Source organism: Brachybacterium sp. JB7 (assembly GCF_003335205.1).
GTDB lineage: Bacteria > Actinomycetota > Actinomycetes > Actinomycetales > Dermabacteraceae > Brachybacterium > Brachybacterium alimentarium.
The window spans coordinates 55,459-168,170 of the sequence record NZ_QPGN01000002.1; the positions used below are offsets into that span (position 1 = coordinate 55,459).

Genomic DNA, 112,712 nt, shown 5'->3' on the forward strand with positions numbered 1-112,712 from the left:
CGCCCGCGCAGAAGCCGTCGGGCGCCTCCGCGCTCAACAAGGGCGCCAAGAAGAAGCGCAAGAAGTGACCTCGCATCCCGGGAGCATCGAAGCTCCCGGGATGCACCTGACTCTCATCCCGAGCTTGTCCCCGGAGGATCCACATGAACGACACCACGTCCGACGTCCCCACGTCCGAGGAGACCGCTGCCCCGCCGCACGAGGCGCGCGCCGACGCAGCGGCAGCGACGACCGAGGCAGCGGACGCCGCCGGCACGACCGGCACCGCGGGGAGCGCCGACACGGCTGAGGCAGCTGACGCGACTGACGGACCTGACGCGGCTGACACTGCGGAGACGCCGGAGACCGACGAGGAGCGCATGCGTCGTCTCGAGGAGGAGGGCGACATCGCCGCGGACTACCTCGAGGAGCTGCTGGACATCACGGACATGGACGGCGACATCGACATCGATGTCGACGGTGACCGGGCTTCCGTGGAGATCGCCGGAGCGGACCGGCTCGCGACGCTGAACCGCCCCAAGGGCGAGCTGCTGGACGCTCTGCAGGAGCTCACCCGGCTCGCGGTGCAGACCCGTACCGGCGCCCGCTCCCGACTGATGCTGGACATCGGCGGGTTCCGTGCCGAGCACAAGGGCAGCCTCGAGGAGCTGGCCGAACAGGCTGTCGCACAGGCCCGAGAGGGCGGCGAGGCCGTGCCGCTGCGGCCGATGAACCCCTTCGAGCGCAAGGTCGTCCACGACGTCGCCAAGCGCGAGGGCCTGCGCTCCGAGTCCGACGGCGACGGCAAGAACCGTCACGTCGTCATCTACCCGGAAGCCTGAGGCGCATCGTGCTCCCCCTCCCCGAATCCCTGCGGCCGTCGGCCGAGCGTCTGTTCACGGACCGTCTCGAGCTGGCGCACCGTTTCGCGAGCATGCTCGCGGAGCAGGGCCCCGAGCGCGGCCTCATCGGTCCGCGCGAGGTCGAGCGGCTGTGGGAGCGGCACATCCTCAACTGCGCGCTGATGACCGACGCGATCGGTCCCGACGTGAAGACACTGGCGGACGTCGGCTCCGGTGCCGGGCTGCCGGGCGTGGTGATCGCGATCGCCCGCCCGGACCTCGATGTCACCCTGATCGAGACCATGCAGCGCCGTGCGATCTGGCTCGAGGAGGTCGATGCCGAGCTCGGTCTCGGCCTCGAGGTGGTGCGCTCGCGGGCCGAGGACCTGCACGGCGTGCGATCCTTCGACGTGGTGACGGCACGGGCCGTGGCCGCGCTCGACAAGCTCGCCCGGTGGACGCTCCCGCTGGTCGCCGATGACGGTGCGCTGCTGGCGATGAAGGGCGGCTCTGCCGCCGAGGAGGTCGCCAAGGCGGACAAGGTGCTGCGCAAGCTGGGCGGGGTCGATCCGCGCATCGCGCAGTACGGGGCAGGCGAGGTCGAGGTTCCCACTACAGTGGTCCAAGTGCGTCGCCGAGCCCAGGCGACCAGGAAGGGAGAGGTACGTGGCTGATCTGCACGAGGGTTCCTCCCCGGGGCACGGTGCGATGGAGGACACTCCGCTGATGCGAGAGCTCGCCAGGGACCATGCCCGACGCAAGCAGCTCGACGGCGTCGAGTTCGCTGCGCCCGAGACCACGAGGGTGATCACGATCGCCAACCAGAAGGGCGGGGTGGGCAAGACCTCCACCACCGTCAACGTCGCGGCCGCTCTCGCGCTGGGTGGTCTGAACGTGCTGGTGATCGACGCGGATCCGCAGGGCAACACGTCCACCGCGCTGAACATCGAGCACCATGCCGAGGTGGCGAGCATGTACGAGGTGCTCGTCGAGTCCGCACCCTTGCAGGACGTGGTCCAGGATGTCCCTGACATGGACGGCCTGCTGTGCGCGCCCGCCACCATCAACCTCTCCGGGGCGGAGATCGAGCTGGTCTCGCTCGTCGCCCGCGAGAACCGGCTGCGCAACGCGATCCGCGACTATCTCGAGCACCGCGATGACGAAGGGCTTCCGAGCCTGGACTACGTGCTGATCGATTGCCCGCCGTCGCTGGGCCTGCTGACCGTCAACGCTCTGGTCGCGGCCCGCGAGGTGCTCATCCCGATCCAGGCGGAGTACTACGCTCTCGAGGGTCTGAGCCTGCTGCTGAACAACATCGAGCTGATCCGCCAGCATCTGAACCCGGATCTGGTGGTCTCCTCGATCATGCTGACCATGTACGACGCCCGAACCCGGCTCGCCGCACAGGTCGCCCAGGATGTCCGTGAGCATTTCCCCGAGCAGACTCTGGAGACCACGATCCCGCGTTCGGTGAGGATCTCGGAGGCCCCCAGCTACGGGCAGACGGTGCTCACGTACGACCCGGGATCCAGCGGTGCGCTCGCGTATCGCGCGGCAGCCCACGAACTCACTATTCGCCCAGCCCCTTGATTGTGACCTCGGGACACCACCACGATGATGCGGTGCGTGTCCCGGCATCTCTCCCCTGGTGGACATTCATTCCGGAAGGACAACGGCCATGACGCAGAAGCGAGGACTCGGTCGAGGACTCGGCGCCCTGATCCCGGGCGCGGGGACCAGCCCCGCTCCCGAGCAGGAGCTGCGCACTCGTGTGCGCCCGGCGTCGCAGGACGGTGAGCGCACCGCCCGAGATCGTCCGGTCGACATGTTCTTCTCCGGTGATCGGGTCTCCGAGGCCGAGGAGCGCGAGGAGCGCGCCCGCAGCGGACGCCACGACATCGCCGACGACATGGCCCGCGCCGCCGCCACCCGTCGGGGCCGCGGCTCCACCTCGCGCACCACGACGACCCGCGGCACCGCGGCGACCAAGGCTGCTGCCGCCGCCACGGCGACGGTCGACGAGGCGCCTGCGGAGGTCGCAGAGGCTCCGGCCAAGAAGACCCCGGCGAAGAAGCCCGCAGCGGCGAAGAAGACTGCCACGGCGAAGAAGACCACGCCTGCGAGGAAGGCTCCTGCGAAGGCGTCCACCAAGGCATCCCCGGCGCAGCCCTCCACCGCGAAGACCCCTGCGAAGAAGACGGCCGCCACGGAGCCCGCCGCGCCGGCGAAGGCCGATGCGGTGGAGGTCCCCGATACGTCGACGACGAGCCCCGCTCCGACGCCGACTCCGACGACGGAGACTGCGGCCCCGGCCCCTGGCTCGGACCCGACCCCCAAGGCCGCGGAGACCGCTCCGGCCGCCGAGGACACCCCGGTCGTAGACGTCGAGCCCGCAGAGCCCGCTCCCGCTCAGCCGGTCGAGGACGTCGAGGCTGCGGCTCCGACCGCGTCCCCGGGAACAGCCACCCAGCCAGAGGCCGCGAGTGAGTCCGCGCCGGAGGCCGAGCCTGCGCCCGAGCCCGAGCCCGAGCCCGAGGCCCAGACCGCCCCCGAGAGCGAGCCCAAGGCTGAGACCGCGACGGAGCCCGATGCCGCGCCGGAGGAGGAGGTCGACGCGACGGTCGAGTCGGGCAGTGCCGATGATCGTTCGCGCCGGGGTCTGGTCAGCGTGCCCGGCGCGGAGTTCGCGGAGATCCCGATCCATGAGATCCGGGAGAACCCGCGCAACCCGCGCACGATGTTCGATGACGACGAACTCGACGAGCTGGCGTTCTCGCTGCGTGAGGTCGGTGTTCTGCAGCCGGTCGTGGTTCGCCCGATCCCCGTCACCGATGAGGGCGAGTCCTTCGAGCTCGTCATGGGTGAGCGTCGTTGGCGTGCCGCCCGACGGGCAGAGCTCACCTCGATTCCCGCGATCATCCGTGAAACCAGCGATGACGATCTCCTGCGCGATGCTCTTCTCGAGAACCTCCACCGGGCACAGCTGAACCCGCTCGAGGAGGCCAATGCCTACCAGCAGCTGCTGGAGGACTTCGGGTGCACGCAGGACGAGCTCGGCGACCGCATCGGTCGTTCTCGTCCCCAGATCACCAACACGCTGCGCCTGTTGCGTCTGCCGGCGCTTGTGCAGCGTCGACTTGCCAGCGGTGCCCTGAGCGCCGGGCACGCTCGCGCCCTGCTCGCACTGGACGATCAGACCTTGATGGAGGAGCTCGCCCAGCGCATCGTGTCGGAGGGGCTTTCCGTGCGCGCTGTGGAGCGCCTGGTGTCCCGTGGTGGTCAACAGGAGACGGGAACGCGTGTTGCGCGCCGTACCAGCTACGACCCGCACGTCGTGGACGTGACGAGCCGCCTGTCCAACCGCCTGGAGACGCCCGTGAAGATCGACGTGGGCAAGCGCAAGGGCAAGATCACGATGGAATTCAGCAATCTCGAGGACCTCGATCGACTGCTCGAGTCCATGGGCCTGGATGTGGCGAAGTCCGAGGGCGACCAGCGCACCACCTGATGTATGACGACAACAGGGCCGGCCAGAGTGCCGGCCCTTTTGTCGTGCCGCACGACCGTGAAACCCGCGGACACGAACTCCCGAATAGCCGGCAGTATCGACTCTGTCGACATGCGACCAATATATGAGATAGATCACTGCTGTCGACGCTACGGGCCTCGGCTCGGAGTGGGTGGCGACGAGGACGGCTCGGGCTCCCCGCCCCGGGGCCGGTGAATGCTGGGCCCGGGACTATCCACAATGACACCACATTGTGTGTATGCAGGTCAGCGGTGACTTCTCTCTGTTATCCACCGATGTGCACGAGTATGTGGACAGAGCTGCAGCACGGCCGATCTCGCGGGTTAAGTGGCGCCACCGGCCTGTCTCAGATCCTGGGTTTCCCGTGAAACGGGGCCGTGACAGCGGCAGGCTCGGGGTCAGGCGCCATGCGACCCGCATCCGCACCCGCCCCCGCAGCCGCACCCGAGACCGCAGCCGCATCCGCATCTCAGCCGGAAGCGCAGGTCGGCAACTTTGCTGTTTCCCGTGGAACCTCACGCTCGGCCCTTTCGTCTACTGCGCAAGCGCACCGTCGCGCAAGGCGAGCCGGCACTATCTCCCTTCCGGTCTTGTCGGGGGTGGAAGCTGCTGTCCGCTTGCGTGCGGAGCCGCGTGACCAGTTGGGCGTGCCGGCTCTCCTGACAGACGCAGGTTTTCGCAGGTTCCACGTGGAACGCGGACGGTAGATCTCCGTTGTGGGTCACATAGTGCGCTGGAGTCACATCGGGGGTCACTTTGGGGTCGGTTTCCCGTGAAACTGTCACTTCCTGGCGGGCTGGCGGGCTGGCGGGCTGGCGGGCTGGCGGGCTGGCAGGCGGTTGGCTCGAGGCGTCTATTGGTACCTCACCCCCCAGGTTTGATGATCGGCTGCCGCCGCAGTGCTCAAAATTCAAGTTTCCCGTGAAACCTGGTTCTGCGAAGGGTTGGGAGACCAACGATCCGCGACGCCCGTCGACACCACCATGTCGCGTGTCGAGTTTCCATGCACTTTGCATCGGGCCGTAGACGTTTGAGAAATCCTGCAGTTTCCCGTGAAACTGTGTCCTCAAGCGATCAGTCCTACCGCGACGAACTCCGGCGTACGGATGGCTCGCACGACCCGCGCATGGCAGGCCTGTGCGTTTGGACCTACTCCGCTAGGCTTCACGGGAAACACGAATGCTTGTCCCGGCAACACCGCGCCTATTGACTGTGTATTGCGAAGAGCGAGACCGACGAGGACGCTTCACGTGAAACGGCCGCAGGCGTGGTGCATACGCTCCTTGTGCACTTTTGAGACGTGGAGATCGCATAGTGACCGGTAAGCTCGATTCCAAGTGTGGCGACCGGAGGGGTCTGCCCGATTGTGCGTTCCCAGAATTGGGCACCGCTTCAGATCTTGGGATATGAGGTGCGCGTCAGTCCTGATCGCACCGACGGTGAGGTGGCGCAATGACTAGCGCCGCAGGTTTCACGTGCAACGCCAAGTATGGGATGAGTTGAGAGACCTGTGCGTCCGACGCTCCCACTCGCCCGTCCCGTCTTCCGGCACAAGCTAAGGGTGCCGCGGAGGTTTCACGGGGAACGTGGGACCTGACGCTCAGCCGGGTATGTGCCCCGGGCCTACCGCACGCCTATTTTGTGCAGCAGCAGAGCCACCCGTTGGCACCGCCCGCCTTGCGCATACGGCTTTGCGGCTTTCCTTCCAGCAGCGACGGGGTGCTCAGGTGTTCACGGCTGGAGCCGGAAGGCATCGTCACCGGGTACAAGGGCCGGCCTCCTACTGCGACGTTTCACGTGAAGCAGTGGCGGCGGCACATCCGAGTGCGTAATGCGGGCGATGCAGCTGCGCTCGCGATCCACTCGACGCGCTCTGCTGCGTGGCTCCCGAAGCAGGCCCCCTGACTCACCCCGCCCCGATTCCAACGAGTAGTCAATCACGTTTCACGGGAAACGCGCAGTGCGCCGCGCAATGTGGGCCCACATGTTGTTCCCGGCGTTACTGCGCTCGAGACCTCAGAGCGACGACCAGTTCTGGTCGCGTTCGACCCGTGCTCGTCGGCGCATCCCTTGCCCGGGTTTCACGGGAAACTGCGTGCCCAGCCGACACCGATGTCTGCCTCGAGCCCGTGCTCGCCGATGGAGCAAGCACTGCGCTGCCCCGGCCTCTCATGAACGCTCGGCGACGTGCAGCTGAACTGATGGCTCCGTCTCCGCATGATTCACGTGGAACGTCGGTGACCATCCGGTCACTGGAATTCGGAAGTGCCGGCGTGGTCGGCCTCCAAAAGAAGACCCGGACATCGCCGGGGGTTCGAGGCCAGCGCATGGTCGATGACGGCACACTACTTCGACCCATCCACGTGACACTGCTGCGGATCGCTTGTTGTGGACGAAGGGCGACGCTCACTCGAGATATGCACAGTGTGCGTAACGTTGTGGACAACCGGCACGAGCGCCGTGACTGCAGTCACACTTCATCTCTTTGTGACCGAAAGCCGGCGATCGGGAGTCCACTGGCTCAACTCTGCGTCGCTGCAGGTCAACGGCACATTGTGGGCTCACGTGCGGATCGGCGCGACAGCGAGTTATCCACAATCGCTTGTGGACAAGGCTGTGGACAGACGCGCTCCCGACTGTGGACATCGATGTGGACAACGTTGTGGAAGAAGCCAACAGTGCACGTCAGCCGCGCCCATTGCGGCGGACTTGACGTGCGGCGGCAGGCGTGTGCTGATCTCGGCTCGAGCCATACCCACACCGGGGCTCCGGGCCTGGGTGCGGGCCCGCTCGGTGCCATCCGTGCCCCATGGCCGCCAACCCGCTCCCTGTTCCCTGCGCCGCCGCAGAGACGCAGACGAGCCGTCAGCTGCTGGTCGGGGCGGCCTGACCGTCGCTGCCGCTTCGTGAAACCTCGCCCGGCCCGAATTCCTCGGCGATCACATGCTTCGGGAGGGCGCCAGTGCGGCGGTGGTTCACGGCCCAGCGGCCTGACAGGACGATGTCGTCCCCCGTCGGCGTCTTCCCCGCAAGGTCCTCCACGACACCCATGAGCGCGTCGTCGGCGGTGGCGTCCACGGACTCCACCGGGTGCAGACGGAGCCACGTAGGCACCACCTCGACCTCGAGGAGGTCCAGTACGTCGTCCTGCGCGGAGTCCACGAGGACGGCACGCACTGCGCTTCCCCAGCGTCGGCTGAGCTCACGCAGCAGCGTGGGGGCAGGACGCGACGGCCCGGCCCAGTCGGCCGTCACGAGGACGATCGCAACTGGGCCGGGCCGCGTGGAGCTGTTCTCGACAGCGGCACCGGACATGCGCGAGATGAGGGGGTGGGCCGGCGATCAGCTCACGGCCGGGGCGGCTGCCTCCGCCGCCTGCTCGGCCTTCGCCTGCTCGTCGGCCAGAGCTGCCTGATCGGTGAGCCAGCGCTCGGCGTCCAGAGCAGCCTGGCAGCCGGTGCCGGCGGCCGTGATCGCCTGGCGGTAGGTGTGGTCCACGACGTCCCCGGCGGCGAAGACGCCGGGAACCGAGGTGTAGGTCGAGCGGCCCTGGCACACGATGTAGCCCTCGTCGTCGAGCTCGAGCTTGCCTCGCACCAGATCGGTGCGGGGCAGGTGCCCGATCGCCTCGAACACGGCCGTGGTGGGAAGGATCCGCTGCTCGCCGGTGATCGTGTCGCGCAGCGTCACGGACTCGACCTTGTCGGTGCCGTTGATGCTGAGCACCTCGCTGTTCCAGGCGAAGGACAGCTTGGGATCGGCCTCGGCGCGGCGGGCCATGATCTTGGAGGCGCGCAGCTCGTCACGACGGTGCACGAGCGTCACCGACTTGCCGAAGCGGGTCAGGAAGGTGGCCTCCTCGACGGCGCTGTCGCCGCCGCCCACCACGACGATGTCCTGGTCCTTGAAGAAGAAGCCGTCGCAGGTCGCGCACCAGCTGACGCCCTTGCCCGAGAGCTCCTTCTCCCCGTCGATACCGAGCTCGCGGTAGGCGGAGCCGGTCGAGAGGATGAGGGTCTTGGCGCGGTAGACGGTGCCGTCGTCGAGCGTGACCGTCTTGACCTCGCCCTCGAGCTGGATGTCCACGGCGTCGTCGTAGATGATCTCGGCACCGAAGCGCTCCGCCTGCTCCTGCAGCTGCGTCATCAGCTCAGGGCCCTGGACGCCCTGGGGGAATCCCGGGAAGTTCTCCACGTCGGTGGTGGTCATCAGGGCCCCGCCGGCGTCGAGCGCTCCTGCGATGACCACGGGGTTCATCTCCGCCCGGGCGGTGTAGATCGCTGCGGTGTATCCGGCCGGCCCGGAGCCGACGATGACGACCTCGTGGACCGTGCCGTCGTCGGTGTTCTCCGCAGCGACGGCCGGGGAGGTCTGGGCGGCCGTGGGCGCGCCGAGGATGTTGAGAGCCTGGATGGGCTGCGACATGTCTGTGATGTCCTTCCGTGGAGATCGAGGAGAGTGTGGGGGTCAGCGGGAGGACCGCGACCAAGTATGGAGCACGGGGGTCGTGGTGGCCGGCTGAAGGTGACCGATCAGAGCGATCCGATCATCACTTCGCCGGACCACAGGCGCATCTGGTCCGGATCGGCGGCGTCGGAGTCCGGAGAGCCGCATTCGGGCGTGACCACCAGCGCCGAGACGGTCCCGCCGTTGGCGCGCAACGTCTCGCGGTCCATCGGGCCGTACACGAGCAGCCAGCCGGGCGTCTCGTCCGCGTTCCATGCCACCTCCTCCATGATGAGGATCGATTCCGGGATCCCCTGCGACCGCAGGCACGTCGTGGCGTCGAACGTCGTCGGCGGAACGATCATCCCGGCGTCGACGAGACGCTGCACCTCGGTGCCGAGGGCGGTCTCATTGACAACGGGCAGACCCGACGAATTCTTCCCGGCGCCCGTTCCCGTGTCGACCGAGGAGGAGACAGCGCGAGAGCGGCTGGCGGTGGACTGCTCGAGCGCGACGGTCAGCTGCACCCCCAGGAGCGCCGCCAGGATGAAGGCCACGAGCACTAGCGGCACGGGCACGCCGAGCATCGAGGCGACGTGCGACCGCTTCCCCCGAGCGCGACGCGTCGCCGAGCTGCGCGACCTCCTGGACGTCATTCGACGGTGATCTCCGCGATCCGGGCGCGGTAGCGATCGGACTCCTTGCTGTCCGGCGGCAGCTCAGGAATGTAGAGAGCGACCTTCTCCGCATCGACGGGCTCGTCGGGCTCGAGGCGCACCTCGCCGTCCCCGGCGAACTTGCCGGAGGCGAGCACGTCGCCGGGCGAGCCGTCGTCGTTCACGGCGCGCAGCTCGAGGGTGCCGCCGGTGTTGCGCGCGGTGGTCACGGTGACGACGGAGAGCTGGGACTCCTCGGCGAAGGACAGCCGCATCCCCACGCCCTCCTTGATGCCGCCGAAGTCCGGGCTGCCGTAGTGCTGGGTGGACCAGAACGTCTCGGTGTCGCCGTCGGTGAGGCGGTCCTGCTGGTCCGTGTGGTCCGGCTCGGCCCCGCCCTCGGCGAACAGCTCCACACCGCTGATCTCGGGCGCGGGCAGCTCCGGTTCCTCGGTGTTCTCGGCAGTGGGTTCGACGGGCGCTTCGCCGGTATCGGTCTCGGTGGGCGTGGTGGGGGCCGCCGCCGTCTCCAGCGGGTCCGTGATCCGGTCGCGCAGACCGGAGGTCGCCGTGGTCACCGCGAAGACCGCCGCGATGATCGTGAACAGCACGGCACCGGCGATGATCCACTGCGACTGCCGCGAGCGCTCCTCCGGCTGTCGCGGTCCCAGCGCGTAGGTGTCGGGGTCGTCGGAGTCCACTGCCACGCTCACCACGTCGCGCAGCAGCGAGCTGCGCGCGTACTGGGAGGTGGGCTCGGCCGGAGGTTCGTCAGGGGCGGAGCTGTCGCGACCTCGGACCACGATGGGGCCGGTGGCCGCCGCCATCGACTCGGTGCGGCCGACGACCGGCACCGGACCGTCCTCGGGAGCCTGTGCGGGCGTCGCGGCGACCGGTGCGAGCGCCGGATCGGTGGAGTCCTGCGCAGGCTGCTGGGCGGCGGAGGCCGCTGCGGCCGGGGCCAGAGACGCCGCGGCTGCGGGGGCCGACGATTCCGCGGGGTCCGGTGACTGCGGGGAGACAGGGGCGGGCGGGGCGGCCGACGGTGCGTTCGGCTCCGGGGTGACGGGCGGCTGGATGTCGAGATGCCCCGGGAAGGGGCTGGTCGAGCGCTTCTCGGCGAGGTGGAGTTCCTGCACGATCTGCTTCGCCTCGGCCGACGCTGCCGACGCTGCGGCAGCGTCCGCGGCAGCCTGCTCATCCTGCTGAGCCTGGTCGCCCTGATGATCGCTGGTGGCAGCGGCAGCGGCGGCGTCGTGAGCGTCGGAGTCGGTGCGAGCGCCGGTCCGGGAGGTCCCGGGGCTCTCGGTGCCGCCGCCGGTCCCGGAGTCGTTCGAGGCTCCGGCAGCGCCTGCCGCCGCGGCCAGGCCGGCGACACCGGCCGTCGCCGCAGCCCCCGTGGCTCCGGGCGTCGGGGAGGGCGTCTCGGTCGAGACCGTCGGCGCGATGTCGGCAGCATCCTCGGGCTCGGAGCGCCGGCGTGCGCCTCGGCGGCGGGCTCGGGGCGGGCTCGCGGCTGGATGCCGACGTGCGCGGGCCAGACGTGCGTGCGGTGGCGTCGCGCACCAGCTGTCGCACCAGCACCAGCACCAGCAGCGACGCGCGCGCTGCGCTGGCGGCACCGGCAGCACGCGGCGCCTCCGGTCGCCGCGGACGGGCCGGCGCCCTCGTGCGGATACGCCTCGAGCGTGACCGGGATCGACTGCCACGGCTCCAGAGCGGCGATCAGCTCGCGCGTGGTCTCGGGGACATCGTCGGCCGATTCGTTGAGCACCAGATCGCACAGCAGATCCAGATCCGCCGGGATGGGGGTGTCCACGAGGGTCGAGGGGCGGGGCACGAGGCCCGCGGAGTCGTGCTGCGGGCTCCTCCCGCTCAGCGTGCGGTACAGGAGCGTGACCAGGGCGGCCGTGTCCTGGAAGGAAGCGTTCTCGCGGGACCGGTCCAGGCCCACGTGCGCGGCGGCCTCGACGCCCACGCCCAGCACCGTGACCTCCCCGGAGCGGAGGTTCACGAAGAGGCGGTTGGAATCGATGAACTGGTGGCGGACGCCTCGTCGTCGGGCGGCCTCGAGACCGGTGGCGGCCTCACCGATGATCGAACGGGCCGTCTCGGGATGCAGCTGCGACGAGCCGAGCAGGGCCGCGAGCGGCGGTGCGGGAGGCATCGGGTACTCGACCACGGTGATCGGCCCGACGGCGGGTGCGTCGGAGCTGCTCGTGTCCTGCTCCTCGCGGGGGTCGTCGAGCACGACGATCTCGCGGACGGGCAGCAGCCGGGCATCCTCCACCAGGTAGGCGCGGCGCACCGCATCAGCGGCCTCGAGGGCCGCCTCGCCCTGCACGATGAAGAGGGTGACGTTCTCACCGGTGTCGACCGTGCGGGCACGGTGCCACACCGCGCCCTCGGCGACGCCTGCCAGAGGGATCTTGCCCTCCAGGGTCCACCGGGAACGCAGTGCGTCCTGTAGCGGGTTCGTGTTCACGGACCGTCCTTAACCTCGTCCTGCGGGAATGCGCCGTCACGAGCGAGCTCCATGCTACGAGGTCACCGGCTTCCCGCGGCGCGTCAGCCGGTTCACGACACGTCCGGAGTAGCCGAGCAGCTGGCGGACCTCGCTGATCTTGAGCAGCCAGCCGGCGCCGGCGAACACCGCCGTCATGATCGCGCCGACGACGGCGCCCAGCAGCACCGCGGTGAGTCGGTGGGACCAGAACAGGTCGTCGAGCAGGGCCACCAGCCCTGCGCCCGCGGCCCACGCGATGAGGCCCGCGACCAGCAGCTTCCCGAGCACGAGCCCTTCACGGGCGAGGCTCGGCGGAGTGGTGCCGAGGCGGCGGGCGTGACGACGGAGCTGCCAGGTGCCCATCAGCCAGGAGACCAGGTTGCCGAAGCTCGATGCGCCGGCGGCGGAGGCCGTGGCCCACAGCGGATCGACGGTCAGCAGGATCACCGGAATCGCCGCGAGGCTGATCACGGTGACCGGGATCTGGGTCAGGAACGGGGTGCGGGCGTCCTCGTAGGCGTAGAACACACGCTTGATCAGGTACAGCGACGCGAAGGGCACCAGGCCCAGCATGTAGGCGACCAGCACGGTGCCATTGGCGCGTGCGCCGATCTCGCCGGTGCCGCCGCCGATCACCCACATGATCGGTCCGGCCAGCGCGATGAACAGCACGGCGCACAGCATCATCGGCACGGCCAGCATGCGGCTGGTCTCTGCGTAGCGGGCCATGGCCCCGGCGTGGTCGTCGTCCACCGCGCGCCGGGAGATCGCCGGGAAGACGGCGGTGACCACGGCGACGCCGATGATCCCCTGCGGGATCATGAAGGCCATGTAGGCCCAATCCAGGGTGAGCAGGTTCGGGTAGCGGGCGGCGCGCTCGGGATCGTCGCGCAGCTGCTCGGTCATCCAGCCGGCACGGCCGGTCGACCAGCGGGTGGCCCAGATGCCGAGCTGGCCCAGGGCCAGCATCCCGAGGGTCCACAGCCCGATCTTGGAGAGCTTGCCGAGCCCCAGGCCGCGGAATCCCCAGCGGGGGCGCAGGCGCAGATCGAGCTTCTTGACGTACCAGAACAGGAACACGACCTGCGCGGCCGAGCCGCCCACATTGATCGCGGCCATGGCGATGATCATCGGCAGCGTCCAGGTCGCCGGCGAGCCGACCGCTCCCCACATCGCGAAGAACATGCCGGCCCCGATGATGCCCACGAGGTTGTTGAGCACCGGGGCCCACTGGTAGGGCCCGAACGAGTCGTGCGCGTTCAGCAGCTGCCCGCACATCACGTACAGAGCGGAGAAGAAGACCTGGGGCATCATCCAATAGCCCAGCTGCACCGCGAGGGCGTGCGTCTCCGGGGGCAGCACACCGCTGGTGAGGGGCAGCAGCAGGGGCACGCCGACCATGCACACGACGGTGATGCCGAGGGAGACCGCCGCGACCAGGGTCATCAGGCGGGAGATGTAGTCGCCGCCGCGGTCCGGGCGCTTCACGGCCCGCACGATCGCCGGCACCAGGATCGCGTTCAGGGTGCCGCCGCCCACCAGCAGCCACACCGTGTTGGGCAGGGTGTTGGCCGCGCTGAACGCGCTGGCGGCCGAGGACATGGAGCCGGCGAGGATCATGCCGAACATGTAGTTGCGCACGAAGCCGAGCAGACGCGAGATGGTCGAGCCGGCGGCCATGAGCACGCTGGCCTGCATGAGGGTCGAGCGGCTGGAGGCGACGCCCTGGCGGCGGTGGCGCGGGACGTGCTGGGCACGGAGGGCGGAGCTCACGGGGCCTGCTCCTCTCTGTCGTCTGTGTCGGGTGGGTCGTCTGCGGGGCGGTCGTCGTCGGGGTCCGGATCCGGAGCGGGGGTTCCGCTGCCGGTCCCTGCCCGGGCCGACCACGCCTTCGCCGCCGTGCTCGTGTCGACCGTGGAGATGCCGCTGCGGGAGAGCTCCTCGGGATCCTCGGGACCGTGCACGGCCGGCGCCCGGGTGGAGGCTCCCGTGCGTCGGGCCCGGGCCACTCCGACCACCACCAGCAGGCCCATCGCGATGACGATCACCAGCGTGGTCCAGTTCTCCCAGGCGGGGTTCACCGTCAGGGGCACGTCGACCGGCTCGGTCAGCTGCTGACCGTCCTGCGTGGTCAGCACGGTGGTGAGGGTGACGGTGCCGTTGGCGACCGCCTCGACGGGGACGGCCGCATCGACCTGGCTATGGGCCGGGACGGTCACGTCCTCGACCTCCCCGATCTGCACCAGCGGGCGGTCCGACGTGACCTCCGGGCGCACCGTGATCGGGGAGTCGAGATCGTTGGAGATGGTCACCGGCACGCCGACCGAGTCCGAGATGAGGTTGTATCCCGAGGCCGGGATCACCTCGATCCGGTCCTCGAGGCCCTGGGCCGTGTCGCGGGAGTCGTCGGCGAGGGCGGAGAGTCCCTCGGGGTCGCCGCTCCACCGCAGCGAGGTGCCCGAGAGGACCTGCAGCCGGGTGGCGTCGAGGGAGGCGTCGTCCTCCATCGCCGTGGCGAGGACGCCGAGCTGCTGCCACGTGGAGTCCAGGGAACGCAGGGAGACGGGATCCAGCGCGTCCCGCTCGGTCACCGTGGAGCGGTGCTCCCAGAGTCCGTCGCTGCTGGGACCCGAGGGCAGCACCTCGCCGGGGCCGACGGTCCCCAGCGCGTAGGGCGCCCCGGAGTCGTCCTGCGCATCCGTGGTCCAGGACCGCTCCGGGACGGAGTCCAGCAGCGCGCTGGTGCTGCCCTGCTCGATCCAGGGCGCCTCGTCGAGGGCGTCGAGGGCGGCTCCGGCCGCGACCGGGTCGAGCTCGACGGTGGAGCTCGGGGAGATCAGCAGATGGCGCGGCGCGGTCGTGTACTCCGAGGCGATGGTCGCGGTCTCGGCGAGCAGACGCTGCTGGGTCTGCTCGGTGTCGGAGTCGGCGGTGAGGTGCGCGAACTCGTCGGACAGCACCGGGTCCGGGGCCAGCAGCGGCAGCTCGGAGCCGTCGTCGGACTCGTAGACCCCCACCGAGCTCGGCGTGACGGCCGCGTCGAGGTCCGGCCGCAGGGAGCTCGAGGGCACGACGGCGGCATCCGCGCCGGCGTCGAGGAGGGCCTGCAGGGAATCGCCGTCGGCCATCGTGCCCTCGATCCCCATCGCTGAGGCCTCCGGAGCGATCCCGGTTTCCTCCCAGACGGCCGCGCCGCGGGCGTCCACGGCGCGATGCAGCGCCTGGGCGTCCGCCTGCTCGACGCTCACCAGGTCGCTCTGTGCGTAGGGCATCGCGAGCACGGTGCGGTCCCCGACACCGTCACGCAGGGAGGCGGCGAGATCGGCGGAGGCGGCGTCCACCTCGAAGGTCCGGGCGACGGGCGAGTCGGAGTCCGGGTCCCCGGTCTGCTCGGGGTCCGTCGCGTCCTCCGCGCCGTCGCCCTCCGCGCCGTCGTCGTTCGTGTCGTCGCCCGTGTCGTCGGACGGATCCGGATCGACGGGCAGCTGGGGCGGGTCCAGCAGCGCGGGGTCCAGCCACCAGTCCACGTCGTCGCGCTGAGCGAGCTCTCGGGTGCCGGCGAGCCGGCCGGACTCGAGGGACTGCTGATGGGCCTCGGGATCGGTGACCGAGGCGAAGGCGTCCTCCTCCGCCACCGGCAGCAGCACCGACTGCGTGATGGTCGTCTCGGCGCCCGCGGGGCGCCACACCATGAAGGAGCGGATCGAGGCGAGGGGGTCCTCGTCGGCGACCGCGGTCAGGGAGATGCGCCGGGTGCCCCAGTAATAGGGGGCGTCGGAGTAGCCGAGCTCGTCGGCGGCGAGCGTCACCGTGAGGGTCGTGGACTCCCCGGGGGCGAGCTCGTCGACCTCGGGCGACGTCGCCAGGGAGGGGGTGGAGGTGTCGGCGGTGGTGTCGGCCTGCCAGCTGGCGAGGGCCGAGCGATCGGTGACCCGCGAGGTCAGGGTGCGCAGCTCGAGGGAGAGCGCCGGCAGCGGCTCCGAGGAGGTGTTCGTCACCTCGACCCGGGCCGTCAGCGTGCTCCCCTCCTCCAGCGAGGTGGGAGTGAGGGAGACAAGATCCATGCTCACAGCGGCGTCCGTGGCCGGCTTCGGCGGCAGCGCGGGGGCGTCGACGGCGTGCGGGGCACCTGTGGCCTGCGCGGCGGGCAGTGTCGGCAACCCCGCTCCGACCAGCACCGATGCAGTCATGAGCAGTGCCGTCAGGAGTGCGCCGAGCACAGGGTGCACGGAGGGACGGGACGACGGCATGGGGACACTGTAAGCGGCCGCTACCGTAGAGGGGCTGTGGGTGCACGACACCCTCACATCGCGTGGCCCGCTCTCCGATACCCACGACAGGACCCACCGTGAACGACTCCGTCGACGAGACCGCCGAGCGGCTCGACATCGCTCGTACCCGTGCCGCCTCCATGTTCACGGCGCTGCCCGAGGAGATCCACGATCTGGGCAGGCGCTTCGAGGCCGCCGGTCTCGAGCTGGCCCTCGTGGGCGGTCCGGTGCGGGACGCCGTGCTGGGGCGCTCGAGCTCCGACCTCGATTTCACCACCTCGGCCCTCCCGGAGCAGACCGAGGCGATCCTGCGCGAGTGGACGCACGACGGCGCCATCTGGGACATGGGCCGCGACTTCGGCACCCTCGGCGGGATCCGCGACGGCGTGAAGGTCGAGATCACCACCTATCGCACGGAGTCCTACGACCCCACCAGCCGCAAGCCGCAGGTCGCCTACGGGGACACGCTCGAGGGGGACCTCTCCCGCCGTGATTTCACGGTCAACGCGATGGCGGTGCGGCTGCCGTCGCTGGAGCTGGTGGATCCCTTCGACGGGCTCGCGGACCTCTCCCGGACCCTGCTGCGCACCCCCGTCGGCCCCGAGCAGTCCTTCACCGACGATCCGCTGCGCATGATGCGCGCGGTGCGCTTCGTCTCTCAGCTGGGGTTCCGCATCGAGGACAGCACGGCCGACGCGATCGAGGCCCTCGCCGAGCGGATCGCCATCGTCTCCGCCGAGCGGGTGCGCGAGGAGCTCGTCAAGCTCGTGCTCGGCGCCCACCCCCGCGGCGGTCTCGAACTGCTGGTGGAGCTGGGCCTGGCCGCGCACGTGCTGCCCGAGCTGCCGGCCCTGAGCCTCGAGATCGACGAGCACCACCATCACAAGGACGTCTACGAGCACACCCTCACGGTGCTGGACCAGGCGATCGACCTGGAGAGCCCCGCCGGCTCGGGCGGTCCCTGCGAGGCTCCTGACCTGGTGCTGCGCCTGGCCGCCCTGTTCCACGACATCGGCAAGCCCGCCACCCGCCGCTTCGAGAAGGGCGGGGTGGTGACCTTCCGCTTCCACGAGACCGTGGGCGCGAAGATGACCGCGAAGCGGATGAAGGCGATGACCTTCGACAAGGACACCACCAAGAAGGTGGCCCGCCTGGTGGAGCTGCACCTGCGCTTCCACGGCTATGCGGAGGCGCCGTGGACGGATTCGGCCGTGCGCCGCTATGTCACCGATGCCGGCGACCTCCTGCAGCACCTGCACCGGCTCACCCGCGCCGACGTCACGACCCGCAACCGCCGCAAGGCGCGGACGCTGGCCCGTGCCTACGACGAGCTCGAGGCGCGCATCGACCACCTCGCCGAGCAGGAGGAGATCGGTCGGATCCGCCCCGATCTCGACGGCAACCGGATCATGGAGGTCCTCCGGATCGGTCCGGGCCGCGACGTGGGAGAGGCCTACAAGCACCTGCTCGAGCTGCGCATGGAGCACGGGCCTCTCGGCGAGGAGCGCGCGATCGCCGAGCTGCATTCCTGGTGGGAATCCCGCAGCGAGAAGTGAGCGTGTGAGCGGGACCGCACCACTCGTGCACAACCTGTGTTGTTCGACGCCGGGTCGTTCCGTCCGACGGATGTGCGTGCTCATACTGGGAGGCCGTGCACCCTCGGTGCCCGCGGCACCGTACGACACCTCGTAGGACCAGGAGCAGACATGAGCGATTCCCGACGCGACGGCGCACGCCGTGCTGCCGGAGTGCGGCGCACGTCCTCCGCGAAGTCCGCAGGCAGGTCGTCCAGGACTCCCGCGCCCAAGAGCGCGAGCCGCACGCCGAAGAAGTCCGGTGCCGCGACCGCAGGGGCGTCGGCCTCGGCGTCGAAGGGCGCGAGCCGCACATCGGTGAACTCCCGTCACGCGGGGTCCACGGGGAAGCGCGGGGGTGCCCAGAAGGTCGCGGCGACGAATTTCCTGAACTATCCGCGCGCCGGGAGGAAGAACCCCTGGCGCTGGATCCCCTCGCTGCGGATGATCGTCGGCGCCATGGCGCTCATGGTCCTCGCCGGCCTCGGCTTCGCCGTCTGGCTCTACAACGACACCGCGGTGCCCGAGCCGTCGGACTTCGCTCTCGCGCAGACCAGCCGCGTCTACTACGCCGACGGCGAGACGGAGATGGGCACGTTCAGCGAGATCAACCGCACCGAGCTCGAGTCCGACGAGATCCCCCAGAACGTCAAGGACGCGGTCGTCGCGAGCGAGGACTCGACATTCTACGAGAACCGCGGCGTCTCCCCGCGCGGCATCGTCCGTGCCCTGGTGAACAACCTCCAGGGCGGGGCCCGTCAGGGCGGCTCCACGATCACCATGCAGTACGTGGAGCGGTACTACACCGGCACCGAGACCTCCTATGTGGGCAAGGCCAAGGAAGCGATCATGGCCCTGAAGATCGATCAGGAGCTGGAGAAGGACGAGATCCTCTCCCGTTACCTGAACACGATCTACTTCGGTCGCGGTGCCTACGGCGTGCAGGAGGCTTCGCAGGCCTACTTCGGCAAGGACGCCGCGGACATGAACGACGCCGAGGCGGCGCTGCTGGTCGCGGTGATCCCCGGGCCTTCCTCCTACGATCCCGCCAACAACGAGGAGAAGGCCGTCGAGCTGTGGGGCCGCGTGATCTCGCGGGAGGTCAACGTGGGCGAGATGTCCCCGGAGGACGCCGACGCGCTCGAGTTCCCGGAGACCATCGAGCCCAAGAGCGAGAACTCGCTGGGCGGCACCAAGGGCTACCTGCTGGACCAGGTGCGCAACGAGCTCGTCGACGAGGGCTTCACCGAGGACGAGATCAACACCGGCGGCTTCACGATCGTCTCGACGATCGACACCGGGATCCAGGACAACACCATCGAGGCGATCAAGAACCTGCCCGAGGACCGTCCGGAGAACAACCACGTCGGCACCGTCACGATCGATCCCTCCTCGGGGGCGATCCGCGCCCTGTACGGCGGCGAGGACTTCGTGGCCCAGCCCCGCAACGACGCCACCCAGTCGCGCATGCAGGCCGGCTCGATCTTCAAGACCTTCACGCTGATCGCGGCGCTCGAGGACGGCTATCCGCTGGACTCCTACTGGGACGGCAACTCGCCCAAGTCGTTCCCGGGGTGGACGGTCAACAACTTCAACAACACCGACTACGGGCGGGTCTCGCTGCGCAAGGCGACCGAGAGCTCGATCAACACGGCCTACTCGGAGCTGAACCTGGAGATCGGTCCGGAGCGCACGCGGGACACCGCGGTCACCCTGGGCCTGCCGGAGAAGACGCCGGGACTCTCGGCCGACGCCTCCAACGTGCTCGGCTCCGCGTCCCCCACGGTCGCCGAGATGGGCGAGGTCTACGCGACCATCGCCGCCGACGGCGTGCACCGCGACTCCTTCATCGTGGAGTCGGTGACCCGGCCGGACGGCTCCTCGCGCTACGAGCACAAGAGCGAGGAGAAGCAGGCGATGGACAAGAACGTCGCCATCAACGCGACCGTCGCGCTGCAGGGGCCGCCGACGACGGGCTCCGCCCGTTCGCTGCAGAACGCCATGGGCGGCCGCCCGGTGGCCGGGAAGACCGGCACCTCGGAGAAGTTCCGCTCGGCCTGGTTCGTGGGCTTCACGCCGCAGCTGGTGACCGCGGTGGGGATGTTCCAGCCCTCCGAGGACGGCACCACTGAGGAGTCCCTGACCCCCTTCGGCGGCGTCACCAGCATGACCGGCGGCAGCTACCCGACCACGATCTGGGGCGACATCATGTCGAAATCGCTCGAGGGTCAGGAGATGCTCCAGTTCCCCGGTGAGGTCCCGCTGGACAACGAGACCCGCGAGCGCAGCGCTCCCAGCCCGGAGCCCCCGGCCCCGAAGACCACGCAGGCCCCTGCCCCGGAGGAGCCCAGCGAGGAGCCCTCCGAGGAGGAGACCACGGAAGAGGAAGAGCCTTCGGAGGAGCCGTCGGAGGAGGAGACCACCGAGGAGGAGGAGCCCTCCGAGGAGGAGACCACCACCGAGGAGGAGGAGCCCTCGGACGAGCCCACGGAAGAGAAGACTTCCGATAAGCCCACTACGGACGGCGGCGAGGACAGCACCGAGGGTAGTGACGGCGAGAGCAGCGGTGACGGCGCTGACGATGGCGGCGATGACAACACCGACGACAGCGGTGACGACGGTGGCAACACCGGTGACGAGGACGGCGACAACGAAGCCCTTGCCCCGAATAACCGGGCCGCGCCCGGCCGCGAGGACGACGCCTGAGCCCTGAGCAGTCGGGCCCGATCCGCTCTCAGGGCGCTCGCCGTGGCGGATGGCCGTCTCGCCCGCGGGTGACGACGGTGCCGTCGGGCGACCGCTCGGTCCATCCGAAGCGTCTGCCGCTGCCTGATCGTCCCGCTCCCTAGAGTGGGCAGCGGGCCCGCCCCCGGCCCATCCGACGATGGATGGAGAGCAGCTGCCATGACCTCACTCTGGCTCGACGCCCATGACCCCTCGCGCATCCCGGTCTCCGACCTGCCGGTGGGCGTCTCGTACGACGTGGCCGTCGCCGGCGGCGGTCTCACCGGCCTCGCCACGGCGGTGGCCGTGGCCCGCTCCGGGAAGCGCGTGATCCTCCTGGAGGCGCGCAGCGTGGGCGCGGTCGCCACCGGGAACACCACCGCGAAGCTGACCGTGCTCCAGGGGACGCGGCTGTCCACGATCCGTCGGCGGCATTCGCTCGAGGTCGCCGGGGCATATCTCGCCGCGAACCGCGACGCCCAGGACTGGGTGCTCGAGCTGTGCGCACGGCACGCGGTCCCGGTCCAGCGCCGGGCCGCCTACAGCTACGCCACCACGGCCCCCGGTGCCCAGAGCCTGCGCAGCGAACTGGAGACGGCGCGTGCGCTCGGCCTCGATGCGCGCTGGGAGGACACGACGGAGCTGCCGTTCCCGATCACGGGTGCGGTGGCGCTCGAGGGCCAGGCCCAGTTCGATCCGATGGAGGTGCTCGGCGCGCTCGCCGCGGAACTGCACAGCCTGGGCGGGATCATCGTCGAGGGCGCTCGTCTCACGGGCGCGAACCGTCGTGGCCCGCTGACGCTGACCACCACCGTTGGTGAGGTGCGTACTGATCGTCTCGTCCTCGCCACCGGCAGTCCGGTCCTGGATCGCGGTGGGCAGCCGCTGAGAATGGTGCCGCACCGCTCGTACGCGCTCGCCTACCGGGTGCCGGCGGCGGGCTGGGTGCCCCGCGGCATGCACGTCTCGGTCGACGGCCCCGTCCGCAGTCTCCGCTCGGCCCCGCAGGGTGACGAGGAGCTGCTGCTGGTGGGCGGCAACGACCACGTCACCGGGCGCACCGAGTCGCCGCGCGCGCAGCTCGCGGACCTGCACGACTGGGCGCTCGAGCTCGCACCAGGAGCTGAGCGCACCCACTCCTGGGCGGCCCAGGACTACGAGCCCGCCGGCGAGCTCCCCCTGATCGGAGCGCTTCCGGGCAGTGAGGGGACGATCCTCGCCGCCACCGGCTATGCCAAGTGGGGGATGACGAACGCCGTCGTCGCCGCACTGGCGATCGCCGGATCGCTCGACGATCGCGCCCCCGGATGGTTCGCGACCCTGCATGCTGCGAGCGGGGGCCTCGGGTCCCTCGCCCAGGAGGCGACGATGGGCGCGCAGGTGGGAAAGGAGCTCCTGAAGGGCTGGACGGGCGCGGAGCTGCATGCGCTGCCCGAGCAGGCACCGCCGGAGGGGCAGGGCGTCGTCGGCCGGGCGCAGGGCAGGCCGGTGGCCGTGTCCACCGTGGAGGGACGCACCTGCGCCGTCTCGGGAGTCTGCCCGCATCTGGGAGGTGTGCTGCGCTGGAACGATGCGGAGCGGTCCTGGGACTGCCCGCTGCACGGATCGCGCTTCGCGCCGGACGGCACGCTCCTCGAGGGCCCCGCGGTGACGGGGCTCGGTCCCGTTCAGCCCTGAGCGTCGCGGGAGGGGCGGCGCAGGCTCTCCCTGCTGCCATGGGTGAGCTGGCGCAGGTCGGTGGAGTCGTCGAAGCTCGCACCGAGCCCGCCGGCGACCACGCCGAGGGCGGCGCTCAGCCAGGCGATGTCGACATAACGGGCGAAGGTGGCCGGCTCGCCGAGGACCCCGCTCATGAAGTCCGGGTCGATCACCACCAGGCTCCCCCGAGGATCAGCACCACGAGAGCGATGTAGAGGGAGAGCACGCAGAGGAAGAGCGTGAGCACGGTGGAGAGGTTGTAGTACAGCAGGACGGTCGTCGCATCGTCCCGCATCGGGCGCTCCCACAACCGGTTCCCCACGATCAGCCACAGCACCATCGAGGTCATCGCCAGCAGCCCGATCAGGAGCAGCCGTGGCGTCGAGAGCGCGGCGGACATCTGCCAGATGGAGTTGTAGAAGATGCCGAAGGCTCCGGTGGCCGACGCCGCAGCCAGGGCGCTGGACAGCTTCGGGGCGGCGCGCCACGGAGCATTGGTGGAGACCATCCCGAGGACCGTGCGGATCGACCCGATCACGGCGCTGGAGCGGAGATGCGCACCGTGACGGTCGGACGTCCCGCTCCACCGGCTCCAGCGCAGGGAGTAGCGGGCCCGGTCCTGCTCGGTCAGCGCATCCCCCCGCTGCATCACGCACGCCATGAAGACGGTCACCAGGCGCTCGCGCCCGGAGAGCACCCCGATGGTGGGCAGGGAGAGCGTGGCCACCTCCCGGTCCGGCAGCAGCTCCGCGATCAGCGCCCGCTTGTCGGCACGGCGCGGCATCTCGGTGAGCAGCAGCGTCATGTCCACATGCTCGTAGTCGCCTCGCACGGCGTCCACGGGGGCCAGCGCGAGGGTGTTGGAGTCGCTGATGCCGAGGAACTGGGTGCGCACATGGACCGTGGCGGCGCCGAAGACGGCGGCCAGCTCCTCCTCGAAGCGGCCCTGGGCCGCCCGGGCGCGATCGACGCACTGACCAGGATCGGCCAGCACGAGCACGGTGAATCCGACGTCCTGCGGGGGTCGCTCGTCCATCGTCGCTCCTGGATCAGGGGGTGCGGGACGCCGTCAGCGTAGAGCGGCGAGCACGGCACGTCACCCGGACGGACCGGTCGGTACCCACGGGTCCCTGGAGGTCAGCGCCCGGCGGCTTCCCGGCCGACGAGGACGGGCCTACGGTGAGGTGAGTCACGGACGATCCACCCGACCTCCTTCAGGAGTGAGCACGCCATGGTCCCCACGAAGAAGACCCCCACCCCGGCACCCGGCAGGCCGAGCAGTCGGCCGCCCTCGCTCGAGGAGCCCACCGAGCCGAGGGGACCGCTGCCGCCGAAGCCCGATCAGGAGGCCGCCCAGCCCCGCACCCCCACGGGAGCCGAGCCGAGCCCGGAACGCAGGACCACCGCCCAGCAGGGCGAGTTCCTGACCACGTCCCAGGGCGCGCGGCTGCGGGACACGGACCACTCGCTGAAGGCGGGCCGACGCGGCCCCGTGCTCCTGCAGGACCATCATCTGCGCGAGAAGATCACGCACTTCGACCACGAGCGGATCCCGGAGCGCGTGGTCCACGCCCGCGGCGCGGCGGCGCATGGCGTGTTCGAGGGCTACGGCACGGCGGAGTCCGTCTGCCGCGCGGGCTTCCTCGCGAAGGGGAAGCGCACCGAGGTCTTCACGCGCTTCTCGACGGTCGTCGGCTCCCGCGGCTCGATGGACACCGCCCGCGACACCCGCGGCTTCGCGACCAAGTTCTACACCGACGAGGGCACCTTCGACCTGGTCGCGAACAACATCCCGGTGTTCTTCATCCAGGACGGCATCAAGTTCCCCGACGTGGTGCATGCGGCGAAGCCCCACCCGGATCGCGAGATCCCCCAGGCCCAGAGCGCCCATGACACCTTCTGGGACTTCGTCTCCCTGCACACTGAGGCGCAGCATCACACCCTGTGGTTCATGGGCGACCGCGGCATCCCGCGCTCCTTCCGGATGATGGAGGGATTCGGGATCCACACCTTCCGGCTCTCCAACGCCGAGGGGGAGAACTCGCTGGTGAAGTTCCATTGGAAGCCGACGCTCGGCGTGCATTCGCTGACCTGGGAGGAAGCCCAGCTCCTGGGCGGCGCCGACCCCGACTTCCATCGACGAGACCTCTCCGACGCGATCGAGGCCGGTGCGCATCCCAGCTGGGAGCTGGGCATCCAGGTGTTCCCGGACAACGAGGAGCAGAGCTTCGAGGGGATCGATCTGCTGGATCCCACCAAGTTCGTGCCCGAGGAGCTCGCCCCGGTGCAGCCCATCGGGCGGCTCACCCTGAACCGCAACCCCAGCAACTACTTCGCCGAGACCGAGCAGGTCGCCTTCAACCCCGGCCATCTCGTGCCCGGCATCGACGTCACGGACGACCCGCTGCTGCAGGTGCGGCTGTTCTCCTACGTGGACACCCAGCTGACTCGGCTGGGCGGGCCGAACTTCGCTCAGCTGCCGATCAATCGGGCCCACGCCCCGGTCAACGACATGCTGCGGGACGGCTACGGGCAGCAGGCCGACCCTGCGGGCGTGGCCCCCTACCGCCCGAACTCGCTGGACGGCGGCTGCCCGTTCCTGGCGGGCGAGAGGGACGGCGCGTTCGAGGATCTGCCCGTGCGGGTGCCGGAGGGCGTGAAGGAGCGGGAACTCTCCGCGACGTTCGAGGACCACTTCAGCCAGGCGCGTCTGTTCTGGCGCAGCATGACCCTCGTGGAGAAGGACCACATCGTCGACGCCTACTCCTTCGAGCTGGGCAAGTGCTACGAGAACACCATCCGTGAGCGGCAGCTGCAGTGCCTGGCGAACATCGACGAGGAGCTGTGCACGCGGGTCGCCGCCGCGCTCGGGATGCCCGCCCCGGGACCGACGGTCCCGGCGGACGACGGGTCCGACGGCGGGGTGGCCACCAGCGCGCCGCTCTCGCAGCTGCGCGGCAGCTGGCCCACCGACGGTCGGATGATCGGCATCGTCGTGGACCCGGAGGGAGATAACTCCGGGCTGCTCGACCTGCACGAGGCCGTGGTCGCGGCCTCCATGACCCCCGTCGTGATCGCGCCGCGCGGCGGCGAGGTGGCGGGCGTGCCCGTGGGCCGCACCTTCGGGACCGCCGCCTCGGTGGAGTTCGACGCCCTGCTGCTGGCGGGCACTCCGCTGACGGCGCCGGATTCACGGCCCTCGGTCGATCCGAAGGCCGGAGCTCCCGGCTCCGGGGACGTCGAACCGCGGGTGGGGAAGCTGATCGACGAATGCTGGCGCCATGCCAAGGCGATCGGCGCCTGGGGCGAGGGCCGCGCGGCGCTGGAGGCGCGCACCGCTCCCGGCGGCGCCGGAATCGTGGTCGGCGAGGACGGGCAGACGGTCCTCGGCGAGATCCAGTCCCTGCTGGAGAGCCACCGCGTCTGGGAGCGGTTCCCGGCCGGAACCTGACGCTCTCGGGTCCTCAGGCCCTGCCCGCCGCCCGTCGGCGCCATCCCGCGATGACCGCCAGCAGCGCGCCGACGGCGAGGATCGGCAGGCCCAGGCGCCACACCGTGCCCTCGACCTGCGTCATCAGCAGGAGGCACGAGGCCAGTCCGCCGATCGGCAGCACCGTCGGCACGCGGAAGTGCCGCTGCTCGACCTCGTCCCGTCGGAGCACCAGCACTGCGGCGTTCACCGCCAGGAACACCACCAGGAGCAGCAGCACCATGGTGCTGGCCAGCACGTCGATCGTGCCGGTGAGGGCGAGCAGGAACGACAGCGCCGCCGTGACGAGGATCGCGACCCACGGCGTGCGACGTCGCGGCAGGATCCGGGTGAGCACCTGCGGCAGCAGTCCGTCCTGCGCCATCCCGTAGGCGAGGCGGGAGGACATGATCCCGGTCAGCAGGGCGCCGTTGGAGACCGCGACCAGGGCGATCACGCTGAACACGACGGGCGGGACCAGCCCGGCGGCGGAGACGACCTGCAGCAGCGGCGCGGAGGATTCGGCGAGCTCCGCTGTGGGGACGACAGCAGCGGCCGCGGCGCCCACGAGTGCGTACACGACCCCGGCCACCAGCAGGGCCCCGAACAGCGCCCGCGGATAGGAGCGCGAGGGATCCTTCGTCTCCTCGGCGATGTTCACGCTGGTCTCGAAGCCGACGTAGGAGTAGAAGGCGAGGATGCTGCCGGCGAGCACGGCGGCCACGGGCCCGTTCTCGGGCGTGCCGAGCTCGGTGAGCCGGCTGAGGTCGCCGTCCCCGCGGCCCACGACGATCGCCCCGAGCACGATCACCAGCAGCAGACCGCCCACCTCGATCAGGGTCGCGACCCGGTTCGCCCCGAGCGATTCGGAGATCCCGCGGGCGTTGAGCAGGGCGAGCAGCGCGACGAACACGAGGACCACCAGGATCGTGGGCAGGGAGATGAACTCGGCGAGGTAGTCACCGGCGAACCCCAGGGAGAGCGCCCCCACCGAGACGATGCCGGCGGCCAGCATGCAGAAGCCCACCAGGAACCCGACCACGGGACCGAAGGCACGGGTCGCGTAGTGGGAGGAGCCGCCGGCCTTGGGGTACTTCGTGGCCAGCTCGGCGTAGGAGCCGGCGGTCAGCAGTGCCATCAGCAGCGCCACGAGCAGGGGCACCCAGACGGCGCCGCCGGCCAGCGCGGCGACCTCCCCGGCCAGCACGTAGACGCCCGCTCCGAGCACGTCACCGAGGATGAACAGGAACAATGCCGTGGTGGTGACGGTGCGGCGCAGTGTTGCCGTGCCGGCCGAGGAGCTGTCGGAGCTGTCGGTGCTGGTCATGGCGCTCACCATAGAGTTCCCGCCCGCGCGCTGCCGGACCGATCGGTTGCCCTCGCGGCAGGATCGCGCCGACGGACGAGCGCTGTTATCCGGATCACCGTCGGCCCGTGGGGCCTCCCGCGAGTGAATTACGTGAGGTTAGTCTTCCCTAAGTCGACCCGCCTTTCGCCAGGAGAGCCATGCCCGTCACCGCCCGCTTCACCCGCCGCGCCTGGATCACCGGGGCCCTCGCCGCGCCGCTCGCGCTCGCCGCCTGCAGCGGTGGGGCCGACGGCGCCGGATCGTCCGCCTCCGACGGGGAGGGCACCGGGGACTTCACCCCGGTCACCATCGAGCATGCCCTGGGCACCGCCGAGATCACCGAGAAGCCGCAGCGCATCGTGACCCTCGGCCAGGGCTCCGCGGAGACCGCGATCGCGCTCGGCATCATCCCCGTCGGCGTCGAGGAGTACCCGTGGGGCGCCGACGACAGCGGGTACCTGCCCTGGATCCACGAGGCCGTCACCGAGGCCGGCGGCGAACTGCCCGAGCAGTTCACGGGCGCCACCGAGCTCGATGTCGAAGCGGTCCTCGCGCTCGAGCCCGACGTGATCCTCGCGCCGTGGTCCGGCGTGACCCAGGAGCAGTTCGACATCCTCACCGACATCGCCCCCACCGTCGCCTACGCCGAGCAGCCCTGGGTCATCACCTGGGAGGAGCAGATCACCACGATCGGCAAGGCGCTCGGAGAGGACGACGCCGCGAAGGGCCTGATCGACGAGATCCACGAGACGTTCGAGAAGTCCGCGCAGCCCGGCTACGCGGACCACACCTTCTCCTTCGTCTACAACTCCGGGCCCGGCACCCTGGGCGTCTTCTACCAGGACGAGCAGCGCGTCGCGATGGTGCGCGCCCTCGGGCTCACCGTCGACCCCGTGAACCAGGAGCTCGGCGAATGGGACGTGCCCGGCACCGACTCGGCGATGATCGGCCTGGAGAACGCCGACAAGCTCTCCGACTCCGACCTCATCTTCACCTTCTACTCCGACGAGAAGAACCGCGAGGAGACCGAGGCGCAGGACCTGTACGCCGCGATCCCCGCCGTCGAGCACGGCGCGATCGTCGCGCCGACGGACCAGTCATTCGTCACCGGCTCCTCGATCATCAACCCGCTGACCGTGCCGTGGGCGCTCGAGCGCTACATCCCGATGATCGACGACGCGATCACGAAGGTCCCCGCCAGCTGAGATGAGGCGCCTCCCACCCTGGGCCGCCCTGGTCATCGTCTCGGCGGTCCTCCTCCTGGCCTGCCTCGCGAGCATCGCGCTGGGCAGTCGGGAGATCGACCTCGCCGGGCTGTGGCAGGTGGTGCGCGGCCGCGAGGACGAGCACCTGCGCCAGGTCATCGCCGCCCGCGAGGCCCGCACGGCGCTCGGCGCGGTCGTCGGCGCGGCGCTGGCCGCCTCGGGCATGCTCATCCAGGGCGTCACCCGCAACCCGCTCGGCGAGCCCGGACTGCTGGGCGTCACCTCGGGGGCCTCGGCCGCCGTCGTCACCGCGACCGCCTTCCTCGGCTTCTCCGGCGGCGCGGCCACGGTCTGGGTCGCCCTGCCCGGTGCTCTGCTCGCCGTGCTCGTCGTCTATCTGCTGGGCCGCCCCGCGGGGTCGCACTCGGTGGTGCCGCTGATCCTCGCCGGCGCGGTGATCTCGGCCGTGCTCTACGCCTACATCCAGGCCATGATCCTCACCCGTCCCGACGTGTTCGACTCCTTCCGCCACTGGGTGGTGGGCTCGCTCGCCGGTGCCTCCTACGCCACCCTCGGCGCGGTCGCTCCGGCGCTCGTGCTGGGCGTCGTGCTCGCGGCCGTCGTGGCGCCGGGTCTGAACACCCTGGCCCTCGGGGACGACGTCGCCACCGCGCTGGGCACCCCCGTCGCGCTGCTGCGGGCCACGACGATCCTCGCCGCGACCCTGCTCGCCGCCGGGGCGACGGCCGCCGTCGGCCCTCTGGCCTTCGTGGGCCTCGCCGTCCCCCACCTGGTGCGCGCCCTGGTGGGCGGCGATCATCGCTGGCAGCTGCCGATCGCCCTCGTGCTGGGGGCCGCGCTGCTGCTGGGGTCCGACGTGCTGGCCCGCGTGATCGCCCGCCCGCAGGAGCTCATGGTCGGGGTGATCACCGCGTTCATCGGCGCCCCGTTCCTGCTGTGGGCCGTGCGCCGCGGGAAGGTCACCGCATGAGCGCCCGCTCCCTGACCCTCGGCGCCCTGCTGCTGGCAGCGATCATCGCCGGCAGCCTCGCCACCCTCGCCTGGGGCGAGCTCGGCGTGGGCGTGCCGGACCTGCTCGCGGCCGCCCGCGGTGAGGCCAGCACCACGGCGACCTTCGTGCTCGAGCGGCTGCGCGGGCCCCGCCTGCTGGTGGGCATCGGGGCCGGCCTCGCCTTCGGCCTGGCCGGAGCGCTGTTCCAGACGGTCACCCGCAACCCGCTGGGCAGCCCGGACGTGATCGGCCTCGGCGCGGGCGCGGGGGCCGGGGTGGCGCTCGCGACCCTGCTCCTTCCCGGGCTCGTCCCCGCCCCGGTCGGCGCGATGGTCGGTGCGGGCGTAGCGATCGGCCTCGTGCACCTGTCCACCGGGCTCGGCTTCGCCTCCCCGGCGCGGGTGATCATCACCGGGATCGGGGTCGCGGCGATGGCCACCGCGGTCACCCAGTACGTGGTCGCCGTGGCGCTGCGCGATTCCTCGACCCAGCTCGCCGGCTACCTGGTGGGCACGCTGAACTCCCGCAGCCTGGGCCAGGCCGCCGTGATCGGCGGCTGCCTGCTGGTGCTCGCCCCCGCCGTCGCGCTGCTCTCCCCCGACCTGCGCATGATGGACCTCGGCGACCAGCTCGCCGAGGCCCTGGGGGGCAGCGCGATCCGCACCCGCACCTGGGCGATCGTGCTGTCGGTGCTGCTGGCCGCCGCCGGCGTGGCCGTGGCCGGCCCGATCGCCTTCGTGGCGCTCTCCGCCCCGCACATCGCCCGCCGGATGGTCGGCGCCCCCGGCCCCCATCTGGTGCTGTCGGCCCTGGTCGGAGCGCTGATCATGGTCCTCGCCGATTTTGCCGTGCAGCACGTCGGCCCGCTCGAGAACCTTCCCGTCGGCGTCATCACCGCCGCCTTCGGCGGCGTCTACCTGGGATACCTGCTCGTCACCGCATGGAAGAAGGCCGACGCGTGAACACCTCCTCCCGCACCACCTCGTCGCTGCGCCTGGCCGACGCGACCGTCGCCTACGGCCAGCGCCCGGTGCTCGACGGATTCGACTTCACCGTGCCGAGCGGGCGGTTCACCGCCGTCGTCGGCCCCAACGGCTGCGGCAAGTCGACGATGCTGAAGTCCCTCGCCCGCACCCTGCGGCCCCGCGCCGGCGCGGCCCTGCTCGACGACAAACCGCTGGGCCGGTGGCGCTCCCGCGCCGTCGCGCAGCGCATCGCCCTGCTCCCGCAGGACCCCGTCGTGCCGGAGGGGATCACCGTGAAGGGGCTCGTGGCCCGCGGCCGCCACCCCTACCACTCGCCCTGGCGGCAGTGGCTCCCGGGTGACGACGAAGCGGTCTCGAAGGCCCTGTCGGCCACCGGCGTCGCGGATCTCGCCGAGCAGGGCGTCGAGGGGCTCTCGGGCGGCCAGCGCCAGCGGGTGTGGATCGCGATGATCCTCGCCCAGGACACGGAGTACGTGCTGCTGGACGAGCCCACGTCGTTCCTCGACGTGGGCCACCAGGTCGACGTGCTGCACCTGTGCCAGGACATGCGCGCGCAGGGGCGCACCGTCCTCGCCGTGCTGCACGACCTCAACCAGGCCGCGCGCTATGCGGACCAGCTGGTCGTGATGGACGGCGGACGGGTCGTCGCCGCCGGTCAACCGGCCGACGTGCTCACCGAGGAGCTGGTCGCGGAGGTGTTCGGCCTGGCCGCCGAGATCGCCGCGGACCCGCAGAGCGGCACGCCGATGGTGGTGCCCGTGCATCGTCGATGACACCATCGGAGCCATGCGATGCGAACAGTGCGGTGGCAAGATCCGAGGCAGGACCTACACGTCGGTGACCGGGCGCAAGCTGTGCCAGCGCTGCGGGACCCGCTTGCAGGGCCGCACCGCGGGCGCGGTCAACGGCAGCGGCATCTCGGGCCGCCGCGCGACCTCCGGCTGGTACGCCCGCGTCAGGAAGGCGATGGGGAAGCGCTGAACACCCGGCCCCACCACTCCAGCACGGCCTCGAAGCGCTCCGTGCGATGGCGGGGCCGCCCCGAGCGCGTCAGCTCATGGTCCTCGCCGGGGAAGAGCAACATCTCGGCCTCGACCCCGGCGCGTCGCAGCGCCGTGTAGTACCGCGTCCCCTGTTCGAGCGGGCAGCGGTGGTCCTCCTCGGCGTGGATCACCAGCGTGGGCGTGCACACCTGCGCCGCGACCTCGAAGGCGCTCCGGCGGGCGATGTCCTCGGCGGAGGCGCCGATGTACTCGTCCCCGAAGTAGCTGCCGATGTCGCTGGTGCCCTGGAAGCTCAGCGGATCCAGGAACCCGCGCTCCACGATCGCCCCGCGGAAGCGGTGGTCGTGCGCGATGAGCCATGCGGTGAGGTACCCGCCGTAGGAGCCGCCCATGATGCCCAGGCGCTCCGGATCCAGTCGTGGATCGGCCGCCAGGGCGCCCTCGAGCAGATCGATCACGTCGTCCGCGTCGACCGTGCCGAAGCCGCGGCGCACCGCCCGGCCGTGCGCCCTGCCGTATCCGGCCGAGCCGCGCGGGTTGCCGTGGACCACCGCGTATCCCGCCTCGACCAGCACCTGCACCTCGTCGAACACGCCCACGCCGTAGGCGGCATGGGGGCCGCCGTGGATCATCAGGAGCGTCGGGAAGGGGCCCACGCCCTCCGGCGCGGCGACCCAGCCGTGCACGGGATATCCGGACCGTCCCGTGAGCTCCAGCTCCTGCGGCGCCACGATCCCCGCCGCGCGCAGCTCCTCGCCCGTCTCCACCAGCACCGCCGTCCCGCCCTCCGGGCCGACGAGGAGCAGGGTCCCCGGCGACTCCGGCGTGGTGACGCTCGCGAGCACGCGACCGCCCGCCGCGCCGGCCGATTGCACCTCGACGTCCCCGCCGAGCACGACGGTCGCCCCGCCGTCCCGGTCGATCCGCAGCAGGTGCACCCGGCCCCGGCGCGGCGCCGTGACCAGCAGCTCGTCGCCGTCGGCCACGAGCGGAGCGGTGATCTCGAGGGACTCCGGGTCCGTCAGCCGGCGCGGCCCGTCCGCCTCCAGCAGCCACACGGCGATGTCGGGCGCGACGGCGTCCCGACCCCCGACCGGCTGCGAGGCGAGCAGCGCCGCCGTACCGTCCTCGAGCACGGCGACGTCGTGCACGCGCAGACCGTCCTCGCGGTGCAGCAGCACCGTCTCCGTCGTGCCGTCCAGCGGGACCGAGATCAGCTCCGTGCGCAGGTCACGGCGGTCCCGCTCATAGGCCTCGCGCACGACGAGCACGGACCGGCCGTCGGCCGGCACCGCGAGCGAGGAGTGCTCGGCGGGAGCGGCGGTGAGCCGTGCGGCCTGCGCGGGAGCCGACGGGATCGGGGCGAGCTCGCCGCCGGGATGGGGGGCCGCGGGATAGATCGGCTCCGTCCCGGGGGAGACGGCGTCGACCACGAACACCTGGGCGGGGCGGTCCGGCGCGTGGCCCAGGCCGTTGGCGTGCCAGCGCACGCCCGTGATCCGACGCGGCGACTCGGCCTCGGGGCCGAGCCCCTCGACGGTCCCGTAGCGACCGGGCTCCGGGTCGCGCGCGGTGAGCACCAGGCGTGCGGCGTCGGGCGTCCAGGCGAAGCCGGTCACGCCGAGCGGCAGATCGGTGAGCCGCATCGGCTCCCCGCCGCGGGCGTCGAGCAGGTGGAGCTGGCGGCGGCCCTCGTCGTCGGCGCGCAGGAAGGCGATCGTGGCGCCGTCCGGGGAGAGCACCGGGGCGGTGTCATGCAGCCCGCGGGTCAGCAGACGGGGCGCGGGGTCGCCCTCGAGCTCGATCCGCCACAGCTGCCCCACCTCCCGGTTCGCGCGCAGATCGGGCCGGGAGGCGGCGTGGACGGCGAAGGAGCCGTCGGGCGCGAGGGACGGGCGGGAGAGGGAGATCAGGTGGTCGATGTCGTGGGGCTGCACCCCTCGAACCTAGCGCGCACGGGGCCGCGGCTGTGATGCCTCGCGCACGTCGGGATCCTCTCTGGCCCTCGCAGGTCGCGCCGGGTAGTCTTGGCCGGTCCGTGACGTGCATCGCCGATGCCCGGAGCGGGCGGCATGAGCCCTCCTGCCACGGAGAGACCGTGGCCGTAGAGACCACAGGAGGTGGGTACCAGAACATGCGCAAGTACGAAATGGTCGTGATCCTCGACCCGTCCGTCGATGAGCGGACCATCACCACAACTTTCGAGAAGCTCGTCCAGGTCATCCCGGCCGAGGGCGGCACAATCGACAACGTCGACATCTGGGGCAAGCGGAAGTTCGCCTACGAGATCGACAAGAAGACCGAGGGCATCTACATCGTCCTCAACTTCACCGCGAAGGCCTCGACCTCCCAGGAGCTGGACCGTCAGCTCGGGCTCAACGAGTCCGTCATGCGTACGAAGGTCATGCGTCTCGACGCCAAGTGAGCTGCGCTCACTGATCCCCGCACCACACCTACCCCAATCGGAGCAGAGGAGCACCCATGGCGAATGACACCGTCATCACGGTGGTCGGCAACCTGACCGCGGATCCCGAGCTGCGCTTCACGCAGTCCGGCATCGCGGTCGCGTCGTTCACCATCGCGTCCACCCCCCGCACCTTCGACCGTCAGTCGAACGAGTGGAAGGACGGCGAGGCTCTGTTCCTGCGCTGCTCCATCTGGCGCGACGCCGCGGAGAACGTGGCCGAGTCGCTGGAGAAGGGATCCCGCGTCGTGGCGCAGGGTCGCCTCAAGCAGCGCTCCTTCACCGACCGTGAGGGCAACAACCGCACGAGCATCGAGCTGGACGTCGACGAGATCGGTCCGTCCCTCCGCTACGCCACCGCGAAGGCCAACAAGGTCCAGCGCGGAGGCGGCGGTGGCGGCCGCGGCGGCTTCGGCGGCGGTGCTCCGCAGGGCGGTGCCCCCCAGGGCGGCTTCGGCGGCCAGGGTGGTCAGGGTGGCTACAACAATGCGCCGCAGGGCGCTCCCAGCGCCGACCCGTGGGCCGGCGGCGGGAACCAGGGCGGATACGACGACCCGCCCTTCTGATCCACTGAAATCCTCCATCCCGGGTGCATGCCCGGGCTCCCCTCAGAAAGAAGGAGCACCACGATGGCCAAGCCTGTTCTTCGCAAGCCGAAGAAGAAGCAGAACCCGCTGAAGACCGCCGGTCTCGAGACCGTCGACTACAAGGACGCCGCGCTGCTGCGCAAGTTCGTGTCCGATCGCGGCAAGATCCGTGCACGTCGGGTCACCGGCGTCACCGTCCAGGAGCAGCGCAAGATCGCGAAGGCCGTGAAGAACGCCCGCGAGATCGCCCTCCTGCCGTACTCGACCTCCGGTCGCTGAGCGAGGAAGGGAATCACATGACCACCAAGCTCATCCTCACCAACGAGGTCTCCGGCCTCGGCGCGGCCGGCGACGTCGTCGACGTCAAGGACGGCTACGCCCGCAACTTCCTCATGCCCCGCGGTCTCGCGACCCCGTGGACCAAGGGCGGACAGCGTCAGCTCGACCAGATCCGCTCGGCCCGCGGCAAGCGCGCGATCGCCAGCGTCGAAGACGCCCAGTCCCTGAAGGCGACCCTCGAGTCGAAGCCCGTCGTCATCGCGGAGCGCGCCGGCCAGACCGGTCGCCTCTTCGGTGCGGTCTCCCCCAAGGAGATCGCCGTCGGCGTCAAGGACGCCTTCGACAAGGACATCGACCGTCGCACCGTCGAGTTCCCCACGCCCATCAAGGCGCTGGGCGAGCACAAGGCGACCGTGCGTCTGCACGACGAGATCTTCGCGAACCTCGTCGTCCAGGTCGTCGCCGCCAAGGGCGCCGTCAAGGCCTGACCGACGCACCTCGTCCGACGCCCCTGCACCGATCCGTCGGTGCAGGGGCGTCGTCGTCCCCCGGTCAGCGGGTAGATTCCTCGTATGTTCGGACGCGCAGCACAGCAGCAGAAGCAGATCGACCACCTCCAGGCGCAGGTGCGCGGGCTCGAGGCCCTCGTGGGCGAGCTCGCCGGCCGCGCCGGCGTGGGAGAGGCGGAGCTCCGGCAGCTGCGCGACCGGTCCGGACGCCAGATCCCCGCGGAGTGCCGTCGGCTGGTCGACGAGGGGAGGACCATCGAGGCGATCAAGGTGTACCGCGAGCACACCGGCGCCGGGCTCAAGGACGCCAAGGACGCGATCGACCGATACCGGGAGCGCGAGGGCTGAGAACTCCCGTCAGGGCACCGCTCCGGGCTACCCTCGTGCGGTGACCACTCCTTCCCCTGACTCCGCCCCCGCCGTCGAGCGCGGGATCGACGGGCACCTGGCCCGTTCCCTCGGCCACGGGCAGATGGCGATGATCGCCATGGGCTCGGCACTCGGGACCGGCCTGTTCCTCGGTTCCGGCGAGGCGATCGGATATGCCGGCCCGGCCGCGATCGTCTCCTTCGCGATCGGCTCGCTGATCGCCGCGACCATCGCCCTGTCGATGGGCGAGATGGCCTCCCGTCATCCCGTGCGCGGCGGGTTCGGCACCCTTGCCGCCCGGTACCTCTCGCCCTACTGGGGCTTCCTCACGCGCTGGCTGTACTGGATCGTCACCGTCGCCGTGACCGGCACCGAGCTGGTCGCCTGCGCGACCTATCTGGCCTACTGGTTCCCCGCCGTGCCGGTGTGGGCCGGCATCCTGGCGTTCGCCGCGATCATCGTCGGGATCAACCTCGCGAGCGTGGGCTCCTTCGGCGTCATCGAGTTCGCCCTGTCCTCGATCAAGGTGATCGCCGTGCTGGTGTTCATCCTGATCGGCGCGTTCCTGGTGTTCTTCGGCCTCCCCGAGCAGAGCGCACCGGGACTGTCGCTGCTCACCTCCGAGGGCGGGTTCCTGCCGATGGGCTGGTCCTCGGTGTGGATCGCGCTGTCGGTGGTCATGTTCTCCTTCGGCGGCATCGAGCTGCTGTCGATCACGGCCGCGGAGGCGAAGGACCCGGCACTCTCGATCCGCACCGCCGCCCGCACCACGATCGTGCGCCTGGCGTTCTTCTACGTGCTCAGCATCGGCATCGTCCTGGCGCTGGTGCCGTGGCGGGAGGCGTCGTCCACCGGCGAGGACGTGGCGACCTCGCCCTTCGTCATGGTGTTCGACCGCATCGGCATCCCCGGGGCCGCCTCGGTGACCAACCTGATCGTGCTGATCGCGGCGCTGTCGGCCGCCAACGCGAATCTCTATGCGGGCAGCCGGATCCTGCATTCCCTCGCCTCCGATCGGCTCGCCCCGCGCCTTGCGGCACGCACCTCCCGCCGGGGCGTCCCGGTGGTGGGCATCGCGGCGAGCACGGTGGGCATCGTCGGCGCGGCGGTGCTCGCCTTCAGCGGCGTGGGCGGGGTGTTCGGGTACATGATGAGCCTCGTGGTGTTCGCGGTGATCACCGTGTGGATGCTGATCCTGATCAGCTACATCGCCTTCCGTCGTGCCGGGGTACAGGGCGCGACCTTCCGCATGCCCGGCGGGATCGTCTCCGCGGGCGTCGGCGTCGTGGGCCTGCTCGCCGTGTTCGCCACGGTCTTCGTGCGCGAGAGCATGCAGATCGCGGCGATGGTGGGCATCCCCGCGGTGCTGGTGGCCACGATCCTGTACTTCACCGTGGCCCGACGGCGGATCGATCACTCCGACATCGACGCGGCCTTCGACGAGGCCGAGAGCATGCGCTGACACGTCCGAACGTGTCCTTCGTTACTGTGCGGCCCGTCGGCTTCCGGGCCGAGGTTCTCCGGGGGTAACCTAGGGGAACCTTCGGCCTCGACGCCTTGAGACTCGGTGCCGGAGATACGCGCAAGTGGCGGAATTGGTAGACGCGCACGGTTCAGGTCCGTGTGCCGGAGACGGCGTGGGGGTTCAAGTCCCCCCTTGCGCACCGCAGGGATTCCCCGGTTCACTCAGGTGGACCGGGGTTTTTCGTGCCCGGAGCCGGACCGCCCGACCGGTCCAGGAAGAAGGAGCTGCCATGCCCGCACGACGCCACGGCCTCCGCCGCGCCGAGAAGGCGCGTCGGCGGCAGGGAGAAGCCGACGCAGCGATGCGCGGCGCCGACGCCGCCCCGATGACGCGCTACGTCTCCGGCGGGGTGCCCGCGATGCCGCCGGAGGGTGACTCGATGGCCGACGCCCTGGCCTTCTCGCAGGCCGCCCCGGACCGCATGGTGATGTTCTTCTATCCGGAGCCGAGCCGTGAGGACGTGCTCGAGCTCGAGGAGGCCTGGGAGCTGCACCCGGTCCTGGTCGAGGATCTGCTCAACGCCCACCAGCGCCCCAAGCTCGAGCGTTATGGGGACGTGCTGTTCCTGGTGGTCCGCTCCGCGCGCTATCTCGACGCGGTCGAGGAGGTCGAGTTCGCGGAGTTCCACCTGCTCGTGCGCCCCGGCGCGGTGGCGCTGCTGTGCCAGGACGGCCGGTGGCTCGACGGCACCGACAAGCCGCTCCTGGACGATGACCACCCGCTCACCGCGACGCGGCGCGAGCGCGCCCTGCTGGGCGACCTCGAGCTGCTCGCTCTTGGCCCGGAGGCGGTCCTCTACCGGGTGCTCGACACCATCGTGGACGGCTACGGCCCGGTGCTGCGCGGGCTCACGCTCGACAAGGAGCAGATCGAGCGGCAGGTCTTCAGCGGGGATGCCGCCGTGGCCGAGCGGATCTACCGCCTGAGTCAGGAGGTCATCGACATGCAGCAGGTCGTCACCTCGCTGACCGACGTGATCGATGGGCTGCAGGAGGGGTTCGGGAAGTACGAGATCCCCGAGGAGCTGCAGGCCTACCTCGACGATGTCTCCGACCATCTGACCCGCGCCGCCTCGAAGGCCCGCGATCTGCGTGACGCCCTCTCCCAGATCCTGAACGTCAATGCGACGCTCGTCGCCCAGAGGCAGAACGAGGACATGAAGAAGATCTCCGGCTGGGCGGCGATCCTCTTCGCCCCCACGCTGGTCGGCGCGATCTACGGCATGAATTTCGACGACATGCCGGAGCTCCACTGGGCGCTGGGGTATCCGATGGCGATCGGCATGATGGTCGCAGTGGCCGTGCTGCTGTTCATCGTCTTCAAGCGCAGCAAGTGGATGTGAGCGCCGCGCAGGTCCGGGCGCGACCGGGCATGATGGGCTCATGAACACCGACGACCAGGCCACCGATCTCACCCTCACCGGCCACGGGGGCGCCCTCGTCGGCCGGGCCTGGACCATCGCCGAGCCGCGCTGGGTCGCGGTGCTCTCGCACGGGTACGGCGAGCACGTCGGGCGGTACGAGTGGGTCGCCGGCCGCCTGAACGAGGCCGGTGCAGCCGTCTACGCGGCTGACCACATGGGCCATGGCCGCAGCGACGGTCAGAGGGTGCTGATCAGCGACTTCGAACCGGTCGTGGAGGATCTCGACCTCGTGGTCCAGCATGCCATCGCGCAGCATCCGGGCCTGCCGGTCGTGCTGATCGGCCACTCCATGGGCGGCATGATCGCCGCTCGGTACACCCAGCTGCACGCCGATCGGCTGGCGGCGACGGTGCTCACCGGGCCCGTGCTCGGCTCCTGGATCACCGTGGACAGCCTGCTCGAGCTCGACGAGATCCCGGCGACCCCGATCGACCCCGGCACGCTCTCCCGCGACCCGGCCGTCGGCGCCGCCTATGCCGAGGACCCGCTGGTGTGGCACGGAGCGTTCCTCCGGCCCACCCTGGAGGGCCTGCAGCAGGCCATGCGCACGATCACCGCCGCCGGGAGCGTCGGCGAGCACCCGCTGCTGTACCTGCACGGGGAGGACGACCGCCTGGTCCCGCTCCCCGCCAGCTGGGAGGGCCTGCACGAGCTGCGCGGGCCGCGCACCTTCATGAAGACCTATCCCGATGCGCAGCACGAGATCCTGAACGAGACCAACCGCGACGAGGTCCTCGCCGATGTGATCGGCTTCGTGGACGGTGTGCTGAGCCTCCCCGCCGACTGACCCTCAGGCGGTCGCGGTGCGGCGCAGGCGGACGTTCACGAACTCGCCCATGCCCCACCGGCCGAGCTCACGGCCGTATCCGGAGCGCTTCACCCCGCCGAACGGCAGGCCCGCCTTCGTGGTGCCGTGCTCGTTGATGTAAGCCATCCCGACGTCCAGACGGTCGGCGACCTCCTGGGCGTGCTCGAGATCCCGGCCCCACACGGACCCGCTGAGGCCGAAGGGCACGTCGTTGGCGAGCTCCACCGCCTCGTCGACCGTGCCCGCAGCGTGGATCACCGCGACCGGGCCGAAGATCTCCTCGGCGTAGGCGTCCATGTCGGGGGTGACGCCGGTCAGCACCGCAGGGCTCATGAAGGCGCCCTCGCGATCCAGCGCCGCGCCCCCGGTGTGCAGGGTGGCTCCCTGCTCGACGGCGCGCTCGACCTGCTCGACGACGCCGTCCCGGGCACCGATCGAGGACAGCGGGCCGACGTCGACCTGCTCGTCGAGCGGGTCGCCGACGGTTGCGGCCTCGAAGATCTCGACGACGGTGCTCACGAACTCGTCCAGCCGATCCGACGGGACGATCATCCGCTTCGGCGAGTTGCATGCCTGCCCGGCGTTCGAGAGCCGCGCTGTCGCGACGGTGCGCGCGACCTGCTCGAGCTCCGCGTCCTCGAGGACGATCAGCGGGTCCGAGCCGCCGAGCTCGAGGACCGACTTCTTCAGGTGCTTCGCGGCGTTCTCCGCCACTGCGGCGCCGGCCTTCTCGCTGCCGGTGAGTGAGACGCCCCGCACCCGGGGGTCGGCGATCATGTCGGCGAGCTGGTCGTGCGAGACGAAGACGTTGAGGTAGGCGCCGTCGGGCACTCCCGCCTCATGCAGGATCGCGGCCATCATCTCGGAGGAGGCGGCGCAGATCCCCGCATGCTTGAGGACGATCGTGTTGCCCGCCATCAGGTTGGGGGCGACGAATCGGGCCACCTGGTAGTACGGGTAGTTCCAGGGCATCACGCCGACGAGGGGGCCGATCGGCTCGGTCTGCACGAGGGACTCCTGGGCGCCCTGAGGATCCAGCTGCTCGGGCGCGAGCAGCTCGGGGCCGTGCGTGGCGTACCAGCGGTAGATGGAGCCGGCCAGCGCGACCTCTCCGATCGACTGCTGCAGCGGCTTGCCCATCTCCGTCGCGATCAGCTCGGCGAGCTCCCTGCTCCGGGCGTCGTAGGCGTCGGCGACCCGCTCCAGCGCGGCTGCCCGCTCCTGCGCAGGGGTGGCGCGCCAGGAGGAGAAGGCGGCGTGCGAGCTGCTGAGAACGTTCTCGATGCCGGCGTCGTCCAGAGTGCCGAATTCCTTGTCGGTCCGTCCCGTGGTCGGGTTGGTCGTCGTGTATCCAGCCATCTCCTCACCGTTGCCGGTGAGCTCGACTCTGTAAAGGGGAGGGGGCGATATCAGGGGTCCGAGCGACCGCACGGTCCGCAGTCGTTGCCCGGTGGCGCCGGCGGGTGCTAGGCAGAGGGCATGCGTGCCATCGGAGTGACCCAGTACGGAGGCCCTGAGGCGTTGCACGAGATCGACGTCCCCGCCGAGGAGCTCGGCGCCGGGAGCGTGCGGATCCGCGTGAACGCCGCCGCGGTGAGTCCCACGGACACGGCCGTGCGCAGCGGGGCCCGCTCGGAGTCCGACCGCGCCGAGGATCCCGGCGACGTCCCCGGTATGGACATCGCCGGTGTCGTCGCGGAGATCGGTCTGCAGAGCGAGGCCGGGCTCGCCGTCGGCGATCGCGTGGTGGGGATCGTCGTGCCCGCCGGTGCGCACGGCGCCTATCGGGACGAGATCGTGCTGCCGCTGAGGTCAGTGGTGCGCGCCCCGGCGGGCGCCTCGGACGCGGAGGCCGCGACGCTGCCGATGAATGCCCTCACCGCTCGCCGCGCGCTGGACCTGCTCGCCCTGGAGCCCGGGCGCACGCTCGCCGTCACGGGCGCGGCCGGCACCCTCGGCGGATACCTGATCCAGCTGGCGAAGGCCGACGGCCTCAGGGTGATCGCCGACGCGGCGGAGCAGGACGAGCAGCTGGTCCGCACCCTCGGAGCCGACGAGGTGGTGCGCCGCGGCGCCGACGTCGCGGACCGCATCCGCGATCTCGTCCCGGACGGCGCCGACGGCCTCGCCGATGCCTCCGTCCAGTCCGCGCAGGTCCTCCCTGCCGTCAAGGACGGCGGTGCGGTCGCCACGTTCCGCGGCTACCAGGGCGAGGGAGCCCGCGGCGTGAGGGTCCACCCGGTGAGGGTGCGCGACGTCGCGCAGGAGCGCGAGATGCTCGACGAGCTCCGCGACCTCGCCGCGCAGGGCGTGCTCACCCTGCGCGTGGCCGACGTGCTTCCTGCGGCGCAGGCCGCGGAGGCGCACCGCCGGCTCGAGGCCGGAGGCGTGCGAGGGCGACTCGTCCTCGACCTCAGATGAACTCGAGCGGATCGAAGTCGTCGATGTCGATGATCCGCACGCGCGGCAGCCGGCTGGTGAACGCGGCGACGTCGTACTCGAGGTCGTGGAACTCGATGCCCGGGATGTCCTGCAGGTCCGCGGCCATGAACTCGCGGAAGCCCACCAGGGCGGTGCGCCGATCCGGCGTCGAGGCCAGATCCTCCATCTGCGGGACGAAGTCCTTGTCGTGGCTGACCAGCATGACGTCCGCCGGGCGCGACTGCAGCGCCTCCGCGGTGCGCTGGATCGCGATGTCCACGACCTTGCCCTCGCCACGCAGCGGCACGGTCTTGTAGCCCAGCGCGATGAGCGCCTGCACGAAGCCCGAGGGCAGGCTGTCGCCGACCGCGAGGAAGAACAGGCCCTTCACGGGCTGAGCCCACGAGTCCTCCGCGTGGTGGAGCAGCTTGTTCCAACGGGGGCGCTCCTCGGGCTGAGGGCGTCGGCCGAGGACCGAGATGCCGAGCGTGGCGTCGATGTTCTCGCCGTCCACCAGGAGGTACGTGGTGCGTTCTGTCATGGTTCGACCTTACGCGCTCACGAGTCCGCTCACCGACCCCCCGCGCGGGGGTGACGCGGGAGAGGGGGCGGGTGCGGCTCATGCACGGACTCTGTGCGGATTCTTCGCGGATTCTTCGCGGAATTTTCGGAATGATGGCGGTGGGTGGCGAGGAATGTGGGCAACGCTTCCTCCACAATGGCAGTTCATCCACATGGCGAAGAGAAGTATTGACTTCTTGCGAAATACGGGATTCATGGCGGGTGTCGGCGTGGCACCGGAGTGTTCTGCGGGAGGCGCGTCGCATCACGGGCGGCACGGGCGATAGGGATCGCGAGTCGCCGTGCGACGGAGCCGCGTGACTGCCCGGCCCCGGGCAGAAGTGCTCCACCTGCTGGTAGGCGTGCTGGCACCTGTTCTGTGATGTGTGCTGCTGTGTGCCGCAGCCGTTCGCGCGGCAGGCATCGTCGCGCTTCCTCGTCGGCCTGCCCCTCACGCCACCTTTCCTCCACAGAGGGTGGTTATCCACAATCTGCGAAGAATCCCGTCAGGCGCTTTCGTCGGCCAGTGAAGTGTTCTAGAATTGAGGGAGTCAGGGGCGGCAGGGGTGCCGGCATGGGGATGGTGAGGAGGGGTCATGGGGGACGAACTGGAATCCGATATTCCTGTATGGCCCGTGCGCGCCCGGCACGAGCTCACCGAGCAGCGGATCGTCGAGGCCGCCGAGGTCGGGGGCGACGTCGACCAGGCGACCCGCGTGCGCGGTATCCATAGGACGATGCGCGAGCGCACGATGCTCTACGCCGCGCAGATGCGGCTGCTCACCGAGTTCTTCACCCGCGATCCCGAGGTGGAGGGGTGCCTCGACGTCGCGGACGTCTCCGCCATGAAGGTCGCCATCGGCCTGCGGAGCTCCACCCATCGCGCCGAGGCCCTGATCCGCGACGCGCACCGCAGTGTCGAGCTGATGCCGCGGACGTTCGAGGCTCTCGCCCGGGGCGATCTGCCCGAGGACTTCCACCAGTACCTGCTGCGCCGCGTGCGCCGCCTGGAGGACGACCAGGTGCGCGACGTCGACGCCCACGTGGCGGTCTGGGAGCTCGCATCGATCTCGAGGAGCCAGTTCGAGCGGCACGTGCGGTTGATCGTGGCCCTGGTCAGCGCCGGGACCATCACGTCGCCGCGCGAGCCGGAGCGGGATGTGCGCCTGGAGCACGCCGATCCGGCCAGCGGCACGGCGACCCTGTCCGTGAGCGGGCCGATCCCGGAGATCACGGCCCTGATGCATCGCCTCGACATGAGCGCCCGCGACGTGCAGAGAGCCCAGCGGCACGCCCTCGAGAGCGGCGAAGAGGGGCCGCTGCCCTTCGACATCGACGAGAACCTCCGTGAGCGGGGCAGCGCGCTCTCGCTGGCCACCCTGCGCTATGCGATCCTCACGCGGTCGATGCTCGACATCGACCCCGTGCAGGAGACGGCCACCCTGCACAAGATCCTGGTGACCGTGCCGGCGATGACGCTGATGGGCCGCGAGAACGCGCCCGGCCTGCTCAACGGGACCACGCCGATCAGTGCTGATCAGGCTCGGGCCCTCGCCGCCGGTCAGAACACCTGGTACCGGATCCTCACCGACCCGATCACCGGCGCGTACCTCCCGGTCACCGCGGAGACCTATCAGCCCACCGCCCAGATGCGGCTCCAGCTCCGGCTGCGCCATCCGGTCTGCGCCGCGCCGGGCTGCACGCGCCCCACGGTGCTCGCCGCCGAGGATGATCACCTCATCGAATACGACCACGAGGATCCCGGCAGCGGCGGCCCCACCAGCCTGTGGAACCTCCATCGCCTGTGCTGGCTGCACCACAAGCAGAAGACCGCCGGGCAGACGGACCCGACACGAGACGTCGAGGACACCTCGTGCCGGGAGCCCGTCGAGACCACGTGGACCATCGACGGCGACGTCGCGACCCGTACTCGTGCGGACCACGACCTGCTCACCCCGATCATCGCGAAGACGCTCGCCGCTACGTGGCAATCCCACGAGCGACTGCACGAAGAGGCGGTCCACCTCCGCGAGGAGGAGCAGGCCACGCCGCCGGCCGACCGCGTCGCCCAGGAGCGGCGGAGCATCGTGCGCCGCTTCTTCCTGCCGCCCCGCACGGATCCTCCACCGAAGCGCTCGGAGACCTGGGACGAACCGCCGCCCTTCTGACCGCTCTGCTCAGAGCGCCTCGACCTTCCCGGTGACCCCGTGCGGATCGATGACGTACTTCTTGGCGACCCCGGCGTCGAACGCCTCGTAGCCCTTCGGGGCGTCATCCAGGGAGATGGCGGTGGCGTTCACGGCATCGGCGATCTGCACCGTGTCGTGCAGGATCGCCTCCATGAGCCGGCGGTGGTAGCTCATCACCGGGCACTGGCCGGTGGTGAACGACAGCGCCTTCGCCCAGCCCAGTCCGAGTCGCAGCGACAGCGAGCCCTCCTGGGCCGCCTCGTCCACGCCGCCCGGGTCACCCGTGACGTACAGGCCGGGGATGCCGAGCGCACCGCCGGCACGGGTGACGTCCATGAGGGTGTTCAGCACCGTCGCGGGAGCCTCCTGTGCGTCCTTGCCGTGGCCGCGGGCCTCGAAGCCGACCGCGTCGACCCCGGCGTCGACCTCCTCGCGGCCCAGGATCCTCGCGATGCCCTCACGGGCGTCCTCCTGGGACACGTCGATGGTCTCGCAGCCGAAGGAGGCCGCGTTGGCCAGGCGCTCCGCGTTCATGTCCGCCATGATCACCACCGAGGCGCCCAGCAGCTGAGCGCCGACGGCGGCCGCGGTGCCGACGGGGCCGGCGCCGGCGATGTACACCGACGAGCCCGGACCCACGCCGGCGGTGACGGCCCCGTGGAAACCGGTGGGGAAGATGTCCGAGAGCATGGTCAGGTCGAGGATCTTCTCCATCGCCTGGTCCTTGTCGGGGAACTTCAGCAGGTTCCAGTCGGCGTAGGGGACCAGCACGTATTCGGCCTGGCCGCCCACCCAGCCGCCCATGTCCACATACCCATAGGCGCTGCCGGGGCGGTCCGGGTTCACGTTCAGGCAGATCTCGGTACGGCGGTTCTTGCACATCTCGCAGCGTCCGCAGGAGATGTTGAAGGGCACAGAGACCAGGTCGCCCTTCCGGATAAACTCGACGCCCGGGCCGGTCTCGATCACCTCGCCGGTGATCTCGTGGCCGAGCACCAGCCCTTCCGGTGCGGTGGTGCGGCCGCGCACCATGTGCTGGTCGGAGCCGCAGATGTTCGTGGTGACGACCTTGAGGATCGCGGCATGGGGGAGCTTCCGGCCGACGTTGTCCGGATTCACCCCCGGCCCGTCCTTCAGCTCATAGGTGGGGTAGTCGATGTCGACGACCTCGACGGTGCCGGGTCCCTGATAGGCGATGGCGCGATTGCTGGTCATAGGAAAGGCCTCCTTGCCGTGCCGGGGCGGCCCCGGGAGCGTCGTTGCTCCGATGGGGGACCGCGTCCGACCAGGCTAGGTGGTGCAGGTCACGAAGTCGACCGGTGACAGAGCACCGACGGCCCCGCCGATCCGACGGCTCAGGACATCGTGACCTCGCGGCCCGTCCGCGCGGACTCGTAGATGCCCTCGAGGATCCGCACGATCTCGACGCCGTGCCAGGCCGGCGCGACCGATTCGGCGCGGCCGAGGCCCGCGTCCACGAAGTTCTGGATCTCGTTGGCGAAGCCGGGGCCGAACTCGAACGTGCGCGAGGCGATCTGCGGCTCGATGTTCACCACGGAATCGTGCATCTCGGTGGCGATGTGCAGGGCCGGCTCGAGCTCCGCGCCGCCCTTCTCGCCGTAGACGGACACGTCGATGGAGTCCTGCGTGGCGTGCAGCGAGTACGAGCAGTCCAGCAGCAGCGAGGCACCGTTCTCGAAGCGGATCACGGCATTGGCGAGGTCCTCGACGGTGTTCTTGGTGGGGTCGTAGTCCGCCACCGTGTAGCGCGGCATCGTCGTGACGTTCGCGCGGTTGCCCAGCCGGTCGTAGGTGTTGCCGCTGACCGAGACCACCTTCGGGCTGCCCATCAGGTACCAGCACAGGTCCAGCACGTGGATGCCGATGTCCAGCAGCGGGCCGCCGCCGGCGATCTCCTTGTCCGCGAACCAGCCGCCGGGGTTGCCGACCCGTCGGATGCAGCTGGCCTTGGCGTAGTAGATCTCGCCCAGCTCGTCCGCATCGATGAAGGACTTCAGCACCTGGCAGTTCGCGGAGTGACGGCGCACGAAGCCCACCTGGACCACTCGATCGGAGGCCTCGACGGTCCGCTGGATCTCCTCGGCCTCCTCGAGCGTGCGCGCGATGGGCTTCTCCACCAGCACGTGCTTGCCGGCCTCGATCGCGGCGATCGCCCAGGTGGCGTGGGAGTTGTTCCAGGTGCAGATCGAGACGCCGTCGATCTCGGGGTCGGCCAGCAGCTCCTGCGGGTCCGCGTACGCGCGGTGCGCGCCGTACTTCTCGGCCACGGACTGCGCACGTTCGAGGTTGATGTCGGCGACGGCGATCAGCTCGACGTCGGGATTCTCCGAGTACGCGGTGAGGTGGGACTGGGCGATGCTGCCGGCGCCGATGACGCCGACTCGGAACTTCGACATGGGGGTGATTCCTTCTGCGGGGTGCGGGTGGTGGTCAGGCGGTCTCGAGCAGTCGGCGGGCGTTGGCCAGGCCGCGCTCGCAGCCCAGCAGGCAGTCCTCCCAGCCCTCGAACTCGATGGAGGCGAACCCGGTGTAGCCGGAGGCCCTGATGGCGCGGGCGACCGCCGGGAGGTCGATGTCACCGTTGCCGACGACCGCACCGCGCAGGTGCTTGCCGCCGCGGCTGCGGAACCAGCCCTCGCCGGGATCGGCGTCGGCCGGACGGATGTAGAAGTCCTTGAAGTGCACGACCATCGCGTACGGCAGGTTCTGTTCGACGGACACCTCGGGCGCCTCGTCGACGCAGACGAAGTTGCCGACATCGAGCGTGGTGCGGAAGTTCGGCTCGTCCACGGCGTGGATGATCCGGCGCACGCGGTCCGCCGCCTGCACGAAGAAGCCATGGTTCTCGAGGCTCGTGGTGACGCCCTTGGTCGCGGCGTACTGCGCGATCTCCTTGCTGGCCGCGACGATCGAGGGGAGCGCCGCCTCGAACTGCGGGGTGTCGTCCCCGTCGACGCCGGCGTGGGCCACCACGTCGTGGCGCATCTGGCGGATCCCGAGGGACTCGGCGAGATCCACGTACTCCTTCACGCGGCTGATCCGGGTGGCGAGCTCGCGGGGGTCGTCGGTCAGGAAGTCCGCGCCGATCGCGAGTGTGGAGAGCGTGACCCCCGCGCGCTCGGCCGTCTCGCGGATCTGCTCCACATAGGCGGGATCGGAGGCGATGGTGGGGATCGGGCTGTCGGCGGCGTCGCTGAGCACGGCGAGCTCGAGGTGCTCGCCCTCGCTCGCAGCGACCCACTCGATCACCTCCGGAAGGGTCATCTCGCCGGTGGAGAGCTTGGAATGGAAGCTGTAGGAGCTGAAGCCGAGGCTGATGCCGGTGGTCATGATGCTGTCCTTCGGGTGGGGGTGCGGAGGAGGGCGGGCCAGGGTGCGGGCACTCCGATGACGCCCGTGATGCGGGCCGAGCCGTGCTCGAAGGCGCGGCCCAGTGTCCCGATGAGGGAGCCGTCCGCGGTGAGGCGGGCGGGCACGACGTCGGGCTGATCGGGGGACATGAGCAGGTGGTGCAGGCTGCGCCGCAGCGGGTCCAGGAAGGTCTCGCCGGCGCGCGAGAGTCCGCCGCCGACGACGACCAGCTCGGGATCGAGCGTGAGCAGCACGGTCGCCAGGCGCGGGGCGATCTCCGCGCAGAAGGCGTCGATCTCCTGGCATGCCGCGCTGTCCCCGGCGGCGGCGCGCTCGAGCAGCGGGAAGGCCTCGTCGCCCGTGGACCAGGTCAGACGCCCACGTTCGGACGAGCTGGTCCAGCGCATGCCGCGCTGGCTGCCGAGCTCCCCGGCGAGGCGATGGCTGCCCTGCAGGATGCGTCCGTCCAGGATCAGGGCCAGGGAGATGCGGTGGCCGATCTGCACGTAGGCGATGGACTCCGCGGGCGGGCCGAGATGGCGCTCCGCGAGGGCGGCGAGCTTGATGTCGTTCTCGACCACGACCTCGGCGCCCAGCCGTTGCGCGAGCTCCGCGGCGAGATCACGGCCGACGAGATCCGGGAGGGCGAGGCTCTGGGCGATGCGTCCGTCGGCCGCGAGGATGCCGGGCACGGCGAGGCCGAGGCATTGCGGAGCATGACCGGTGCCGCGAACGGCCTCTTCGGCGGCGGCGAGATGGTCTCCCGTCTCCGCCGGCACGGTCGTGCGGGCGAGGACCGTGCCGACCGCGTCGCTGACCAGGCAGGTGACCGAGCGCTCGCCGAGATCCACGGCGGCGACGGTCGCGCTCGACGGATCCAGGGCGAAGCGGCGGGCGGGGCGGCCGGGCCGGCCCCCGCGGTCGACGGCGGGGGAGGCCAGGAGGAGGGCGCCGGAGTCGGCGAGGTCCTGCAGGACGCTGTCCACGGTGGGGCGGGAGAGGCCGGTGCGCGCCGCGAGCTCGGCGACGCTCACCGGGCCGGACGCCTCGCGCAAGGACAGCACGCAGTCGCGGGCGTTGCCCTGACGCACTGCGGCGCCCGCGGCGCTCTCGGCCGTGCTCATGGAGCTCCCTCGCCCTCAATTGTTTCGCAACCCGGTTTCACAATACGGGGTCCTATCGTCGACCCCCTCGGGTCCGCTGTCAAGGCGCGGAGGTAGCGTGGGGGCATGGAACCTCCGGTGCTGGCCCAGACGTATGCCGCGGCGCTCCCGGAGCTCTCCGTCCCGTGGCCCGCCGACGCTCCGCCCGACCCCGAGCTGGTGTGGCTGAACGAGGAGCTGGCGCGCGAGCTCGGCTACGACCCCGAGCTGCTGCGCAGCCCCGAAGGCATCGCGCTGCTCACCGGGCAGGGTGTCGAGACCACCGCGCAGGCCTATGCGGGCCACCAGTTCGGTCAGCCCAATCCCCAGCTCGGCGACGGCCGTGCCGTGCTGCTCGGGGACCTCGTCGACACCCTTGGCCGACGCCGCGACCTGCACCTCAAGGGCTCCGGGCCGACGCCCTTCGCACGCAGCGGGGACGGCCGGGCACCGCTGGGACCGATGCTGCGCGAGGCCGTCGTCGGCGAATTCCTCCATGCCGCCGGCGTGCCGACCACGCGCGCGCTGGCCGTGCTGAGCACCGGGGAGCGGATCGCCCCGCGGCAGGGCGTCACCCCCGAGCCGGGCGCGGTCCTGGTGCGAGTGGCCGCGAGCCACCTGCGGGTCGGCACCTTCGAGTACGCCGCCTGGAACCTGGGGCCCGACGCGGTGCGCGGGCTCGTCGACCATGCCATCGAGCGCCACCACCCTGAGGCCACGTCGCCTCTCGAGCTGCTCGAGGCGGTGATGAACGCCCAGGCCGAGCTGCTCGCGCAGTGGATGCTGCTGGGGTTCGTGCACGGCGTGATGAACACCGACAACATGACGATCTCGGGCGAGGGCATCGACTACGGCCCCTGCGCCTTCCTCGACGTGCATCGGCGCGGCGCCGTGTTCAGCTCGATCGACCGGGGCGGTCGCTACGCCTACGGCAGCCAGCCCGGCATCGGCCTGTGGAACCTCTCGCGCTTCGCGGAGACCCTGCTCCCGGTGCTCGATGAGGAGGACCCGAACGTCGCCGTCGAGCAGGCCACCGCCGTGCTCGAGGGATATGTGACGCGGTACCGCGAGGCGTTCGGCCGGGGCCTCGCCGTGAAACTGGGCCTCCCGGCGCCGGCGGGGGACGAGCTGGGCGATGAGCTGTTCGCGCTGCTCGAGGAGCAGCAGGTCGACCACACGCGGTTCTTCCGTGCCCTGGCCGACGGCGAGGCGGCGGCGCTCTTCGCCGACCCGGCGCCGTTCACGGCCTGGCACGAGCGGCTGCGGGGCAGCGGAGGGGGCGATATCGCGCCCGACGCCAACCCCGTGGTGATCCCGCGCAACGTCCACCTCGACTCCGCGCTGCGCGCCGCGCACCTGGGCGACCTGGAGCCGGTGCTGGCGCTGCTGGAGGCCGTGAGCAGCCCGTTCGAGCACCCTGCGGAGCATGCGCACCTGGAGGGCCCGGGCGAGGGCGGCGAGGACTTCCTGACCTTCTGCGGGACGTGAGCAGGGTGCCCTGACCAGGGATTCTGGACGCATGGAGTGACATGGGTCATGCTCGGTGCCGGGCCGGCTACCGACCGGTCTGCTATCCCTTCCCCTCGGATAACGGAGGTTCCCGTGGACTCACTCTCGAACTTCGACTGGGCGGGGCTGGGGCTCAAGGTCCTGGCCGCCGTCGTCATCCTCGTCGTCACCGCGATCCTGGCGATGCTCGTCAAGAAGGGCGTCGCGAGCCTGACCCGTCGAGTGCCCGCCCTGCAGCGTCCCGGCGTGGACGGAGACGGCCTCGGCGGCTCGATCGGCACCATCGCCTCGATGATCATCTGGCTGCTGGGCCTGATCATGATCCTCGGGGTCTTCCAGCTCTCCGGGGTCCTCACCCCGGTCGTCACGATGCTCGAGCAGGCGCTCGGCTTCCTCCCGAACATCGTCGGCGCCCTGTTCGTCTTCATCATCGGCCTGACGATCGCGAAGATCGTGCGCGCCCTGATCACCACGGCCCTGAACACGGTGGACTTCGGCAAGCTGCTGGGCACCGCCCAGTCCGGCTTCGAGAAGGCCACCGGCGGCGTCACCTCCTCCGGTCAGCCCGCGACCGCCGCGGCCGGTGACGCTCCGGCCCAGGCCCCGGCTCGCCCGGCCTCGAAGGTGCCCGAGATCCTCGGCTCGGTCGTGTTCGCGCTGATCATGATCGTGGTGTCGATCGCGGCGCTGCAGATCCTCGGCATCGCCTCGATCTCCGACCCCGCCTCCTCGATGCTCACCGCGGTGTTCACCGCGATCCCGAACATCGTCGCCGCCGTGGTGCTGGTGGGCATCGGCGTGCTCATCGCCCGCTTCGTCTCCGGACTGTTCCGCCCGATCCTCGAGAGCTCCGGCATCGACGGATGGCTCATCAAGCAGGACATCCTCCCGCACGGCTCCACCGCCACCCCGACCGTGCTGCGCATCGTGGAGATCGCCGTGGTGCTGTTCTTCGCGGTGATGGGTGCCCAGGTGCTGGGCTTCCCGCAGATCACCGCGTTCCTCTCGGAGATCCTCGCCCTCGGCGGCAGCGTGCTGTTCGGCGGCGCGATCATCGCGGCCGGCTTCTTCATCGCGATGATCGTGGGCAAGATCCTCTCGGGCACCGTCTCCACGGTGGTGCGCTGGGCGATCATCATCCTGTTCACCGCGATGGGCCTGCAGTCCATGGGCGTGGCCGACTCCATCATCGAGATGGCCTTCGGCGCGCTCGTGATCGGCGGTGCCGCCGCAGCGGTGCTCGCCTTCGGCCTCGGCGGCCGCGACGCCGCCGCGCGCCAGCTCGAGAAGCTCGAGAGGAAGGCGCCTGCGGCCGACGCGCCCAGCACCGAGGCCTGATCCCCTCCCTCACCCCACGCGCCCCCGCCCGCTCACCGATCGGTCGGGGGCGCGACCGTGCGCGGTGCTACGGTCGCAGTCCCCGCGAGACGGAAGGAGACGCTCATGACCAGCTCTCTCGAAGGCCGTACGATCCTCCTGCTGAGCAGCAACTTCGGCACGGAGCGCGATGAGATCCGACGCCCGATCGACGCACTGCGCGAGGCAGGCGCCACGGTCACCGTCGCCGCCACGGAGGGCGGCACCGTGCGCACGCTCGTGGTCGACCATGACCCCGGCCCCGAGGTCCCCGTCGACACCACGTACGACGCCGTGCAGGCCGGCGACTACGACGCCGTGGTGCTGCCCGGCGGCACCCTGAATGCCGACGCGCTGCGCACCGACGCCACCGTCCTGTCCCTCGTGCGCGACATCGCCGGGGCCGGGAAGCCCGTCGCGGCGATCTGCCACGCGCCGTGGATCCTGCTCGAGGCGGGCCTCGTGGACGGTCGGGACCTCACGTCGGTGCCGACGATCCGCACCGACATGGTCAACGGCGGCGGCAGGTGGACCGACCAGGAGGTGGTGCGCGACGACAGCCACGGGCACCTGCTCATCACCTCCCGCACGCCCGACGACCTCGACGCCTTCAACGCGGCGATCATCGACGCGCTGAGCTGAGCGCCTCCAGGATCCTCTCGTCCACCGCCCGTCGGGCGCGCAGATGGGCGCCCGTGTCGTAGGAGAACGACGAGTAGGTCAGGGTCCCGCCCTCGTCGATCAGTGCCTTGGCGCTCGGTCGGTCGGTGAGTTCGGCGAGCAGGGTCAGGGCGCGGTGGTCGGCCATGGCCTGAGCGAACACCCGGTGCCGGATCGACAGCCAGGGCGTGCCGTCCGGCCCGGGATAGACCGCGAAGGCGTCGCCGCCGAAGAACGGGCCGCCCGCGCAGGTGTCCGTGAACGGGTCGACCGGGGCGAGGGAGAACTGGGTCCACCAGAAGTTGTAGCCCCAGTGCAGGAATCCTGGCGCGTCGAACGCGAACAGCTGCCGGCCGAGCACCCGGTTGCGCACCGACGGCAGGGCGATGAAGCGGTTGGCGACGTCGCGGTTCTGGGATACGCAGTAGTACACCCAGGGCGTCCGTCCGGCCTCGAGGAAGGGGCCGACGTGGTCGGTGGCGACGATCGGGGTCGCGACCACGCCCTGCTCGGCGTAGGTGAAGGAGCTCAGGGCGTCCACCACGTGGGCGCCCTCGAGCAGGTCCGAGACCTGGGCCTTCGCCGCCGTGTACGCCTCGAGGTGCTCCTGGCTCGGCTCGTCGCTGACGTGCCACAGCACGTCCCCGTCCCAGGCCGCGTCCAGATGGGAGCGCAGTGCCGGGATCAGCGCCTCGAGCAGTCGGCGGTAGTCCGGTGAGGTGGCCTCGACGTGCCAGCCGAAGCGGTCCTCGAGCCCGTCGGCCGTGCGCACCTGGATCGCCGGGGTGGAGCGTGCGCCCCACTGGGTGAACAGGTGGGCGATCTCGATGCCGGTGAAGCCGAGCCGTCGGCAGATCTCGAGCCAGCGGTCCAGCCGGGAGAAGTCGAAGCGGTGCTCGCCGCCGGTGTCCTCGATGCCCACGAGCTGGACGACGGGCCGGGTGTGGCCTTCGGCGGTGTCCAGCGGGGGCGTCCACGTCGGGGTGAGCACCGAGTTCACGTCCATCTCGCGCGCGGAGGCGAGGAAGGTCTCGATGAGCTCCCAGTGGCGCTCCGAGAACACCTCGACGCCGTAGTAGGTCGAGAGGCTGTCCGCGTGGAACCAGTGGGTGTTGGTGACCGACAGCGGCGGCAGGCGGTGAGGGTGGATCTGCAGGTGCGCGGTGTGCTCGGCGAGGAGGTGCTCGCCGTCCGGGCTGCGGAGCGTGATCGTCAGCTCGTGCTCGCCTGCGTCGGTCTCCGACTCGGCGACGACATCAATCCAGAGTGCTTCCCACCGGCCGGGCGTCAGCTGCACAGTGTCCCCGGTGAGCGGTTCGAGCAGGTCGGGATAGTCGCCCGGTTCGGTGACCAGGTAGTGCTCGTCGGGCTCCTCGGGCGCGGGCGTGGAGACCGGCACGCGGCGCACCGCACTCAGCTGCACCAGCCCGGCGGCAGAGCCGCTCAGCTGCACGTCCACCGTGGAGCCGTCGGCCTCGTCGAGGAGCAGCGCGACCTGCACGGACAGCATCTCGCCGAGGAACCCCGAGGCGTGGGCACCCCCGATCAGATCGGCAGGGCGCGGGGCGGCGTCCCCGAGCACCTTCTCCAGGGAATCGGTCAGGACGGACTGCACGGGGGCTCCTCGGGGACGACGTCGATGTCGAGGGCCATCCTGGCACGGGGGATCGCTCAGCCGGGATCCGCCTGCGGGGGAGTGTCGGACACCCATTCGAGCAGGTCGCCCGGCTGGCAATCGAGCACCTCGCACATCGCCTCGAGCGTGCTGAGCCGCACGGCCTTCGCCCGTCCGTTCTTCAGCACGGCGACATTGGCCGGGGAGATCCCCACTCGCTGGGCGAAGTCGCCGACGGACATCTTCCGCCGGGCCAGCTCGACATCGATGCGCACCACGATCGCCATCAGATCACCGCCTCCATCTCGAGCCGCAGCGTCGTCGCCTGCACCAGCAGCGAGCGCATCACGCCCATCAGTAGGGCCATGCAGATACCCCCGACGGTCCCCGCCAGCAGCATCAGCGAGAACAGTGGCGGGCCGCTCACGGTGAAGGACTCGTAGAACAGGGTGACCAGGCAGATCACGCTCGCCACCAGGAAGGCGGCGATGATCGCGTCGACCCAGCGCAGGGCACGAGGGGTGAACACCTCATCGCGTCGGGTGAAGCCCAGTAGCCGCAGCGTGGAGAAGATGCCCACCTCGACGCAGGCCAGGCCGGTCATCGACAGAACCAGCATCGGCCATCGCAGTGAGGCCACGTCCGGCTCGGCCTCGGCCAATGCCCCTGACAGCCAGGGGAGGATGCCGAGCTGCAGCGCAGCGACGAGCACCAGGGCGATGGCGAGCAGGACGCGGAGAGCGTGGATGGCAAAACGGTTCGGCATATATCGAGTCTCGCCGTTGATCTATCGAATGTCAATCGATCGATGACGATGCTTCGGTGCCTGCTTCGCGCCGCGAATAATCCGTTGCTCTCCTCGGAGCGGAGTCCTACGGTGGTCGGACACTGGAAGGGAGGTGATCCGAGAAGTGATTTCTTATCGGACAAGTGAGGTGGCTCGCCGCTGAGGCGTCCCGACGGACCCGCAGCGAATCCCACCGAGCTGCCGGGACCCGCAGGTGGTCGGACATCGTCCAGCCGGCCAGCGCAGATGCGCAGCCTGCGGGTCCTCTCATACCCGCTGGTTAGCCTGCTGGCATGACGAACCCCTCCCAGTACGCACCGGTCGAGCTGATCGCCGAGGACATCGACGAGGGCGCGGTGGTGCGCTCCGGACCGGCCGACGGCAGGCCCGTCGTGCTCCTGCTGCACGGCCTGGGCAGCCACGAGGGCGACCTCGCCGGCCTCGTCCCGTTCCTGCCCAGCGACTTCGCCTACGTCTCCCTGCGCGGGATCTATCGGTACGTGCAGGGCTATGCCTGGTTCGAGATGCCGATGGACCCCGAGCGCCCCGAGGCGCTGCAGGCCTCCGCCGCAGCGGTCGAGCGGTGGATCGCGGTGCAGCGGGCCCACGGGACCTCCGTCGTCGGCGCCATCGGCTTCTCCCAGGGCGGAGCGCTCGCGATGCAGCTGCTGCGCCGCGACGCGGACGCGCTGGACTGGATCGTGCAGCTGTCCGGTTTCCCCTTCCCCGCGCCGATGCCGGGGGATGCCGCGCTCGCCGAGAGGCGCCCGCCGGCCCTGTGGGGCCATGGAGGGATGGATCCGCTGGTCGATCCCGAGCGGGAGGAAGCGGTGCGCGAGTTCATGAGCGCCCACACCCGGCTCGAGGAGGAGCGCAGGCCGCACCTGGGGCACGCGGTGGACGAGATCGAGCTGCGCGCCGTCGCCGCCTTCCTGGAGCGCGGATTGTGAACAGCTGTCGCGAGAATCGGCCCGTCTGCTTAGGATGGCGTGCACCAGATCACGCCCGGTGAGGACCCATCTCGCCGCCGTACCAGGGGACGCCCATGCTCAACACCGCCCGCCCGATCGTGCTCCGGACCTCGTGGGGGATGTCGCGACTGCGGCTGATGCTGCTGATGCTCGCCGGGGCCGCGGCGATGCTCCTGCTGGCCGCGTGCGGGGAGGTCGACGACGTCACCGAGATCTCGGAGGACGGCTCCGGCGTGCAGACCCTCGCCGTGACGATCTCCGAGAGCGACATGGAGGACATCGACGGCGGTGCGAAGGCGGTCGAGTCCGTGATCGAGGCGAAGAATCCGGGGCTGTCCTACGAGGGGATGACGAAGGACGGCACGGACACGGTCTTCACCCTCACCCTCGAGTTCGCCGACGCGAAGGACTACGCGAAGAAGGCCCAGCCGGTCCTGGCCGCCGGAGACCTCTCGAAGACCGCCGAGGTGACGTTCACCCCGCCGAGCCCGCCCTTCAGCTCCGGCTACACGCTCACGCGCAACTTCACGGCCAAGGAGCTCACCCGCTGGGCCGTGAAGGCGCTGTTCGACGACGGCAAGCTCGGCTCCGACAGCGAGAGCGACATCGACCAGGCGCTGGACGCGGGCGACGTCACCGTCGAGGTCGAGGGGACGTCCCTGGAGCGCACGAGCACCTTCGGCGACGACTCCGCCCCGGAGTGGACCAGTGCGCAGTCCGTCGGGTTCGACAGCGTGAACGTGGTGACCACCGGGGCGGAGGACCCGAGCGCGGACTCCTACACCCGCACTCTCACCTATGAGCTGAAGCGCGAGACCTATCTCGACGCCAAGGACGAGTTCGACGCCTTCTTCAGCGAGGCGACCCCGGAGGGCGGCGACCTCACTCCCGCCGAGGAGACCGGCACGACCTGGGTGCTCGCCTTCCCGGCGGGCACCGCGGAGCAGGTCGGCACCTGGACGGATGCCGCTCTGGCCACGTCCGAGAGCACGTTCTCGGTCGAGACCTCGCCGAACTCCGAGGATCCCTTCGCGATCGACACCCGGGTCGTCGACTCGATCGAGTGCGCGGTGGCCTGCGGGGAGTCGGGCACGCTGAGCCAGGCGCTGCAGGTGCCCGCCGGGTTCACCGGGGGCGAGGTCGAGGACCCGGAGGGCACGGAGGAGATCGCGCTCGACGGCGGCCCCGAGCCCCAGGTGATCACCAAGAACATCACCTTCAGCGAGGCCTCGTACGCCGTCACCGTCAACCGCGACGGAGGCGGCAGCGCGACCATGAAGCTCTCGCTGCCCGCGGCCGACGACGAGGTGGTCACCGCCGACAACGTCACCGACTTCCTGGGCGAGGGCACCGAGCGCTCCGAATCCGGTGACCTCGTCACGTACACCCGGACCGCTGAGGCGGACACCTCGAGCGACTTCTCCGGTGCGCTGCAGAAGCTCGGCTTCGAGGGCGTCGAGGGAGCCCCGGAGGTGTCGGTGAGCGAGCGCTCCGACGGCGACTACTCCGTGTCGCTGGCCATGGGCGTGAACGAGAAGCTGATGAGCAAGATCAGCGCCGAAGGCAGCTGGACGATCGACGGTGACGGGCTGCGCCCGATCGCCGTGGTGGAGGACCAGACGGGCAGCGCCGCCCTCGGCGAGGAGGCAGTCACCGTGGACGGCTCGCACGGCGTGATCCTCAACGTCACCGCCGAGCGAACCGGGCTCGGCGTCGGTGCGATCGTGGGCATCGTCGTGCTGCTGGCAGTGGTGGGCCTGGCGATCGCCGCGGGCGTGCTGGGCTACCTCTACCGCGGCAGGATCAAGTCGCTGCTGGGAGGCTCCTCGCCGGAAGGCCCCGGGGCGGTCTGAGCGCTCCTCCACAGAGCCTCCCGCACCCAGGATCCGAGTTGTAGCATTTGCTCAGCCCGCCCGATCGCCGGAGCGGGGAATGAGGAGCACCAGGAGATCATGAGCGCCGCCAGCGACGCCCCCAGTGACAGTCCCAGGCCTTCGGGCCTGACACGACATGCATTCCACGGGGGGATCCGTCCATGGACCTGATCGGTCCCCTCATCTCCCTGGGCATCGGGCTCCTGCTCGTCGCCGCCTGCGGCGGATTCGTCGCCGCGGAGTTCTCCCTCATCACCGCGAACCGCAATGACGTCGAGGCCGCCGTCGACGGCGGGGACAAGCGCGCCACCGGCGTGCTCGAGGGCATGAAGTCCCTGTCCACGCAGCTGTCCGGGGCCCAGCTCGGCATCACCGTCACGAACCTCGCCATCGGTTTCCTCGCCGAGCCCGCGATCGCCGCTCTGATCGGCCCCGCCCTGGTGGACAGGGGACTCGGGACGGTCGCCGCACGATCCGTCTCGGTGACCATCGCGCTGGTGCTCGCCACCGCGATGACCATGATCTTCGGCGAGCTGGTCCCCAAGAACCTGGCGATCGCGCAGCCCCTGCGCACCGCCAAGGCCGTGGTCGGCTTCCAGCGCGTGTTCACCCGGATCTTCGCCCTGCCGATCAGGCTGTTCAACGGCAACGCGAACGCCGTGGTGCGAGCGCTCGGCGTCGAGCCGCAGGAGGAGCTCAGCTCCGCCCGCAGCGCCGAGGAGCTCTCCGCGCTGGTCAAGCGTTCGGCCGACGAAGGAGCCCTCGCCGAGGAGACCGCCTCGCTCGTGCAGCGCACCCTCGCGTTCGGCGACCGGCGGGCGCACGACGCGATGGTCCCGCGCGGCCGCATGGACTCCCTCGACGTCGACGACACCGTCGAGGACCTGCTGGAGCTGGCCCGCACCACCGGCCACTCCCGTTTCCCGGTGCTGACCGACGAGAACGAGATCGCCGGCGTCGCCCACATCCGCCACGGCCTCGCCGTGCCCTTCGACGAGCGGCCCACCACCGGGGTCGAGGCCGTGATGGGCACCGCCACGTTCGTGCCGGACACGGTGCCGCTGGACGACCTCATGGACACCCTGCGCGCCGGCGGCCTGCAGATGGCCGTCGTGGTGGACGAGTTCGGCGACCACGCCGGGCTGATCACCCTCGAGGACCTCGTGGAGGAGATCGTGGGCGAGGTGCGCGACGAGCACGACGAGGAGATGGACGACACCCCCGAGGCCGACGGCTCCTGGGACCTCGACGCCCGGATGCGCCCCGACGAGGCCACCGAGCGCCTCGGCGTGACCGTGCCCGAGCACGAGGACTACGACACGCTCGGCGGCCTGGTCACGATGGAGCTGGGCCGGTTCGCGGAGGTCGGCGACGAGATCCTGGTCGCGACCGATCCCGCCCCCGGTGAGGAGCCCGCCCAGCTGCGGATCGAGGTCACCGAGGTGGACGGCATGCGGATCGAGATGGTGCACGTGAAGGTCGAGCCCCCCGCCGACGAGGACGACGACGAGGGCGAGGAGGAGCGATGAGCACCGCGACCGGTCTCGCCCTCACCCTGCTCCTGCTGCTGCTGAACGCCTTCTTCGTGGGCGCGGAGTTCTCCCTGATCTCCGCCCGCCGCTCCGTGATCGAGCCCAAGGCGCTCGACGGGAAGTGGTCCGCGAAGGTCACCATCACCGCGATGGAGCACGTCTCGCTCATGCTCGCGGGCGCCCAGATGGGCATCACCGTGTGCTCCCTCGCGCTGGGCGCGATCAGCGAACCCGCCATCGCCCACCTGCTCGCCGCGCCCTTCGAGGCGCTGTCCGTGCCGAGCTCGCTCGTGCACCCGATCTCCTTCGTGATCGCGCTGGCCCTGGTCACCTACCTCCACGTCGTGTTCGGCGAGATGGTGCCCAAGAACATCGCGCTGGCCGGCCCCGAGCGGATGGCGCTGATCCTGGCACCGATCCTCATGGGTGTGGTGACCGTGCTGCGACCGGTGCTGTGGCTGCTCAACAGCGCCGGGAACCTCGTGCTGCGGATCCTCGGCGTGACGCCGAAGAACGAAGTGACCAGCGTCTTCAGCCGCAATGAGGTCGCGGCGATGGTGAGCGAGTCCCGCGAGGGCGGACTGCTCGAGGACAACGACGAGGCGCTGCTGCTGGGCGCCCTGCGCTTCGAGGCCCGCAGCGTCGCGAACCTGGTGATCCCGCTGGAGAGCATCTCGAGCCTGCCCGAGGGGGTCACCGCCGCGCAGGCCGAGGCCGCCGCGGTCGAGGGCTTCTCCCGGTTCCCGGTGCGCGCGGCCGATGGGCGACTGACCGGCTACGTCCACATCAAGGACCTGCTCGATTCGGTGCATGCTCATCGCGACGACCCGATCCCGTCGGCCCGCATCCGCACCCTTCCCTGCATCGGGGCCGACGAGCCGCTGCGCCAGGCACTCACCTCGATGCAGGACTCGGGCGCCCATCTCGGTGCCGCGACCGACGAGGCCGGACAGGTCATCGGCATCGTCACCCTGGAGGACATGCTCGAAGAGCTCGTGGGCCAGATCCGGGACGACTCGCGCGTGGCCGCCTGAGGCAGGATGGGAGGATGACGACTCCTCTCCCTGGCCCTGCCGAGAACCTCTGGACCGTGGCCGTGCGCAACAACCCCGAGCACGCCCGCGGATACGCCGACCGCTGGCGGCGCATCGAGGCCTCCGGGAACGACATCTACGGCGAGGCGCGCCTGCTCGACGCGATGGCGCCGCGCGGGGCACGGATCCTCGACGCCGGTTGCGGCAGCGGACGCCTCGGCGGCTATCTCGCGGGCACCGGCCACGACGTCGTCGGCGTCGACCTCGACCCGCACCTGATCGAGGTGGCCCGTGAGGACCACCCCGCCGTGCGCTGGGAGGTCGGGAACCTCGCCGAGCTGGACCTGCGCGACGGCGCTGGGCAGGCGGAGCAGTTCGACCTCGAGGTCTGCGCCGGCAACGTCCTGACCTTCCTCGCCGGGAGCGAGCGCCGCCCGGCCCTCGCCCGGCTCGCCGAGCACCTCGCCCCGGAGGGGCGGCTCGTGGTCGGGTTCGGGCTGGACCGCGGGTACGAGGCCGAGGATTTCGCGGCCGACGCCGCCGAGGGCGGGCTCCGCCTCGACCAGCGCTTCTCCTCGTGGGACCTGCGCCCCGCGACCGACGACTTCCTGGTGGGGATCCTGAGCCGCGAGCGGTGAGACGCCGATCACGGCGTGAATGCCGACGCGCCCCGGGTGCGCGCGTTAGGTTGGCCCGACACGACGTCGTGTCCCCGGTGCCGGCACCGGGCCAGTGGAAGGGGCGCCCATGGGTCCGTCGCTGCCGATCCCTCCGCCGCTGCCCCCTGCCCCGGACCCCTCCGCCCCGGCGGTCCCCGTCTTCTTCATCTCCGACTCCACCGGCATCAGCGTGGAGACGATGGGCAACGCCCTGCTGATCCAGTTCCCCGGGGCGGCGTTCGAGCGCACCCTGATCCCCTTCGTGCGCAGCGTCGAGGAGGCCCGCCAGGTGCGCGCCCGGCTCGATGCCGCGATGGACGGCCCCGTCGCCCCGATCGTGTTCCTCACCGTGGTCGACGAGGCGGTGCGTGAGGAGCTGCTGGAGACCCGTGCCCCCGTCGTCGACTTCGTGAGCGGGCATCTCGCCCAGCTCGAGGCGCAGCTGGGCATGAGCGGCGACCACGCGCCGGCCCGCCTGCACGGTGTGGGCGACTCGCATCGGTACAACCGACGCATGCAGGCCGTCGAGTTCGCGATCGAGCACGACGACGGCCAGTCGGTGCGGGCCCTGGAGAAGGCCGACGTGGTGCTCATCGCGCCGTCGCGCTGCGGCAAGACCCCCACCAGCATGTATCTCGCCCTCATGCACGGGATCTTCGTGGCGAACTATCCCCTGGTGGACGAGGACCTCGCTGCCGAGGTCCTGCCCGCCTCGATCTCCGCGCTCGCGGAGCGCTGCTTCGGCCTGCTGATCTCCCCGGAGCGCCTGGCCGCGGTGCGCTCCGAGCGGATGCCGGAGTCCCGCTACGCCTCCGCGGAGCAGGCCCGCTGGGAGCTGTCCCGCGCCCGGCGCGTCTACGACGTGCACGGGATCCCCTTCGTCGACTCCTCGACCAGATCGGTCGAGGAGATGTCCACCCTGATCCTCCAATCGCTCGAACGCCGCGGGACGACCCCCCGCTGAGCACCTCCCACCCGAAGGAGCCCACCATGACGCAGAGCATCCACTGGTTCTCCGAGCTCGGCATGACCGATCTCGACCAGGTCGGCGGAAAGAACGCCTCGCTCGGGGAGATGGTCTCGAACCTCAGCCGGCTGGGGGTGCAGGTGCCGGACGGCTTCGCCACCTCGGCGGACGCCTATCGCGAGTTCCTCAGCGGCACGGGCCTCGCCGCACGGATCGACGAGCAGCTGACCGGCCTGGACACCGAGGACACCCGGGCGCTCGCCGAGGCGGGCCGCACGATCCGTCGGATGGTCATCGAGCAGCCGTTCCCCGAGCAGCTCGAGGCGGACATCCGCGCCGCCTACGAGACGCTCGCGGCGGGCAGCGGCGAGGAGGCCTCGTTCGCGGTGCGCTCCTCGGCCACCGCGGAGGACCTCCCGGACGCCTCCTTCGCCGGTCAGCAGGAGACCTTCCTCAACGTGCGCGGCATCGACGCGGTGCTCACCGCCATCCGGGAGGTGTTCGCCTCGCTGTACAACGACCGGGCGATCGCCTACCGGGTGCACCATTCCTTCGAGCACGCCGCGGTGGCGCTCAGCGCAGGGGTGCAGAAGATGGTGCGCTCCGACCTCGGGGCGAGCGGCGTGCTGTTCACCGTCGACACCGAATCCGGCTTCGACCAGGCCGTCTTCATCACCTCGGCGTACGGGCTGGGGGAGGGCGTGGTGCAGGGCGCGGTGAACCCCGACGAGTTCTACGTGTACAAGCCGGGTCTGCGCGAGGGCCGCCCCGCGATCCTCAAGCGGTCCGTGGGCGAGAAGGCCACCAAGATGGTCTACACGGAGGATCCCGCCGTCGGCCGCACCACCGAGTTCATCGCGGTCGAGGAGACCGAGCAGGTGCGGCTCTCGCTCACCGACGAGCAGGTCACCGAGCTCGCGCGCCAGGCGCTCGTCATCGAAGAGCACTACGGGCGCCCGATGGACATCGAGTGGGGTCTCGACGGGGCCGACGGTGGCCTGTACATCCTCCAGGCCCGCCCCGAGACGGTGCAGTCGCGCGCCGGCAGCACCGTCGAGAAGTACCAGCTGGCCTCCCGCGGCACCGTGCGGGTGGAGGGTCGCGCGATCGGGGCGAAGATCGGTGCCGGCCCGGTGCGGGTGCTCGCGGACATCGATCGCATGCACGACTTCGTCCCCGGGGAGGTGCTCGTGGCAGACATGACCGACCCCGACTGGGAGCCGATCATGAAGCGCGCGAGCGCGATCGTCACCGACCGCGGCGGCCGCACCTGCCACGCCGCGATCATCGCCCGCGAGCTGGGGATCCCGGCGGTCGTCGGCACCGGCACCGCGACCCGGGACCTGCAGGACGGCGAGGAGGTCACCGTCTCCGCCGCCGAAGGGGACACCGGGTTCGTCTACGACGGAGAGCTCGAGTTCACCGTCGCCTCCTCGCAGGTGGACTCCATGCCGCCGCTGCCCACCAAGATCATGATGAACGTCGGCACGCCGACGCAGGCCTTCGCCTTCTCCCGCCTCCCCAACGCCGGCGTGGGACTGGCCCGTCTCGAGTTCATCGTGAACCGGCAGATCGGCATCCATCCCCGCGCCCTGCTGGAGCTGGACCGTCTGGAGGCCGACGAGCCCGAGACCGCCGCACAGGTCAGGGCCCAGGTCGCCGCCTACCCCTCACCGCGGGACTACTTCGTCCAGCGCGTCGCCGAGGGCGTGTCGACCATCGCCGCGGCCTTCGCACCGGAGCCGGTGATCGTGCGGATGAGCGACTTCAAGTCCAACGAGTACGCGAACCTCCTGGGCGGGAGCCTGTTCGAACCGCACGAGGAGAACCCGATGATCGGGTACCGCGGCGCCTCCCGCTACCTCTCCACAGACTTCGCGGAGTGCTTCGCGATGGAGTGCGAGGCGCTGCGGTACGTGCGCGAGGACATGGGGCTGACCAACGTGAAGCTCATGATCCCCTTCGTGCGCACGCCCGCCGAGGGCAAGGGCGTCATCGATCTGCTCGCCAGCCACGGCCTGGTGCGCGGGGAGAACGACCTGCAGGTGATCATGATGTGCGAGATCCCCTCCAACGCCGCCACCCCGGAGCTGTTCCTCGAGCACTTCGACGGCTTCTCCATCGGCTCGAACGACATGACGCAGCTGACGCTCGGCCTGGACCGCGACTCCGGTCTGGTGGCCGACGCCTTCGACGAGCGCGATCCGGCCGTGAAGTTCATGCTGTCGCGCGCCATCGAGGCCTGCCGTGCGGCGGGCAAGTACGTCGGGATCTGCGGCCAGGGGCCCTCGGACCACCCCGATCTCGCGCAGTGGCTGATGGGCCAGGGCATCGCCTCGATGTCCCTGAACCCGGACACGGTGGTCGACACCTGGCTGCGGCTCGCCCGCCAGGGCGGGGGAGAGGTGGCCTGAGCTCAGCTGTCGAGGCGGCCGCCGCCGGTCTGCTGATCGGTCTCCCGCAGCGCGTCGGCCTGGTCGGACTCGGTGAGGATCTCCTCGTCGATCTGCGGCAGCTCGCCGGTGAGCGCTCCGGGGCCGCTGTGGCTCTCCGAGCCCGGCACCGAGGTGACCGTGGTCAGCAGGAACACCGAGTCCTCGAGGGCCTCGACGGCGTGGCGATGGTGGGTGAGGGCCTCGAGGAAGCCGGTCTGGATCACGGTCGACTCCTCGCCGGTGATCTTGACCTTGCCCTGGATCATCTGGATCGAGGCGGCGGGCGGCGAGTTGTGCTCGGCGAGGGTGACGCCCTTGGTCAGGGCGATCACCGTCTGACGCAGCGGGCCGTCGAGGACCAGGATCTCGGCGTGACGGCCGTTCTCCGCCTCTCGCGCGATATCGATCGCCGTGGTGAGCGCGTCGGTCAGGGCAGCCATGGGAACCTCCAGGTGAGCAGCGATGGTCCCTGCCCAGTATCCGTCAGTTCTGCGGTTCCGTCAGGCCGGTCGCGTTTTCCTTCGCCAGATCGAGCATCGCGCGCTCGCTGATCCCGAGCACGCGGGCCGCCGCGGCGACGTCCCGGAACTCCGGTTCGCGGCGCACGACGGCGCCGTGGGCGTCGCGAGCGATCTTCACCGAGATCCGCTGGCCCTGCACCTCGACCTCGGCGAACTCGCGGGTGCGGATGATCCGCTCCACGCGGTGCATCCGCACGCCCAGGGTGCCGGTGCGATCCATGATCACTGCGGCGAGGTCCTCCACGGAATCCTCTCTGACCAGGGCGTGGACCGTGATCGCGGGGCGTCCGCGCTTCATGGTGATCGGGGTGTGCCAGGCGTCGAGGGCACCGTGGTCGAGCAGCTCGTCGATGATGCGGGGCCACAGCCGGGGGTCGAGGTCGTCGACGTTCGCCTCGAGCTGCACGGCCGCGGTCGGGGTGTCGTGCGCGTCGACGGCGGCAGTGCCGTTGCCTGCGCCGTAGCCGGGCCGGCCGACGAGCACCCGCACCACGTTCGGTCGGCCGGGGGTGTCCTTGGTACCGGCGCCGACGCCCACCGCGTCGGTGGACACCATCGGCTGCGGGCCCGCCGTCCCGGCCAGGCCCCGCATCAGGGCGACGCCGGTGGGGGTGGCGAGCTCGCCGATGCCCGGCGCGACGCCCGCCGGGACCCGCCGACCGCCGTGCTCGTGGGGTCCGCCGGCCACGTGGGCGGGGACGTCGACATCCGACGCCGAGGAGTCGTCGGCGGGGACGTGGGGATGGTCGTGGCCACGCGGGGGCAGCAGCTCGCCGGCGACCGTCGGCCAGCCGATCGCGAGGCGCACCACGGCCGGGACCGGCACCGGGATGTCGCCGTGCGCGGCCCGGATGCGCCCGCTGCCCACGGCGATCGCGCTGCCGACGCCCTCGGTGATGCCGAGCTGGCGCCACGCTTCGCAGGCCCCGATCACATCGGCCAGCGAGTCCAGTGCGCCGACCTCATGGAAGTGGACGTCGTCGGCCGGGACCCCGTGGGTGGTGCCTTCGGCGTCGGCCAGGAGGCCGAAGACTCTCAGCGCCAGGTCGATCGTGCGCTCGGGCACGGCGACGTTCCCGCGGGAACGCTCGAGCAGCGTGCGGATCGAGGCCCAGGTGCGGTGAGGGGGGTCCTCGACCAGGACGTCGACGTCGACCTTGGTGGCGCGCTGCCCGGCACGATCCACCGCGCTGCGCCGGAAGCGCACCGACTCCGGGACCAGCGCGTCGAGCACGCGCTGCACTGCGTCCAGATCGGCTCCGGCGTCGACCAGCGCGGCCAGCAGCATGTCCCCGGCGATGCCCGCGCTCGCATCGAGATAGGCGAGGCGCGGGGCGGGATGCGAGGAGGGCTCCATGAGCACGATCGTAGAGGTCCCGGCTCGGAACGGGCAGCGGTGAACGGCTGTTGCCGGGGACTGTGGCACGTGCGCTGCCGGGGGCCTAATCTAGAGGTATGACCCACGAGCAGATGTCCAGCCTCGTCGCGATCGAGCGGCGCGCCTTCACGGCGCTCGCCCTGTGCGCCGCCGCCGTGGTCGCACTGCTCCTCGTCGCCGTGACCGGGGTGATCGTGCTCGAGCCGCATCCGATGCATCTGCCCGGGGCATCGCACGGAGTCGCCCTCGACGCGCTGGTCACACTGATCTTCTTGCGGTGACGCCCCACGGCGTCACCGCCGGTGCAGGACGAAGACCAGGGGGAGGCCGCGGCGCAGCTCGTCGGCCTCGGAGCTGTGCAGCAGCTCGCCGTCGACGCTCGGCGGGTCCAGGTACGTGCGGGTGATGCGGTGCTCGACCCGGGCTGTTCCGGCGCCTTCGTCGTCGTGCTCTGCGAGCAGTCGCCAGCTCAGCGGGTGCTTCTGGAACATCTCGGCCTCCTCGGCCGTCGACGGGCAGTCGCGGAGAGCCGCGAGGAGCTCGTCGTCGGTCATCTCGACGAGTTCCTCGACGCTCAGATCGGGATCCTCGCCCGAGAGTGCCGTGGTGACCAGGTGCCGCAGGACCGCGACGGGGACGACATCGGCGGGAGAGCGCTGAGCCCGAGCCTCGGCGACCGCCAGCCGCACCAGCTCGGCACCGGTCTCCGCATCCGTGTCCACCGTGCCCTCGAGGAGCCGCAGCCGGGAAAGCACCATCGCCGGCAGGGACCGGGTGCGCCCGTGCGCCTGGCCGCTGCGCAGGAAGGAGTCCAGGTGGTCGAGCTTCATGCCGCCGGGGCGGCTGGTCAGCGGGGAGTCGATGCGTCCGTCGTCCACCTCGAGCAGACGCTCGGCGTCCAGACCGTGCTGCGCCAGCAGCTCACCCATCGACCGGATCCGGGCGTGGCCCAGCTCGTGATGGTCCAGGCCCTCGATGCCCTCGAGCGTGTGGCTGAAGGGCAGGTGGCCCACGTCATGGAGCAGCGCGGTCGCGCGCGCGACCTGGTCATCGGGAGCGAAATGCGCGACGAGGGCGAGGACGCCGAGGGAGTGCTCGAGCCGTGAGTACGTCTGCGTCGTGGTCAGCGAGGCCGCGCCGGCATGCGCGACGAAGCCGAGGCGGCGCACCGGCCACGAGTCCAGCAGCGCCTGCTCGAGCGGGGTCAGATCGACGGTGATCCGCCACAGCGGGTCGAACCACCTGCCGTCGATCCCGAGGGTGTCCGCGGCATCCGGATTCATCGCACCTCCTGGGGAGCTCCCCCACGGTAGCGCGGCCTGGCGGACTGCCCGCAGTGCTGCGAGGTGATGTCGGTGGTCACGGTCCAAGGTGCGCTGCCCGGATCCGCTCGCCCAGGACGATCGTCAGGGCGGCACCGATGGCCAGAATGCTCGCGAGGAGGAGCGCGAACGAGGCGTGGCCACTGCCGGAGAGGGCTGCGAAAGGGCTGTTCAGCAGGGCGGGTGGGGCGAGCTGTACGACCCCCATGAGTGCTTGGAAGCGAGTCATCTGGCCCGCGGGCGCCAGGCGCAGCAGGGCCGGGGCGATGTGTGTGGTGAAGACGGCGGTCCCGACGCCGAGGAGGGCCGAGGACAGGATCGCCGCCGTGACGCCGAGAGGGAGGGCGAGAGCTGCCAGGGCGCCCGCTATGAGCACCGGGCCGCCGATCAGAGCTATGTTCTGTCTGGTCAGCGTGCCGGTGGCGGAGATCAGGAGCGTCACGGTGAGTGTTCCCGCGGCCCACGCCGATTCCAGGAGGCTTGCCTGCGAAGCGCTCCAGTCGTTTGCCCGTGCCCAGGACGGCAGCACCACGGCGACGACGGGGAGCACCGCGGAGCAGACGAGGGCGACTGCTGCCAGGAGTGGCCAGATGCGCAGAGCGTGGGCGGAGCTGATCGCGAGCTTGAGAGCTCTCCAGATTCCTCCGTCCTCGCTGAGGGGCGTCGGGGATGAGGGTGGGCTCTGAGAGCGTAGAGCGCTGAGAACGGCCAAGCAGAGCGCGGTGAGTACGGCGTTCACGGCAAGGACCGTGCTCAGGGACGAGAAGGAGAGGGTCATGCCCCCTGCCGCGACACCCAGGATGCGTGCGGCATGCAGGCTTCCCGAGATCCGTGCGAGGGCCCGCGGCAGCTGCTCGTCGTCGCGTATCAGCAGCCGGGCGTACACCGTCGCGGAAGGTCGGGAGATCGCGGAGATCGTGGAGGTGACCGCTGCGGCCGTCGCCAGGAAGATGACGGTCGGCTCCCCGTGCGCGACAGCGAGAAGGGCGACCAGCGCGGTCAGCTCGGCGCCCGAGGTCACCAGGAGCGTCTGCCGCGGGCCGTGACGGTCCCCGAGCACGCCGCCCAGCAGCGTGAGGATCACCGGGGGCAGGATCCCGAGCATGCTGACCAGTGCGACTGCGCCGGGACCGTGACTCGTCGCGATCCAGATCAGGGCGAAGCCCAGCATGGAGCCGCCGGCGGACTGAAGGGTGGAGGCTGCCCACCACAGGTGGAATCGGGCGGGAAGGCGGGACGGGATCGAGGGGTGTGTTCTCACGGCCTCGAATCTGAGGGTTCGAGCGACTTGAAGGTCAAGGCAGCATCGGCATCACCAGGCAGGTCAGGTTCTCCTGGTCGGGGGAGCTGACCCGCACGGGAGTGGTGGTGTCCACGAGGGTGAGCATGACGTCATCGCCGGGGCAGGTCGCGACTGCTGCCGAGAGCAATCGGCGCCCCATCAGGACCTCGACCTTTTCTCCGGAGGTTGCCGAGCCGTGCAGGATGGGAGGGGCCGACCGGCTGTCGCCCGCGTGGAGGGTGGAGGTGCCCTCGCCCGATACGACGAGGAGCTTCTCTTTCTGGCCCGTGTGGTCGAAGACCGTGCGCAGCTCCGATCGGGGGAACCACGCGAGAACACGGGCGGGGGGCTGTGTGGAGACCAGGAGACCGAGGTCGGGGACCGTGCGTTCGACGGTGGCGATGCGTGCGACCAACGATCCCTCCGTGGAGCGGATCGTCAGCTCCTGCTCGGTGAGTGCGAAGTGGATCGTGCCGTGACGGGCGCACTCTGCAGCGACGTCGGCCGCGTCCTCGGTGGAGATGATCGCTCGGACCGCGTCCCCCGAGGTGTTCGCCCCGAGGCGGCGGTGAGCGAGCCAGTAGCGATCCGTGGAGATCAGCTCGACCCTCTGCGCGCCGACGGAGCACACGAGTCCCGAGATATCGGTCGCGGCGTTCGCAGCTGCGCGCAGCACCTGGAAGAACGCACTGGCCAGAACGGTTCCGAGCACTGTGGCCTGTGCGGATACGTGGTCGGCGCGTGCGGGGTCGAGGTGAGACCTCAGCGCAACCAGTTCATCCTCGCGCCGCCGGGAGGTCCTGCCGTGGTGTGTTGCCAGCTCCGCGAGCCGGAGTGCGCCCTCCCTCGGTGTTCCGGCGAGCACCTCCCGCATCACGGGGAGCGGCACGGCGGCGGATCTCATCCGCTGCAGGAGCACACCGCTGTCGATCTGCGAGGTCGAGTAGTACCGGTAGCCGGATACGGGATCCACGTCGGCAGGCTCGAGCACGCGCTGAGAGGCGTAATGCCGTAGTGCGCTCGCCGGGATCCCGACAGTGCGGGCGAAGGTGCTGATCGTCAGGAGTCGCTCGTCGGCCATCCCCGCATCCTGGCATCTGCTCGTCCATCAAGCAGTCCATGCCGACGGAATGATCGGTCATGCCGACTCCGCGACCCACGTCACTAAGCCCTTCCGCCGAGCCGACAGCGACGGACCTGCGCCACCGGTGCAGGAGATCGGCTGTGCAATCGCTCTCCCACGGCTCGGGCGCCTCTCCCGCCGCCGCGCGAACGAGGCTAGATTGGCTCCGCACGGTGTGTACGACCGTGCACTGCGGTCCAGCCGCCCTCCCACACCTTCTGAGGAGCCTTCGTGCCCATCCCCCTGCGTCGCCGTCGCTGGGCGCTGTACGCCCTGTTCCTGCTGCCGGGCCTGAGCATGTCCGCATGGGTGACCCGCACCCCGATCGTGCGGGACCTGCTCGATGCGTCCACCGCGCAGATGGGGCTGGTGCTCTTCGGCCTGTCCGTCGGCTCGATGATCGGCATCCTCTCCTCGGGTCCGCTGGTCATGCGCCTGGGCACGCGTCCCGTGGTCCTGGCCGGATCCACCCTGATCGTCATCGCGCTGCCGGTCATCTCGCTCGGTGCCGTCGCCGGCATGCCGCTGCTGACCGCCTTCGGCCTGGCCCTGTTCGGGGCCGGGATGGGCGGCGGCGAGGTCGCGATGAACGTCGAGGGGGCCGAGGTCGAGAGGCTCGGCGGGCGACCGTTCCTGCCCGCGCTGCACGGCTGCTTCAGCCTCGGCACCGTGATCGGTGCGGGGCTGGGGATCCTCGCCAACGCGGGTGGGTTCCCGGTGCTGCCGCACCTCGTGCTGACCTCCGCGATCGGGGCGGTGCTGCTGGTCTGGGCGATGCGCTCGATCCCCTCCGGCGTCGGGCTCATCTCCGCCGAGGAGCGGGCGGAGCAGACGGCGACGCCGCGACCCGCCATCTGGAAGGACACCCGCTTGGTGCTCATCGGCGGCATCGTGCTGGCGATGGCCCTCGCCGAGGGCACCGCGAACGACTGGCTGCCGCTGATCATGGTCGACGGCCACGGCTTCGGCGCGACCATGGGCTCGACGGTGTTCGCCCTGTTCGCCGCGTCCATGACCGTCGGCCGCTTCGCCGGCGGACCGATCGTCGCCCGGGTGGGCCGTTCCCGCGTGCTCATGGTCAGCGCGCTCTTCGCCGCCGCCGGGCTGGTATTGATCGCTTTCGTCGACAGCCAAGCGGTGGCCGTGGCCGCCGTGGTGCTGTGGGGGCTCGGCGCGTCGCTCGGCTTCCCGCTGGCGCTGTCCGCCGCGGGGGACTCCGGTGCGAACCCCGCCGCCCGCGTGGCCCTCGCCTCGACCATCGGCTACCTGGCCTTCCTCGTCGGCCCGCCCACGCTCGGCTTCCTCGGCGAGCACGTCGGACTGCGCCATGCGCTCGTGGTGCCGCTCGCCGTGGTGCTGGTGGCTGCGCTGCTCGCCCCGTCGACCGCGCCCCGCATCGTGGCGGACGAGGAGCTCGCGCGCACCCGCTGAGCCGCTCCGACGCGACGAGCCGGCGGCCCCGCCCTCAAGCTCGCCAACCTCGAGAATCTGATGATGCTCGACGAGGTGAACGACGCCCGGTGGATCCAGACCTATACCGCGTGGGGCAACGCGCCGATGCACGCGCTGAACCGCGCCGTCGGCTGATCAGCCCTGCGCCGGTGCGCTGATGTTCACCTGCCAGACGATGCCGAAGCGGTCCGTGAACGAGCCGTAGACGTCGCCCCACATCTGCTTCTCCAGCGGCATCGTGATGCTGCCGCCCTCGGAGAGCCTCTCGTAGGCGCTGCGCAGGAGCGTCTCGTCGTCGCCCATCAGGGAGAGGGTGACGTTGGTGCCCGGGGTGAAGCCGTCGGGACTCATGCCCTCGATGACGTCCGAGACGTACAGACGGATCAGCTCGGTGACCTCGAGGGAGCCGTGCATGACCTTGTCCGCGGAAGGATGGTCGACCGGGACGGCGCCCGCCTCCCCGAAGGTCACGAACTGCGGGATGGCTCCGAGGGCGTGGCCGTAGAACTCGAAGGCCTCCCGGGAGTTCCCGTCGAAGTTGAGGTAGGGGTGCAGGGCTGCGGGCATGGTGTCCTCCTCGACGCCGGCGCGGGCTCGATGCCGCACGCTCGTCGCCGAGCGTAGACCTCGGGGCCGACGAGTGGAACAGCCGAACCGGTGGAGCGGTGCTGATCTCAGCCCCCGACGAGCGCTCCGAGGTCGACGTTCCCGAGCGTCACGGTGACGCCGGCCGCGGCGAGCAGGACGAACGCGATGACCCAGCCGATCATCGCGAGGACGTTCAGGAAGATCCCCCAGCCGGCACGGCCGCGGGCGAAGGGTTCGCTCCCGCGTGACGAGATCCCGAGGATCAGGCCCACGAGCGGAGCGATCAGCGTCCATCCCGCGAGGAGCGAGAGGATGCCGAGCAGCAGGCTCGCGGTGCCCTTGCCGGTTCCGTGGTGGGTGATCGTGCCGTAGGCAGTCACTGGAGATCCCTTCGTGTGGTCGAGATGGTGCCCGGTGTGCCGGGCGATGCCGCCAGCCTAGGAACCGGCCCTGCCGCGGTGAGTCAGCCCGCGGTCTCGAGCGGGTCCACCCGCAGGGGGATCTCGCCACAGCTAGCCTGAGTCGATGCGGATCCGTGCAGTCGCCGTCGTGGTCGAGAACGGCCATCTCCTCGTGATGCGGCGCCGACGGGGCGGCCGGGAGTACGTCGTGCTGCCGGGCGGCGGGATCGAGTCCGGAGAGAGTCCTCAGGCTGCCTGCCTGCGCGAGCTCGTCGAGGAGACCGGTCTGCAGGGGGAGCTGGGCGTGCTCCTGCCCATCCCTCTCGAGTCAGGAGCGCCGGCTCTGTACTTCGTGGTGCGCACCGAGTTCGCGCCGCCGGTGCTCGGCGGGCCGGAGGCGGACCGGTCAGACGCGGCCGACGTGTACGAGCCGTGCTGGATCCCGCTGGACCGTGTCGACGACCTCGCCCTCGTGCCGGAGGGCGCCCGGGTCGCGGTGCAGCATGTCGGGTCGCCCCCGCCAGGAGGTGCGCACTAGGCTCGACGCAGCCACGGCGCATGGCGGCGCCGACCTCTTTCCTGGGAGCCCCTCGTGACTGCGTCCGTCCCCGCACCCGACCAGCAGGACCTGCCTCCCGAACGCTTCGTCAGCGGCGATCCGTACGCCCTCGACCCTGCTGCGGTGAAGGAGCCGCCGGTCGGCTGGCGCGCCTCCTCGAAGTTCTTCGGGCCGGGCCTGATCGTCTCCGCGTCCGTCGTGGGCGCGGGGGAGCTCATCACCGCCACCTCGCTCGGCGCCCAGGCCGGGTTCGTGCTGCTGTGGCTGGTGTTCGTCTCGACCATCGTCAAGGTCGCCGTCCAGATGGAGATGGCGCGCTACTCCATCGTGACCGGCGAAGGCGGGATGGAGGGCTACAACCGGGTCCCTCCGCGGATCGGACCCGTCAGCTGGGTGTTCCTGATGTGGGCGCTCATGGCGATCAGCAAGCTCGTCCAGACCGGCGGGCTCATCGGCGGCATGGCGGCCGCTCTGTCGATCCTCGCGCCGCTGGGGTTCGGACCGCTCTCGCCGGCCGCCGTGACCCTCTGGGCCGTGGTCGTCACCGTCATCGCGATCGCCACCCTGATCTCGAACAGATACGGGCTGATCGAGAACGTCGCGACCATCCTGACCATGACGTTCGTGCTCGTCACGGTGCTCGTGGTGATCGCCCTGCCGTTCAGCGAGTTCGCGTACTCCGGCGGCGACCTCGCCTCCGGCTTCGGGCTGAAGCTCCCCCTCGGGGCGATCGGCATCGCCCTGACCATGTTCGGCCTCACCGGCGTGGCCTCCGAGGAGATCACGGCCTACACCTACTGGTGCCTGGAGAAGGGCTATGCCCGTTGGTCGGGTCCGAACGACGGCACCGAGGACTACCGCCGTCGGGCCCGTGGCTGGATCGCCGTCATGCAGAAGGACGCGATGGTCTCCTGGGTCGTCTACACCGTCTCCACCGCGGCGTTCTACATCCTCGGGGCCGCGGTCCTGCACCCGCAGGGCCTGGTCCCCGAGGGCAACGAGATGATCCTGACGCTGTCGGAGACCTTCGCCGGCGTCTTCGACGAGCCGGGCCGGATCATCTTCCTCATCGGTGCGCTCGCCGCGCTGGGCTCCACGATCTGGGCCGCGATCCCCTCGTGGTCACGATCCTGGGCCAATGCCCTGTCCATCATCGGGGTGTTCGACTGGACCGACGCCCGCAAGCGCAACGGCTGGATGCGGTTCTTCATCGCGCTGCTGCCGATCATCTGGCTGCTGACCTTCCTGTGGATCAACGAGCCGCTGGTGATGATCATGGTCGGCGGCATCGCCGGCGGCATCTTCCTGGCCGCCGTCGCCGTGTCCGCCCTCTACCTGCGCGGACGGATCGAGCCCGCGCTGCGGGGCGGTCGCTTCCTTCATGTCGCGCTGATCATCAGCGCGTTCGCGATCATCGCGCTCGGGATCTACTCCGCTGCGACCACGGTGATCGGCTGAGGCGAGGGCCGACGGGACGTAGCCCGCCGCGTCGAGCACGTACTCCGGCTGACGTGGACTTCGCGGGACCCGGCCGTCAGACTGCGGCCATCGAGCCGGCTCGGGCGGCGAGGCGGTCCATGATCGTGTCGTCGACCGTGATGCCAGCGGCCTCGAGGGCGACGATCGCCGCGCCGCCGAGCGGATCGAGCCGAGGCAGTGCCAGAGTGAGGGCCTCCGGATCGGTCTCGATCAACAGATGTTCGAGCCGGCGGCGGAAGCTGGGATCGGCGGCCAGAGCACCGGTGCATGCCACGGGCACGGGCCGGGAGCCGGCCATCGGGGCGAGCAGGCGCACCCCGCGGGCCGTTCGCGCGGCGAGGGCTGTCAACGCGAGGCCGGCGAGGTCGGACTCCCCTGCGAGGGCAGTGACACGTGGCGCGAAGCCCCCGTAGGTCCGCTTGGCGTCGTTGCGATGGGCCGCCGAGCGGGCCAGGACGCTCTCCCGGAGTCCCTCGACGTCAGCTGCGCCGAAATGCTCCAGAGCTGCCGTGACCAGCGGGTCCGCAGGGTGATGGTCACCTAGGAGGATCCGTTGGACCACATCGTGCACGAGGTGCCTCGCGGCGCCGGCGTAGTGCTCCATCTGGCCGCTCTCGGTCTCGGTTCCGTCCTCGTCGATGGCGAGGATCATCGACCCGGTACCCGCGACCACGACGATTCCCGGCCGGCCCGAGAGGGCACCGCGGTGGGCGATCACGGCGTCGTTGACGACGGCCTTCGGGCAGGTCAGGTCCGGTGCATCGACCAAGCCGGCGATGCGGTCGTTGTTCCCGTGGCTCTGATTGGATCCCGTGCGGGTGACCCCCGCGATGCCGGCGGCGAGGGCTACGGCCCGGGTCGGGTCGAGCCTGCCGGAATCCAGCGCGTGAGTGATCGCGCCGCGGACGTTCTGCAGCGCATCGTCGTTGTGGTGCGGGCCCCCGCCTCCGCCGACAGCGGTACCGAGGCATCTCCCGTCGAGGCCGAAGCACCCCACACGCGTGTGGGTCCCACCCGCATCGATACCGATTACGAACTCGTCCTGCGACGTAGCCTGATCCATGGCGGTGAACCTAGCAGTGCCACCGCCCGGCCGCCTGCTGGATGAAGGGCGCAGTGCCGATGATCCGCGGGGACGCGCACGTGCGCTTCGATCGGGCGAAGGGGCTGTTCGAGGTGGAGATCCTCGTGAACGTGACTGGCCTGATCCGGTTCGGAGCCGTGGAGCAGGAGATCGGTCCGGGAACCACCACCTGGAGCGTGTGAGGAGCGGGGCATCGTCAGTAGTGGCGCAGTACGAGCGACACCACCGCTGTAGGTAGCTCCTTGCTGGCCGGGCGCCACTCCGCCCCGGATCCCGCGGAGACGGGTTCCTCGTCCTGCCTCTCAGCTGCTTGCACTGTCGTAGCGGCGCAGAGCGAGCCGCCAGTGCGCCGCGGTGAGGGTGCTCCCGATGACCACGACCAGCACGCCGCCGAGCACGGGCCCGCCCAACTCGCCTCCCAGCAGCACCTGCGCCGGGAGCGTGGCAAGCAGCAGGGCAGGGACGAACGTGGTGAACCCGAGCAGCGGCAACCGGCGGAATGCGGCCCGTGGGTACTGGCCGGCCTCGCGCAACGCTCCGACGATGTCCTGCACCGGGGCGGCCGAGGCGAACCAGAAGGACAGGAAGCTGGCATTGATCCAGAACAGGGTCCACGCGCCAACCCCGAGGGTCATCATCACCAGGCTGCCGAGTACGCCGCCGATCGTGGGCGCCTCGTCGGCCGTCGTCAGCGCCCCGATCACGAGCGCGAGCCCTACCAGCAGTCGCGTGGCCTCTGCGGGGCGCACCCAGCGCAGGCTCAGGGCGAGGAAAGCTGGGATCGGCCGAATCAGCAGGAGGTCGAGCTCGCCGGTGCGCACGGCTGAGTCCAGACGCAGCAGGTTCGGGCCGAGAACGGTGTCCAGCAGTGCGGTGGACAGGGTGAACAGCGCGACCACCAGTACGGCCGTGGACTGGTCCCAACCGTTCTCGCTGGTCCGTGCGGTCTGGGCGAGGACCAGGGCGGGAACGAGGGAGATCGCCACGTCGACCAGGGCGCCGATCGCGATGAGAACCGTCTGGGCGCGGAACTGCAGGTCGCGGCTGATCGCCTGGCGCCAGCACGCCAACCACCACGACACGATGCGCCCGGTCATGCCCCGGCCGCCTCGAAACGTCGTACGCCGCGCGACCACACCAGCGCAAGCACCCCGAGCGAGGCACCGGTCCAGCCCAGCAGGGCGACCCAGTCCGCAAGATGGGCGAAGCCGGAACCCGTGAGGACCTCGAGTGGGAACGCGAGGGTGAAGCGGAAGGGCTGGAAGCGCACCGCGTCCTGGACCTCGGCAGGGAGCAGCATCAACGGGACGACCGCTCCGGAGAGCAGCCTCTGGCTGAGGCCCACGATCCCTTGCACACCCTCGACGTCCTCGAACCAGAAGGCCAGGCAGCCGACGAGCACGTCGAGCACGAAGGCGAGCACCGCTGCGCAGACCAGCGCACCCAGCGCCGCTGCCCAGACGGCAGGGTCCGTCGGGAGCCGAACCTGCTGGCGGAACACGAGTCCGAGCACACCTACCATGGGCAGCAGCACGATGCTCTTCACCGACTTCTCCGCCAAGTTGTTAGCCACGAGGTGGGCGAACGCAGGGCACGGACGGACCAGCCAGATCGAGAGGCCGCCGGCGCGGATGTCCTCGGCGAGGAAGGACGCCGTCCAGCTCGAGGTAACCATCGAGACCACCGCGACCAGGACGAACCAGGTGACGATGCCGTCGGCCGGCACCGGTGGGGAGGCTCCGCGGGCGATTGCGCCGGTCCATACGAGGAGCGAGACGACCGGCGGGGCGACCGCGCCGAGCTGGAGCAACGCCACCCAGGCCCGATTGGTGAGCGTCACCGTGAAGTCCCGTCCGAACAGGGCCGCAACGGTCGCGAGGTGTGTGCGGTGGCGCCTTGGCGGACGCGCCGTGGAGATCGCCGCGCTCATCGCTGCTCCTGATCCCTGTCGGCCTGCTCCGCGTAGGCGTTGGCCATCACGACGTCCAGGTCGACTTCCTGCACGCTCAGGTCGCGAATGCCGCCGAGGGCGAGGACCGAGGCCACGGCCCCTTCGAGCTCCTCCTCCGACGCCTCCAGGAGCGCGGTGCGGGGATCATCGAGAGTTGCCCCGGTCGGCAGATCCTCGTGTCGCAGAGGACGATCGAGCACGGCACGGATCTGGCGTCGCGGCGCGATTCGCGACCGCAGCCCGGCGAGGTCGCCGTCGAAGGTCAGCCTCGGGCTTTCATCGTTGAGGTGTCCGAGGGGTGGGTCGTGATGGGTGAAGGTGCTCCTGACCTGGAAGAATAGGGCTTGTCTAAGGTCCATTTCACGCCAGTTCAGGGAGCACCTTCAGGGTGAATGCTACCGGGTTGTATCCACGTCCTCATGTTGATGTCGCGCCGGTGTCTGCGGTCGGTCAGGCCGGTGGTGTGTTGCTGACCGAGACCGTCCGCGCGACGGGCCTGGCCGTCGAGCTTTCGAGGGCGCTGGCGCCGTGGCGGAAGCCGTTCTCGCGGCATGATCCGGGGAAGATCCTCACCGATCTCGCGCTCATGTTGGCGGTCGGTGGGGATTGCCTGGCTGACGTCGCCACGCTCCGAGCGGAGCCTGATGTGTATGGGTCCGTGGCCTCGGATCCGACGATCTCTCGCCTGCTGACGACCCTCGCGGCTGACGCCCGGGCGGTCGAGAATGCGATCAGTGCCGCCCGCCGGAAAGCACGCAGTCGAGCCTGGGCCCTGGCCGGCGAGTATGCTCCCAGCGCGGGGGTCACGGCGAAGAGCCCGCTGGTCATCGACCTGGACGCTTCGCTGGTGACCTCTCACAGCGAGAAGGAGTTCGCGCGGCCGACGTTTAAGAAGGGCTTCGGATTCCATCCGTTGCTCGCGTTCGTCGACCACGGCACCGGCGGGTCCGGAGAGATGTTGGCCTGTCTCCTGCGCCCCGGGAACGCCGGCTCGAACACCGCAGCGGACCATAAGAGCGTGATCGCCGATGCGCTGGCCCAAGTCGGGATGGGATCCCGGCCGGGGCGGAAGGTGCTGGTCCGGATCGACGGGGCCGGCGGCACGAAGAAGACGCTGCAGGAGTTGGTGAAGCGGCGGGTCTCGTACTCGGTCGGGTTCACCCTGCCCGCGAATACGCCGGAGCTGTTCGGCCTGATCCCGAAGCACGTCTGGGAACCCGCCTATAACTCTGATGGCGAGGTGCGGGAGGGAGCGGACGTCGCGGAGCTGACGGGGCTGCTCGGCCTCGATGAGGACTGGCCGGACGGGATGCGTGTCATCGTCCGTCGCGAGCGCCCTCATCCCGGTGCGCAACTGCGGTTCGATGACGTCGATGGCTACCGCCTGACGGCGTTCGCGACCAACACCACGCAGGGTCAGCTCGCGGACCTCGAGTTCCGTCACCGTCGCCGTGCTCGCTGCGAGGACCGGATCCGCGTGGCGAAGGACATGGGCCTGCGGAACCTGCCCCTGACGTCGTTCGCGCAGAACCGGATCTGGTGCCAGATCGTGGCCCTGGCCAGCGAGATTACTGCTTGGATGGGGATGCTCGGCTATGCCGGCCAGCCCGCAAGGAGGTGGGAGCCTAAACGCGCCCGGCACCGCTTGTTCCAGATCCCCGCGACTATCGCGCGCCATGCTCGACAGCAGGTCCTGCACTTCTCGGAGCGGTCGATCTGGGCTCGGATCGTCCAGGCCGGCCACGCCCGCCTCGCCCAGTTGCCCGCCCCCGCTGGATAGCCCACGGCCCTGTCACTGACCGCACTCTCTGAAGGACCCACGGCCCTGGACGCCCGACCACCGCGACCGACACGCGGCGGACCGTCACACCCTCATGCCAGAATGAGTCCGCAAAGATCGGCAACGACGCCGACCGAGCGGACCTACCGACCCCATGAAAGATCGAGGTCAGATGCCCGTCGGCGACGAGCAGGATTCGACGGCACAGCGCCTCCACGTCGTCCATGTCATGGCTGGTCAGCACGATCGTGGTGCCGAGCGTCTCGTTGGTGCGTGCGAGCATCGCCCGCAGGGCCTGCTTGGCGGTGACGTCGAGCCCGATGGTCGGCTCGTCGGCGAACAACAGGCGGGGGGAGTGCAGCAGCGACAGGGCGAGTTCGCAGCGCATGCGCTCGCCGAGGCTGAGCCGCCGAACGGGGACGTCGATCACCCCGGAGAGGTCCAGGACCTCGGTGAGATCGCCGACGCGGCGCCGAAATGTCGGGCTGTCCAGGGCATACATTGCCCTGTGTACGAGCATCGAGTCGATCGTGGGGACGTCCCACCACAGCATCGACTTTTGGCCGAACACTACGGCGATCGACTGCAGGAACTCGGCGCGGCGCCGCGCGGGTTCGTACCCGAGCACGCTCACTGAGCCCGTCGTGGGGCGGATGAGCCCGCAGCAGAGCTTGACCAGAGTGGTCTTGCCGGCGCCGTTGGGGCCGAGCAGGCCTACGAACTCGCCGGGAGCGACCTCGAGATCGAGCGGGGCCAGGGCCTGCCGCTCTTCGGTGCGGCGGCGCACGAAGGCGTTCAGCGCGCCTCGGATCCCGGGATCCTGATGGTGGCGGCGATAGGACTTCGACAGGGAATCAGCCCGGATGACGGGTGGGAACGACGAAAGGTGACGTGCAGAGGACATGAAGCGCCTTTGATCTCTGAGCGCGCGGGAGGGTCCGCGATGACCGGGAGAAATGCCAGCGTTGCCGCTGGCCGGCGCATCATCCAGCCCCCCGCACGTCTCCGTGAGCAGGGGGTGGGACGGGGCGGACCTAGCGGCCCGCGTTACTTCGCGTCATGAGATGCACGAGGCCGAGGCTACGCCGTCCCCCGGCCCGAGTCCACGGACAAGATGTGGGCGATAGGTCGATGGCGTGCTCAGCTACGAGCGCACTCCGGCCCCTCACCGCCGAGCGACTTCATCATCCAGCGGGCCGGATCGGCGACGTGGTGCTCCTGGTGGGAGCCGTCGATCAAGGTGTACCGGTCGAGATAGTCGTGCCCGGTGTCGACGTAGCCGAGTCGCAGGTAGAGACGCTTCGGGCCTGAGTCGTCGACCCCCAGGCCGAGAGAGTCGTGTCCGTGCACCCTCGCCTCCTGCTCGAGCAGGCGGAGCATCTGTGTGCCTATTCCCTGGGACCGCAGAACGTCTGGCCATACCTGGAGTCCGTTGATCTCCGGACAGCGCGGTACATCCGGCGCCGCGCACCCGTCCCACCGGATCTCGCAGGATCCGACGAAGGTGTCCGGATCCGCTCGGCAGGTGGCCAGGAAGTACGTGCTGGTGCCCGCCTCCTGATGGGAGAACCGCATCGCATGGGTCCGGCTGTTGCCGGTGGGCGCCCAGGCCTCCAGAGCGGGAAGATCGGCGGTCGTGCACGGTCGGAGGACCACGTCGCAGGTCTGCATGTCGCTCATCGTCCGGGATCCACCGCGGCGAGGCCAGAGAATACTTCGGCGATTCTGCGGCCGGACTGCTCGGCACGGGGACGGACAGTGGCTCCTCACGATCAGTTACCCAGGCGTAGAGTGCCGGGCGCATCGCCACGAGACAGGAGTTCACGGTGGACGGAACGACCAGGACCAAGATCGAGAACGTCAGAGTGTTCGACAGTCGGGCTGGGGTGAACTCCGGGCCTCACGAGGTCGAAATCGCCGGGTCCACGATCCGCTCGATCAGACCGTCGAACGGCTCGCGGGCGTCGGGCGCTCGCACCAGCGCCGGGTCGGGCTCACGCTCGGGAGACGGTGCCTCGAGCGTCATCGACGGCACCGGTCGCACGGTGATCCCCGGACTGATCGACGCGCACTGGCACGCCGCCTTCACCGAGATCTCGCCCGCCGCGATGATGTCCGGAGATCCCGGGTATCTCTATGCGAAGGCCGTGGTCAGTGCCCGCAACACCCTGCAGCGCGGGTTCACGACCGTGCGGGACCTCGGCGGTCCCACGCACGGACTGAAGCGGGCGATCGACGAGGGCGTCACGCCCGGGCCGCGCATCTATCCGTCCGGTGCCTTCATCTCGCAGAGCGGTGGCCACGGCGACTTCCGCATGCCGCACGAGGTGCCGCGTGGCGCGGCCGGTCACCTCAGCCGTGTCGAGCTGCTCGGCGTGGCCGCGATCGCCGACGGCGAGGCGGAAGTGCTGCGGGCCTCCCGCGAGGTGCTCCGCCAGGGAGCCACGCAGGTGAAGCTCATGGCCGGCGGAGGCGTGGCCTCCCACTACGACCCGCTGGACGTCTCCCAGTACACGGTCCCCGAGATGCGGGCGGCGGTCTCCGCCGCGGAGAACTGGGGGACGTACGTGACCGTGCACGCGTACACGCCGAGAGCGATCAGGACCGCCGTCGAGGCCGGCGTGCGCTGCATCGAGCACGGTCAGCTGATCGACGAGGAGACCGCCGAGCTGCTCACCGAGCACGACGTGTGGTGGAGCCTGCAGCCGTTCCTGGACGACGAGGACGTGATCCCGATGTCCGGGCCGAGCCGGCAGAAGCAGCTGGCGATGGTCGCCGGCACCGACCGCGCCTATGAGCTCGCCATCGCCCACGGCATCAAGGTGGCGTTCGGGACGGACACGCTGTTCGACCCGCGCCTGGCCACCCGGCAGGGCGCCCAGCTCGCGAAGCTCACCCGCTGGTACACCCCGGCCCAGGCGCTCCAGCAGGCGACCATCCGCAATGCTGAGCTGCTGCGACTGTGCGGGGAGAGGAACCCGTACCCCGGGGTGCTCGGCGTGGTCGAGGAGGGGGCGATCGCTGACCTCGTGCTCGTGGAGGGCGACCCCCTCGAGGACATCTCGCTCCTCGCCCGCCCCGACGAGGCGTTCACGATGATCATGAAGGGCGGCCAGATCGTCGAGCGCGGGTGACGGTGCACGTCTGCGGGTGCGGTCAGGCGGGGAACGCTCGTCGGCCTGCGCTTCGCAAGGCGTCGAGGTCGTGACGCCAGCGCGTCGGCCACTCCTGCGCCACCCAGCTCGCATGGGGCTCGTGACCGCGCTCGCCGAGCCACTCCGCCTCGTCGATCGCCAGCTCGTGACGGCGCACTGCGGCGTCGACGATGTCGAGCGGTGCGGACCAGCCGTACCCCTCCAGCAGTGCCTCGGCGCGCTCCCGGCGACGCGCCTGCTCGGTCGCGGAGGGTTGGCCGTCCCGCGGAACAGCGTTGAGGGGGATCGTCCACAGGAGCGCATAGGCGAGGTCGTCGAAGGGGTCGCCCGGCCGGGCAGCGTCCCAGTCGAACAGGCCCGCCGCCCGCCCATCGAGCCAGGCGACGTTCCCAGGCTTCGGATCGCCGTGGCAGATGATCGTTCCGGGGCTGTGGGGAACCGACCACTGTGCTTCGGTGGGTGGGAGCCACGCCCGGGTGGCGTCGTGGACCGCGCGCAGGAGGCGGCCCATCGACCGTGCACCATCGGCCGGGACACCGTCCGGCCAGGCTTCGTCGCCGGCGACACCGGCCACGAGGGTCACGTACTCGAAGCGGTCGTCGATCCCCAGCGGCTCGGGTACGGGGAGGTCCTGCTCGCGCAGATGCCGCAGCAGCGCATGGACGGTCTCGGTCCACGGCTTCCGGGGGCGACGCACCGTCTTCCCGAGGAGGGTGATCTCCCGCGGCTCAGGCATGGCTCCCGTCCGGCCGCGCGGACTCAGCCCGCTCGGTCTCCTCGATCCGGTCTAGGACATCGAGCGTGGTGGTCGCGGAGACCGCCGGCGGCTCATCGCCCGCCCACCGCCTGCCATGGCTGACCCAGCCTGTTCTGCACCCTGCGGCTCTGCCGCCGGAGATGTCCGCCTCCGCGTGGTCACCGACCATCCAGGGGTCTTCTGTGCGGGCCAGTCCTTCGATCGCCGCTGCGAAGATCGTCGGATCGGGCTTCTTGACGCCGATGGCCTCGGAGATGATGACCCGATCGACCACGGCATCCAATCCGGTGACCTGCAGTTTCTGGGTCTGCTGCTCGATCATGCCGTTGGTGACGACCACGAGCGTCGTCCCTGCGGCACGGAGGCCGGCCAGGCGATCCAAAATTCCGCTGTAGCAGCGGACGAAAGGGGCATGGCCGAGCAGGAGGGTCTGCACGAGGTCCTCCCGCGAGGTGGTGAGCCCGAGCCGGTCACGGAGCCCGTCAGCCAGAACCGCCCGGTGCGTGTACCCATGCCCGTCGGCCTTGAGGAGCCAGTTCAGATCCTCCGGCCCCCCGCCGAGCTCGTCGAGGAACTCTGCGGCCCAGCGGGCGAAGGCGTCATCACGGTCGATGAGTGTGTTGTCGAGATCGAGGAGCAGAAGCATCGCCCGAGACTACCTACAGGCCCGCACAGGGAGAGCCCGGCCCCGCGTAGCGTGCAGGTATGAAGGACAGAGCGCACACGGTGGTGGAAATCGTCCCGTACGACGACGGGTGGCCGTCCCGATTCCTTGCGAGCGCGGCGGAGCTGAGCGCTGTGCTTCCGGACGCCGTCATCGAGCACGTCGGCTCCACGAGCGTTCCGGGCCTCTCCTCGAAGGACACCATCGATATCGCGGTCGGCGTGCGCGATGTGGGGACCGTCCTGACCGGGCCGGTGCTTGCAGCTCTGGGGGCAGCGGGCTTCGCCTACATGCCGAGGTCCTTCGCCGACGATCCCGACCATGCCTTCCTCCACCGGATCGTCGACGACCACCGCACGGATCATGTGCACGTCGTGCCCAGCGGCTCGGTCACGTTCACCGACTACCTGCTTTTCCGCGGCTTCCTGAGGGCGGATCCGGATGCGGCGTGCCGCTATGGGGCCGCGAAGCTCGATCTCGCACGGCGATACGCGGACCGCCGTTCCGTCTACGTCGACGAGAAGCAGGCAGTCGTGGATCGGTTGATGGACGAGGCACGTGCCTGGCGCGAACAGCGGTGAGCCGCGTTGTCGGGATGCTGACTCCCTCCCTCTCCACCTCGGCCCGTGACGCTCCTACAGTGAGGCATGGCGAACGACGGAACCTTGCCCCTGACCTGGACCCCGCTGATCGATTCCCTCGATCTCGTCGCACTTCCCGCGGCCGAGGCCGTTCGCGCCGGTGCGGTGCCGAGCGCGGTGCTGATCGATCCCGCGGTGGCCGTGCTCGACGAGGTGCTCATCGGCGGGGGAGTGCGCACGTCGAAGATCCTCGTCCCCGGCCATGAGCTGGCCGAGCTCGCCGGCGCCGAGGTGGTCCCGGTCGCGCTCTGACGCCGGTCGTCCCGTCAGCGCCGGGCGGCCGTGAGCTCTTCCGGACTCAGCGCACGGCTGGCGAAGACCAGCCGCACCGCCTCCGGATCCGGGTTCCCGGCGTCGGGCCCGCGGTCGACGAGCTCCAGCCCGACCCGGCGGGCCACTGCCGCGGAGGGCGCGTTGTGCTCGAGCAGGTAGGCGATCACCGGAAGCGCCGGCCCCTCGGCGTGGGCGCGCGCCACCGCGTGGCGGGCGAGCTCCGTCGCGAAGCCTCGCCCCTGCGCTCGCACCGCGAAGCGGTAGCCGAGGTTCCAGGCGACGCCGTCCAGTGACGAGAGCCCGCCGTAGCCGATGACCTGCGCGCCCCCGCGCTCCCGCACCACCCAGGTGGAGATGCCGTCGCGCTCCCACTCGGCGTCCCACCGCTCCACGGCCTGCGCGGTGCGCTCGATCTCCCGGTGCCGCCCGGAGGGCAGATGCGTCCACACGCGCGGGTCCGACAGGATCGCGAAGAGCTCCGGCACGTCCTCGCGGCGGGGTCGGTGCAGGGTCAGGCGGGACGTCGAGTCCTCGGGCTCGGTCCTTGATAGGGACTCCATATCCGGCATGCCTTGATCGTAGGACGAAGGGCCGACATGCCTAGGATGAAGAGCCTGGACGAAGAGGTCCTATGCCCAAGTCTCCGGTGCTCAGCTGCATATAGACGGTTCGAACCGCTCTCGGTGAGGGGTGCTCCCGAAGGGCACCCGTTCTGCCTGCTCGTCGGCTGAAACGGGCTCACCAGGCGTAGGCCTCCCGGGCCGGTCCGCCCGGACCGAGCGCACCGGGCCGGTGCAGGAGCCACGTCGCAGAAGGCCTCCCGGCGAGGGGCGGGCGCGGGCGGTCTCGTTGGCCTGCCAGATCTCCTCGGTCCAGCCCCTGTGCTCCCTCCCGCCATAGACGTTCGCGGTGTCGAAGAAGGTCACGCCCTGCTCGAGGGCGCGATCCATGATCGCGAAGGCGTCGTCCTCTGTGGGGTGGGGGCCGAAGTTCATGGTGCCGAGGACGAGCCGGCCGGCGGTGCCGCGACGTCGCGACCGGGACCCGCCACGAGGACCCTATGCCCGATGCTCGCTCGCGCAGGAGAACCGATCGGTCCGGCGCGAGGAGGTCAGCGCCAGGTCTTCGTGATCTCGTCGAGGTGGTCGGCCAGAGCGGCCTGCAGCAGCGGGCCGAAGCTCACGCGGCGCACACCGAGCTCCGTGAGTCGCGCGAGATCCAGGCCCTCCGGGATGGAGCCGTTCACCGGGTGGGCGGTGACGTTCAGCGGAGTGCTGACCGCGGCGAGCAGCGCCTTCAGCGTCGCCACGTCCGGCAGCCCGACCGGGTAGAGCGAGTCGGCCCCGGCGCCCTCGAGCAGATTCAGTCGAGTGATCGCCTCGGCCTGACGGTCCGGGATCTGCTCGTCGGTCTTGAACACGTCGGTGCGCCCGTTGATGACCAGATGGACCCCGGCCGCGTCGGCCGCCTGACGGACCCCGGCGATGTAGTCGGCGTGCTCCTGCGCCCCGCGCAGCCGACCCTCCGAGTGCACGGTGTCCTCGATGTTGACGCCGACGGCGCCCGCCTCCAGCACGCGCTCGACGAGCTCGGCAGCTGCGGTGTCGTAGCCGGACTCCACGTCGGCCGAGACCGGGACGTCCACGGCGCGGGCCACCCGGGCGATGCCTGCGAGGGCGTCCTCGAGGCTCATGTCCTCGCCGTCGCCGGCGCCGACGGAGTTCGCGACGGGGTGGCTGCCGACGGTGAGCGCCTCGAAACCTGCGGAGACGGCGGCCTGGGCGGACCAGGCATCCCACACGGTGGGCAGCACCACCGGAGTCGAACGGTGGTGCAGGGCGAGAAGAGAATCGGCGCGTTCGCTCAGTGAGGTCATGGGGCCATCCCACTCGGGAACACCGGGTTGGTCAAGGGGACCGCACGCGGCCCGTGCCCGCCGCAGGTGACCTGGCGCGTCGTAGAGCGCGAGCTCGTCGGCGGTCGGAGCCTGGAACAGGGCCCGGTACTCGGTGATCTGCTCGCGGTGCAGCGGCGGATCCTCGAGGTTCCGTGCGTTCACCCGGTGCCATAGCTCGTCATCAGAGGCGTCCAGGAACCGCAGCTCGACGCGGGCGCCGAGCGCCCGGGCTCCCTCGCGCAGACGGTCGCGCTCCGTGCGTCCCCAGGTGCCCCACTCGACGACCACGCTCACGCCCTGCGCGAGCAGTTCCTGGCCGACCTGCCATTGCAGCTGCTCGATGCGGTCGCGCAGCCCCTCGTCCCACAGCGATCTGCCGAGCTGCGCCATCCAGTCGTCGGCGCTGAGGCGCGACGCGCCCGTGGCCTCGATGATCCTGTTCGCCTCGGTGGTCTTCCCACTGCCGGGCAACCCGCAGAGGATCGTGAGCGTCGGCCGGGACGTCTCCGGCCTGCGGCGATGTGCCATGAGCGCGCGCACCTGCTGCAGCCAGCCGATGCCCAGCAGCTCCCCGTCCGGCAGGGTGTCCTCGCGGTCCCAGCGCCAGGTGGTCGCCAGCGCCTTCGTGAGGATCCGGCAGTCCTCGAGCAGTTCGAGATCGCTCTCCGGGTAATGGGCCGCGACGGCTGCCGGGGCATGAGCGAGGTCGAACTCGACAGGGCCCGTGCAGCAGGTCTCGAGGTCGATGAACAACGGGCCCTGTGCGGTGTCGAGCACGTTGCCGGGATGGGGCTCCCCGTGCAGGAGCTGTTGGCACTGGTGGGCGAGTCGGTCGATCTCCGCACCGAGCTGCGCCAGGGCCCCGCGCAAGAAGCTGCGATCCGCGCTGGGCAGCCGCGGAGTTCGCTCGGGATCGTCGAGGAGCGCGATCGCGTGGGCGACGCGGGTCGAGAAGTGCGGGGCGTCGAGATCGGTGCGGCGCATCGCAGCGTGCAGGCGCACGAGGGCGCCCGCAAACTCCTCGGGCGGGAGCTCGGGACGCGACGGCGGATAGTGGGTCCACAGGGTGATCTCGAAGCCGTCGCGGACGTGCACCTGCGGCGGGGTGCGTGGATCGAGAGGGCCGACGGGAGCGCCGGCCTCGGCGAGGCGCAGCGCTCGATCGATCTCGATCTGCGCCCCGCCCTGCTCGAGCCGTCCGACGCGCGCGACGAGATCGCAGGGCAGCAGGTGCACGGTGAGGCGATTGGAGTCGTGGAGGTCGACGACGTCGTCGACGTGAAGGCCGAGGGACCGCGCCAGTTCGGCGGCGGCTCGACGGGCGCGGGTGGCCGCTGCGGTGTGCACGCATCGACAGTAGGTCCGGCGCTCCGGACGTGCAATGGGGTTCGGGGCGGTGACCGCGGTCAGCTGAGCGGCCGGTCGAGACGGGCTTCGATCTGATCGACCGCTCGTTCTGCGGCGCGCACGACGCTCGGGTCCTCATGGTGGAGGGCCGAGAGGACCGCGGGAACCTGCTCGATCTCGCCGACGACGGCAAGGGCGCGCAGAGCCGCGACCCGCACGCGCGGCACGGCGTCGCTCTGCGCGCAGCGGGCGCACTCGGGGGCCGCGCTGACCACCTCGTAACGGGCGGCGATCTTCGCGCACATCTCCCGGACTCTCCAGGCCTCGTCGCGGAGCCCCGATATGACGGCGGACATCGCCACCGGGTCCCAGGCGTGCAGCAGGGTGCGAGCTGCCCAGGTCCGGGGCCAGTGGTCGAGCCCACGGGAGCTCCAGCCGGCGGGATCGCCCCACGCCGCCCACGCTCGTCCGGCGATCCAGCGGGGGTCATGGAGGTCCTGATCGACGAGGTCGAGCTCGCCGGTCAGGATCTCGGCGCACCAGTGCGCGAGTTCCTGCGTGCCCAGCGCCTGAGCGGCCGCCCGGGCCCTGTCCTGGGGCGTCGCGCTCTCGGCGTCCTCCACGTCGGGGATCATGGCACCAAGGGTATGCGCGACGCCTCGACGCCGCCGGTCAGCGTCGCAGCCGCTCGGCCAGCGGTACTGCGTCGAGCGGAATCTGCGCTGCGGGCAGCGGGATCGGTGTCGGCCCGCCCGGGACGGGGATCCCGACGATCGCGGTCCAGGTGTCCTCGGGATGCGGGGGAGGGCCGGGCAGGTCGCGCATCATCGCCGACTCCAGCGTTTCGGTGACGTGCGAGTCGATCAGCAGCACGTCCTCGTCGGCGCTGCGGTCGATGACCGCCGCGACGCAGGCCTCCATGTCCTCCCGGGCCGTCGGCCCTTCGTGCGGACGCGACTCCATGGAGATCTCGATGCCGCCATCGGGCTCCGGCGGCCAGGCGAGAGCCTGCGCAGCGATCGCTCCGTCGCGCAGCAGCACCACGCTGCGGTCGGGATCGAAGCTGCCGGCGCCGCCCGGTGCGAAGTCCGGAGCGTTCTCCGCCCGCAGCTCAGCCGGTGCGGCGGCCGGGGACCAGCGGGCGTGCTGGGCGGTGTAGTGCTCGACGTAGAGATCCAGCATCTCCTGTCGTCGTGCATCGTCGATGGGGGTGGCGTGGAGGCCGTCGGGTGTCGTGCGGTGCGCCGCCGCCCAGGTGCGCATCGCCTCGTCGACCACGTAGCGCCACGGCGGCATGAGCTGCACCAGCACACCGCCGTGGCGGGCGCACAGCTCCAGCAGCTCGGTCTCATGGGTCGCGGGTTTCAAGCGAAGCGGCAAGCGCGAGACCTCGATCTGCGCCTCGAGCAGCGCGTCGGCGATCTCGGCCCATGAGTGCTCGCCTCGGGCCTCCTCGGCCACCTCGAGCACGAGGCTGCGGGAGTCGGGATGGAAGCTGTTGTCGATGCCTCGACAATGCCCGAGCACTCGACCCGAGCTGTCGGTCGCGACCACGGAACGGCAGTTGTCCCCCTCGCGCCAGCGGTCCGGGAGCAGATCGTCGAAGGACGAATCCGCGGTATCGGCGGACGTAGCGGGGCGGGTGGTCATCGGCGACATGGGCCTACGCTAACTGGCGGGCACCACGGCCCGGTGCGACATGATGGTCCGGTGCCGCACGGCGACGCCGCCCTCGCCACCTCGATCACAGGAGATCCCATGGCCCACACGCTCGATCCCACCAAGGCCCTGCACACCTGGTCCGTGTTCCGGACGATGGGGCGTTTCGTCGCGCCGGGTTCTGCGCCCTCGGGCGTGCTGACCGAGAACACCTCCGGTGGCGGTCTGGACCTGCTCGAGCTGCCCGGGCAGCTCGCGGAGCACGGCTTCGCCAGCGCGCAGCTGTGCCACTTCTACCTGCCTCGCACCGAGTCCGCCTACCTCGCCGAGGTGCGCGACGCCTTCGACACTGCGGGCGTCGACCTCGAGTGCTTCCTCGTGGACGACGGGGACGTGCTCCACCCCGATAACGGAGAACAGCAGCAGCGCTGGTTGTCGGGCTGGATCGACGTCGCCGAGCAGCTCGGTGCCCCTCGGGTGCGGGTGCCTGCCGGGGACCAGGCCCCGTCGGACGAGACGATCGCGCTCAGTGCGCGCCGGCTCCGCGCCCTCGCGGCGGAGCACCAGGGCATCCGGGTGATCACCGAGAACTGGAAGTCGCTGCTGATCGACGCGGACGTCACGCAGCGGCTCTTCGAGCAGCTCGAGGGCGAGGTCGGCCTGCTCATCGACACCGGCAACTGGACCGGAGAGGACAAGTACGACCAGATCGCGGCCGTGGCCGGGCGGGCGGAGTGCTCCCAGGTCAAAGCCCGCGAATCCGCCCCGGGCGTGCTCGACGCCGTCGACCTCACCCGCGCGCTCACCGTGCTGCGCGACGTCGGCTACGCGGGCCGGATCTCATACGTCTACGCCGGCACGGACGACGACGAGTGGGGCCGACTCGACGAGATGCACGCGATCGCGCGCACCGTCACCGGCTGACGGAAGGCACGCTCACCACTCCTCGTGCTCGCGCGAGTCCCAGGCCTTCTCCTCGCCGCGGTCCAGACTCGCCAGGAGATGGCGGTCCTCGTCGTCGAGATGGAGCGCTGCGAGGTCGAGGTTCAGGCGCTGCCGGCCCGGATCGGAGGAGCGGGGGATCACGACGATCTCCCGGTCCACGGCCCAGCGCAGCGCGACCTGCGCGACGGAGACGTCGTGCTTCGCGGCGACCGTGCGCAGCGCGAACTGCTCGGAGAGGCCGTCCCGGGTGCCGAGCGGACCCCACGCCTCGGTGACGATGCCGTGCTCGCGGTGGAACGCGTCCGGCTCCTGGCGGGGGAGGGCCAGGGAGAGCTGGATCTGGTTGATCTCGGGCCACTGCCCGGTCTCGTCGAAGAGCTCCTGGAGCTGCTCGGGCCGGAAGTTGGAGACGCCGGCGTGGGTGACGAGGCCTTCGGTCCGCAGGTCCAGCAGAGTGCGCCAGGTGTCGACCATCAGCCCGCGCGAGGGGTTCGGCCAATGGATCAGGGCGATGCCCACGCTCTTCAGCCCCAGGCGGCGAAGGGACTCGAGGATCCCGGTGCGGGCGGCCTCCCGGCCGTGATCGCCGCCGGCGACCTTCGTGGTCACGAGCACCTCGGCGGGATCCACGCCGCTGCGGCGCACGGCCTCACCCACGGCCGTCTCGTTCCCGTACTGGGCGGCCGTGTCCAGCAGCCGATAGCCGGTGCGCAGTGCGGAGACGATCACTTCGACCCCGGCGGGGCCCTGGGCGCCGCCGGTGCCGAAGCCGATCAGCGGGATCGGGGAGCCGTCGGCGAAGGCTGTGGTGGGGACCTCGGGGGATGCGGGGCTGCTCATGGTGATGGCCTCCTGGCCGATGCAGTGCGAGGAATGCGGTTGCACACACACTACGGCGAGGCGGCTGCGTCGGCGAGGGTCAGCGGCTGAGGGTGAGGTCCTCGGCCGGCGAGGGCGCCCCCTCGAGAACGTCGTCGGCCTCGTCGGCCTCGTCGATCTCGACCGGTGCCGCCGTGCGGGGCGGGCGGCGCAGCCCGATGCCGACCGTGCTCAGGCAGAGCGCGCAGATCACGGCGACGATCACGAGCCCGCCGGTGTACGACAGCACCGGGGTGAGGGCGGCCAGGATCGTGGGCAGCAGGAAGCCGAGGTAGGACAGCGAGTAGTAGACGCCCGTGATCCCGGCGAGGTCCCGCGGGGACGCGAGCGACTGGGCGATGATCAGCCCGGAGACCACGCACACGCCGTAGGACGCACCGAGCAGCGCGGCCACCGCGACGACCAGCACGGGATCGTGCAGGTCGCTCGCGACCGCGGCCAGGACCATCCCGACGGTCATGCCGCTCATGCCCACCAGCAGCGCGCGGCCACGGGTGAGGCGGTTCAGCAGCCCGACGGCCCCCTGTGCGAGGGCGCCGACGCCGAGGGTGAGCACGGTCAGGCCGGTCGCGTAGATCGTCGCCGAGTCCCCGAGGTGCTCCTCGACGGTGCTGGGCAGGATCGCGTAGGCGACACCGGCGGCGGCGAACACCCAGGGGGCGGCCGGCAGCACGAGACGCACGAAGACCGGGTGCCCGGCCGACGGGACCCGCAGATCGTCGCGCAGGGAGCCGCGGGCTCGCAGCGCGCGCGGCAGGCTCTCCGGCGCGGTGGCCAGGGCCGCCGCCGCGACCAGGCACAGGAGCAGATGGGCGAGGTAGGGCATCTGGCCCGGCAGCGGGACGAACTGGGCGAGCGATCCGGTGACGCCCGCGCCGATCGCGAAGCCGAGGGTGAGCGTCATCGAGGAGCGTCGGGCCCCGGCGGTCGCCGTGGCGGAGGGATCGTGCGGCGGGGCGGAGAGCTCCTTGATCCAGCTCGAGCCGACGGACATGCCCACGCCCACCCCGATCCCGGCGAGGGCGCGCCCGATGCACAGCACCAGGAAGCTGCTCATCCCCGCCGCGAGCAGGGTGCTCGCGACCATGGCGCCGAGCAGGCCCACGATCGCCAGGGGCTTGCGGCCCCAGCGGTCCGAGAGCGCGGCGGCCAGCAGCATGCCGGGGATCAGCCCGACCACGTACATGCCCAGCAGCAGGTTCGCCTGCCACGGCGCGTAGCCACCGACCGTCTCGTACACGTGCAGCAGGGGCGTGAAGTGATTGCCGCCCCAGGCGAGCACGAAGCCCGTCGGGGCCACCCGCAGCCAGGCGGGCACGGGGCGGCGGCTCACGGCATGACCTCGTAGTGCTCGTGACCGGAGGTGAGGTGGTGGTCGATGAGCTCGCGGAAGGTCGCGACGTCCTGCCTGCGGATGGCGTCGGTGAGCTCGACGTGCTCGCGGTGGAGCGCGGCGAGGTCGGCCGACGCAGCGGTGACCGCGAGGCGGGTCAGGCGGACCAGGCGCGGGGCGAGCGTGCGGAGGATCTCGTCGACGACGTGGTTGTCGTCGTGCGCGGCGATCTGCAGGTGGAACGAGTAGTCGTGCAGGACGAAGTCCGTCGGCCGGCCGACGGCGTCCGCCTGGGCGGCGAGGATCGGTTCGAGCCGGCCGAGCAGGCTCTCCCGCAGTGCGTCGTCGCCCACGATGCGGGCGACCGCATGGCTCTCGAGCATCGAGCGCACCGACAGCAGCTCGCGACGCTCCCGTGCCGTGGGGTTCGTGACCAGGGCGCCCTTCTTCGGCACCAGACGCACCAGCCCCCACCTCTCGAGCTGCAGCATCGCCTCGCGGGACGGGGTGCGGCTCGCCCCGTGCCGGGCGGCGACGTCGACCTCGGTGAGCAGGTCGCCGGGATCGATGTCGCCCTCGGCGATCTTCCGGGCCACGGACGCGGCGATGCGATCGGCGATCGGGCGGCTCTCGGGCACGTCGAGCCAGGGCAGTTCGAGGGACTCCATGCGCTCCAGGCTAATGCATGCATCAATGGATGCAACATGGGTGGCGGGCGGAGTGGCGCACCGGACAGGCGTGGTCCAGTCCGCATGCGCCCGCTCGGCTCTACGAGCTGCGCGCCCACTTCCTGGCGGGCGCGGTCCAGGTGCTCAGTGAGGTGACGAGCTGCTCCGGATCGTCGGAGACGATCAGTGACGCACGGAGGTGCTCCGCGAGGAATCCGGCGGACGTCATGGAGTCGAGGGCCGCCAGGAGGGGCTGCCAGTAGCCCGCGATGTCGTACAGGGCCACCGGCTTGTGGTGGATCCCCAGGTGCTGCCAGGTCCAGACCTCGAAGAGCTCCTCGAGCGTGCCCGCACCACCGGGGAGGGCTACGAAGGCATCCCCCAGCTCGGCCATCCGCAGCTTGCGTGAGTGCATGTCCGGCACGACGTCGAGGTGCGTGATCGTTTCATGGGCGATCTCCTCGTCGACCAGCGACTGCGGCATCACGCCGTGCACCTCGCCGCCGGCCTCCATGGCCGCTCCGGCGAGAGTCCCCATGAGCCCCACGCGACCACCGCCGTAGACGATGCCGATCCCTGCCGCTGCGAGTTCGCGGGCGAGCGCCGTCGTCCCGTGTGCGAACACGTCCGAGCTGCCCGTCGCGGAGCCGCTGAAGATCGTGATCATCGACGGAGTTCGCCTCGCCGTGGTCAGGGGGTCTCCGGGTGCGGGCATGGGTTCCTCCAGGGCGTGCGGGGCAGTGGGCGGCGACGAGTGTCGCACAGCCGCCCGCCTCGGCGACGTCGGTTCCGCAGCCTGCGAGACGTCCCGGCGCGCCGGCGGCGGTGGAGGTGTAGCATCTGGCAAGTTCGTGCCGACGAACTATTCAAGGCCGAGATGACGAAGATGACGAAGAGGGGTGTGTTGGAGTGCGTACACAGTGGTGGCGGGCGGCGGGACTGGTGCTCGCCGGGGCCCTCGTGCTCGCTGGGTGCGGTGGCGGATCCCGCGCTGGAGAGGCCGACAGGCCGGTCGTGCTGACCACGTTCACCGTGCTCGCGGACATCGCGCAGAACGTCGCCGGGGACCACCTCGCGGTCGAGTCGATCACCAAGGTCGGGGCGGAGATCCACGGCTACGAACCCACGCCCCGTGACATCGCCAAGGCATCGGAGGCGGACCTCATCGTGGACAACGGCCTGGGCCTCGAGCTGTGGTTCGAGCAGTTCGTGGAGTCCGTGGACGTCCCCCACGTCGTCGTCTCGGAGGGAGTGGACGTCCTGGACATCACCGGTGACGTCGATGCCGGGAAGCCGAATCCGCATGCGTGGATGAGCCCGGTGAACGTGCAGATCTACGTGGACAACATGGTCGAGGCGTTCAGCGAGCTCGATCCCGAGCATGCGACGGACTACGAGGCCAACGGCGAGGAGTACAGGGCCGAGCTCCAGGAGGTGCAGGACGGCCTGGAGGAGGAGCTGGCCGCGCTGCCGGAGAACGAGCGCGCGCTGGTCACCTGCGAGGGGGCGTTCTCCTACCTCGCCCGGGATGCCGGTCTCACGGAGCAGTTCATCTGGCCCGTCAACGCCGAGCAGCAGGCCACTCCGCAGCAGGTCGCCGAAGTGATCGACTACGTCGACTCCCAGGGGGTGCCCGCCGTGTTCTGCGAGTCGACGGTCTCGGACAAACCCATGCAGCAGGTGGTCGAGGCGACCGACGCGGACTTCGGCGGGACGCTCTACGTCGATTCCCTCTCCGGCCCCGACGGCCCGGTGCCCACCTACCTCGATCTCCTCCGGCACGACGCGGACGTCATCGTCGAGGGCCTCTCCGGGAGCGCGGCATGACGGCCGCGATCCACGTGCGGGACGTGACGGTCCGCTACGGCGAGGTGGTCGCGCTGGAGGGCGCGAGCGTCGAGGTCGCCGCCGGGCGCGTGACCGGTCTGGTCGGGATGAACGGCTCGGGGAAGTCGACCCTGTTCAAGGCGATCATGGGCATGGTGCGTCCCGATACGGGCACTGTCCTCATCAATGGTGCGGACACGCGCGCGGCGCGCTCCGGCGGGATCGTCGGCTATGTCCCGCAGAGCGAGGACGTCGACTGGACCTTCCCGGTCTCCGTGCGGGACGTGGTGATGATGGGGCGCTACGGGCTGCAGGGCATCACCCGTCGGCCGAGGGCCGTCGATCGTGCGGCGGTCGAGGAGGCGCTGGCGCGAGTGGAGCTGACCGAGTACGCCCACCGCCAGATCGGGCAGCTCTCCGGCGGGCAGAAGAAGCGGGCCTTCGTGGCGCGGGGCATCGCCCAGGGGGCGCAGGTGCTGCTGCTGGACGAGCCGTTCGCCGGCGTCGACAAGCGCAGCGAGGCCACCATGGTCGCGCTGCTGCGCGAGCTCGCGGCGGAGGGTCGCACGATCCTGGTCTCCACCCATGATCTCCACGCCCTCCCGCAGCTCGCCGACGAGACGGTGCTCCTGCAGCGCAGGGTGCTCTTCCACGGGTCCGTCGCCGAAGCCCTCACCCCGCAGAAGCTCGCGCTCACCTTCGGCCTCGACCCGCTCGGTGCGCTGGGGAAGGACGGTGCCGCATGAGCATCCTCGAGCTGGTGGTCCAGCCGCTGCAGTACGACTTCATGGTGCGCGCCCTGGTCGCGACCGTGGTAGCCGCGATCGTGTGCGCCCTGCTCTCGTGCTGGCTGGTGCTGGTCGGCTGGTCCCTGATGGGCGATGCCGTCTCCCATGCCGTCCTGCCGGGAGTGGTCCTCGCCTACGTCGTCGGCGCACCGTTCGCGGTCGGCGCCCTCGTCTTCGGGCTCCTGGCCGTGGTGCTCATCGGGGTGATCCGCGGGACGAGCCGGGTCAAGGAGGACGCCGCGATCGGCATCGTGTTCACCGCGCTGTTCGCCCTCGGCCTGGTGCTCATCTCCATCACGCCCAGCCAGACCGACCTGAACCACATCATCTTCGGCAACATCCTCGGGGTCTCCCGGGGCGATCTCCTCCAGATCTGCGTGCTGGCCTCGATCGCCTTCGTGCTGCTGCTCCTCAAGCGCCGGGACCTCACGCTCTACGCCTTCGATCCTCTCCACGCCCAGGCGATCGGTCTGTCGCCACGAGCGCTCGGGGCGCTCCTCCTGGGCCTGCTGGCGCTGACCGCCGTGGTCGCACTGCAGGTCGTCGGGGTGATCCTCGTGGTGGCGATGCTCATCGTCCCCGGTGCCACCGCGCATCTGCTCACCGACCGGTTCAGCCGGATGCTCCTCATCGCGCCGGCCGTCTCCGTGGCCTCGTCCGTGGTGGGGATCCTGCTGAGCTACTGGCTGGATGCCTCCTCCGGCGGCCTCGTCGTGCTCGTCCAGAGCGGCGTGTTCGCCCTCGTCCACCTCTTCGAGCCGCGGCGGGGCCTGCTGGGCAGGGTCGTCACCGCGCGCCGACGTCGCGCGCGAGGCAGGAGCGCTGCGGACCCCGCCGAGCCGGGCGCCGCAGAGCCGGACCCTGCGACGAGCAGGTCATGACGCGGAGGAAGTCGCCGAGTCCCCGGTGACCGCGACCCAGACGGAGCTCGTCGCGGACCGTCCCAGCGAGATGCTCGCCGCGGCCCCGGTGACGGCCACCTCGATCGCCTCGGAGAACGGCGCGCCGGGGCGGACGTCGAGCACGGTGCCCACGCCGATGCCCTGCTCAGCGAAGAACGTGAGCAGTCGCGGATCGTCGTCGGAGATCCGCTCCACCTGAGCGCTCGACCCCGCAGGGACGGTCGAGAGCAGCACCGCATCCGGGCGGGCGACCTGCCCGTCGGCGCCGGGGATGGGATCGCCGTGCGGATCGCGCACGGGATGCCCGAGATGCTGATCGATCCGCTCGACCAGGAAGTCGGAGACCGCGTGCTCGAGGTGCTCGGCCTCGTCATGGACCTGATCCCAGCTGTACCCGAGCACCTCGACGAGGAACGTCTCGATCAGGCGGTGGCGGCGCACCATCGCCAGGGCATACTCGTGCCCCTGGGTGCTGAGCCGGATGGCGCCGTACCGCGTGTGCTCGAGCAGGCCCTGCTCGGTCAGCTTCCGCACCGCGTCCGAGACCGTCGACATCTTCACGCCGACGCGAGCGGCGAGGGCGGAGGCGGTGACCGGCTCCTCGGACCATTCCCCCAGGCTCCAGATCGCCTTCAGATAGTTCTGGGTGCTGATGGAGAGTTCGGTGACGGACATGCTCGAACGCTAGCAAACCCTCGAGTTCGCCCACCCGAACTCGAGGGAACGAAGCGATGCTCCTGCTGACGGCCTGCGCAGCTCCCGGGACGACATATGCTCGCCGGGTTCTCGCCATCCTCGGGAGGGGCCCATGCAGATCCTCGACGCGACCGCGGCGCACGCCGCGGGGATCACCGCGGTCTACAACCACGTGGTGCAGCACACCACGGCCATCTGGAACGACGACACCGTGGACGTCCGCAACCGCGCGGACTGGATCGCGGCCCGGCAGCAGGCGGACTTCCCGGTGCTGGTCGCGGTCGACGAGGCGGGCGCCGTGCTGGGCTACGCCAGCTACGGGCCGTGGCGCCCGCACGACGGCTACCGCCACACCGTCGAGCACTCCGTCCACGTGCGCGAGGGACTGCGCGGGCGCGGCATCGGCACCCTGCTGCTGCAGGCCGTCATCGATCGAGCGCGGGCGCAAGGGCGGCACGTGATGATCGCGGGGGTGGATGCGGGCAACGAGGCGTCCCTGCGGATGCACGAGCGCCTGGGTTTCGAGCGCACCGGCGTGCTCCGCGAGGTCGGCACCAAGTTCGGCCGCTGGCTCGACCTCGCGTTCCTGCAGCTGGTGCTCTAGCGGGTCGCGGGCCGGGGGCCGGGGGTCGCAGTTCGCGGTCATCGGGCCGGCGCTGCGTGCGGTCCGGTCGCGCGCGGGCCGGTGGTGACGCCACGTGGCGATATTGCCAGAGCTCGTTGCCATCGGCCCGGCCGTGACGCGGTGAGCGTGGCCACCTGCCCGGCGGCGACGCAGCGAGCCTGACCCGGGCCGGTATCCTCGGCGCAGCATGCGAGGGCGAGCGACGAGCGAGGGAGGGCGATGATCGGCAGCGCCGAGCGGGACGAGGAGGCACTGCCCCCTCCCGCCCGTGGCCGGGGTGTCGCTCCGAGCCTCGGTCAGGTCGAGGCGATGATCGCGGTGATCGACCACGGATCGTTCACCGCTGCCGCCGAGGCCCTGCAGATCTCCCAGCCCTCGCTCTCCCGCCGCATCCATACGCTCGAGGAGGCTCTGGGCCTCCTCCTGTTCGCGCCGCTCGGCCGGCGGATGGAGGTCACGGAGAGCGGCCGCGGCGTGGTCGCGGCCGGCCGTCGGGCCCTGGCGGAGATGGGGTCGATCGAGGCGATGGCCGCCTCCGCCCGCTCCCTGACCACCGGCTCGCTGCGGGTCGCCGGGCTGCCGTCGCTCGTGGCCAGCATCGTCACGGACCTGGTCGGGCGCTTCCACCGAGCGCATCCCGGGGTGCGGGTGGAGGTCTTCACGGTCGACGACGCCGAGGAGCTCTTCGATGCGGTCCGTGTGGGCCGGGCGGATGCCGCCGCCGGGGTCATCGACCGGGTCCCCGCCGACCTCGCCGTGACACCGCTGCCCGCGCAGCAATTCGCCGCCGTGCTCCCCACCGCCGAGGGAGTAGTGGGCGATGATGGGCCGCTGGCCGCCGAGGACCTGGCGGACAGGACCCTCGTGACCCTGCCCCGGGGCACGTCGATCCGTCAGCTCACCGATTCCGTCTACCGGTCCCTGGGGGTCGTCGCATCTCGGGTCATCACGACCACGCAGCGTGACAGCCTGGTGCCGCTCAGCGTCGCGGCCGACGGCCTCACGCTCGTCCCCGAGGTGCTCGCGCGGACCGCCCCTGCGTTCGGGGGCCGTCTGGTCCCGCTCCGCTCACCCGTGCAGCGCTCCATCGGGATCATCCACCGACCCGTCGCGCAGGCCAATCCGGCGCTGCACGGATTGATGGAGCTGATGGAGCCCGTGGAAGGCGACCCACCTGCAGGGACACCGCCCGTATAGCGCCGGTGCATGGGTCGTGCCCCGGGACCTATTGGAGGCGGAGGGGCGGCGCGTGGTGACCTGGTCCGCGGACCTGGACCAGACACCCGTGGGAGGAGGGCGCGACCGTGGCCGCTGCCCCGAGAAGTATCCGCCATCTCGACCGACCGCAGCCCCAGCATCTCCGCCGGGAGCATGCCCGCGTCGTGCTGCGTCCGGGGCGGATCCTCGCGGTGGTCGCCCTCGTCGCCGTCCTGGTGCTGGCCGGCGGGATGGCGGGCACCGTGACGCATCTGCGGGGGAACATCACCACGGCGCCGCTGCGCACGGGGACGGACGCCGCGCAGGGTGACGCGGAGGAGGGCGATCTGACCATCCTGCTGCTGGGCTCGGACAGCCGCGACCTCGCCGAGGAGTCCTTCGGGGAGGCCGACGGCTCCCGGCGCAGCGACGCGATGGTGCTCGCGCACCTCTCGGCCGACGACGGACGGATCGACGCCGTGCAGCTGCCGCGGGACACCCTCCTGGACCTCCCGGCCTGCGCCGATACGGGACGCGGATCCTTCTCCGGCGGCCGAGGGATGCTGAACTCGGCGCTGAACTACGGCCCGGCCTGCTCGGTCGCCGCGGTGGAGGAGCTGACCGGGGTGCGGATCGACCACTTCGTCGAGCTCGACTTCGAGGGCTTCATCGCGATCATCGATGCCCTGGGAGGCCTGCCCGTCTGCCTGCCCGAGTCGATGGAGGACCCCGCAGCGGATCTCGACCTGCCCGCCGGCGAGCAGACCCTCGACGGCAGGGACGCCCTGGCCCTCGCCCGCACCCGGCACGCCGTGGGCGACGGCAGCGACATCGCGCGGCTCGGGCACCAGCAGATGGTGATGTCCGCCGTGGTGCAGGAGGCGACCAGCCGCCAGGTGGTCGCCCGCCCCGACCGGCTGTACTCCTTCCTGGATGCGACGACCTCGGCGCTCACGGTCGATCCGGGGCTGAGCGCGATCAGCGACATGGCGTCGCTCGGCAGCAGGGTCTCCCGCGTGCCCACGGAGAGCATCACCTTCGTGACCATGCCGTGGGAGCCGGCGCCCGGTGACCCCAATCGGGTGGTGCCGTCCGCGGAGGCCGAAGCCGTGTTCGAGGATCTGGCGGGCGACGTGCCGCTCACGGTCGCAGGCACCGGCAGCGGACACACGACGTCGTCGGAGCCGGAGGGCACCGAGGGGTCGGACAGTGGCGAGGCGTCGTCCTCGCAGGAGCCGACGTCGGACGCCGAGGCACCGGCCGACGGGCGTGCCGAGGAGTCTTCGACCTCGACCACCGGGACCACGGTCCGCACGGCGGACGTGGATCTCTGCTCGGACTGAGGACGACTCCTGAGGCCGACGGGGTGTCCCGCCCACAGAGGCCTGGGACGGCGTCGGCGAGGAGGGGCGGTGCGCTCGCCGTGGACGGCGGAGGGGTCTCAGGCTCCGGGCTGGACCTCGACGGTCCGCAGCCATGCCGGCAGGTCCAGGAGCTCCGGGATGAGTGCCCTCACCTGCGCGAGATCGGCCTGGTAGGCCGCGGAATCGGCGAACCAGCGGAACATGGCCTGCATGTCGTAGGAGTCGTCGAGCACGGAGAGCGGCAGCGCCTCGTATCGGGCCGGCATCCCCGTGTGCTTCGCGTAGGTCGCCGCGATCTGGGAGCCGGTGAGCTCGTCGCCGGCGATCTCGATGGCGCCGTCCGGGATGCTCTGCGGCTCCAGAAGGGCGGTCGCCGCGACGGCGCCGATGTCCTTGACCGCGATCATCTGCAGCGGGACAGCATCGGGCAGCGGCAGGCGCACGACGATCTCGCCGTTCTCGAGCGACGGGCTCATGCCCAGGAGGTTCTCCATGAAGAACGCGGGCCGGACGAGGGCCGTCGGTACGCCCAGGCTCTCCAGGTGCTCCTCGACGCGGCGCTTGGACTCGAAGTGGGGGACCCCGGTCTCGCGCTCGGCACCGCCGACGGAGCTGTACACGACATGGGGCACGCCTGCCTGCTTCGCGGCGTCGGCCAGGGCGATGCCCTGTTGGGTCTCGCCCTCGGTGTCCTCCGTCTGGACGCCGCCGGGAGGGGTGGTCATGAAGAACAGAGCCTGCACGCCGTCGAGGGCGGGAACGAGGCTCGCGGGCTCGTCCGCGTCGGCCTGGACGAGTTCCACGCCGCGCTGGGCGAGGGCCTGGGCGCGGTCCGAGGAGGGATTGCGCACGAGAGCGCGGACGCTGGCGCCCTTCGCGAGCAGTGCGTCGAGGACGGCGCCGCCCTGCTGGCCGGTGGCTCCGTAGACGGCGATGGTTCCAAGGTGGGTCATGGCGTGCTCCTTCGGTGAGAGGTCGTGCGGTCAGGTCTGGAGGTGTGCGCTCTGGGGCGCTCGACGCGTCATCGGGCGATCAGCGGAGCGAAGAGGTGGTCGAGGGCCCGGTGGAGGCGGGTGCGATCCAGGCCCGCCCGCACGGTGAGCTGGAAGCCGGAGAAGGCGGTGACCAGCGCGCCGGCAGCTGCGCCGACGTCGACGTCGGCGGGAACGGTGCCCGCGGACTGTCCTGCGCGGAGGTGGGCGGCGAAGGCGTCCTCGAGCTGCTGGAAGTCCTCGTCGACGCGAGCGCGCACGGCCTCGTCCCGTGCGCCGCGCTCTGCGGCCTGGTTGGTGCTCATGCACCCGAACTGCTGCCGCGGATCGCTCGCGCCGTCGACGATCCGCTCGAAGAAGACGCGGATCCCGTGCGGCGAGGCATGCCCGTCCAGGGCGTCGTGAAGGCCTACCGCCTGCTGCTGCCGATAGCAGTCGTAGGAGGCGAGGAAGAGGTCATGCTTCCCGCCGAAGCCGGCGTAGAGGCTGCTCCTGCTCAGCCCCGTCGCCGCCAGCAGGTCCGCCATGGACGCCCCGTCATAGCCGTGCTCCCAGAACGCGTCCATGGCGCTCGTGAGCACTGCGTCTCGATCGAATTCCGGCGTGCGTGCCACAGGATCGTCTCCTCCTATCGGGACCGATCGGTCCAATATGAGCACCTACGCCATCTGGACTGATCGGTCCAGTATGGGGGTCGCCCGGGGCCCGACCTGGTCGGATCGTCGGCCATCAGGCATCGCCTGCCATCATCGAGACATGGACACGCACCCTGAGCGCCTCGCACGTGGCGAGTGGTATCTCGACGGCGACGAGCTGCAGGCGCGGCGCCGGCAGTGCTGGCGGCTGCTGGACACGTTCAACGCCGCGGCGGCCGACGAGGACGAGGTGCGCCGGAAGACCCTGCTCGCCATGCTGGGCAGTGCGGGGGAGGGCGCCGTGGTGGTTCCCCGCTTCCAGTGCACCTATGGCACGAACATCCAGCTCGGGGAATCCGCCTTCGTCAACGCGAACGCGTTCTTCATGGACGATGCGCCCATCTGCATCGGCGCGCACGCCCGGCTCGGGCCGGGAGCGCAGCTGATGACGGCGCTGCATCCCGTCGAGGACCATGCACGTCGCCGCGAGGGCTGGGAGCAGGCGCTTCCCATCTCCATCGGGGAGAACACGTGGCTCGGCGCCTCGGTCACGGTGGGTGCCGGCGTCACGATCGGGCGCAACACCGTGATCGGTGCCGGCAGCGTCGTGCTGCGCGACATCCCCGACCACGTCGTCGCCGTGGGCAGCCCGGCGACCGTCATCCGGCATCTCCCTGTCGAGGGCGACGCTGCCGGGCCGCTGTGATCAGCGCGTCGATGACGATCCGAACCGGCGGGATCCTCCGGTCCCGCGCGTAGAGTGCCCACGATGCTCACCACTGCGGACACCACGTCGACCCCATCCCGCGTGCTCGAGGAGGCGATGCGACGCCGCACGTTCGCGGTGATCTCGCACCCGGATGCGGGCAAGTCGACGCTCACCGAGTCGTTGGCGCTGCACGCCCGCGTCGTGGACCGGGCCGGCGCGACCCACGGCAAGGCGAGCCGTGCGGCGAGCCTCTCCGACTGGGGCGAGGTCGAGCGCGAACGAGGCATCTCGATCACCTCGACAGCCCTGCGCTTCGACTACCAGGACGTGGTCTTCAACCTGCTGGACACCCCGGGGCACTCGGACTTCTCCGAGGACACCTACCGGGTGCTGACCGCGGTGGATTTCGCCGTCATGCTCGTCGACGCCGCCAAAGGCATGGAGGTCCAGACGCGCAAGCTCTTCGACGCCTGCCGGCGACTCGGACTGCCCGTCGTGACCGTGATCAACAAATGGGACCGACCGGGCCTGGACGCCCTCGAGCTCTTCGACGACATCCAGGAGGCCACGGACCGTACGCCGGTCGCCGTGAACTGGCCCGTGGGGTATGCCGGGGAGTTCCGCGGGTTGATGGAGCCCGGATCGCCGAGCTATCTGCGGCACGAGGTGGTCGCCTCGGGGGCGCGCCTGGCCCACGAGGAGCTCGTCGACGGTGCCACCGACAGCGGCCTGGGCGAGGAGCTCTGGCGCGATGCGGTCGAGGGCGCCGGTGTCGCCGCCGAGCTCAACGGAACGTTCGATGCCCAGCCGTTCCTCGACGGCGAGCAGACCCCCGTGCTGTTCGCCGCCGCCGCGGGGAACATCGGCGTGCGGTACCTGCTGGACTTCCTCCTCCACCACGCGCCGGCGCCCCGGCCGCGGCCCGACGAGGCGGGGGTGCCCCGGCCGCTCGACGCTGCGTTCTCCGGCTACGTGTTCAAGATCCAGGCGGGTATGAACCCTGCCCATCGTGACCAGGTCGCCTTCGTGCGCGTGAACTCCGGGGTGTTCAGCCGGGGGATGGAGCTGCGTCATGCGCAGTCCGGTCGCCCGGTGTCCTCGAAGTACGCCCATCACCTCGTCGGGCGGAGCCGAGCCACTGTCGATGAGTCCTGGCCCGGCGACATCGTCGGCTTCGTGAACACCACCGGTCTGCACGTCGGGGACACCCTCCATGAGGGCAGGCAGGTCATCTTCCCAGGCATGCCCCGCTTCGACCCGGAGCGCTTCCGCGTCGCCCGATCACTGGACACCGCTCGCCACAAGCGCTTCACCAAGGGCCTCGCCCAGCTCGAGGAGGAGGGCGCCATCCAGCTGCTCCGGGACGCGAACGGCAGTCCCGGCGGGCCGGTGCTCGCGGCGGTCGGGGAGCTGCAGTTCGAGGTCGCCTTCGAGCGGATGCGGCGTGAGTTCGGGGTCGAGATCGCGCTCGATCCGCCGATGCCCTATGGGCACTCGCGCCCGTTCTCGCGCTCAGAGGTCTCCCGGATCGCGTCGATCAGCGGGGTCGAGGTGCTCTACCGGCCCAGCGGCGATCCCGTCGCGCTCTTCCGGGACCGCTGGCGGCTCTCGCGCGTACTGGAGGAGTATGCGGACGTCTTCCCGGAGTCGGCCTCGCGCACGTGACGTCGGCGCGCCTCCTGCTGCATCACCCGTCCTGGCGGGCATCCAACGCGCGCTGGTGCTCCTCGTAGAACTCGGTCTCGGCGGGCTCGGGGCGGTCCTGGCCGTTGAGCAGGCGGTGCCACAGCGGGTAGTAGGCCGGCTGCTGCGAGGCCAGGGTGATCCGGTCTCGGGCCTCTTGCGGGAGGGTGAGGTCGGCGGCGGCCAGGTCCTCCTGGAGGTGCTCGAAGGACCGAGCGGCGATCACCGTGCCGTCCACGCCGGGGCGATCGAGGATCCAGGAGATGACCACCTGCGGGATCGTCCATCCCAGGTCGCGGGCGATCTCGTCGAACAGCTCGATGAGGTCGTAGGCGCGCTCCCAGTCGGTCACGTGCGGCTCCGGCCATCCGGCGCCCTGCCTCGTATCGGGCGGGGTCTCCTTGCCGCGGCGCACCTTGCCGTTCAGCAGGCCCTCGCCCAGCGGGCTCCACCCGAAGGTCGCCACCCCCAGGTCGCGGGCGGCCGGGATGATCTCGTACTCGATCTCCCGCGCCTCGGGCGTGTAGTAGGCCTGCTGCGCGATCGGGGCCTCGAGCCCGGCCTGCCGTGCCTCGTAGACCGTCTTGGTGAGCTGCCAGGCGCTGTAGTTGGACACGCCCCAGTAGCGGACCTTGCCGGCGCGGATCAGATCGGTGGCGGTCTGGATGGTCTCGAGGATCGGGGTCTGACCGTCCCACTGGTGCATGTACAGCAGGTCGAGGTGGTCGGTGCCCAGCCGCTGCAGGCTGTCCTCGACCGCGCGGGTCACGTGGTACCTGCTCGCGCCGGAGTCATTCGGGCCCTCGCCCGTGGAGGTGCGGGCTTTCGACGTGAGGATGATGTCGTCGCGGCGCGTCCCCAGAGCCTTGCCCAGGACGCGCTCGGAGTCGCCGGCCGAGTAGATGTTCGCCGTGTCGAGGAAGTTCACGCCGCAGGAGAGGGCCTCGTCGAGCTGCCGACGAGCCTCATCCACCGAGAGTCCGGCGATCTTCTCGAAACCGCCCCCGGACCCGAAGGGGATCGTCCCCAGGGCCAGACGGGAGACGTAGAGACCGGAGTGGCCAAGACGGATGTGGTCCATGGGATGCCTTCCTCTCGCGCAGCGGCGGGTGATCGCCCGTGCGGGACGAGCCGCGTGGCCCCGACGGTACGTCACCCCCATGCCGACGTCACGGGTGCGGTCCGGGCGGTCGGACGGGCTGCGCAGAGACCACCAGGCTCGGCTGACCTGCCGGTCCGCGCTCGCGCCGCAGCCGGTGAGCAGGTGATCGGGGTGCTCCTCGTGCCCGAGCGCTCGATGCGCGACGGCAGAGTGAGACCGAACGGTCGATTTCCCGCTCAGGGGTCGAAGTTCGCGCGCCGAACGTGTCTACTCGGGGCACAGCGACGCCGCGACGAAGGAGATCTCTGAGATGACCTCGTACGACTATCTGATCATCGGCGGAGGCCAGGTGGCGGACGACGCCGCCCGGGCGCTTCGCGAGCACGATGCGGACGGCACCATCGGCATCGTGAGCTCTGACGAGGACGCTCCCTACACCCGGCCGGCCCTGACCAAGAAGCTGTGGATCGACCCGGACTTCGGTGAGGACTCCGTTCCGCTGAACACGGCCGAGGACACCGGCGCCGACCTGCGCGTGCGCACCGTGGTGGCCGCGATCGACCGGACGGCGAAGCAGGTCGAGCTCGAGGGCGGTGAGCGGATCGACTACGGGACGCTGCTGCTGGCCACCGGCTCGGAGCCGCGTCGGCTCGACGGCCCGGAGGACGAGCGCATCATCCACTTCCGCAGCTTCGCGGACTATCGCACCCTGCGGCATCTGATGACCGACGGGGCCCGCGCGGTGGTCGTCGGCGGCGGGTACATCGGTGCGGAGATCGCCGCCTCCCTCTCGCTCAACGGCGCCCACGTCACCCTCGTGTTCCCCGACGAGGTGCTCGGCGCCTCGCAGTTCCCGCCGAGCATCGCGGAGCGCTACCAGAAGCTGTTCACGGACCACGGCGTCGAGCTGCTCCCCGGTCGACGTGCGGAGGCGCTCACCGTGCAGGACGACGCGGACGTCGGCGTGACGCTCGATGACGGGACCGCCGTCGGCGGCGACATCGTGGTCGTCGGCCTGGGCGCCGAACCCCGTCTCGACCTGGCCCGCCAGGCCGGGCTGGAGGTCTCCGAGGGCGTCGTGGTCGACGAGCATCTGCGCACGTCCGACCCGTCGATCTGGGCGGCCGGCGACATCATCGAGTACCCCGACGCGATCCTGGGCCGCACCCGCATCGAGCACGTTGACCACGCGCGCGAATCCGGCGCGGCCGCAGGGCGATCGATGGCCGGGTCCGAGGCCCCCTACGAGCACACCCCCTACTTCTACTCGATGGTCTACGGGGTGCGCTGGGAGGCGGTGGGCACCCTGGATCCCTCCCTGGAGACCCTCGAGGTGCACCACGACACCGCGCACAGCGTCGTCTACTACCTCGACGACCACGGGCGACCCGTCGGCGTGCTGATGTGGCAGATCGACGGGGCGCGGGACGCCGCACGCACGGTGATCGCCGACGCGATCACGGACCGGGACCTGCTGCGAGGGAGCATCGGCTGACCATGGATCTGCACATCACCGGCAAGAAGGCACTGATCACCGGAGCGGATTCCGGCATCGGCTGGCACACCGCCCAGGAGCTCGTGCGCGAAGGCGTCACGGTGTTCCTCACCGACCGTGACGCCGACGAGCTCGCCCGCGCCGCGGAGGCTCTCGAGGCGCCGGAGGGCCAGGTGCTGCACCACGCCGCCGACGTCACCAGCCTCGAGGAGATCAGCGCGCTGGACGCGGCGGTCCAGGAAGCCGTCGGCGACATCGACATCCTCGTCCACGCCGCCGGGGTCACCGGGGCGCAGGGGCTGTTCCACGAGATCGACGACCAGGGCTGGGTGGACACCCTCACCACGGACCTGCTCGGCGCCGTGCGCATCACCCGGCAGTTCCTGCCCGCGCTGCGACGCGGCGGCTGGGGCCGCCTGGTGTTCCTCACGTCGGAGGACGCCGTGCAGCCGTACGACGACGAACTGCCCTACTGCGCCTCCAAAGCCGGTCTGCTCGCGTTGTCCAAGGGTCTGTCGCGCACCTATGCGCGGGAGGGTCTGCTGGTCAACGCGGTCTCCCCGGCCTTAATCCACACGCCGATGACCGACGCGATGATGGACAAGCGCTCCGCGGAGCTCGGCGTCGACCGCGATGAGGCGATCCGTTCCTTCCTCGAGGAGCAGCGACCCCATCTCGCGCTCAAGCGCCGGGGCGAGCCCGAGGAGGTCGCCGCGGTGGTCGCCTTCCTGTGCTCGGACCGGGCCTCGTTCGTCACCGGCTCGAACTACCGGGTCGATGCGGGGTCGGTCGCGACGATCTGACGAGCCGACGGCAGCGGGGTCCTCACCGGGCCGGTGCGGCAGACTCCGCGGGAGCGCGTGAGGTGCTGTGCCGGCCCGCCGCGCCGATGATCAGCAGGCCCACCAGGGTGAGCAGGGCGCACGCGAAGAAGGTCGCGCGCTGGCCGAGGACGGTCGCACCGCCGAGCACGATCAGCGGCCCGGAGAGGACCGCGCCGACGCGTCGGGTGTTCATGTACAGCCCGGTGGACAGACCAGGCCGCGGGATCATCTGCTGGAACAGCGTGAGCCCCACCCCGCCGATGCCCGCGAAGCACCAGGCATTGAGCACCTGCAGCGCGATCAGGAGGAACGGCCCCGTCACGGCGGCGACACCGAGGTAGTAGACGATCCCGGCGAGGCAGCTGGTGACGATGAGGCCCAGGCTCGAGTACCGCTCGGTGAGCCGGCCGACGATCATCAGCGCCGGCACCTCGAGACCGGCGGCGACACCGAGAGCGACCCCCGCCCACACCACGTCGATCCCTACGGTCTGCGGCACGTACACGGCGAGGAACGACATGCTGGTCGCGTTCGTCGCCTGCAGCAGCACGAACGCCGCGGTGACGAGCACGACCCCGATCTTCCCGAGCGGCAGCTCCTCGTCGGCCGGTGCGGGCGTCGAGGGGTCGTCGGCCGAGAGCGCGGCGCGGTGACCGCGGATCATGAGCATCGTGGTGGCGATGTTGGCCAGGGCCACGAGGCCGATCGCGAGGAGGATTGCGCGGGGCCCGAACCAGCCGATGATCAGCGTCGCCATCGGTGGGCCGGCGACCCACGCGACCGAGACGATCGCGCGGGTGTCGACGATCTGGGAGGGCCGCGCACCGGCATGGCGCAGGTGCGCGAACAGCATGGAGATGCCGACACCGGCCGGGCCGCCGACCACCACCAGGACGATCGTGACGAGGGGAAGCGTGGTCACCACGGCGAGCACCAGCACGAGCAGCAGGGTGAGCGCGCCGCTGAGCAGCATCGGCCGCAGATAGTCCAGGTGACGATCCGCCCAGGCGGGCACGACGAGGGAGGCGATGAAGCCACTGACGTTGTAGATCGCCAGCACCCAGCCGATCTCTGCCGTGGTCGCGCCGTAGAGGGTGGAGAGGATCAGCGCGAGCGAAGGGCTGAGGAAGGCGATCTGCAGTCCCCACATCAACGCGGAGGTCGGCACCAGGAAGCGGTTCAACGGGAAGGTCCTCGGGTCGGGCGGTGTGGTGGTCAACTGCGGGCGCCCTGCGACGACCGGTGCGTCGCCAGGGCGGTGGTGGCACCGTATGTCCTCCGGATGCCGAGGTGCGAGGAACGGCTGATCCGTGTACTGGCAGTTCCTCCTTGCCGCGTCACGGCAGCCCTACCGTGGGGTGCATGGACCATCGAGCAGAGGTGTCGGAGTTCCTGCGCACCCGCAGGGACCGGATCACGCCGGAGCAGGCAGGCATCATCGGCGGCTCCCGGCGTCGCGTGCCCGGCCTGCGCCGGGAGGAGGTGGCGTTGCTCGCCGGCGTGAGCGTCGAGTACTACGCGCGGATGGAGCGCGGTGAGCTGGCCGGGGTGTCCACCGAGGTGCTGGAGTCGATCGCCCACGCCCTCAGGCTCGATGAGGCCGAGATCGATCATCTGGCGGACCTGGCGCGCACCGCTGGCCCGCGCCCTGTCCGCAAGCGCAGGAAGCCCAGTGCGCGCGGTGTGCCCCCGGCGTTCCAGCGCTTCCTCGATGCGGTCACCGGTGCTCCGGTGTGGGTCCGGGACCGACGGATGGACTTCGTGGCCGCCAATCCGCTGGGGCGGGCCTTGTATGCACCGCTGTTCGAGGACCCGACGGGCCGGGCGAACACGGCACGGTTCACGTTCCTCGACCCCGCGGCGCGCACCTTCTTCCTGGAGTGGGAGGAGAACGCGGACAGCATCGTGGCGACGATGCGCACCTATGCCGGGCAGAACCCCCTGGACAAGGGCTTGACGGACCTGATCGGCGAGCTCGTGACCCGCAGCGACGCCTTCCGGCAGCGCTGGTCGGTGCACGACGTGCGCCATCATCGCGGCGGAGTGAAGCGGCTCCATCATCCGGTGGTCGGGGACCTCGAGCTCAGCTACGAGGCGATGGACCTGCCGGCGAACCCCGAATGGTTCATGTTCGCCTACACGGCGGAGCCCGGCACTCCCTCCGAGGAGCGGCTGAGGCTCCTGGGCAGTCTCGCCGTCACCGAGCAGTCGGCCGAGACGGTCAGCGACGACGGAACGGCGCGGCGCTGACGGGCGCACTCACCGTCGGACCTCCCGCGGGGCGCTTTCGGGCGCCCGTCGGTCGGCCCGGGATCAGGCGCGGCCCGCCCGATGGCGGCCGGTCACGGCATAGAGCAGCGTCATCACGACGAGGAATCCTGCGCCCACCCCGAGCGCCGTGTGATACGCGGGCTGCCACACCATGATCCCGAACGTGAACACGATGAAGGCGATCGCGAAGAGCTGCCCGAACGGCCACAGCGGCACCGGGAAGGCGAGCTCGGTGCGCTCCTGGCGGGACATGCCGCGCCGGGAGGCGACCTGCGCGAGCAGGATCATCAGCCACACGAAGATCGTGGCGAAGGTGGCCAGGGAGGCGACGATCGTGAAGACCTCGTCCGGCAGCGCATAGTTCAGCAGCACGCCCACCACGAGCACTCCGAGCAGGGCGACGGTCGTGACCACGGGAACGCCCCGCATCGTACGGGCCATGGCGCGCGGGGCCAGCCGTTCGCGGGCCATCCCCGCGACCACGCGGCCGGCCCCGAACAGGTCGGCGTTGATCGCGGACAGCGCCGCGGTGAGCACCACGACGTTCAGCAGCGCGGCCGCCCAGTTCACCCCGAGGGTGTCGAAGATCTGCACGAACGGCGACTCCTCGCCGGTGATCTCGCGCCAGGGGTTCAGCAGCAGGATCACCCCGATCGCGAGCACGTAGAACAGCAGGATCCGCACGGGCACCGTGTTGACGGCCTTGGGGATCGCGGTGCCCGGGTCCTCCGCCTCGGTGCCCGCCACACCGATGATCTCGGTGCCGCCGAAGGCGAACAGCACCAGGATGAACGCGGAGATCATGCCGCCGGCGCCGTGCGGGAAGAAGCCGCCGTCGGCCGTGAGGTTCGCCAGCCCCGTGGCGGTGCCCGCGTCGCCGAGACCGAACACGAGGATCGCGGCGCCGCCCACGATCATCGCGATCACGGCAGTGACCTTGATGATCGTGAACACGAACTCGAGCTCCCCGAACCAGCGCACGCTGGCGAGGTTCGCCGCGCCCACGATCAGCAGCGTGAGGGCCACCCAGATCCACTGCGCGGTGTCGGGGAACCAGAACCGCATGTAGATCGCGATCGCGGTGAGGTCGGCCAGGCACACGATGAGCATCTCGAACGCGAACATCCAGCCGGTGATGTACCCGGCCCAGCCGCCCAGGAACCGCCGGGTGTACTCGGCGAACGAGCCCGAGATCGGCATCCGCACCGCCATCTCGCCGAGCGCCCGCAGCATGAAGTACACGACCGCGCCGCCCAGCAGATAGACCAGGAGGACCGACGGCCCGGCCGCCTGGATCGCCCCGGCGGAGCCGTAGAACAGTCCGGTGCCGATCGCGGAGCCGAGCGCGATGAAGTGGATGTGCCGCGCCTTCAGCCCCGGTGCCCGGCGGGCGGTGTCGGGGGCGGACGACGGCTGCGTGGTCGTGCTCATCGTGGGGAATGCTCCGGAGATGCGATGCGCGCTCGCCGAGACCGGGCGCGGTGAGGAACAGGGAGGCAGGGATCTGCCTCCGACACGGTACGTCCGCTCGCGGTCGGGCAGTGCGAGCCGGTGCGGCCCTGGGGCATGGATCACGCCCCGGACCGGAGTGCGCGAAGGCGACGGGCACGGCGAGTACGGCACGGTTCACGGTCGCGTACACCGAGGAGCCCGGCGTCGGCCGGAGCCTCAGCAGGACCGGATATCCGGGAGCGGACGCGAGGTGCCGCGCAGCGAGCGCTGGTACCGACCAGGGGTCTGCCCCACCAGAGCGGTGAACGCGTCGATGAAGGCGCTGGGATTTGCCCATCCACACGCTGTCGCCGTGTCCACCACGGAGAGGCCGTCAGTGAGCAGCAGCAGAGCACGGTGGATGCGCAGCTGGATGCGCCACTGGCGGAAGCTCATGCCCGTGGTCTGCTGGAAGAGGCGGCTGAGGGTGCGCTCGCCGGCCCCGATCCGTCGTCCGAGCTGCTCGAGCGTGGCCGGGTTCTCCATGTCGTGCTCGACGAGATGGGTGAGTTTTCGGAGGCGCTCGTCACGGGGCTCGGGAAGGTGCAGCGGCTGCTCCGGGGCGGCGGTGAGCTCATCGATGATGACCCGCCGCAGCCGGTCCCGACTGCTCGCGGTTCGCGGAGCGTCGCTGGTCAGGGCGAGGGTGGCCTCGCGCGCGAGCGCCGTCACCGCG

104 protein-coding genes, 1 tRNA gene and 1 pseudogene (2 of these 106 only partly in view) are annotated in these 112,712 nt (G+C 70.5%); 56 read left to right on the plus strand and 50 right to left on the minus strand.

The features are described from left to right. The 5 genes from yidC to CIK81_RS02625 form a co-directional block, all read left to right on the plus strand. A protein-coding gene (gene yidC / locus CIK81_RS02605; RefSeq protein WP_114355349.1) for a membrane protein insertase YidC crosses the window boundary here: on the plus strand, positions 1 to 68 show its 3' end. The gene continues 1,039 nt to the left of window position 1, outside the view; the window shows 68 of its 1,107 coding nt (coding positions 1,040–1,107); its start codon lies off the left edge, out of view; its stop codon occupies positions 66 to 68. Between the two features lie 75 nt (positions 69 to 143). Then, positions 144 to 821 carry a R3H domain-containing nucleic acid-binding protein gene (locus CIK81_RS02610; RefSeq protein ID WP_114355350.1) on the plus strand — a complete coding sequence of 226 codons (678 nt, stop codon included), beginning with the start codon at positions 144 to 146 and terminating at the stop codon, positions 819 to 821. 8 nt (positions 822 to 829) lie between these two features. After that, positions 830 to 1,495, plus strand: a complete 666-nt coding sequence (gene rsmG / locus CIK81_RS02615) for a 16S rRNA (guanine(527)-N(7))-methyltransferase RsmG (RefSeq protein ID WP_096166553.1) — start codon at positions 830 to 832, stop codon at positions 1,493 to 1,495. A 34-nt stretch (positions 1,496 to 1,529) separates the two neighbouring features. Next, a complete protein-coding gene (locus CIK81_RS02620) occupies positions 1,530 to 2,411 on the plus strand; it encodes a ParA family protein (RefSeq protein ID WP_096166587.1) in 882 nt (293 codons plus the stop codon). An 88-nt stretch (positions 2,412 to 2,499) separates the two neighbouring features. Further along, positions 2,500 to 4,329, plus strand: coding sequence for a ParB/RepB/Spo0J family partition protein (locus CIK81_RS02625; RefSeq protein ID WP_096166554.1), 1,830 nt, complete (start codon positions 2,500 to 2,502; stop codon positions 4,327 to 4,329). Between the two features lie 2,886 nt (positions 4,330 to 7,215). Here the strand turns inward: CIK81_RS02625 and CIK81_RS02630 are convergent. The 6 genes from CIK81_RS02630 to CIK81_RS02655 form a co-directional block, all read right to left on the minus strand. Then, complete coding sequence (locus tag CIK81_RS02630) at positions 7,216 to 7,665, minus strand: hypothetical protein (RefSeq protein ID WP_096166555.1); 450 nt, start codon at positions 7,663 to 7,665, stop codon at positions 7,216 to 7,218. A 27-nt stretch (positions 7,666 to 7,692) separates the two neighbouring features. Continuing rightward, positions 7,693 to 8,775: a thioredoxin-disulfide reductase gene (gene trxB, locus CIK81_RS02635; protein ID WP_096166556.1), complete on the minus strand. Its 1,083-nt coding sequence runs from the start codon at positions 8,773 to 8,775 to the stop codon at positions 7,693 to 7,695. Positions 8,776 to 8,882: 107 nt separating this feature from the next. Further along, complete coding sequence (locus tag CIK81_RS02640) at positions 8,883 to 9,383, minus strand: hypothetical protein (protein WP_241963944.1); 501 nt, start codon at positions 9,381 to 9,383, stop codon at positions 8,883 to 8,885. 65 nt (positions 9,384 to 9,448) lie between these two features. Continuing rightward, complete coding sequence (locus tag CIK81_RS02645; RefSeq protein ID WP_158541893.1) at positions 9,449 to 11,083, minus strand: hypothetical protein; 1,635 nt, start codon at positions 11,081 to 11,083, stop codon at positions 9,449 to 9,451. Positions 11,084 to 11,991: 908 nt separating this feature from the next. Further along, complete coding sequence (gene murJ, locus CIK81_RS02650; protein ID WP_096166559.1) at positions 11,992 to 13,731, minus strand: murein biosynthesis integral membrane protein MurJ; 1,740 nt, start codon at positions 13,729 to 13,731, stop codon at positions 11,992 to 11,994. Continuing rightward, positions 13,728 to 16,208, minus strand: coding sequence for a DUF6049 family protein (locus CIK81_RS02655; protein ID WP_241963898.1), 2,481 nt, complete (start codon positions 16,206 to 16,208; stop codon positions 13,728 to 13,730). Before CIK81_RS02655 ends, murJ begins: the two co-directional genes overlap by 4 nt. A 161-nt stretch (positions 16,209 to 16,369) precedes the next feature. On the opposite strand from CIK81_RS02655, the gene CIK81_RS02660 reads away from it, so the two are divergent. From CIK81_RS02660 to CIK81_RS02670, 3 genes are all read left to right on the plus strand, one after another. Next, on the plus strand, positions 16,370 to 17,785 hold the full coding sequence (locus CIK81_RS02660; RefSeq protein WP_096166589.1) for a CCA tRNA nucleotidyltransferase: 1,416 nt from the start codon (positions 16,370 to 16,372) through the stop codon (positions 17,783 to 17,785). Between the two features lie 150 nt (positions 17,786 to 17,935). Next, a complete protein-coding gene (locus tag CIK81_RS02665) occupies positions 17,936 to 20,509 on the plus strand; it encodes a transglycosylase domain-containing protein (RefSeq protein WP_114307442.1) in 2,574 nt (857 codons plus the stop codon). Between the two features lie 198 nt (positions 20,510 to 20,707). Further along, entirely contained in the window at positions 20,708 to 22,204 is a 1,497-nt protein-coding gene (locus tag CIK81_RS02670) for an FAD-dependent oxidoreductase (RefSeq protein ID WP_114355351.1), read from the plus strand. On the opposite strand, the gene CIK81_RS18450 is transcribed toward CIK81_RS02670, so the two are convergent. Both CIK81_RS18450 and CIK81_RS02675 read right to left on the minus strand, forming a co-directional pair. Further along, on the minus strand, positions 22,195 to 22,398 hold the full coding sequence (locus CIK81_RS18450) for a hypothetical protein (RefSeq protein ID WP_241963899.1): 204 nt from the start codon (positions 22,396 to 22,398) through the stop codon (positions 22,195 to 22,197). The genes CIK81_RS02670 and CIK81_RS18450 overlap by 10 nt on opposite strands. Continuing rightward, on the minus strand, positions 22,395 to 23,261 hold the full coding sequence (locus CIK81_RS02675) for a hypothetical protein (RefSeq protein ID WP_241963900.1): 867 nt from the start codon (positions 23,259 to 23,261) through the stop codon (positions 22,395 to 22,397). Before CIK81_RS02675 ends, CIK81_RS18450 begins: the two co-directional genes overlap by 4 nt. Before the next feature lie 195 nt (positions 23,262 to 23,456). Here CIK81_RS02675 and CIK81_RS02680 point away from each other — a divergent pair, with 195 nt between their 5' ends. Next, positions 23,457 to 25,676: a catalase gene (locus CIK81_RS02680; protein ID WP_096166562.1), complete on the plus strand. Its 2,220-nt coding sequence runs from the start codon at positions 23,457 to 23,459 to the stop codon at positions 25,674 to 25,676. A 13-nt stretch (positions 25,677 to 25,689) separates the two neighbouring features. Here CIK81_RS02680 and CIK81_RS02685 read toward each other — a convergent pair whose 3' ends face one another. Further along, a complete protein-coding gene (locus CIK81_RS02685) occupies positions 25,690 to 27,021 on the minus strand; it encodes an APC family permease (RefSeq protein WP_096166590.1) in 1,332 nt (443 codons plus the stop codon). A 179-nt stretch (positions 27,022 to 27,200) separates the two neighbouring features. Between CIK81_RS02685 and CIK81_RS02690 the strand changes: the two genes are divergently transcribed. From CIK81_RS02690 to CIK81_RS02710, 5 genes are read left to right on the plus strand one after another with little or no spacing between them, the layout of a single operon-like run. Further along, positions 27,201 to 28,247 carry an iron-siderophore ABC transporter substrate-binding protein gene (locus CIK81_RS02690; RefSeq protein ID WP_096166563.1) on the plus strand — a complete coding sequence of 349 codons (1,047 nt, stop codon included), beginning with the start codon at positions 27,201 to 27,203 and terminating at the stop codon, positions 28,245 to 28,247. A gap of 1 nt (position 28,248) precedes the next feature. Beyond that, complete coding sequence (locus CIK81_RS02695; protein WP_114355352.1) at positions 28,249 to 29,238, plus strand: iron ABC transporter permease; 990 nt, start codon at positions 28,249 to 28,251, stop codon at positions 29,236 to 29,238. Then, positions 29,235 to 30,221, plus strand: coding sequence for an iron chelate uptake ABC transporter family permease subunit (locus CIK81_RS02700; protein ID WP_114355353.1), 987 nt, complete (start codon positions 29,235 to 29,237; stop codon positions 30,219 to 30,221). Before CIK81_RS02695 ends, CIK81_RS02700 begins: the two co-directional genes overlap by 4 nt. Continuing rightward, a complete protein-coding gene (locus CIK81_RS02705; protein ID WP_241963901.1) occupies positions 30,218 to 31,018 on the plus strand; it encodes an ABC transporter ATP-binding protein in 801 nt (266 codons plus the stop codon). The genes CIK81_RS02700 and CIK81_RS02705 overlap by 4 nt, the downstream gene beginning before the upstream one ends. Before the next feature lie 13 nt (positions 31,019 to 31,031). Then, positions 31,032 to 31,226 carry a hypothetical protein gene (locus CIK81_RS02710; protein WP_096166567.1) on the plus strand — a complete coding sequence of 65 codons (195 nt, stop codon included), beginning with the start codon at positions 31,032 to 31,034 and terminating at the stop codon, positions 31,224 to 31,226. On the opposite strand, the gene CIK81_RS02715 is transcribed toward CIK81_RS02710, so the two are convergent. Next, a complete protein-coding gene (locus CIK81_RS02715; protein WP_096166568.1) occupies positions 31,201 to 33,186 on the minus strand; it encodes a S9 family peptidase in 1,986 nt (661 codons plus the stop codon). The genes CIK81_RS02710 and CIK81_RS02715 overlap by 26 nt on opposite strands. A 197-nt stretch (positions 33,187 to 33,383) precedes the next feature. Here CIK81_RS02715 and rpsF point away from each other — a divergent pair, with 197 nt between their 5' ends. The 9 genes from rpsF (at position 33,384) to CIK81_RS02760 (ending at position 39,192) form a co-directional block, all read left to right on the plus strand. Continuing rightward, a complete protein-coding gene (gene rpsF / locus CIK81_RS02720) occupies positions 33,384 to 33,674 on the plus strand; it encodes a 30S ribosomal protein S6 (protein ID WP_096166569.1) in 291 nt (96 codons plus the stop codon). A gap of 56 nt (positions 33,675 to 33,730) precedes the next feature. After that, positions 33,731 to 34,279, plus strand: a complete 549-nt coding sequence (locus tag CIK81_RS02725) for a single-stranded DNA-binding protein (protein WP_096166570.1) — start codon at positions 33,731 to 33,733, stop codon at positions 34,277 to 34,279. A 63-nt stretch (positions 34,280 to 34,342) separates the two neighbouring features. Beyond that, entirely contained in the window at positions 34,343 to 34,579 is a 237-nt protein-coding gene (gene rpsR / locus CIK81_RS02730) for a 30S ribosomal protein S18 (protein WP_096166571.1), read from the plus strand. A 17-nt stretch (positions 34,580 to 34,596) separates the two neighbouring features. Continuing rightward, a complete protein-coding gene (gene rplI, locus CIK81_RS02735; protein WP_096166572.1) occupies positions 34,597 to 35,067 on the plus strand; it encodes a 50S ribosomal protein L9 in 471 nt (156 codons plus the stop codon). 84 nt (positions 35,068 to 35,151) lie between these two features. Further along, positions 35,152 to 35,436 carry a hypothetical protein gene (locus CIK81_RS02740; RefSeq protein ID WP_096197554.1) on the plus strand — a complete coding sequence of 95 codons (285 nt, stop codon included), beginning with the start codon at positions 35,152 to 35,154 and terminating at the stop codon, positions 35,434 to 35,436. 40 nt (positions 35,437 to 35,476) lie between these two features. Then, positions 35,477 to 36,919 carry an amino acid permease gene (locus tag CIK81_RS02745; RefSeq protein WP_241963902.1) on the plus strand — a complete coding sequence of 481 codons (1,443 nt, stop codon included), beginning with the start codon at positions 35,477 to 35,479 and terminating at the stop codon, positions 36,917 to 36,919. A 118-nt stretch (positions 36,920 to 37,037) separates the two neighbouring features. Beyond that, positions 37,038 to 37,121, plus strand: a tRNA-Leu gene (locus tag CIK81_RS02750). A 90-nt stretch (positions 37,122 to 37,211) separates the two neighbouring features. Beyond that, entirely contained in the window at positions 37,212 to 38,324 is a 1,113-nt protein-coding gene (locus CIK81_RS02755) for a magnesium and cobalt transport protein CorA (RefSeq protein WP_114329197.1), read from the plus strand. A 40-nt stretch (positions 38,325 to 38,364) separates the two neighbouring features. After that, a complete protein-coding gene (locus CIK81_RS02760) occupies positions 38,365 to 39,192 on the plus strand; it encodes an alpha/beta hydrolase (RefSeq protein WP_096166575.1) in 828 nt (275 codons plus the stop codon). A 3-nt stretch (positions 39,193 to 39,195) separates the two neighbouring features. Here CIK81_RS02760 and CIK81_RS02765 read toward each other — a convergent pair whose 3' ends face one another. Further along, positions 39,196 to 40,572 (minus strand): NAD-dependent succinate-semialdehyde dehydrogenase, encoded by a 1,377-nt coding sequence (locus tag CIK81_RS02765; RefSeq protein WP_114312271.1) that lies wholly within the window; start codon positions 40,570 to 40,572, stop codon positions 39,196 to 39,198. 120 nt (positions 40,573 to 40,692) lie between these two features. Here CIK81_RS02765 and CIK81_RS02770 point away from each other — a divergent pair, with 120 nt between their 5' ends. After that, on the plus strand, positions 40,693 to 41,634 hold the full coding sequence (locus CIK81_RS02770) for an NADP-dependent oxidoreductase (protein ID WP_114329193.1): 942 nt from the start codon (positions 40,693 to 40,695) through the stop codon (positions 41,632 to 41,634). Here the strand turns inward: CIK81_RS02770 and CIK81_RS02775 are convergent. Next, a complete protein-coding gene (locus CIK81_RS02775; protein WP_096166578.1) occupies positions 41,627 to 42,175 on the minus strand; it encodes an NYN domain-containing protein in 549 nt (182 codons plus the stop codon). The two genes, CIK81_RS02770 and CIK81_RS02775, sit on opposite strands and share 8 nt — an antisense overlap. Positions 42,176 to 42,791: 616 nt before the next feature. On the opposite strand from CIK81_RS02775, the gene CIK81_RS02780 reads away from it, so the two are divergent. Continuing rightward, positions 42,792 to 44,363 carry an HNH endonuclease signature motif containing protein gene (locus tag CIK81_RS02780; protein WP_114329191.1) on the plus strand — a complete coding sequence of 524 codons (1,572 nt, stop codon included), beginning with the start codon at positions 42,792 to 42,794 and terminating at the stop codon, positions 44,361 to 44,363. 9 nt (positions 44,364 to 44,372) lie between these two features. Here CIK81_RS02780 and fdhA read toward each other — a convergent pair whose 3' ends face one another. The 4 genes from fdhA to CIK81_RS02800 all read right to left on the minus strand — a co-directional run bounded on the left by fdhA (position 44,373) and on the right by CIK81_RS02800 (position 48,880). Next, on the minus strand, positions 44,373 to 45,599 hold the full coding sequence (gene fdhA / locus CIK81_RS02785) for a formaldehyde dehydrogenase, glutathione-independent (RefSeq protein ID WP_096197550.1): 1,227 nt from the start codon (positions 45,597 to 45,599) through the stop codon (positions 44,373 to 44,375). Between the two features lie 140 nt (positions 45,600 to 45,739). After that, positions 45,740 to 46,801 carry a Gfo/Idh/MocA family protein gene (locus CIK81_RS02790; protein ID WP_096166581.1) on the minus strand — a complete coding sequence of 354 codons (1,062 nt, stop codon included), beginning with the start codon at positions 46,799 to 46,801 and terminating at the stop codon, positions 45,740 to 45,742. A gap of 34 nt (positions 46,802 to 46,835) precedes the next feature. Next, positions 46,836 to 47,735 (minus strand): sugar phosphate isomerase/epimerase, encoded by a 900-nt coding sequence (locus tag CIK81_RS02795; protein WP_096197548.1) that lies wholly within the window; start codon positions 47,733 to 47,735, stop codon positions 46,836 to 46,838. Further along, the gene (locus CIK81_RS02800) at positions 47,732 to 48,880 is read right to left on the minus strand and encodes an ROK family transcriptional regulator (RefSeq protein ID WP_114329189.1); all 1,149 of its coding nucleotides are present in this window, start codon (positions 48,878 to 48,880) and stop codon (positions 47,732 to 47,734) included. Before CIK81_RS02800 ends, CIK81_RS02795 begins: the two co-directional genes overlap by 4 nt. 105 nt (positions 48,881 to 48,985) lie before the next feature. Here CIK81_RS02800 and CIK81_RS02805 point away from each other — a divergent pair, with 105 nt between their 5' ends. The 3 genes from CIK81_RS02805 to CIK81_RS02815 all read left to right on the plus strand — a co-directional run bounded on the left by CIK81_RS02805 (position 48,986) and on the right by CIK81_RS02815 (position 52,405). Further along, positions 48,986 to 50,386 carry a YdiU family protein gene (locus CIK81_RS02805; protein ID WP_114329187.1) on the plus strand — a complete coding sequence of 467 codons (1,401 nt, stop codon included), beginning with the start codon at positions 48,986 to 48,988 and terminating at the stop codon, positions 50,384 to 50,386. A 114-nt stretch (positions 50,387 to 50,500) separates the two neighbouring features. Continuing rightward, the gene (locus CIK81_RS02810) at positions 50,501 to 51,745 is read left to right on the plus strand and encodes a mechanosensitive ion channel (protein WP_241963903.1); all 1,245 of its coding nucleotides are present in this window, start codon (positions 50,501 to 50,503) and stop codon (positions 51,743 to 51,745) included. Between the two features lie 105 nt (positions 51,746 to 51,850). After that, the gene (locus tag CIK81_RS02815; protein ID WP_096166586.1) at positions 51,851 to 52,405 is read left to right on the plus strand and encodes a type 1 glutamine amidotransferase domain-containing protein; all 555 of its coding nucleotides are present in this window, start codon (positions 51,851 to 51,853) and stop codon (positions 52,403 to 52,405) included. Here CIK81_RS02815 and CIK81_RS02820 read toward each other — a convergent pair. Genes CIK81_RS02820 through CIK81_RS02830 form a run of 3 tightly spaced genes read right to left on the minus strand, consistent with a single transcriptional unit; the run spans position 52,386 to position 54,804 of the window. Beyond that, positions 52,386 to 54,038: a glycoside hydrolase domain-containing protein gene (locus CIK81_RS02820; RefSeq protein ID WP_114329185.1), complete on the minus strand. Its 1,653-nt coding sequence runs from the start codon at positions 54,036 to 54,038 to the stop codon at positions 52,386 to 52,388. The genes CIK81_RS02815 and CIK81_RS02820 overlap by 20 nt on opposite strands. Positions 54,039 to 54,094: 56 nt before the next feature. Then, the gene (locus CIK81_RS02825; protein WP_096164858.1) at positions 54,095 to 54,325 is read right to left on the minus strand and encodes a helix-turn-helix transcriptional regulator; all 231 of its coding nucleotides are present in this window, start codon (positions 54,323 to 54,325) and stop codon (positions 54,095 to 54,097) included. Beyond that, positions 54,325 to 54,804: a DUF2975 domain-containing protein gene (locus CIK81_RS02830; protein WP_114329183.1), complete on the minus strand. Its 480-nt coding sequence runs from the start codon at positions 54,802 to 54,804 to the stop codon at positions 54,325 to 54,327. The genes CIK81_RS02825 and CIK81_RS02830 overlap by 1 nt, the downstream gene beginning before the upstream one ends. A gap of 314 nt (positions 54,805 to 55,118) precedes the next feature. Here CIK81_RS02830 and CIK81_RS02835 point away from each other — a divergent pair, with 314 nt between their 5' ends. The 7 genes from CIK81_RS02835 to ppsA all read left to right on the plus strand — a co-directional run bounded on the left by CIK81_RS02835 (position 55,119) and on the right by ppsA (position 64,276). Continuing rightward, positions 55,119 to 55,775 carry an alpha/beta hydrolase gene (locus tag CIK81_RS02835; RefSeq protein ID WP_096197542.1) on the plus strand — a complete coding sequence of 219 codons (657 nt, stop codon included), beginning with the start codon at positions 55,119 to 55,121 and terminating at the stop codon, positions 55,773 to 55,775. A gap of 95 nt (positions 55,776 to 55,870) precedes the next feature. Beyond that, complete coding sequence (locus CIK81_RS02840) at positions 55,871 to 57,649, plus strand: hypothetical protein (protein ID WP_096164855.1); 1,779 nt, start codon at positions 55,871 to 55,873, stop codon at positions 57,647 to 57,649. Between the two features lie 182 nt (positions 57,650 to 57,831). After that, positions 57,832 to 59,199, plus strand: coding sequence for a hemolysin family protein (locus CIK81_RS02845; protein ID WP_096164853.1), 1,368 nt, complete (start codon positions 57,832 to 57,834; stop codon positions 59,197 to 59,199). Further along, positions 59,196 to 60,236 (plus strand): hemolysin family protein, encoded by a 1,041-nt coding sequence (locus CIK81_RS02850; RefSeq protein ID WP_096164852.1) that lies wholly within the window; start codon positions 59,196 to 59,198, stop codon positions 60,234 to 60,236. Before CIK81_RS02845 ends, CIK81_RS02850 begins: the two co-directional genes overlap by 4 nt. 14 nt (positions 60,237 to 60,250) lie before the next feature. After that, positions 60,251 to 60,874, plus strand: coding sequence for a bifunctional 2-polyprenyl-6-hydroxyphenol methylase/3-demethylubiquinol 3-O-methyltransferase UbiG (locus CIK81_RS02855; RefSeq protein WP_096164850.1), 624 nt, complete (start codon positions 60,251 to 60,253; stop codon positions 60,872 to 60,874). A 109-nt stretch (positions 60,875 to 60,983) separates the two neighbouring features. Continuing rightward, positions 60,984 to 61,859 (plus strand): pyruvate, water dikinase regulatory protein, encoded by an 876-nt coding sequence (locus CIK81_RS02860; protein ID WP_096164848.1) that lies wholly within the window; start codon positions 60,984 to 60,986, stop codon positions 61,857 to 61,859. Between the two features lie 26 nt (positions 61,860 to 61,885). After that, positions 61,886 to 64,276 carry a phosphoenolpyruvate synthase gene (ppsA, locus tag CIK81_RS02865; protein WP_096197539.1) on the plus strand — a complete coding sequence of 797 codons (2,391 nt, stop codon included), beginning with the start codon at positions 61,886 to 61,888 and terminating at the stop codon, positions 64,274 to 64,276. 2 nt (positions 64,277 to 64,278) lie between these two features. On the opposite strand, the gene CIK81_RS02870 is transcribed toward ppsA, so the two are convergent. Both CIK81_RS02870 and CIK81_RS02875 read right to left on the minus strand, forming a co-directional pair. Beyond that, the gene (locus tag CIK81_RS02870) at positions 64,279 to 64,737 is read right to left on the minus strand and encodes a hypothetical protein (protein ID WP_096164845.1); all 459 of its coding nucleotides are present in this window, start codon (positions 64,735 to 64,737) and stop codon (positions 64,279 to 64,281) included. 43 nt (positions 64,738 to 64,780) lie between these two features. Then, positions 64,781 to 66,175, minus strand: coding sequence for a LarC family nickel insertion protein (locus tag CIK81_RS02875; protein ID WP_096164843.1), 1,395 nt, complete (start codon positions 66,173 to 66,175; stop codon positions 64,781 to 64,783). Between the two features lie 98 nt (positions 66,176 to 66,273). Here CIK81_RS02875 and CIK81_RS02880 point away from each other — a divergent pair, with 98 nt between their 5' ends. Then, positions 66,274 to 66,477 carry a hypothetical protein gene (locus CIK81_RS02880; protein ID WP_096164842.1) on the plus strand — a complete coding sequence of 68 codons (204 nt, stop codon included), beginning with the start codon at positions 66,274 to 66,276 and terminating at the stop codon, positions 66,475 to 66,477. Between the two features lie 12 nt (positions 66,478 to 66,489). Here the strand turns inward: CIK81_RS02880 and CIK81_RS02885 are convergent, their stop codons facing one another. The 3 genes from CIK81_RS02885 to CIK81_RS02895 form a co-directional block, all read right to left on the minus strand. After that, the gene (locus CIK81_RS02885) at positions 66,490 to 67,479 is read right to left on the minus strand and encodes an HD domain-containing protein (RefSeq protein WP_114355354.1); all 990 of its coding nucleotides are present in this window, start codon (positions 67,477 to 67,479) and stop codon (positions 66,490 to 66,492) included. 76 nt (positions 67,480 to 67,555) lie between these two features. After that, the gene (locus CIK81_RS02890) at positions 67,556 to 68,779 is read right to left on the minus strand and encodes an MFS transporter (protein ID WP_114306765.1); all 1,224 of its coding nucleotides are present in this window, start codon (positions 68,777 to 68,779) and stop codon (positions 67,556 to 67,558) included. Positions 68,780 to 68,813: 34 nt separating this feature from the next. After that, positions 68,814 to 69,881: a MerR family transcriptional regulator gene (locus CIK81_RS02895; protein WP_114306766.1), complete on the minus strand. Its 1,068-nt coding sequence runs from the start codon at positions 69,879 to 69,881 to the stop codon at positions 68,814 to 68,816. A gap of 273 nt (positions 69,882 to 70,154) precedes the next feature. On the opposite strand from CIK81_RS02895, the gene CIK81_RS02900 reads away from it, so the two are divergent. Next, the gene (locus tag CIK81_RS02900) at positions 70,155 to 71,354 is read left to right on the plus strand and encodes an MFS transporter (RefSeq protein WP_114306767.1); all 1,200 of its coding nucleotides are present in this window, start codon (positions 70,155 to 70,157) and stop codon (positions 71,352 to 71,354) included. A 156-nt stretch (positions 71,355 to 71,510) separates the two neighbouring features. Here the strand turns inward: CIK81_RS02900 and CIK81_RS02905 are convergent, their stop codons facing one another. Beyond that, complete coding sequence (locus CIK81_RS02905) at positions 71,511 to 71,942, minus strand: VOC family protein (RefSeq protein ID WP_096164918.1); 432 nt, start codon at positions 71,940 to 71,942, stop codon at positions 71,511 to 71,513. Between the two features lie 107 nt (positions 71,943 to 72,049). After that, positions 72,050 to 72,343, minus strand: coding sequence for a hypothetical protein (locus tag CIK81_RS02910; protein WP_114306768.1), 294 nt, complete (start codon positions 72,341 to 72,343; stop codon positions 72,050 to 72,052). Between the two features lie 145 nt (positions 72,344 to 72,488). On the opposite strand from CIK81_RS02910, the gene CIK81_RS02915 reads away from it, so the two are divergent. Beyond that, entirely contained in the window at positions 72,489 to 72,902 is a 414-nt protein-coding gene (locus CIK81_RS02915; protein ID WP_114305305.1) for an NUDIX domain-containing protein, read from the plus strand. 54 nt (positions 72,903 to 72,956) lie between these two features. Beyond that, on the plus strand, positions 72,957 to 74,381 hold the full coding sequence (locus tag CIK81_RS02920; protein WP_199586240.1) for an Nramp family divalent metal transporter: 1,425 nt from the start codon (positions 72,957 to 72,959) through the stop codon (positions 74,379 to 74,381). A gap of 76 nt (positions 74,382 to 74,457) precedes the next feature. Here CIK81_RS02920 and CIK81_RS02925 read toward each other — a convergent pair whose 3' ends face one another. After that, complete coding sequence (locus CIK81_RS02925) at positions 74,458 to 75,465, minus strand: BadF/BadG/BcrA/BcrD ATPase family protein (RefSeq protein WP_114355355.1); 1,008 nt, start codon at positions 75,463 to 75,465, stop codon at positions 74,458 to 74,460. A gap of 59 nt (positions 75,466 to 75,524) precedes the next feature. Here CIK81_RS02925 and CIK81_RS18105 point away from each other — a divergent pair, with 59 nt between their 5' ends. Further along, on the plus strand, positions 75,525 to 75,668 hold the full coding sequence (locus CIK81_RS18105) for a hypothetical protein (protein WP_158541895.1): 144 nt from the start codon (positions 75,525 to 75,527) through the stop codon (positions 75,666 to 75,668). 120 nt (positions 75,669 to 75,788) lie between these two features. Here the strand turns inward: CIK81_RS18105 and CIK81_RS02930 are convergent, their stop codons facing one another. Genes CIK81_RS02930 through CIK81_RS17990 form a run of 3 tightly spaced genes read right to left on the minus strand, consistent with a single transcriptional unit; the run spans position 75,789 to position 77,637 of the window. Beyond that, a complete protein-coding gene (locus CIK81_RS02930; protein ID WP_114355356.1) occupies positions 75,789 to 76,583 on the minus strand; it encodes an ABC transporter permease in 795 nt (264 codons plus the stop codon). Beyond that, positions 76,580 to 77,416, minus strand: a complete 837-nt coding sequence (locus CIK81_RS02935) for an ABC-2 family transporter protein (RefSeq protein WP_114355357.1) — start codon at positions 77,414 to 77,416, stop codon at positions 76,580 to 76,582. The genes CIK81_RS02930 and CIK81_RS02935 overlap by 4 nt, the downstream gene beginning before the upstream one ends. Beyond that, on the minus strand, positions 77,413 to 77,637 hold the full coding sequence (locus CIK81_RS17990; RefSeq protein ID WP_147272336.1) for a hypothetical protein: 225 nt from the start codon (positions 77,635 to 77,637) through the stop codon (positions 77,413 to 77,415). Before CIK81_RS17990 ends, CIK81_RS02935 begins: the two co-directional genes overlap by 4 nt. A 188-nt stretch (positions 77,638 to 77,825) precedes the next feature. On the opposite strand from CIK81_RS17990, the gene CIK81_RS02945 reads away from it, so the two are divergent. After that, positions 77,826 to 79,217 (plus strand): IS1380 family transposase, encoded by a 1,392-nt coding sequence (locus tag CIK81_RS02945; RefSeq protein ID WP_114355359.1) that lies wholly within the window; start codon positions 77,826 to 77,828, stop codon positions 79,215 to 79,217. On the opposite strand, the gene CIK81_RS02950 is transcribed toward CIK81_RS02945, so the two are convergent. Together CIK81_RS02950 and CIK81_RS02955 are read right to left on the minus strand one after the other, a co-directional pair. Further along, positions 79,102 to 80,004, minus strand: coding sequence for an ATP-binding cassette domain-containing protein (locus CIK81_RS02950; RefSeq protein WP_199586242.1), 903 nt, complete (start codon positions 80,002 to 80,004; stop codon positions 79,102 to 79,104). The genes CIK81_RS02945 and CIK81_RS02950 overlap by 116 nt on opposite strands. A gap of 353 nt (positions 80,005 to 80,357) precedes the next feature. After that, positions 80,358 to 80,897 carry a GNAT family N-acetyltransferase gene (locus CIK81_RS02955; RefSeq protein WP_199586244.1) on the minus strand — a complete coding sequence of 180 codons (540 nt, stop codon included), beginning with the start codon at positions 80,895 to 80,897 and terminating at the stop codon, positions 80,358 to 80,360. Between the two features lie 146 nt (positions 80,898 to 81,043). Between CIK81_RS02955 and CIK81_RS02960 the strand changes: the two genes are divergently transcribed. Next, entirely contained in the window at positions 81,044 to 82,351 is a 1,308-nt protein-coding gene (locus CIK81_RS02960; protein ID WP_199586246.1) for an amidohydrolase family protein, read from the plus strand. 22 nt (positions 82,352 to 82,373) lie between these two features. On the opposite strand, the gene CIK81_RS02965 is transcribed toward CIK81_RS02960, so the two are convergent. Both CIK81_RS02965 and CIK81_RS02970 read right to left on the minus strand, forming a co-directional pair. After that, positions 82,374 to 83,108 (minus strand): phosphotransferase enzyme family protein, encoded by a 735-nt coding sequence (locus CIK81_RS02965; RefSeq protein WP_096164827.1) that lies wholly within the window; start codon positions 83,106 to 83,108, stop codon positions 82,374 to 82,376. Then, complete coding sequence (locus CIK81_RS02970) at positions 83,101 to 83,775, minus strand: HAD family hydrolase (RefSeq protein WP_096164825.1); 675 nt, start codon at positions 83,773 to 83,775, stop codon at positions 83,101 to 83,103. Before CIK81_RS02970 ends, CIK81_RS02965 begins: the two co-directional genes overlap by 8 nt. Before the next feature lie 59 nt (positions 83,776 to 83,834). On the opposite strand from CIK81_RS02970, the gene CIK81_RS02975 reads away from it, so the two are divergent. Both CIK81_RS02975 and CIK81_RS02980 read left to right on the plus strand, forming a co-directional pair. Further along, positions 83,835 to 84,374 carry a GrpB family protein gene (locus CIK81_RS02975; RefSeq protein ID WP_114355362.1) on the plus strand — a complete coding sequence of 180 codons (540 nt, stop codon included), beginning with the start codon at positions 83,835 to 83,837 and terminating at the stop codon, positions 84,372 to 84,374. A gap of 66 nt (positions 84,375 to 84,440) precedes the next feature. Further along, on the plus strand, positions 84,441 to 84,686 hold the full coding sequence (locus CIK81_RS02980; protein WP_114355363.1) for a hypothetical protein: 246 nt from the start codon (positions 84,441 to 84,443) through the stop codon (positions 84,684 to 84,686). Between the two features lie 14 nt (positions 84,687 to 84,700). Here the strand turns inward: CIK81_RS02980 and CIK81_RS02985 are convergent, their stop codons facing one another. The 5 genes and pseudogenes from CIK81_RS02985 to CIK81_RS03005 all read right to left on the minus strand — a co-directional run bounded on the left by CIK81_RS02985 (position 84,701) and on the right by CIK81_RS03005 (position 89,610). After that, positions 84,701 to 85,276 (minus strand): GNAT family N-acetyltransferase, encoded by a 576-nt coding sequence (locus tag CIK81_RS02985; RefSeq protein WP_241963904.1) that lies wholly within the window; start codon positions 85,274 to 85,276, stop codon positions 84,701 to 84,703. 291 nt (positions 85,277 to 85,567) lie between these two features. Then, positions 85,568 to 85,720: pseudogene (locus tag CIK81_RS18455) on the minus strand (aldo/keto reductase); the annotation flags it as partial. 98 nt (positions 85,721 to 85,818) lie between these two features. After that, entirely contained in the window at positions 85,819 to 87,951 is a 2,133-nt protein-coding gene (locus CIK81_RS18810; RefSeq protein WP_114355365.1) for an isocitrate lyase/phosphoenolpyruvate mutase family protein, read from the minus strand. 59 nt (positions 87,952 to 88,010) lie between these two features. After that, positions 88,011 to 88,586, minus strand: a complete 576-nt coding sequence (locus CIK81_RS03000; RefSeq protein WP_114355366.1) for a HEAT repeat domain-containing protein — start codon at positions 88,584 to 88,586, stop codon at positions 88,011 to 88,013. Between the two features lie 37 nt (positions 88,587 to 88,623). Continuing rightward, on the minus strand, positions 88,624 to 89,610 hold the full coding sequence (locus tag CIK81_RS03005) for a hypothetical protein (RefSeq protein ID WP_114355367.1): 987 nt from the start codon (positions 89,608 to 89,610) through the stop codon (positions 88,624 to 88,626). A 99-nt stretch (positions 89,611 to 89,709) separates the two neighbouring features. Here CIK81_RS03005 and CIK81_RS03010 point away from each other — a divergent pair, with 99 nt between their 5' ends. Beyond that, positions 89,710 to 90,534, plus strand: a complete 825-nt coding sequence (locus CIK81_RS03010; RefSeq protein ID WP_096197966.1) for a sugar phosphate isomerase/epimerase — start codon at positions 89,710 to 89,712, stop codon at positions 90,532 to 90,534. A gap of 12 nt (positions 90,535 to 90,546) precedes the next feature. On the opposite strand, the gene CIK81_RS03015 is transcribed toward CIK81_RS03010, so the two are convergent. The 4 genes from CIK81_RS03015 to CIK81_RS03030 form a co-directional block, all read right to left on the minus strand. Then, entirely contained in the window at positions 90,547 to 91,395 is an 849-nt protein-coding gene (locus CIK81_RS03015) for an aldo/keto reductase (protein WP_114304912.1), read from the minus strand. A gap of 79 nt (positions 91,396 to 91,474) precedes the next feature. Next, positions 91,475 to 92,767 (minus strand): MFS transporter, encoded by a 1,293-nt coding sequence (locus CIK81_RS03020; RefSeq protein WP_114304911.1) that lies wholly within the window; start codon positions 92,765 to 92,767, stop codon positions 91,475 to 91,477. After that, entirely contained in the window at positions 92,764 to 93,435 is a 672-nt protein-coding gene (locus CIK81_RS03025) for a GntR family transcriptional regulator (protein ID WP_096164811.1), read from the minus strand. Before CIK81_RS03025 ends, CIK81_RS03020 begins: the two co-directional genes overlap by 4 nt. 100 nt (positions 93,436 to 93,535) lie before the next feature. Beyond that, on the minus strand, positions 93,536 to 94,150 hold the full coding sequence (locus tag CIK81_RS03030) for a TIGR00730 family Rossman fold protein (protein WP_096197956.1): 615 nt from the start codon (positions 94,148 to 94,150) through the stop codon (positions 93,536 to 93,538). A gap of 194 nt (positions 94,151 to 94,344) precedes the next feature. On the opposite strand from CIK81_RS03030, the gene CIK81_RS03035 reads away from it, so the two are divergent. Genes CIK81_RS03035 through CIK81_RS03045 form a run of 3 tightly spaced genes read left to right on the plus strand, consistent with a single transcriptional unit; the run spans position 94,345 to position 96,931 of the window. After that, on the plus strand, positions 94,345 to 95,262 hold the full coding sequence (locus tag CIK81_RS03035; RefSeq protein ID WP_096197955.1) for a metal ABC transporter substrate-binding protein: 918 nt from the start codon (positions 94,345 to 94,347) through the stop codon (positions 95,260 to 95,262). Beyond that, positions 95,259 to 96,008 (plus strand): metal ABC transporter ATP-binding protein, encoded by a 750-nt coding sequence (locus CIK81_RS03040; protein WP_096164807.1) that lies wholly within the window; start codon positions 95,259 to 95,261, stop codon positions 96,006 to 96,008. The genes CIK81_RS03035 and CIK81_RS03040 overlap by 4 nt, the downstream gene beginning before the upstream one ends. Continuing rightward, complete coding sequence (locus CIK81_RS03045) at positions 96,005 to 96,931, plus strand: metal ABC transporter permease (protein ID WP_096164805.1); 927 nt, start codon at positions 96,005 to 96,007, stop codon at positions 96,929 to 96,931. Before CIK81_RS03040 ends, CIK81_RS03045 begins: the two co-directional genes overlap by 4 nt. On the opposite strand, the gene CIK81_RS03050 is transcribed toward CIK81_RS03045, so the two are convergent. Beyond that, a complete protein-coding gene (locus CIK81_RS03050) occupies positions 96,926 to 97,627 on the minus strand; it encodes a metal-dependent transcriptional regulator (protein WP_114304910.1) in 702 nt (233 codons plus the stop codon). The two genes, CIK81_RS03045 and CIK81_RS03050, sit on opposite strands and share 6 nt — an antisense overlap. A gap of 133 nt (positions 97,628 to 97,760) precedes the next feature. Between CIK81_RS03050 and CIK81_RS03055 the strand changes: the two genes are divergently transcribed. From CIK81_RS03055 to CIK81_RS03065, 3 genes are all read left to right on the plus strand, one after another. After that, entirely contained in the window at positions 97,761 to 98,252 is a 492-nt protein-coding gene (locus CIK81_RS03055) for a GNAT family N-acetyltransferase (protein WP_114304909.1), read from the plus strand. A gap of 240 nt (positions 98,253 to 98,492) precedes the next feature. Beyond that, positions 98,493 to 99,470 carry a LysR family transcriptional regulator gene (locus CIK81_RS03060; RefSeq protein ID WP_114304908.1) on the plus strand — a complete coding sequence of 326 codons (978 nt, stop codon included), beginning with the start codon at positions 98,493 to 98,495 and terminating at the stop codon, positions 99,468 to 99,470. A gap of 107 nt (positions 99,471 to 99,577) precedes the next feature. Beyond that, positions 99,578 to 100,813 (plus strand): LCP family protein, encoded by a 1,236-nt coding sequence (locus tag CIK81_RS03065; RefSeq protein ID WP_241963905.1) that lies wholly within the window; start codon positions 99,578 to 99,580, stop codon positions 100,811 to 100,813. A 98-nt stretch (positions 100,814 to 100,911) separates the two neighbouring features. On the opposite strand, the gene CIK81_RS03070 is transcribed toward CIK81_RS03065, so the two are convergent. Together CIK81_RS03070 and CIK81_RS03075 are read right to left on the minus strand one after the other, a co-directional pair. After that, positions 100,912 to 101,787: an NmrA/HSCARG family protein gene (locus CIK81_RS03070; RefSeq protein ID WP_114306800.1), complete on the minus strand. Its 876-nt coding sequence runs from the start codon at positions 101,785 to 101,787 to the stop codon at positions 100,912 to 100,914. A 68-nt stretch (positions 101,788 to 101,855) separates the two neighbouring features. Continuing rightward, positions 101,856 to 102,440, minus strand: a complete 585-nt coding sequence (locus CIK81_RS03075) for a TetR/AcrR family transcriptional regulator (protein ID WP_199586248.1) — start codon at positions 102,438 to 102,440, stop codon at positions 101,856 to 101,858. A 142-nt stretch (positions 102,441 to 102,582) separates the two neighbouring features. On the opposite strand from CIK81_RS03075, the gene CIK81_RS03080 reads away from it, so the two are divergent. Together CIK81_RS03080 and CIK81_RS03085 are read left to right on the plus strand one after the other, a co-directional pair. Then, positions 102,583 to 103,167 (plus strand): sugar O-acetyltransferase, encoded by a 585-nt coding sequence (locus tag CIK81_RS03080; RefSeq protein ID WP_114355368.1) that lies wholly within the window; start codon positions 102,583 to 102,585, stop codon positions 103,165 to 103,167. A 63-nt stretch (positions 103,168 to 103,230) separates the two neighbouring features. After that, on the plus strand, positions 103,231 to 104,835 hold the full coding sequence (locus tag CIK81_RS03085) for a peptide chain release factor 3 (protein WP_114355369.1): 1,605 nt from the start codon (positions 103,231 to 103,233) through the stop codon (positions 104,833 to 104,835). 22 nt (positions 104,836 to 104,857) lie between these two features. Here the strand turns inward: CIK81_RS03085 and CIK81_RS03090 are convergent, their stop codons facing one another. Beyond that, complete coding sequence (locus CIK81_RS03090; RefSeq protein WP_096197947.1) at positions 104,858 to 105,934, minus strand: aldo/keto reductase; 1,077 nt, start codon at positions 105,932 to 105,934, stop codon at positions 104,858 to 104,860. Positions 105,935 to 106,265: 331 nt separating this feature from the next. Here CIK81_RS03090 and CIK81_RS03095 point away from each other — a divergent pair, with 331 nt between their 5' ends. Beyond that, on the plus strand, positions 106,266 to 107,450 hold the full coding sequence (locus CIK81_RS03095; RefSeq protein WP_096197946.1) for an NAD(P)/FAD-dependent oxidoreductase: 1,185 nt from the start codon (positions 106,266 to 106,268) through the stop codon (positions 107,448 to 107,450). A gap of 2 nt (positions 107,451 to 107,452) precedes the next feature. After that, on the plus strand, positions 107,453 to 108,253 hold the full coding sequence (locus tag CIK81_RS03100) for an SDR family NAD(P)-dependent oxidoreductase (RefSeq protein WP_096197945.1): 801 nt from the start codon (positions 107,453 to 107,455) through the stop codon (positions 108,251 to 108,253). Between the two features lie 22 nt (positions 108,254 to 108,275). Here CIK81_RS03100 and CIK81_RS03105 read toward each other — a convergent pair whose 3' ends face one another. After that, a complete protein-coding gene (locus CIK81_RS03105; RefSeq protein ID WP_241963906.1) occupies positions 108,276 to 109,493 on the minus strand; it encodes an MFS transporter in 1,218 nt (405 codons plus the stop codon). 143 nt (positions 109,494 to 109,636) lie between these two features. Here CIK81_RS03105 and CIK81_RS03110 point away from each other — a divergent pair, with 143 nt between their 5' ends. Then, positions 109,637 to 110,524: a helix-turn-helix domain-containing protein gene (locus CIK81_RS03110; protein WP_096164785.1), complete on the plus strand. Its 888-nt coding sequence runs from the start codon at positions 109,637 to 109,639 to the stop codon at positions 110,522 to 110,524. A gap of 63 nt (positions 110,525 to 110,587) precedes the next feature. Here the strand turns inward: CIK81_RS03110 and CIK81_RS03115 are convergent, their stop codons facing one another. Beyond that, positions 110,588 to 111,976 (minus strand): amino acid permease, encoded by a 1,389-nt coding sequence (locus CIK81_RS03115; RefSeq protein ID WP_096164784.1) that lies wholly within the window; start codon positions 111,974 to 111,976, stop codon positions 110,588 to 110,590. Between the two features lie 237 nt (positions 111,977 to 112,213). Continuing rightward, positions 112,214 to 112,712 carry the 3' portion of a helix-turn-helix domain-containing protein gene (locus CIK81_RS03120; RefSeq protein WP_241963907.1) on the minus strand. Its footprint extends 290 nt past the window's final position, so the window shows 499 of its 789 coding nt (coding positions 291–789); its start codon lies beyond the right edge, outside the window; the stop codon is at positions 112,214 to 112,216.

Coding starts and splice junctions, on each gene's coding strand:
- CIK81_RS02610 (WP_114355350.1), top strand. CDS start 144: ATGAACGACACCACGTCCGACGTCCCCACGTCCGAGGAGACCGCTGCC.
- CIK81_RS02620 (WP_096166587.1), top strand. CDS start 1,530: ATGGAGGACACTCCGCTGATGCGAGAGCTCGCCAGGGACCATGCCCGA.
- CIK81_RS02625 (WP_096166554.1), top strand. CDS start 2,500: ATGACGCAGAAGCGAGGACTCGGTCGAGGACTCGGCGCCCTGATCCCG.
- CIK81_RS02630 (WP_096166555.1), bottom strand. CDS start 7,665: ATGTCCGGTGCCGCTGTCGAGAACAGCTCCACGCGGCCCGGCCCAGTT.
- trxB (WP_096166556.1), bottom strand. CDS start 8,775: ATGTCGCAGCCCATCCAGGCTCTCAACATCCTCGGCGCGCCCACGGCC.
- CIK81_RS02640 (WP_241963944.1), bottom strand. CDS start 9,383: ATGCTCGGCGTGCCCGTGCCGCTAGTGCTCGTGGCCTTCATCCTGGCG.
- CIK81_RS02655 (WP_241963898.1), bottom strand. CDS start 16,208: ATGCCGTCGTCCCGTCCCTCCGTGCACCCTGTGCTCGGCGCACTCCTG.
- CIK81_RS02660 (WP_096166589.1), top strand. CDS start 16,370: ATGTTCACGGCGCTGCCCGAGGAGATCCACGATCTGGGCAGGCGCTTC.
- CIK81_RS02665 (WP_114307442.1), top strand. CDS start 17,936: ATGAGCGATTCCCGACGCGACGGCGCACGCCGTGCTGCCGGAGTGCGG.
- CIK81_RS02670 (WP_114355351.1), top strand. CDS start 20,708: ATGACCTCACTCTGGCTCGACGCCCATGACCCCTCGCGCATCCCGGTC.
- CIK81_RS02675 (WP_241963900.1), bottom strand. CDS start 23,261: ATGGACGAGCGACCCCCGCAGGACGTCGGATTCACCGTGCTCGTGCTG.
- CIK81_RS02680 (WP_096166562.1), top strand. CDS start 23,457: ATGGTCCCCACGAAGAAGACCCCCACCCCGGCACCCGGCAGGCCGAGC.
- CIK81_RS02685 (WP_096166590.1), bottom strand. CDS start 27,021: ATGACCAGCACCGACAGCTCCGACAGCTCCTCGGCCGGCACGGCAACA.
- CIK81_RS02690 (WP_096166563.1), top strand. CDS start 27,201: ATGCCCGTCACCGCCCGCTTCACCCGCCGCGCCTGGATCACCGGGGCC.
- CIK81_RS02695 (WP_114355352.1), top strand. CDS start 28,249: ATGAGGCGCCTCCCACCCTGGGCCGCCCTGGTCATCGTCTCGGCGGTC.
- CIK81_RS02700 (WP_114355353.1), top strand. CDS start 29,235: ATGAGCGCCCGCTCCCTGACCCTCGGCGCCCTGCTGCTGGCAGCGATC.
- CIK81_RS02710 (WP_096166567.1), top strand. CDS start 31,032: ATGCGATGCGAACAGTGCGGTGGCAAGATCCGAGGCAGGACCTACACG.
- rpsF (WP_096166569.1), top strand. CDS start 33,384: ATGCGCAAGTACGAAATGGTCGTGATCCTCGACCCGTCCGTCGATGAG.
- CIK81_RS02725 (WP_096166570.1), top strand. CDS start 33,731: ATGGCGAATGACACCGTCATCACGGTGGTCGGCAACCTGACCGCGGAT.
- rpsR (WP_096166571.1), top strand. CDS start 34,343: ATGGCCAAGCCTGTTCTTCGCAAGCCGAAGAAGAAGCAGAACCCGCTG.
- rplI (WP_096166572.1), top strand. CDS start 34,597: ATGACCACCAAGCTCATCCTCACCAACGAGGTCTCCGGCCTCGGCGCG.
- CIK81_RS02740 (WP_096197554.1), top strand. CDS start 35,152: ATGTTCGGACGCGCAGCACAGCAGCAGAAGCAGATCGACCACCTCCAG.
- CIK81_RS02755 (WP_114329197.1), top strand. CDS start 37,212: ATGCCCGCACGACGCCACGGCCTCCGCCGCGCCGAGAAGGCGCGTCGG.
- CIK81_RS02760 (WP_096166575.1), top strand. CDS start 38,365: ATGAACACCGACGACCAGGCCACCGATCTCACCCTCACCGGCCACGGG.
- CIK81_RS02765 (WP_114312271.1), bottom strand. CDS start 40,572: ATGGCTGGATACACGACGACCAACCCGACCACGGGACGGACCGACAAG.
- CIK81_RS02770 (WP_114329193.1), top strand. CDS start 40,693: ATGCGTGCCATCGGAGTGACCCAGTACGGAGGCCCTGAGGCGTTGCAC.
- CIK81_RS02775 (WP_096166578.1), bottom strand. CDS start 42,175: ATGACAGAACGCACCACGTACCTCCTGGTGGACGGCGAGAACATCGAC.
- CIK81_RS02780 (WP_114329191.1), top strand. CDS start 42,792: ATGGGGGACGAACTGGAATCCGATATTCCTGTATGGCCCGTGCGCGCC.
- fdhA (WP_096197550.1), bottom strand. CDS start 45,599: ATGACCAGCAATCGCGCCATCGCCTATCAGGGACCCGGCACCGTCGAG.
- CIK81_RS02790 (WP_096166581.1), bottom strand. CDS start 46,801: ATGTCGAAGTTCCGAGTCGGCGTCATCGGCGCCGGCAGCATCGCCCAG.
- CIK81_RS02795 (WP_096197548.1), bottom strand. CDS start 47,735: ATGACCACCGGCATCAGCCTCGGCTTCAGCTCCTACAGCTTCCATTCC.
- CIK81_RS02800 (WP_114329189.1), bottom strand. CDS start 48,880: ATGAGCACGGCCGAGAGCGCCGCGGGCGCCGCAGTGCGTCAGGGCAAC.
- CIK81_RS02805 (WP_114329187.1), top strand. CDS start 48,986: ATGGAACCTCCGGTGCTGGCCCAGACGTATGCCGCGGCGCTCCCGGAG.
- CIK81_RS02815 (WP_096166586.1), top strand. CDS start 51,851: ATGACCAGCTCTCTCGAAGGCCGTACGATCCTCCTGCTGAGCAGCAAC.
- CIK81_RS02825 (WP_096164858.1), bottom strand. CDS start 54,325: ATGGCGATCGTGGTGCGCATCGATGTCGAGCTGGCCCGGCGGAAGATG.
- CIK81_RS02830 (WP_114329183.1), bottom strand. CDS start 54,804: ATGCCGAACCGTTTTGCCATCCACGCTCTCCGCGTCCTGCTCGCCATC.
- CIK81_RS02835 (WP_096197542.1), top strand. CDS start 55,119: ATGACGAACCCCTCCCAGTACGCACCGGTCGAGCTGATCGCCGAGGAC.
- CIK81_RS02840 (WP_096164855.1), top strand. CDS start 55,871: ATGCTCAACACCGCCCGCCCGATCGTGCTCCGGACCTCGTGGGGGATG.
- CIK81_RS02845 (WP_096164853.1), top strand. CDS start 57,832: ATGGACCTGATCGGTCCCCTCATCTCCCTGGGCATCGGGCTCCTGCTC.
- CIK81_RS02850 (WP_096164852.1), top strand. CDS start 59,196: ATGAGCACCGCGACCGGTCTCGCCCTCACCCTGCTCCTGCTGCTGCTG.
- CIK81_RS02855 (WP_096164850.1), top strand. CDS start 60,251: ATGACGACTCCTCTCCCTGGCCCTGCCGAGAACCTCTGGACCGTGGCC.
- CIK81_RS02860 (WP_096164848.1), top strand. CDS start 60,984: ATGGGTCCGTCGCTGCCGATCCCTCCGCCGCTGCCCCCTGCCCCGGAC.
- ppsA (WP_096197539.1), top strand. CDS start 61,886: ATGACGCAGAGCATCCACTGGTTCTCCGAGCTCGGCATGACCGATCTC.
- CIK81_RS02870 (WP_096164845.1), bottom strand. CDS start 64,737: ATGGCTGCCCTGACCGACGCGCTCACCACGGCGATCGATATCGCGCGA.
- CIK81_RS02875 (WP_096164843.1), bottom strand. CDS start 66,175: ATGGAGCCCTCCTCGCATCCCGCCCCGCGCCTCGCCTATCTCGATGCG.
- CIK81_RS02880 (WP_096164842.1), top strand. CDS start 66,274: ATGACCCACGAGCAGATGTCCAGCCTCGTCGCGATCGAGCGGCGCGCC.
- CIK81_RS02885 (WP_114355354.1), bottom strand. CDS start 67,479: ATGAATCCGGATGCCGCGGACACCCTCGGGATCGACGGCAGGTGGTTC.
- CIK81_RS02895 (WP_114306766.1), bottom strand. CDS start 69,881: ATGGCCGACGAGCGACTCCTGACGATCAGCACCTTCGCCCGCACTGTC.
- CIK81_RS02905 (WP_096164918.1), bottom strand. CDS start 71,942: ATGCCCGCAGCCCTGCACCCCTACCTCAACTTCGACGGGAACTCCCGG.
- CIK81_RS02915 (WP_114305305.1), top strand. CDS start 72,489: ATGCGGATCCGTGCAGTCGCCGTCGTGGTCGAGAACGGCCATCTCCTC.
- CIK81_RS02925 (WP_114355355.1), bottom strand. CDS start 75,465: ATGGATCAGGCTACGTCGCAGGACGAGTTCGTAATCGGTATCGATGCG.
- CIK81_RS18105 (WP_158541895.1), top strand. CDS start 75,525: ATGATCCGCGGGGACGCGCACGTGCGCTTCGATCGGGCGAAGGGGCTG.
- CIK81_RS02930 (WP_114355356.1), bottom strand. CDS start 76,583: ATGACCGGGCGCATCGTGTCGTGGTGGTTGGCGTGCTGGCGCCAGGCG.
- CIK81_RS02935 (WP_114355357.1), bottom strand. CDS start 77,416: ATGAGCGCGGCGATCTCCACGGCGCGTCCGCCAAGGCGCCACCGCACA.
- CIK81_RS02955 (WP_199586244.1), bottom strand. CDS start 80,897: ATGAGCGACATGCAGACCTGCGACGTGGTCCTCCGACCGTGCACGACC.
- CIK81_RS02965 (WP_096164827.1), bottom strand. CDS start 83,108: ATGCCTGAGCCGCGGGAGATCACCCTCCTCGGGAAGACGGTGCGTCGC.
- CIK81_RS02970 (WP_096164825.1), bottom strand. CDS start 83,775: ATGCTTCTGCTCCTCGATCTCGACAACACACTCATCGACCGTGATGAC.
- CIK81_RS02975 (WP_114355362.1), top strand. CDS start 83,835: ATGAAGGACAGAGCGCACACGGTGGTGGAAATCGTCCCGTACGACGAC.
- CIK81_RS02980 (WP_114355363.1), top strand. CDS start 84,441: ATGGCGAACGACGGAACCTTGCCCCTGACCTGGACCCCGCTGATCGAT.
- CIK81_RS02985 (WP_241963904.1), bottom strand. CDS start 85,276: ATGCCGGATATGGAGTCCCTATCAAGGACCGAGCCCGAGGACTCGACG.
- CIK81_RS03000 (WP_114355366.1), bottom strand. CDS start 88,586: ATGATCCCCGACGTGGAGGACGCCGAGAGCGCGACGCCCCAGGACAGG.
- CIK81_RS03005 (WP_114355367.1), bottom strand. CDS start 89,610: ATGTCGCCGATGACCACCCGCCCCGCTACGTCCGCCGATACCGCGGAT.
- CIK81_RS03010 (WP_096197966.1), top strand. CDS start 89,710: ATGGCCCACACGCTCGATCCCACCAAGGCCCTGCACACCTGGTCCGTG.
- CIK81_RS03015 (WP_114304912.1), bottom strand. CDS start 91,395: ATGAGCAGCCCCGCATCCCCCGAGGTCCCCACCACAGCCTTCGCCGAC.
- CIK81_RS03025 (WP_096164811.1), bottom strand. CDS start 93,435: ATGGAGTCCCTCGAACTGCCCTGGCTCGACGTGCCCGAGAGCCGCCCG.
- CIK81_RS03030 (WP_096197956.1), bottom strand. CDS start 94,150: ATGCCCGCACCCGGAGACCCCCTGACCACGGCGAGGCGAACTCCGTCG.
- CIK81_RS03040 (WP_096164807.1), top strand. CDS start 95,259: ATGACGGCCGCGATCCACGTGCGGGACGTGACGGTCCGCTACGGCGAG.
- CIK81_RS03045 (WP_096164805.1), top strand. CDS start 96,005: ATGAGCATCCTCGAGCTGGTGGTCCAGCCGCTGCAGTACGACTTCATG.
- CIK81_RS03050 (WP_114304910.1), bottom strand. CDS start 97,627: ATGTCCGTCACCGAACTCTCCATCAGCACCCAGAACTATCTGAAGGCG.
- CIK81_RS03055 (WP_114304909.1), top strand. CDS start 97,761: ATGCAGATCCTCGACGCGACCGCGGCGCACGCCGCGGGGATCACCGCG.
- CIK81_RS03060 (WP_114304908.1), top strand. CDS start 98,493: ATGATCGGCAGCGCCGAGCGGGACGAGGAGGCACTGCCCCCTCCCGCC.
- CIK81_RS03070 (WP_114306800.1), bottom strand. CDS start 101,787: ATGACCCACCTTGGAACCATCGCCGTCTACGGAGCCACCGGCCAGCAG.
- CIK81_RS03080 (WP_114355368.1), top strand. CDS start 102,583: ATGGACACGCACCCTGAGCGCCTCGCACGTGGCGAGTGGTATCTCGAC.
- CIK81_RS03085 (WP_114355369.1), top strand. CDS start 103,231: ATGCTCACCACTGCGGACACCACGTCGACCCCATCCCGCGTGCTCGAG.
- CIK81_RS03090 (WP_096197947.1), bottom strand. CDS start 105,934: ATGGACCACATCCGTCTTGGCCACTCCGGTCTCTACGTCTCCCGTCTG.
- CIK81_RS03095 (WP_096197946.1), top strand. CDS start 106,266: ATGACCTCGTACGACTATCTGATCATCGGCGGAGGCCAGGTGGCGGAC.
- CIK81_RS03100 (WP_096197945.1), top strand. CDS start 107,453: ATGGATCTGCACATCACCGGCAAGAAGGCACTGATCACCGGAGCGGAT.
- CIK81_RS03110 (WP_096164785.1), top strand. CDS start 109,637: ATGGACCATCGAGCAGAGGTGTCGGAGTTCCTGCGCACCCGCAGGGAC.
- CIK81_RS03115 (WP_096164784.1), bottom strand. CDS start 111,976: ATGAGCACGACCACGCAGCCGTCGTCCGCCCCCGACACCGCCCGCCGG.